General features: G+C 50.0%; 95 protein-coding genes, 2 tRNA genes, 1 pseudogene and 1 riboswitch (1 of these 99 running past the window's edge). Of the genes and pseudogenes, 45 read left to right on the top strand and 53 right to left on the bottom strand.

What is annotated here, in order from left to right; genetic code table 11:
- The 4 genes from ACG2F4_RS07785 to ACG2F4_RS07770 form a co-directional block, all read right to left on the bottom strand.
- On the bottom strand, positions 1-612 hold the 5' portion of the coding sequence (locus tag ACG2F4_RS07785) for a lysophospholipid acyltransferase family protein (RefSeq protein ID WP_395259655.1). The gene continues 156 nt to the left of window position 1, outside the view; only the first 612 of its 768 coding nucleotides appear in the window; it begins with the start codon at positions 610-612; the stop codon falls past the left edge of the window.
- A gap of 162 nt (positions 613-774) precedes the next feature.
- The gene (locus tag ACG2F4_RS07780) at positions 775-1,053 is read right to left on the bottom strand and encodes a hypothetical protein (RefSeq protein WP_395259654.1); all 279 of its coding nucleotides are present in this window, start codon (positions 1,051-1,053) and stop codon (positions 775-777) included.
- A gap of 103 nt (positions 1,054-1,156) precedes the next feature.
- Positions 1,157-2,206, bottom strand: coding sequence for an ABC transporter ATP-binding protein (locus ACG2F4_RS07775; protein WP_395259653.1), 1,050 nt, complete (start codon positions 2,204-2,206; stop codon positions 1,157-1,159).
- Positions 2,203-3,678 carry an ABC transporter permease gene (locus ACG2F4_RS07770; protein WP_395259652.1) on the bottom strand — a complete coding sequence of 492 codons (1,476 nt, stop codon included), beginning with the start codon at positions 3,676-3,678 and terminating at the stop codon, positions 2,203-2,205. Before ACG2F4_RS07770 ends, ACG2F4_RS07775 begins: the two co-directional genes overlap by 4 nt.
- 489 nt (positions 3,679-4,167) lie before the next feature.
- Between ACG2F4_RS07770 and ACG2F4_RS07765 the strand changes: the two genes are divergently transcribed.
- From ACG2F4_RS07765 to ACG2F4_RS07745, 5 genes are all read left to right on the top strand, one after another.
- A complete protein-coding gene (locus ACG2F4_RS07765) occupies positions 4,168-4,692 on the top strand; it encodes an SPOR domain-containing protein (protein WP_395259651.1) in 525 nt (174 codons plus the stop codon).
- Between the two features lie 90 nt (positions 4,693-4,782).
- Entirely contained in the window at positions 4,783-5,301 is a 519-nt protein-coding gene (locus ACG2F4_RS07760) for a DUF4136 domain-containing protein (protein ID WP_395259650.1), read from the top strand.
- Positions 5,302-5,706: 405 nt separating this feature from the next.
- Positions 5,707-6,060 (top strand): STAS domain-containing protein, encoded by a 354-nt coding sequence (locus tag ACG2F4_RS07755; protein ID WP_395259649.1) that lies wholly within the window; start codon positions 5,707-5,709, stop codon positions 6,058-6,060.
- Between the two features lie 41 nt (positions 6,061-6,101).
- On the top strand, positions 6,102-6,497 hold the full coding sequence (locus ACG2F4_RS07750) for an ATP-binding protein (protein WP_395259648.1): 396 nt from the start codon (positions 6,102-6,104) through the stop codon (positions 6,495-6,497).
- 27 nt (positions 6,498-6,524) lie between these two features.
- Entirely contained in the window at positions 6,525-8,237 is a 1,713-nt protein-coding gene (locus tag ACG2F4_RS07745; RefSeq protein ID WP_395259647.1) for a SpoIIE family protein phosphatase, read from the top strand.
- Between the two features lie 180 nt (positions 8,238-8,417).
- Here ACG2F4_RS07745 and ACG2F4_RS07740 read toward each other — a convergent pair whose 3' ends face one another.
- The 4 genes from ACG2F4_RS07740 to ACG2F4_RS07725 all read right to left on the bottom strand — a co-directional run bounded on the left by ACG2F4_RS07740 (position 8,418) and on the right by ACG2F4_RS07725 (position 14,099).
- A complete protein-coding gene (locus ACG2F4_RS07740) occupies positions 8,418-9,944 on the bottom strand; it encodes a transglycosylase SLT domain-containing protein (protein WP_395259646.1) in 1,527 nt (508 codons plus the stop codon).
- 307 nt (positions 9,945-10,251) lie between these two features.
- A complete protein-coding gene (locus ACG2F4_RS07735; protein ID WP_395259645.1) occupies positions 10,252-12,669 on the bottom strand; it encodes a TonB-dependent receptor domain-containing protein in 2,418 nt (805 codons plus the stop codon).
- 96 nt (positions 12,670-12,765) lie between these two features.
- On the bottom strand, positions 12,766-13,656 hold the full coding sequence (locus ACG2F4_RS07730) for a DMT family transporter (protein ID WP_395259644.1): 891 nt from the start codon (positions 13,654-13,656) through the stop codon (positions 12,766-12,768).
- A gap of 35 nt (positions 13,657-13,691) precedes the next feature.
- On the bottom strand, positions 13,692-14,099 hold the full coding sequence (locus ACG2F4_RS07725) for a DUF4293 family protein (protein ID WP_395259643.1): 408 nt from the start codon (positions 14,097-14,099) through the stop codon (positions 13,692-13,694).
- A 386-nt stretch (positions 14,100-14,485) separates the two neighbouring features.
- Here ACG2F4_RS07725 and ACG2F4_RS07720 point away from each other — a divergent pair, with 386 nt between their 5' ends.
- Positions 14,486-15,295, top strand: a complete 810-nt coding sequence (locus ACG2F4_RS07720) for an FkbM family methyltransferase (protein ID WP_395259642.1) — start codon at positions 14,486-14,488, stop codon at positions 15,293-15,295.
- 113 nt (positions 15,296-15,408) lie between these two features.
- Here ACG2F4_RS07720 and ACG2F4_RS07715 read toward each other — a convergent pair whose 3' ends face one another.
- The 10 genes from ACG2F4_RS07715 to ACG2F4_RS07670 form a co-directional block, all read right to left on the bottom strand.
- Entirely contained in the window at positions 15,409-17,004 is a 1,596-nt protein-coding gene (locus ACG2F4_RS07715; protein WP_395259641.1) for a hypothetical protein, read from the bottom strand.
- 349 nt (positions 17,005-17,353) lie between these two features.
- A tRNA-Leu gene (locus ACG2F4_RS07710) sits at positions 17,354-17,437 on the bottom strand.
- Positions 17,438-17,720: 283 nt separating this feature from the next.
- Positions 17,721-18,266, bottom strand: coding sequence for a tetratricopeptide repeat protein (locus tag ACG2F4_RS07705; RefSeq protein ID WP_395259640.1), 546 nt, complete (start codon positions 18,264-18,266; stop codon positions 17,721-17,723).
- A gap of 175 nt (positions 18,267-18,441) precedes the next feature.
- A complete protein-coding gene (locus ACG2F4_RS07700; protein ID WP_395259639.1) occupies positions 18,442-18,729 on the bottom strand; it encodes a hypothetical protein in 288 nt (95 codons plus the stop codon).
- A gap of 1 nt (position 18,730) precedes the next feature.
- On the bottom strand, positions 18,731-19,375 hold the full coding sequence (locus ACG2F4_RS07695; protein ID WP_395259638.1) for a deoxynucleoside kinase: 645 nt from the start codon (positions 19,373-19,375) through the stop codon (positions 18,731-18,733).
- Positions 19,376-19,379: 4 nt separating this feature from the next.
- On the bottom strand, positions 19,380-19,868 hold the full coding sequence (folK, locus tag ACG2F4_RS07690) for a 2-amino-4-hydroxy-6-hydroxymethyldihydropteridine diphosphokinase (protein ID WP_395259637.1): 489 nt from the start codon (positions 19,866-19,868) through the stop codon (positions 19,380-19,382).
- Positions 19,850-20,206: a dihydroneopterin aldolase gene (gene folB / locus ACG2F4_RS07685; protein ID WP_395259636.1), complete on the bottom strand. Its 357-nt coding sequence runs from the start codon at positions 20,204-20,206 to the stop codon at positions 19,850-19,852. Before folB ends, folK begins: the two co-directional genes overlap by 19 nt.
- 134 nt (positions 20,207-20,340) lie before the next feature.
- A complete protein-coding gene (gene dnaA / locus ACG2F4_RS07680) occupies positions 20,341-21,783 on the bottom strand; it encodes a chromosomal replication initiator protein DnaA (protein ID WP_395259698.1) in 1,443 nt (480 codons plus the stop codon).
- Positions 21,784-22,177: 394 nt separating this feature from the next.
- On the bottom strand, positions 22,178-23,050 hold the full coding sequence (gene prmC, locus ACG2F4_RS07675) for a peptide chain release factor N(5)-glutamine methyltransferase (protein ID WP_395259635.1): 873 nt from the start codon (positions 23,048-23,050) through the stop codon (positions 22,178-22,180).
- 12 nt (positions 23,051-23,062) lie between these two features.
- Positions 23,063-23,452 carry a hypothetical protein gene (locus tag ACG2F4_RS07670; RefSeq protein WP_395259634.1) on the bottom strand — a complete coding sequence of 130 codons (390 nt, stop codon included), beginning with the start codon at positions 23,450-23,452 and terminating at the stop codon, positions 23,063-23,065.
- Positions 23,453-23,895: 443 nt separating this feature from the next.
- On the opposite strand from ACG2F4_RS07670, the gene ACG2F4_RS07665 reads away from it, so the two are divergent.
- Both ACG2F4_RS07665 and ACG2F4_RS07660 read left to right on the top strand, forming a co-directional pair.
- The gene (locus ACG2F4_RS07665) at positions 23,896-24,279 is read left to right on the top strand and encodes a VOC family protein (protein ID WP_395259633.1); all 384 of its coding nucleotides are present in this window, start codon (positions 23,896-23,898) and stop codon (positions 24,277-24,279) included.
- Between the two features lie 339 nt (positions 24,280-24,618).
- On the top strand, positions 24,619-26,370 hold the full coding sequence (locus tag ACG2F4_RS07660; RefSeq protein WP_395259632.1) for a sodium:solute symporter: 1,752 nt from the start codon (positions 24,619-24,621) through the stop codon (positions 26,368-26,370).
- 418 nt (positions 26,371-26,788) lie between these two features.
- On the opposite strand, the gene ACG2F4_RS07655 is transcribed toward ACG2F4_RS07660, so the two are convergent.
- Together ACG2F4_RS07655 and polX are read right to left on the bottom strand one after the other, a co-directional pair.
- Positions 26,789-27,787: an aldo/keto reductase gene (locus ACG2F4_RS07655; RefSeq protein ID WP_395259631.1), complete on the bottom strand. Its 999-nt coding sequence runs from the start codon at positions 27,785-27,787 to the stop codon at positions 26,789-26,791.
- 469 nt (positions 27,788-28,256) lie between these two features.
- A complete protein-coding gene (gene polX, locus ACG2F4_RS07650; RefSeq protein ID WP_395259630.1) occupies positions 28,257-30,017 on the bottom strand; it encodes a DNA polymerase/3'-5' exonuclease PolX in 1,761 nt (586 codons plus the stop codon).
- Between the two features lie 208 nt (positions 30,018-30,225).
- Here polX and ACG2F4_RS07645 point away from each other — a divergent pair, with 208 nt between their 5' ends.
- Positions 30,226-32,751, top strand: coding sequence for a M14 family metallopeptidase (locus ACG2F4_RS07645; protein WP_395259629.1), 2,526 nt, complete (start codon positions 30,226-30,228; stop codon positions 32,749-32,751).
- Positions 32,752-33,105: 354 nt separating this feature from the next.
- On the opposite strand, the gene ACG2F4_RS07640 is transcribed toward ACG2F4_RS07645, so the two are convergent.
- Positions 33,106-34,395 (bottom strand): M28 family peptidase, encoded by a 1,290-nt coding sequence (locus tag ACG2F4_RS07640; RefSeq protein WP_395259628.1) that lies wholly within the window; start codon positions 34,393-34,395, stop codon positions 33,106-33,108.
- A 275-nt stretch (positions 34,396-34,670) separates the two neighbouring features.
- A riboswitch (TPP riboswitch) is annotated at positions 34,671-34,766 on the top strand.
- A 141-nt stretch (positions 34,767-34,907) separates the two neighbouring features.
- Between ACG2F4_RS07640 and ACG2F4_RS07635 the strand changes: the two genes are divergently transcribed.
- Positions 34,908-37,310, top strand: coding sequence for a TonB-dependent receptor (locus ACG2F4_RS07635; RefSeq protein WP_395259627.1), 2,403 nt, complete (start codon positions 34,908-34,910; stop codon positions 37,308-37,310).
- A gap of 51 nt (positions 37,311-37,361) precedes the next feature.
- Here ACG2F4_RS07635 and ACG2F4_RS07630 read toward each other — a convergent pair whose 3' ends face one another.
- The 3 genes from ACG2F4_RS07630 to msrA form a co-directional block, all read right to left on the bottom strand.
- Positions 37,362-38,303, bottom strand: a complete 942-nt coding sequence (locus ACG2F4_RS07630) for a DMT family transporter (protein ID WP_395259697.1) — start codon at positions 38,301-38,303, stop codon at positions 37,362-37,364.
- 75 nt (positions 38,304-38,378) lie between these two features.
- Positions 38,379-38,927, bottom strand: a complete 549-nt coding sequence (locus tag ACG2F4_RS07625) for a DUF2911 domain-containing protein (protein WP_395259626.1) — start codon at positions 38,925-38,927, stop codon at positions 38,379-38,381.
- Between the two features lie 468 nt (positions 38,928-39,395).
- Complete coding sequence (msrA, locus tag ACG2F4_RS07620) at positions 39,396-39,947, bottom strand: peptide-methionine (S)-S-oxide reductase MsrA (protein ID WP_395259625.1); 552 nt, start codon at positions 39,945-39,947, stop codon at positions 39,396-39,398.
- Positions 39,948-40,120: 173 nt separating this feature from the next.
- On the opposite strand from msrA, the gene ACG2F4_RS07615 reads away from it, so the two are divergent.
- Positions 40,121-40,297 (top strand): FG-GAP repeat protein, encoded by a 177-nt coding sequence (locus tag ACG2F4_RS07615; RefSeq protein WP_395259624.1) that lies wholly within the window; start codon positions 40,121-40,123, stop codon positions 40,295-40,297.
- A 138-nt stretch (positions 40,298-40,435) separates the two neighbouring features.
- Here ACG2F4_RS07615 and ACG2F4_RS07610 read toward each other — a convergent pair whose 3' ends face one another.
- The 4 genes from ACG2F4_RS07610 to ACG2F4_RS07595 all read right to left on the bottom strand — a co-directional run bounded on the left by ACG2F4_RS07610 (position 40,436) and on the right by ACG2F4_RS07595 (position 45,130).
- A complete protein-coding gene (locus ACG2F4_RS07610) occupies positions 40,436-41,179 on the bottom strand; it encodes a copper homeostasis protein CutC (RefSeq protein WP_395259623.1) in 744 nt (247 codons plus the stop codon).
- 9 nt (positions 41,180-41,188) lie between these two features.
- Positions 41,189-42,220, bottom strand: a complete 1,032-nt coding sequence (locus ACG2F4_RS07605; protein WP_395259622.1) for a polysaccharide deacetylase family protein — start codon at positions 42,218-42,220, stop codon at positions 41,189-41,191.
- A 61-nt stretch (positions 42,221-42,281) separates the two neighbouring features.
- Positions 42,282-43,229: a sugar phosphate isomerase/epimerase family protein gene (locus tag ACG2F4_RS07600; RefSeq protein WP_395259621.1), complete on the bottom strand. Its 948-nt coding sequence runs from the start codon at positions 43,227-43,229 to the stop codon at positions 42,282-42,284.
- Between the two features lie 665 nt (positions 43,230-43,894).
- On the bottom strand, positions 43,895-45,130 hold the full coding sequence (locus ACG2F4_RS07595; RefSeq protein WP_395259620.1) for a M48 family metallopeptidase: 1,236 nt from the start codon (positions 45,128-45,130) through the stop codon (positions 43,895-43,897).
- Positions 45,131-45,365: 235 nt separating this feature from the next.
- On the opposite strand from ACG2F4_RS07595, the gene ACG2F4_RS07590 reads away from it, so the two are divergent.
- Positions 45,366-47,600, top strand: a complete 2,235-nt coding sequence (locus tag ACG2F4_RS07590; RefSeq protein WP_395259619.1) for an amino acid permease — start codon at positions 45,366-45,368, stop codon at positions 47,598-47,600.
- Between the two features lie 231 nt (positions 47,601-47,831).
- Here ACG2F4_RS07590 and ACG2F4_RS07585 read toward each other — a convergent pair whose 3' ends face one another.
- The 11 genes and pseudogenes from ACG2F4_RS07585 to ACG2F4_RS07535 form a co-directional block, all read right to left on the bottom strand.
- A complete protein-coding gene (locus ACG2F4_RS07585; protein ID WP_395259618.1) occupies positions 47,832-48,533 on the bottom strand; it encodes a potassium channel family protein in 702 nt (233 codons plus the stop codon).
- Positions 48,534-48,557: 24 nt separating this feature from the next.
- Positions 48,558-50,411, bottom strand: coding sequence for a TrkH family potassium uptake protein (locus tag ACG2F4_RS07580; RefSeq protein WP_395259617.1), 1,854 nt, complete (start codon positions 50,409-50,411; stop codon positions 48,558-48,560).
- Between the two features lie 45 nt (positions 50,412-50,456).
- Positions 50,457-50,867 (bottom strand): hypothetical protein, encoded by a 411-nt coding sequence (locus ACG2F4_RS07575; RefSeq protein WP_395259616.1) that lies wholly within the window; start codon positions 50,865-50,867, stop codon positions 50,457-50,459.
- Positions 50,868-50,878: 11 nt separating this feature from the next.
- Positions 50,879-51,142: a hypothetical protein gene (locus ACG2F4_RS07570; protein ID WP_395259615.1), complete on the bottom strand. Its 264-nt coding sequence runs from the start codon at positions 51,140-51,142 to the stop codon at positions 50,879-50,881.
- Positions 51,143-51,395: 253 nt separating this feature from the next.
- A complete protein-coding gene (locus ACG2F4_RS07565) occupies positions 51,396-52,718 on the bottom strand; it encodes a sigma-54-dependent transcriptional regulator (RefSeq protein ID WP_395259614.1) in 1,323 nt (440 codons plus the stop codon).
- A 41-nt stretch (positions 52,719-52,759) separates the two neighbouring features.
- Positions 52,760-54,613 carry an ATP-binding protein gene (locus ACG2F4_RS07560; protein WP_395259613.1) on the bottom strand — a complete coding sequence of 618 codons (1,854 nt, stop codon included), beginning with the start codon at positions 54,611-54,613 and terminating at the stop codon, positions 52,760-52,762.
- Positions 54,614-55,025: 412 nt separating this feature from the next.
- Positions 55,026-55,967, bottom strand: coding sequence for a universal stress protein (locus tag ACG2F4_RS07555; RefSeq protein ID WP_395259612.1), 942 nt, complete (start codon positions 55,965-55,967; stop codon positions 55,026-55,028).
- A 376-nt stretch (positions 55,968-56,343) separates the two neighbouring features.
- Complete coding sequence (locus ACG2F4_RS07550; RefSeq protein ID WP_395259611.1) at positions 56,344-56,634, bottom strand: NAD-binding protein; 291 nt, start codon at positions 56,632-56,634, stop codon at positions 56,344-56,346.
- Between the two features lies 1 nt (position 56,635).
- Positions 56,636-57,322 (bottom strand): potassium channel family protein, encoded by a 687-nt coding sequence (locus tag ACG2F4_RS07545; protein ID WP_395259610.1) that lies wholly within the window; start codon positions 57,320-57,322, stop codon positions 56,636-56,638.
- A 24-nt stretch (positions 57,323-57,346) separates the two neighbouring features.
- Positions 57,347-57,598 carry a potassium transporter TrkG gene (locus tag ACG2F4_RS07540; RefSeq protein WP_395259696.1) on the bottom strand — a complete coding sequence of 84 codons (252 nt, stop codon included), beginning with the start codon at positions 57,596-57,598 and terminating at the stop codon, positions 57,347-57,349.
- A 23-nt stretch (positions 57,599-57,621) separates the two neighbouring features.
- A pseudogene (locus ACG2F4_RS07535) lies at positions 57,622-58,671 on the bottom strand (TrkH family potassium uptake protein).
- Positions 58,672-59,948: 1,277 nt separating this feature from the next.
- On the opposite strand from ACG2F4_RS07535, the gene ACG2F4_RS07530 reads away from it, so the two are divergent.
- From ACG2F4_RS07530 to ACG2F4_RS07520, 3 genes are all read left to right on the top strand, one after another.
- Entirely contained in the window at positions 59,949-60,671 is a 723-nt protein-coding gene (locus ACG2F4_RS07530) for an SDR family NAD(P)-dependent oxidoreductase (RefSeq protein ID WP_395259609.1), read from the top strand.
- A 567-nt stretch (positions 60,672-61,238) separates the two neighbouring features.
- Positions 61,239-62,585, top strand: a complete 1,347-nt coding sequence (locus ACG2F4_RS07525) for an FAD-binding protein (protein ID WP_395259608.1) — start codon at positions 61,239-61,241, stop codon at positions 62,583-62,585.
- 154 nt (positions 62,586-62,739) lie between these two features.
- A complete protein-coding gene (locus ACG2F4_RS07520) occupies positions 62,740-64,155 on the top strand; it encodes a sulfatase-like hydrolase/transferase (RefSeq protein ID WP_395259607.1) in 1,416 nt (471 codons plus the stop codon).
- Between the two features lie 238 nt (positions 64,156-64,393).
- On the opposite strand, the gene ACG2F4_RS07515 is transcribed toward ACG2F4_RS07520, so the two are convergent.
- Positions 64,394-65,167: a patatin-like phospholipase family protein gene (locus ACG2F4_RS07515; RefSeq protein WP_395259606.1), complete on the bottom strand. Its 774-nt coding sequence runs from the start codon at positions 65,165-65,167 to the stop codon at positions 64,394-64,396.
- Positions 65,168-65,523: 356 nt separating this feature from the next.
- On the opposite strand from ACG2F4_RS07515, the gene ACG2F4_RS07510 reads away from it, so the two are divergent.
- The 5 genes from ACG2F4_RS07510 (at position 65,524) to ACG2F4_RS07490 (ending at position 69,217) form a co-directional block, all read left to right on the top strand.
- Positions 65,524-66,453 (top strand): ring-cleaving dioxygenase, encoded by a 930-nt coding sequence (locus ACG2F4_RS07510; RefSeq protein WP_395259605.1) that lies wholly within the window; start codon positions 65,524-65,526, stop codon positions 66,451-66,453.
- 89 nt (positions 66,454-66,542) lie between these two features.
- Positions 66,543-67,475: a ring-cleaving dioxygenase gene (locus ACG2F4_RS07505; RefSeq protein WP_395259604.1), complete on the top strand. Its 933-nt coding sequence runs from the start codon at positions 66,543-66,545 to the stop codon at positions 67,473-67,475.
- Positions 67,476-67,561: 86 nt separating this feature from the next.
- Positions 67,562-68,236: an alpha/beta hydrolase gene (locus ACG2F4_RS07500; protein ID WP_395259603.1), complete on the top strand. Its 675-nt coding sequence runs from the start codon at positions 67,562-67,564 to the stop codon at positions 68,234-68,236.
- A 39-nt stretch (positions 68,237-68,275) separates the two neighbouring features.
- A complete protein-coding gene (locus ACG2F4_RS07495) occupies positions 68,276-68,833 on the top strand; it encodes an NADPH-dependent FMN reductase (protein WP_395259602.1) in 558 nt (185 codons plus the stop codon).
- Positions 68,834-68,842: 9 nt separating this feature from the next.
- Positions 68,843-69,217, top strand: a complete 375-nt coding sequence (locus ACG2F4_RS07490) for a hypothetical protein (protein WP_395259601.1) — start codon at positions 68,843-68,845, stop codon at positions 69,215-69,217.
- 144 nt (positions 69,218-69,361) lie between these two features.
- Here ACG2F4_RS07490 and ACG2F4_RS07485 read toward each other — a convergent pair whose 3' ends face one another.
- The gene (locus tag ACG2F4_RS07485; RefSeq protein ID WP_395259600.1) at positions 69,362-70,345 is read right to left on the bottom strand and encodes a C-terminal binding protein; all 984 of its coding nucleotides are present in this window, start codon (positions 70,343-70,345) and stop codon (positions 69,362-69,364) included.
- A 267-nt stretch (positions 70,346-70,612) separates the two neighbouring features.
- Here ACG2F4_RS07485 and ACG2F4_RS07480 point away from each other — a divergent pair, with 267 nt between their 5' ends.
- The 3 genes from ACG2F4_RS07480 to ACG2F4_RS07470 all read left to right on the top strand — a co-directional run bounded on the left by ACG2F4_RS07480 (position 70,613) and on the right by ACG2F4_RS07470 (position 74,413).
- The gene (locus ACG2F4_RS07480) at positions 70,613-72,193 is read left to right on the top strand and encodes a cation:proton antiporter (RefSeq protein ID WP_395259599.1); all 1,581 of its coding nucleotides are present in this window, start codon (positions 70,613-70,615) and stop codon (positions 72,191-72,193) included.
- A gap of 84 nt (positions 72,194-72,277) precedes the next feature.
- Positions 72,278-72,565 (top strand): ubiquitin carboxyl-terminal hydrolase 14, encoded by a 288-nt coding sequence (locus ACG2F4_RS07475; RefSeq protein WP_395259598.1) that lies wholly within the window; start codon positions 72,278-72,280, stop codon positions 72,563-72,565.
- A 468-nt stretch (positions 72,566-73,033) separates the two neighbouring features.
- Positions 73,034-74,413, top strand: a complete 1,380-nt coding sequence (locus ACG2F4_RS07470; protein WP_395259597.1) for an amidohydrolase family protein — start codon at positions 73,034-73,036, stop codon at positions 74,411-74,413.
- 133 nt (positions 74,414-74,546) lie between these two features.
- On the opposite strand, the gene ACG2F4_RS07465 is transcribed toward ACG2F4_RS07470, so the two are convergent.
- Positions 74,547-74,972 carry a MarR family winged helix-turn-helix transcriptional regulator gene (locus ACG2F4_RS07465; protein ID WP_395259596.1) on the bottom strand — a complete coding sequence of 142 codons (426 nt, stop codon included), beginning with the start codon at positions 74,970-74,972 and terminating at the stop codon, positions 74,547-74,549.
- Positions 74,973-75,085: 113 nt separating this feature from the next.
- Between ACG2F4_RS07465 and ACG2F4_RS07460 the strand changes: the two genes are divergently transcribed.
- Positions 75,086-76,054, top strand: coding sequence for a c-type cytochrome (locus ACG2F4_RS07460; RefSeq protein ID WP_395259595.1), 969 nt, complete (start codon positions 75,086-75,088; stop codon positions 76,052-76,054).
- A gap of 43 nt (positions 76,055-76,097) precedes the next feature.
- On the opposite strand, the gene ACG2F4_RS07455 is transcribed toward ACG2F4_RS07460, so the two are convergent.
- The 3 genes from ACG2F4_RS07455 to ACG2F4_RS07445 all read right to left on the bottom strand — a co-directional run bounded on the left by ACG2F4_RS07455 (position 76,098) and on the right by ACG2F4_RS07445 (position 81,152).
- The gene (locus tag ACG2F4_RS07455; protein WP_395259594.1) at positions 76,098-78,563 is read right to left on the bottom strand and encodes a glycogen/starch/alpha-glucan phosphorylase; all 2,466 of its coding nucleotides are present in this window, start codon (positions 78,561-78,563) and stop codon (positions 76,098-76,100) included.
- Positions 78,564-78,711: 148 nt separating this feature from the next.
- Entirely contained in the window at positions 78,712-79,584 is an 873-nt protein-coding gene (gene ispE / locus ACG2F4_RS07450) for a 4-(cytidine 5'-diphospho)-2-C-methyl-D-erythritol kinase (RefSeq protein ID WP_395259593.1), read from the bottom strand.
- A 149-nt stretch (positions 79,585-79,733) separates the two neighbouring features.
- Positions 79,734-81,152 carry a CCA tRNA nucleotidyltransferase gene (locus tag ACG2F4_RS07445; RefSeq protein WP_395259592.1) on the bottom strand — a complete coding sequence of 473 codons (1,419 nt, stop codon included), beginning with the start codon at positions 81,150-81,152 and terminating at the stop codon, positions 79,734-79,736.
- Between the two features lie 121 nt (positions 81,153-81,273).
- Here ACG2F4_RS07445 and ACG2F4_RS07440 point away from each other — a divergent pair, with 121 nt between their 5' ends.
- On the top strand, positions 81,274-82,206 hold the full coding sequence (locus ACG2F4_RS07440; RefSeq protein ID WP_395259591.1) for a cation diffusion facilitator family transporter: 933 nt from the start codon (positions 81,274-81,276) through the stop codon (positions 82,204-82,206).
- Between the two features lie 176 nt (positions 82,207-82,382).
- On the opposite strand, the gene ACG2F4_RS07435 is transcribed toward ACG2F4_RS07440, so the two are convergent.
- A complete protein-coding gene (locus ACG2F4_RS07435) occupies positions 82,383-83,396 on the bottom strand; it encodes a sugar phosphate nucleotidyltransferase (RefSeq protein ID WP_395259590.1) in 1,014 nt (337 codons plus the stop codon).
- 119 nt (positions 83,397-83,515) lie between these two features.
- On the opposite strand from ACG2F4_RS07435, the gene murF reads away from it, so the two are divergent.
- The 7 genes from murF (at position 83,516) to ACG2F4_RS07400 (ending at position 88,713) form a co-directional block, all read left to right on the top strand.
- Positions 83,516-85,189 (top strand): UDP-N-acetylmuramoyl-tripeptide--D-alanyl-D-alanine ligase, encoded by a 1,674-nt coding sequence (murF, locus tag ACG2F4_RS07430; RefSeq protein ID WP_395259589.1) that lies wholly within the window; start codon positions 83,516-83,518, stop codon positions 85,187-85,189.
- Between the two features lie 141 nt (positions 85,190-85,330).
- On the top strand, positions 85,331-85,795 hold the full coding sequence (locus tag ACG2F4_RS07425) for a Spy/CpxP family protein refolding chaperone (protein WP_395259588.1): 465 nt from the start codon (positions 85,331-85,333) through the stop codon (positions 85,793-85,795).
- Positions 85,796-85,904: 109 nt separating this feature from the next.
- Complete coding sequence (locus ACG2F4_RS07420) at positions 85,905-86,486, top strand: RNA polymerase sigma factor (protein ID WP_395259587.1); 582 nt, start codon at positions 85,905-85,907, stop codon at positions 86,484-86,486.
- A gap of 11 nt (positions 86,487-86,497) precedes the next feature.
- Complete coding sequence (locus ACG2F4_RS07415; RefSeq protein ID WP_395259586.1) at positions 86,498-86,833, top strand: hypothetical protein; 336 nt, start codon at positions 86,498-86,500, stop codon at positions 86,831-86,833.
- 3 nt (positions 86,834-86,836) lie between these two features.
- Entirely contained in the window at positions 86,837-87,346 is a 510-nt protein-coding gene (locus tag ACG2F4_RS07410) for a periplasmic heavy metal sensor (protein ID WP_395259585.1), read from the top strand.
- Between the two features lie 134 nt (positions 87,347-87,480).
- Positions 87,481-88,125 carry an NADPH-dependent F420 reductase gene (locus tag ACG2F4_RS07405; RefSeq protein WP_395259584.1) on the top strand — a complete coding sequence of 215 codons (645 nt, stop codon included), beginning with the start codon at positions 87,481-87,483 and terminating at the stop codon, positions 88,123-88,125.
- 213 nt (positions 88,126-88,338) lie between these two features.
- Positions 88,339-88,713 (top strand): VOC family protein, encoded by a 375-nt coding sequence (locus ACG2F4_RS07400; protein WP_395259583.1) that lies wholly within the window; start codon positions 88,339-88,341, stop codon positions 88,711-88,713.
- A gap of 91 nt (positions 88,714-88,804) precedes the next feature.
- Here the strand turns inward: ACG2F4_RS07400 and ACG2F4_RS07395 are convergent, their stop codons facing one another.
- The gene (locus ACG2F4_RS07395; RefSeq protein WP_395259582.1) at positions 88,805-89,989 is read right to left on the bottom strand and encodes a P-loop NTPase; all 1,185 of its coding nucleotides are present in this window, start codon (positions 89,987-89,989) and stop codon (positions 88,805-88,807) included.
- Positions 89,990-90,423: 434 nt separating this feature from the next.
- The gene (locus ACG2F4_RS07390; protein WP_395259581.1) at positions 90,424-90,768 is read right to left on the bottom strand and encodes a hypothetical protein; all 345 of its coding nucleotides are present in this window, start codon (positions 90,766-90,768) and stop codon (positions 90,424-90,426) included.
- A 615-nt stretch (positions 90,769-91,383) separates the two neighbouring features.
- On the opposite strand from ACG2F4_RS07390, the gene uvrA reads away from it, so the two are divergent.
- The 7 genes from uvrA to ACG2F4_RS07355 all read left to right on the top strand — a co-directional run bounded on the left by uvrA (position 91,384) and on the right by ACG2F4_RS07355 (position 102,238).
- The gene (gene uvrA / locus ACG2F4_RS07385) at positions 91,384-94,194 is read left to right on the top strand and encodes an excinuclease ABC subunit UvrA (protein WP_395259580.1); all 2,811 of its coding nucleotides are present in this window, start codon (positions 91,384-91,386) and stop codon (positions 94,192-94,194) included.
- A 421-nt stretch (positions 94,195-94,615) separates the two neighbouring features.
- Positions 94,616-96,883, top strand: coding sequence for a carboxypeptidase-like regulatory domain-containing protein (locus ACG2F4_RS07380; RefSeq protein WP_395259579.1), 2,268 nt, complete (start codon positions 94,616-94,618; stop codon positions 96,881-96,883).
- A gap of 165 nt (positions 96,884-97,048) precedes the next feature.
- Positions 97,049-97,888: a hypothetical protein gene (locus ACG2F4_RS07375; protein WP_395259578.1), complete on the top strand. Its 840-nt coding sequence runs from the start codon at positions 97,049-97,051 to the stop codon at positions 97,886-97,888.
- A 173-nt stretch (positions 97,889-98,061) separates the two neighbouring features.
- Positions 98,062-98,805: a hypothetical protein gene (locus ACG2F4_RS07370; RefSeq protein WP_395259577.1), complete on the top strand. Its 744-nt coding sequence runs from the start codon at positions 98,062-98,064 to the stop codon at positions 98,803-98,805.
- A gap of 213 nt (positions 98,806-99,018) precedes the next feature.
- On the top strand, positions 99,019-99,672 hold the full coding sequence (locus ACG2F4_RS07365) for a porin family protein (RefSeq protein WP_395259576.1): 654 nt from the start codon (positions 99,019-99,021) through the stop codon (positions 99,670-99,672).
- 109 nt (positions 99,673-99,781) lie between these two features.
- Positions 99,782-101,413, top strand: coding sequence for a hypothetical protein (locus ACG2F4_RS07360; RefSeq protein WP_395259575.1), 1,632 nt, complete (start codon positions 99,782-99,784; stop codon positions 101,411-101,413).
- Between the two features lie 39 nt (positions 101,414-101,452).
- Positions 101,453-102,238, top strand: a complete 786-nt coding sequence (locus ACG2F4_RS07355; protein WP_395259574.1) for an ABC transporter ATP-binding protein — start codon at positions 101,453-101,455, stop codon at positions 102,236-102,238.
- A 53-nt stretch (positions 102,239-102,291) separates the two neighbouring features.
- On the opposite strand, the gene ACG2F4_RS07350 is transcribed toward ACG2F4_RS07355, so the two are convergent.
- Positions 102,292-104,178 carry a serine hydrolase domain-containing protein gene (locus ACG2F4_RS07350; RefSeq protein WP_395259573.1) on the bottom strand — a complete coding sequence of 629 codons (1,887 nt, stop codon included), beginning with the start codon at positions 104,176-104,178 and terminating at the stop codon, positions 102,292-102,294.
- A gap of 970 nt (positions 104,179-105,148) precedes the next feature.
- Positions 105,149-106,429, bottom strand: coding sequence for an outer membrane beta-barrel protein (locus ACG2F4_RS07345; RefSeq protein WP_395259572.1), 1,281 nt, complete (start codon positions 106,427-106,429; stop codon positions 105,149-105,151).
- A gap of 614 nt (positions 106,430-107,043) precedes the next feature.
- Between ACG2F4_RS07345 and ACG2F4_RS07340 the strand changes: the two genes are divergently transcribed.
- The 5 genes from ACG2F4_RS07340 (at position 107,044) to ACG2F4_RS07320 (ending at position 110,408) form a co-directional block, all read left to right on the top strand.
- Positions 107,044-107,119 (top strand) — tRNA-Lys (locus ACG2F4_RS07340).
- 148 nt (positions 107,120-107,267) lie between these two features.
- Positions 107,268-109,205, top strand: a complete 1,938-nt coding sequence (gene ftsH / locus ACG2F4_RS07335; RefSeq protein ID WP_395259571.1) for an ATP-dependent zinc metalloprotease FtsH — start codon at positions 107,268-107,270, stop codon at positions 109,203-109,205.
- Positions 109,206-109,213: 8 nt separating this feature from the next.
- A complete protein-coding gene (locus tag ACG2F4_RS07330) occupies positions 109,214-109,387 on the top strand; it encodes a hypothetical protein (protein ID WP_395259570.1) in 174 nt (57 codons plus the stop codon).
- Between the two features lie 165 nt (positions 109,388-109,552).
- Positions 109,553-110,005 carry a large-conductance mechanosensitive channel protein MscL gene (gene mscL / locus ACG2F4_RS07325; RefSeq protein ID WP_395259569.1) on the top strand — a complete coding sequence of 151 codons (453 nt, stop codon included), beginning with the start codon at positions 109,553-109,555 and terminating at the stop codon, positions 110,003-110,005.
- A 196-nt stretch (positions 110,006-110,201) separates the two neighbouring features.
- The gene (locus ACG2F4_RS07320) at positions 110,202-110,408 is read left to right on the top strand and encodes a DUF3185 family protein (protein ID WP_395259568.1); all 207 of its coding nucleotides are present in this window, start codon (positions 110,202-110,204) and stop codon (positions 110,406-110,408) included.
- Between the two features lie 367 nt (positions 110,409-110,775).
- On the opposite strand, the gene ACG2F4_RS07315 is transcribed toward ACG2F4_RS07320, so the two are convergent.
- The 3 genes from ACG2F4_RS07315 to ACG2F4_RS07305 form a co-directional block, all read right to left on the bottom strand.
- Entirely contained in the window at positions 110,776-112,146 is a 1,371-nt protein-coding gene (locus ACG2F4_RS07315; RefSeq protein ID WP_395259695.1) for a GntP family permease, read from the bottom strand.
- A 196-nt stretch (positions 112,147-112,342) separates the two neighbouring features.
- The gene (locus ACG2F4_RS07310; RefSeq protein ID WP_395259567.1) at positions 112,343-113,107 is read right to left on the bottom strand and encodes a DUF5995 family protein; all 765 of its coding nucleotides are present in this window, start codon (positions 113,105-113,107) and stop codon (positions 112,343-112,345) included.
- 521 nt (positions 113,108-113,628) lie between these two features.
- Complete coding sequence (locus ACG2F4_RS07305) at positions 113,629-114,126, bottom strand: hypothetical protein (RefSeq protein ID WP_395259566.1); 498 nt, start codon at positions 114,124-114,126, stop codon at positions 113,629-113,631.
- A 248-nt stretch (positions 114,127-114,374) separates the two neighbouring features.
- On the opposite strand from ACG2F4_RS07305, the gene ACG2F4_RS07300 reads away from it, so the two are divergent.
- Positions 114,375-115,172: a hypothetical protein gene (locus ACG2F4_RS07300; protein WP_395259565.1), complete on the top strand. Its 798-nt coding sequence runs from the start codon at positions 114,375-114,377 to the stop codon at positions 115,170-115,172.
- The last annotated feature ends 171 nt before the right edge of the window (positions 115,173-115,343 follow it).

Below are 115,343 nucleotides of genomic sequence, written 5' to 3'. Positions count from 1 at the left end.
CAGTGAGCTGCCGGCACTGAGTTCCCGGTTTCCTTCAAAATAGATTGGTACAATCGGGTAGTCCAGGTCTACCGCCATATGAAAGGGCCCTTTTTTAAAAGGACCGATAATCCCGGGATGTTTTCTGGAGCCTTCGGGGGCCAGTAATATGGAGAGCCGTTGTTCCCTGATTCTCCGATAGGATTTTTGCAGGGTGGATATCGCCTGTTTGCGGTCCTGCCGCTTGATAAATACTTGTCCGGTCAGTCGCCCCACGATAAAGAAAAGTGGATTGTACTGCAGCTCCCATTTGGCCACAAACCGAATACGGGGAAGTCCCAGTGCAATAATCGTCAGCAGGTCTACCGTGGAGCTGTGGTTTACCAGGTAAACAGCAGGCCTGTTAACCGGCTCTCCATGCTGTTGAATATTGAACCGGATGCCGGAGGCGGCAAATACCGGTTTCATCATCAGGGGTCCAATTTTTTCCATCAGAAAATTGGTGAGTTTCCCGACAGAAACGATCAGCAAGAGGGCAATAACCGGCGTTGCCATGAGAAAGACAAGGAAGAAAACGGTAATCCCGAACAGGCTCCTGATAATGTTCCACAACGTAAGTTCTGACCGGTCCATGCAGTGTTTTCGTTAGCTTTCGGCTTGAATATATCGATGCTTTCCGGGTAATGTTAATTCAACACCGGACCCGGAAAAGCTTGTCCGGCTATGGTGCCCTCCCATTCCAAGGGATGAAAGGGTAACATCGACTGAAACTGAATCCGGCGGTTGCTGGTGATGTCATCGTTTTCGACCGCGGCTCAACAAGCCGATGACTACGCTGAAGAGAGCAGAGCCGAGTATGGACCAAACGATGGGAAAGGTTTCCCCGTCGATATTTATGGGAAGGAGGTACGTTAGTCCGAGCTCGGCAGCCATCCATTTGCCGATTAGGGCCCCGATAAAACCCACTGCTGCAGATACCAGGCAGCCTCCCATTGAATAACCGGCTATACTTTGACCTAGAGCCCCGCAGATAGCGGCGATTACCAGTAGAATGAGAAAGCCGGAAAAAGTCATAATATGCTGTTTGTTGTATTTCCGTAAATTGGAATTCCACGCAATTTTCAGGGGAATGGCTGTCCCGGTTTAAAGAACCGCCGCTAAAACAGCGCGATGCCACTCACTGATCTTCCTGCAATACCACCGCTGATTCCAGGGGCTTGATGACAACCTTGTCTTCGGGATCGAACAGCAGCCGGTTATCGGTGTGAACCAGGTATCGCTCCCCGTTCAACATGACATGGTAGGTGATGTCGTGGCCCTTGAATTCCCGGTTGACGACCGTGCCCACGCCTGAATCGAGTTCAGCGCCGTTTGGCTTTTCCAGCGTAAGGTGTTCGGGACGTATTGAGCAGAGCACGCGCCCCCGGGCACAGCAGTTGAGATGCAGTTTGCCAAGTTCAGTCATCACTTCTTCCTCTCCCGCGGCCTCCACACGGAACAGGTTGGTGCGCCCCAAAAACTGGGCTACAAACTTGGTTTTCGGCTTGTAGTAGACCTCTTCCGGGGTGCCGACTTGTTCGATCCGCCCATCGTTCATCACTGCAATGCGGTCGGCAAAGGAGAGGGCCTCCTCCTGGTCGTGGGTAACCAGCAGCGCACTCATGCCGGCTTTTTTCAGGATGCTGCGCACCTCCTTGCGGGTGGATTCCCTCAAAACCGCATCGAGGTTTGAAAATGGTTCATCGAGCAATACAAGTTTGGGCTTGGGAGCGATGGCGCGGGCCAGGGCCACCCGCTGCTGCTGCCCACCCGAAAGTTCGCTTGGGTTTCGGTCTTTATAGTCGCCCATGCCTGTCCGGCAAAGCACCTCTTCAGCGTAGACATGCCGTTTGTGTTTAGGAATATCGGTAAGACCGAATGCGACATTGTCGATCACGGAAAGGTGGGGGAACAGGGCGTAGTCCTGGAATACGAATCCAATGCCCCGGTCCTGGGGGGCTACGTGCCGGTCGGGGGACTCGAGCAGTTCTTCTTCTACATAAACTTCCCCCTCGTCGGCGCGTTCGAACCCGGAAATAAGCCGCAGGCAGGTGGTTTTGCCACAACCACTGGGGCCCAGCAGCGCAAAAATTTCATTTTCCCTGACTTCGAAAGTCACCGAATCTACCACCGGCCCGTTGTCATCAAAGGCCTTGGTCAAATGGTCTACCCTGAGTAGTTGTTTCATATTTTGTTCCATTCACGCGAAAATAAAAGACCGACAAAAAGCGTCGAAAATATTAAGATTGTAAATGCAAAAGGTGCGGCTTCCGCAAACATCGCTTCGCCGGTATAGGACCATACGTTTAACGCAAGCGTATTGAATCCTATTGGAGAAAGTAAGAAAGTTATCGATAATTCTTTCATGGCGGATAAGAAAACCAAAGATGCCGATGCAATAATTCCACCGGTAAGCAGCGGAAGTGTAACTTTTACAAATGATTTGAACGAGGAGTATCCCAGCGATTTTGCCGCATCTTCCAGCTGGGGTGGCGCCTGGTACAGCGAACTGCGTATAGGACCGATCCCCTCCGCCAGAAAGTGGAGCGAATAAGCAATTACCAGCAGCAGGAGCGTTTGGTACAAAAATGGAGTTACATAGAGCGAAAAGAATACAAATGCCAGGGCAAAGGCTAGAGGGGGCGTCGCATACCCCAGGTACGCCACCCGCTCCAGCAGGTTGGTCAAATTGCTTTTGAAGCGCACGCCCACGTAGGCGATGGGCAGGGCCATAAGGGTGGTAAGCAGCGCCGCGGGCGCCGAAGCGGCCACCGAATTCCAAAATGAAGACAGCAGGTCATCGGAAAGCTCGGAGAAAGGGACCTCATTCAGCCAATAGCCGATGGATGAAAGTGGAAGCAGAATGGCCACCAGGGAGAATAGAACGACAAAGGCATAGGCGGGGAATTTCCAGCTCCCGAGCTCCAGGTATTTTCGTTCCCGGCTGGCCCCGCGTCCGAGCCGGTAAAAAATGGCTTTGCGCAGCAGACGGTACTCAAGGACCAGGGCTGCGGTGGTCAGGGCGAGCAGCATCAGGGCGAGCCAGGCGGCGTAAATGCGGTCGTACGCCGCTACATACTGAAGATAGAGAGCATAACTGAAGGTCTCGAACCGCATCAGTGAAACGGTACCGAAATCTCCGAATACGTGAAGGCTGACCAAAAGAAAACCTGCCAGAAACGCCGGTTTCAGCTGGGGGAGAATGACACGAAAAAAAGTGGACTTGGCATCGTGACCCAGCGAACGGGAGGCCTCCTCTATCGAGGGATCCATCCCCAGCAGAGCTGTTCGAAGATTCAGGTAGAGATAGGGAAAAGTGCAGATGCTGAGCACCAGCAGCGAGCCCCAAAATCCGCTGGGGCGCGGAACTATAACCCCGAACCAATGGAAAAAAGTACCGTTATAGCCCCCCAGTCCCATAAAAGCATAAGCCATTACATAGCCCGGCATCGCCAGGGGAATAACCCCGAGCAGGGTAATCAGTTTGCGCGCCCGAATATTAGAGCGCGCGGAAAGATAAGCCAGTGGCAGTGCCATCATGGTATCCAGCACAAGTACACCCCCTGTAAGCAGGAGGGTATTGGCGAGCAGCCGCAAATTGCGTACCCGCAACACCACATCGTTCAGAGTTTCTGCCGAGGCCCCGAAAGCCCTGATCAAAAGGTAGAACAGTGGCAGCAACACGCCTATGGAAATAAGGAGAACGGGTACAAGGAGGTACCAGGGAAGCGTATTTTTTTTATGTAGTTTTATTCCCAGAATCGATTACCTACAGGTAAATTGAATTTGAAAAAGCAGTTGAGTCGCGAACAGTCTGCGTGATTCAACAGGCGTTAACAGTGTTAATATCAATGGCAAGGAGCTTTTCTATACCAGCTGAAAATTTAGACCAAATCTAAATAGATAGGCGTTTCTACGCAACTTTAAAGTGAAGATCCGATGTGGAGTGGGTACCCTGTTAACCGCCCGGTGGTAAGATGCTTGAGAAGAGTCTGTGGAATAAAAATATTTTTAGAAATATATAATATCTTTATGGTTATATTATGCTTTAATATCTTTAAAACTCATAGCACAATTATTTATCGGATGAGAGTGTGATAAATAATTTGCATCGGGAGTTAAATAACTCTGCAACTTAATTTTTTTGCCATGAAATCATTTTCAGTCTACCTGTTAACTACGATTACGTTGGTTGTAATGCTAAGTGCATGTGGACCAAGCCAGGAAGAGCAGCGGCAGCGTGAACAGGCCCGTCAGGATTCGCTTGAACAAGTGCGCCAGCAAAAACTTGAGCAGGCACGCCAGGACAGTATCGCCCGGGCCGAACAGGCGCGTGCTGACAGCCTCGAAGCCGCCAGGAAAAAAGAGGAAGAGGCACAGCAAATTGAATTCGATCCCAATGGCCCGCTGGCCGTACAGGTAGAAGCGTGGCGCTCCCGTGATAAGGCGGAGGGCCAGGTTTCAAAATGGCAGGAGCGCGGCTTCCCGAATGCATATGTCGTAAAGCATGGAAATGAAGAAACCGGTGATATCTGGTTCCGGGTGCGGCTGGGCAGAGTTTCCACCGCAGAGATGGCCGACAAGATTGGCAAGCAACTGCAGGAAGAATATGATGAAAAGTACTGGGTTGCAGAAGTTCAGGGAGAAGGGACTACCCCCGATGCGTCTGACTAGATGCTTGTTAAATAAATTTCAGAAAAGCACCGGTTGCCTGACCGGTGCTTTGTTTTTATGAGATACCTGCTAAGATATACCTGTATCTGCTTGGTTGGTATATCTGCGATGGCATTAATGGGGTGCCGCAACACCCAAGAGGCGGTGTATCCCACTGTAAACTATACGCAGTACCAAACCTACCGCTTAGGGAGCAGGGCGATGGTTGGCAGCGAAAACCCTCTCTTTAAGTGGGCCCAGCTTTCCTCAAGGATTGAGAAAGCACTGGAGTTCCATTTACCCTCGGCGGGCTTGGATTACGCCTCTATCGGTTCGGAGCCCGACCTGATAATTTTTTATTACGTTGTTACAGAGACTGGTACGGAACCGCCCATGGTGAACTATCTGGTCGGGTGGAAGGCCGCCCCTTTTTTGGCCCGGGGCGAACAATTCTCTGAATATGAAGAAAACAGGCTGGTTCTTGATTTTGTGGATGCCGCGAACGACGAATTGGTGTGGAGGCGCAGCACCGACCTTTCACTGAAAAGCGAAAAAGAAGCCTACCGGGAACTCTCAAAAAAGATCCGTGAACTGGTCCGGAAGTACCCGCATCCGCCGCCAAAAAGTTGATGACTACGCAACGGGAAAACATTTGAGAGGGGTTTAGCCGTCTCATTTCGTTTAAAACCCCGATTTCTCCTCTTGTGGAGTGAACCACGTCAATTTGCGGCATAGGTGTTTAGGCCTATAAAAATATTTGTGTTCCTATTGTTTTATTCCTTAAATTACGGTGCGCTCAAGTAGCGTCTCTCTTGATGAATAGTCAGGACCTCACACCTGATACGTGTGAGGTCCTATTTTTTTGAATCCTTTCTGAGAAAGCCCCGTATAAATCTCATGCCCCTCCCAGAGAAAGTTCTTTTTCGGTGGGTTGTACAACTTCTTTAAATAGACACGATGGATAATCGCAAAATTTTTTATGTTTACGAGTCAGTAAAATTAATGGCGTTTTCTTAAATCCTTACCAGCGACGAAATGAAAAATTTTAGTATTAACCATCGGCAAGTAGAGTCATTCGATGTGTTGGAGCTCAGTGGCGAACTGGATGCCCATACCGCTTCACACCTGGAAGACTCTTTGCGTGAACTGATCGACCGGGATAAGTACCATATCATCGTAAATTGCAGTGATCTGGATTACATCGCCAGCGCGGGGTTGGGGGTGTTCATGGCCTATATTGAAGATGTGCGCAGCCTGGGAGGCGATATAAAGCTTACCAACATGAACGCAAAGGTGTACAACGTCTTTGACCTGCTGGGGTTTCCCACGCTCTACGACATCCTGGATGATGAAGAGGAAGCGATTGAAAAATTTGAGAATGAACACTAAAACCTGCCAAAAAATTGCCGAAGCCTAATTCAATATACAGTATGAGGGTTCAAGCTTCGACGGAGCACCTGGCAGAGGTACGAAATTTTGTGGCTAAACACGCCACCGATTTTGGCTTTAACAAGCAGGATGTCGCTGATATTCGCCTCGCGGTAGATGAAGCCTATACCAATATCATCAAGCATGCATACAACAATGATGAAAACAGATCGGTAGATATAAAACTGGGATATAACAGTAACGAATTCTGGGTATCGCTGCTGGACAGCGGCCAGAACTTTGACCCTTCCTCCTATTCTAAACCCAATGTGCGTGAAAAGATTAAACAGAAAAAGCGGGGCGGAGTGGGGGTATACCTGATTAAAAGGCTGATGGACGATGTTGAGTACTCCAAAGAGGGCACGTTAAATAAAATTCGTATGACCAAAAAGAAATAAATTGTTTTGAGCCAGTCATATCATCAGATGGAAGATCGACACAGCCGTTTTGAGTTAAAAACCCTTCTCGAGACCTCCCGCCTGCTTATCGAGTCGCACGATATGGATTTTGTATTGAACAACCTGCTGCTTATCACCATGGGCAAGCTGTTGATCACCAAGGCGATGGTATTGATCTACCAGCCGGCGGAGGGCAATTACGTGGTCACGAAGTCGAAAGGCAGGAATTGTCCCGAAGAGGGAACAAAAATATCATTTCCCGAGCCCGAACGGGTCAAGGAGCAATCCATAATACGGCAAGACCTGGATGATGTAGCCCTGCCCGAAATAATTGAGGGAGAGACCCAGTGCACGCTGTTCAACCTGCAGACCAGCAATCACCACCTGGGATTTTTGTGTCTGGGTGCAAAGGGAAACAAGCAGCCGCTAAGCGATCATGAGCAGGAGTTTATCGAGAGCCTGGCTATTATCTCTTCCGTGGCTATTGCCAACTCGCGGATGTTTACCGAGCTGCGGCGCATCAACCGGATGCTGGATCGCAAAGTGTATGAGTTAAACACCCTGTTTGATCTGAGCAAGGATTTTAACATGATGGTGGACCGCGATGAGATCGTGCGGATCTTCAAGTTCGCGATGCTCGGGCAGATGCTCATCCGGAAGTTTTTCTTCATTTTGGAGCATGAAGAAGAGCGTTCGCTGGCCGCCTCAAGTGGTATAAAGGGCCAGCCGTCCCAAGAAGAGATAGATACGCTGTTCAATTTTGAAGAGGATCTTGTTGAGGTAGATGAATCGGTGGAGGAGGATGTCCCCTTCCTCAAAAAAAATGAAATAAAAGCGGTTATCGGTCTTAATTTCCAGCGTGATACCATTGCGCTGGTGGGAGTGGGAGCCCGTGCCAACGGGGAGGATTACACCCGGTCAGACTACAACTTCCTGCGCTCACTGGGGAACTTGGCCCTTCTTTCCATCCAGAAAAGCTACCTGTTGGAGGAGCGTATCGAGAAGGAGCGCATGGAGGAGGAGCTGAATATCGCCAAAACGATTCAACGGGGACTCCTGCCGGACCCGATCCCTGAAATTGAGGGGATCGACCTATCCGCTACGAATGTCTCTTCCTACCAGGTCGGGGGCGACTATTTTGATGTTGCGCAAACCCCCGATGGCAACTACCTGTTTGCCATTGGAGATGTCACGGGCAAGGGAGTACCGGCCGCTCTTCTCATGGCCAACCTGCAGGCGATGTTGCATGTACTGCTGCCTATTGAAATAACGCTGGCCGAGGCTACGGATCAGATCAATGACATCATGTATGAGAATACGCCATCGGACAAGTTTATTACCTTTTTCTGGGGGAAGTACTATAATGAGGACAAAAGCTTCAGGTTTGTAAATGCCGGGCACAACCCACCGATATGGCTGAGGAAAGGAGAAAATGAGTCCCGCGAGCTGGAGGAAGGTGGATTGATCCTGGGGGCGATGCCAACAACGACTCCCTACCATGAGGAGCGCATCATTCTGTCTGAAGGCGATATCCTGGTTTTTTATACCGACGGGGTGACGGAAGCGATGAACCCGGAGCAAACCGAGGAGTATGGAGAGGAGCGGCTTCTGGAGTGTGTGCGCAAAAACAGGGATGGGGCGGCCAAAGAGATCCAGGATGCCATTATTCAGGAGGTCAATGCATTTTCAGAAGATACTCAGTATGACGATATCACCCTGATCGTACTCAAAGTGCTGTAGCAGCATAACCCGAAAACACCGGCAGATATCAGTTGTTGGTGATTAGGAATTCGTTACTGGTTAAATCAAATAACGAATAACCAGTCACAAATAACTAAACCCGAAAAAATGGATACATCCAGCAGCCTGGATATTTTGTATGCCGGAAGTATGCCAATACAGCTCCTGTTCAAAGGGGGTCTATTGAATAGTATTCACCATTCCGAGCTGTTGATTCAGGTTTTTGCGTTCGGCCATGGCCAGAATAGTTTCGTAGGTCTGGTGACGATTCATAACCTCCTTGACGTAACGCACCGTTTCTATGCCGCGGCAAAACCCGAAGCGCGCATCCTTGTAGTATTTTCGCTGCATCAGCTTCAGCAGGGCGTCTGATACGTTTTCCCACTCGTTGGGATTTTTGTTGTGGTCGATGGCGAGCCGGCGGGCGTCGGCTACATGTCCCGGCCCCGCATTGTAGGTAGCCAGGGCCAATGCCCACTGGTTGAGACTGTCAAGGTAGGAATAGTGTCGCAGGTGCTCGGTGATAATGCGAACGCCCTCCCGGAGATTGATCTCTGCGTCATAAAGCAGTTGTTCATTTTCAACCTGCGAAAACTGCGGCATCACCTGCATCAGTCCGACAGCACCCGCCCAGCTTTTTGAATTGGGGTTAAACTTGGTTTCCTGGGCGATTATGGAAGCGATCATCAGCCAGTCGACCCCGGCGGAATCGGCCACGGATTTAATAAGATCGTCGTAGGGTGAGATAATGCCGGTGCCTTCAATTTCGGAAACAGGCCTGTAAATACTGGCCACCTGCTGGGCTTGCCCCCCGCCGAAATAGCGTTTTCTCAATACATTCAAAAAGGTAGACCGTTTAGGCTGGCCTTCTTGCGCTCCAAACCGAAAATGTTTGTACAAAAAGCGATTTAACCGGGTTTCCAGGTCGCTGGCATTATTCCGGATTGCCCAGGCGATGGTGTCATTCCGGGCAATAGTCGGTCCCTTTACCAGGCCGTTCATGTAGGTTCCGGAGGCTTGGAACATGTTATTGTCGGCCACCGTGGCCTGGTGCTCATCCCGCGAAATTTCAAAAAGGAGCGATTCTGTATCCATGTCGCTGGACGTGAGCCGGATGTTCAGGTCGTACCCATTCTGCTGGAGTTCCTGGAGACGGCTGTAATATGAACTGTTTCGCCGCACCGTTATCGGGATGTTGCGTTCTGCCAGCGCCTCGAGCGTTGAGGGCGGGTTTTCTATGTCATCAGAAAAAATGATGAGCTGGTTTACAAGATTGTACGGGCGGGTAAATTTTACATACTGTTTGCGCTCGGGCGTGATGGTATAATTTGCGGCAATAAGGTCGCCCGCGCCGCTGTTCAGCAGATCATAGGGATTTTGATTGGGCCCCACAATCACTACTTCAAGAGCCAGGTCGTGCTCATTGGCAAACTCGCGGACCATTTCATACTCAAATCCTCTCTCAATGCCCTGATGCAAGAAATAGGTATTGGAGCTGTAGTTGGTGATCATTCGCAACACTCCACTATTCTTGATCTCTTCGTAGTCGCGCTCTACTGGTTCGGTAACCGATACATTCAACCCCTGATCGATATTCTGTTCGACAATCTCCTCCTGTTGCTGGGTGCAAGTGGAGACAGTAATGCCCACTGCGACCAGTGCAGGTATAAGAAGATTGCGTGAGAATTCATGAGGTTTAGCATTCATAGATGTTTTATTCGTTAACGATAATTGAATCGATAACTGCTTTGTTATCGACGTCGAACCTTAATCAGTACTTGATTATGTTAGAGGTTTTTGCAAACGCTATGGGTTCGTCAAAACCTCTTTTTTCTACGTGCTCTCATTTTACAGGCACGTAAGATACTGATTATTACATCAAAGCAATACTTTTAATCCATCTCTAATGTTTATTAAGAACCGGGAATATACCTGATTTCGAGGCTATTAACGTGATTTGTCAGTATTTCGTTTATCTTTTTCCTGTATGCAAGATATCCTGAAACGTGAATTCTTACAAATTTGCGCGTAAAGCGATAATAATATTGCGTCCCGGTGCACTAATTCCCGATGAATATGGCCTGTAGTGTTTGTCCATAATATTTTCGACCCCGGCGTTGACTCTGAAATTTTTACTGAATTGGTACGAAGCCCTGGCATTGAGGGTTGCCCAGCCGGGGGACCCGTCTTCAGTGTAGAGATGCGTTTTGCTTTTTTCGGATGGAGAAAAGTCGCTGATGTCTTTGCTAGCATTAAATTCGGAATAGAGCTCCAGTTTGACCTGCTCGGCCTTGTAGGTGAAGCCGGTTTGTCCAAAAACCGGTGCTACGTGTCGCAGGGGCTCCTGGTTGGTGATATCCTTCCCCTTTGTGTAGGTAATATTGGAATTGAAACGGAGATGGTTGACCAGTTGCAGGCTCAGGTCTGCACTAAAACCGTATATGTACGCTTTCCCGGCGTTGACCATTGCTTCCACCCGGCTCAGTTCCCCATCATATATAATGGAATCCCGCCCTGCAAATTGATAGTTGCGCCGAACCATGGCGTCGCGAAGCCGGGTATAAAAGCTGTTGAGTTCAATACGGGCGGTTTCCTCAAACCGCTTGATGATTGAAAAGTCGAGATTGTAGGAATATTCCGGCTTGATGTTTTCATTGGGTACAACCACGCTGCCCGGCTCCGAATCGAATACTTTGGCGGCGTCGTCCACATTGGGGGCTCTGAAACCGGAAGTGCCGTTCAGGTTGAACTGGAGGTCGTCCAGCGGCCGGTAGGTAAAGCCCAGGCTGCCGCTGAACGCCCCGGTATTAATCTCAATTTTGTCAAAGGGAAAATCGTAGAACCGGGTATCCCTGAACCGGGAATTGAGCACAACATGGCTGTAGCGGGCGCCAAGGATGGCGGTTACCCGGTCTGACAGGTTATGCCGGTATTTGCCGTAACCGGCAAACTGGGTATAACGGCTGCCGCCGTCAGGATAGCGGGTCGCTTCCGGTCGGCTTTGGCCGGTGGCAATATCGGTGGTTCGAGCCTCGGAGGCCACGTAGTTGTACACGGTTTCCACCCCGTAAAAGAGCTCGTAGTCCTCGTTCCACCGTTTGTCAAAATCGATATTGGCGGTTACCACATTCACATTCTCCTCCCTGTTGCGTCGGTGAGTTCCCCCGAAATCCCGGTCATTGCGGCTCTCCTGGAACCACTGATGCGAGAAGGTGCCGCTCATGTTGTTAAACAGCGACGTCGGTTCAGCGGCACTGATTTGCAGTGCATTCATCATCCAGATCTGTGGACCGTAATACCACTCGGCGTTGGCAAAGGGACCGCTGTCTCCGTTCTCACGTTCAATCAGCCGGTCGTAGCGGGGGATGTCACTGGTCGTGGAAAGGTGGAAGCCATAGTCTGCGTTCCAGGCTCCATCGGACTTGTAGCGTACTTTTTGCATCAGGCTGAGCTGTTCGTAGCCCGAGTATTTTTGCAGCGTTACGTCACTGTTTTCAAGGATCCTGTCGACGCCGTTGATGCGTGCCTGGTACTGCTTTCGCTTGCCAAAATCGGGGTAGCGGTCATAAAAGTCGCCCCCTGAACGCAGGTCGTCGTAATGGCTGTAGGTTATACTGGTCAGAAGTCCCCAGTGCTGGTATCCCAGGTTGAGATCGCCGTGAATCGTGCGCTCGTTATTGGCCGATGAGTACCGAACCATTGAACCCGCACTGGTGATGGATTTCTCCGAAAAGGAGAGCTGCGGATCTTTGGTCTGGAAGTTCATGACCCCGCCCAGTGCATCGCTCCCGTAGATGATGGAACCGGGACCAAAGATGACTTCGGTTTGATCGAGCGCGTTGGCGTCAAGTGAAATCACATTTTGGAGGTTTCCACTCCTGAAAATAGCGTTGTTCATACGGATGCCGTCAACGGCAATAAGCACCGAATTGGCGGCGAATCCCCGTATCATCGGACTTCCGCCCCCGAGCTGACTTTTTTGCACAAACACCTTCCCCGACTGCTGAAGCAGGTCAGCGGTCGTCTGCGGGTTGCTGAAGCTGATCTCTTCGGTGCTGATCTGGATGATTTTCTGTGGGATTTCGGACTGTTTCTGCTCCCACTTGCTGGCGGAGATAAAGACTTCTTCCATATTAACCGACCGTTCGGCCAGCGTTACCCTGTAGTTCAGCTCCCTGATCTGTTCAAGGGAGAGTACCAGGTTTTTGTAGGAGGCATGCTGAAAGGTGATATAGTCGCCCGGGTCAAAGCCTGAAAGGTCGGCTTTTCCCTCCATATTGGTCATGGCAGTTTTATCCTGGTCCTGGTTGTAAAGATAAACATTGTTGACAGGTTGCAGGGTGTTCTCATCCACCACCTGGACCTGTTGGCCCCGCAGTAGTCCGGGAAGTAACAGCAGCGGCAGGACTGCGATTGGTAACAGCTTCTTCATGGGTGTGTTCATTCTGATGTTATTGGAAATCCGAATGAAGGTATAATGAGCGTACATTTGTATAAATACTATGATCATGCTATAAAGAGGGGACTATTACTTGTTGCGTGCCTTGCGCCTCCATGTCAGGCCCACACCGATGATAATGATCAGCATGGCAATGAAGGAGGTGATCGGCGGCAGCTCGTCAAAGAGGACATAGGCCAGGAATGTAGCGAAAATGGGTTCCGTGAGAATGAGCGTGGAGATGAGCGTGGGAGACACATACTTGACCGCGTAATTCATGGATCCGTGACCGATAATCTGGGGAAATACCGCCATACCGGTAGCCGAGGCCGCCCCGATCAGGCTTATCTCCAGCAGGTTGTTGCCCAGGGCCAGGGCGGTGATCACACAGGTTGCACCGGCAAAAAAGTAGACCGGGAATACATAATCCACCCACTCCCGTTTCTGCCGGATTTTCTGTCCGATCAGCAGGTAGACCACAAAAATGGCCGCAGCACTGGCTGCCAGGAAATTTCCAAACAGCGGGTCGGAGAAGTCGGTTTCAATCTGGCTGTCGGAGATTCCGAGCAGCACCGAGCCGGAAAAGGCCATGCCGACCCCGATCCACGAGGTGATCGCAAAGCTGCGCTTGAACCAGAGGCGCTCTATGAGGATAAGCATGATCGGGTGGATGGTAACCAGCACGGAGGCAGAAGCCACCGAGGTATAGTGGAGCGAGGCGATCCAGCAGATAAAATGAATGCCCAGGCAGAGTCCCGCCAGGAATACATAAAACTTGTCTTTTGTGGGCGTGACGGCCCGGTCCCGCGTCATATACCAGTAAGGCAAAAGCAGGAGCGAGGCGATGACAGTGCGGTAGGCAGCCAGCACGAGGGGCGGGGTTTCGGGGGTGAAGCGGACAAAGATCGGCGAAAATCCGAACGCTACCAAACCGGCTCCCAGTGCGGTCAAGACCTTTAGGCGCGGGTACGAGTCGGGCATGGGGATCAAGATGTGGGGTTCAGTATGCAGGCTAACTATCGGATCCGGTCCATTGAACGAACCAGTTCCTCATCTTTTTTGATATTGCGAAGAGCCAGAATTTGTGCGATAAGCCCCAGCAGCAGCAACGCCACCCCGAGCAGCTCATCCCATAAAAACAGGCCAAATCCGCCCAGGGAAAACAGGATACCGGCGCCCCAGCCCAGGCTGGCAATCTGGATGAGCATGGTTCGTTTTACCCACGTCATCTGGGCCGGCCGGTTTTTATAGAGGAAAATGCAGCCAAGCGACATGAGCGCCGCCACCGTCAGTACCACGGCAAACCCCGTCCCGATCCACGGCTTGGGGTCTTGCATGGCGTGGGAATAGAGCGGATTGAAAAATACGGTTCCATTAAATAGAAAAGCCAGAAACAGAAAAAGAGTTTGTATTCGCTGTATCACGGTTCAATAATTTATCTGAAATTCAGATCGCAAAGATACAATATCTTTTGGAGTAGCTCATCCCTATTTATCGAAAGCTGCCGCGGTGACCGTGAAATTACGTAATTCCCTGCCGTTATACGCCAAAAGGAAATCATGTGGCGCCATTATTTGTATACTACAGGTGAACGGGGAAACAGGATGGGTACTCAACCATCATTCAAAAGAAAACTTTGTGATGTTGCCATTAAATCCTGTGGCACAAGCGGCATGCATTTAGCTGAAAAAGCGGCATAACAGGGCATGAATGTAAAAAATAATACCGTGGTTCCGCATAAATAACGACGAGGCCCATTAATCGAGAACTACACTAGCCGGGATAGAACAACATGTATCACAAGAGGCTGTTGGAAAAGGCAAAAAATACATTTGATTTTCACTACTTCAGGATAAAAAATGACTGGACATTTCCGCCGAGCATGGCCCATACATCCGGTGCAAAGATGGCGAAGGGGACCTATGAGGCTGAAGTATCCGACATTATTGAGCAGCATTTACAGGATGGATCTGTATTCATAGATATAGGGGCCAATGTGGGCTATTTTACTCGAATGGCCGCCCGGAAGGTCAACAGTTCGGGCAAGGTATATGCTTTTGAGGCCGACTATGCCAATTACAACGCGCTGAATAACAATACGATCGGGCTGGATAATATTGTTACGATGAATTTAGCTGTTTCCAGTGAGAACGGCTTTACGGAGTTCCACCAGAGTTCGCACTCTTCCTGCCACAGCCTCGTCGAAACCGACAACTATTTAAACGGCGATCAATGGGTGTGTCCCAGCATCACGTTGGATAAATTTTGGTCGCTCTACCTTGACGAGACTTATATAGACCTGGTAAAAATTGATGTGGAGGGTGCTGAGCTTTTTGTCCTGGAGGGGATGGACAGGATGATTGACCGCCAAAAGGTGGGATCCGTTGTCCTTGAATACTGCCCGGAATTTCTGAGGGAGACCGGGCTGAGCAGGGAAAAACTGGTGAGGCTTCTGCTCGAACATTTTTCTATCACCATCATCGAAGACGAATACCGCTCCCTGCTGGAGACCAGCCGGATCGAGACGGCCAAAGAGTTCGAAAAGATAACGCAAAAACTGCTCGCGAGAGATGATGCCGTTAATATCAATCTGTTGTGCGATGCCCGCCCGGCGGAGTAAAAAATGTTTTTTTTATAGATGTTATGCCGCAAACTTATCTTTTTCACATGGTGCTACACTAATAAACAACGTTTGATCGACATAGAAGGATTATGTGTCATTACGACGATATATCAATCTTCCATAAGATAGCGTCGAATCTTCTCGATCTCAGGGCGGGAATCGCCTGAGTTCACCATTTCCATCAAGCTGGAAAAGTAATGCCGTGCCTTAACGCGATTGCTGGTCAACGCGGCAGCCTGACCTGCACCGTATAGGGTACGGTAGCGGTTGGGATCGTGCCTTTGTGATTGCTCGTATTCAACGAGTGCCTCACCCGGCCGGTCGCTCTCGAACAGCATGTCACCGAGGAGTTCCCGTGCAGGTACAAGTCTTCCGGGACTAACCGCAGCCTTCTCATTTGTATCTTCCAGGTCGGCGGCCGCGCGCATAAGGGTTAGTGACTGCTCGCGGTTTCCTTGTGCAAAGGCAACCCACGCTGCACCACCCAATCGCTGTACTTCCACTTCAACAGCCCAGTATGTGTCATTGGTTAACTTCATCGCCTCAACGATGCGTGCAAGTTCCTGTACATCACGTTCTGCTGCAACCGCATCGCCGCTACGCGCAGCACCCAGGGCACGTGCAAAGTGCGTCAATGCGGCGGTGTATGGGAAGCGTGTCTCCTGAACCCGAAGCTGCGCAGCTTCTTTCCATTCGTTGCGTTCGATTGCATAGCGTGCAGGTATAGCAGCGAGTGCGTAGGGTGTGATCTGAACCTTTTCGTTACCTCGCACCCCAGGTGCACCCCCGACCACGCGTTGCGCATCTTTGTCGCGTGCGAGCTGCAAATAGGCGTACACCAGGTAATCCATGGCGTGCAACTGATCGGTGAACTCCTTTTCAGCTTTGGCGACAGATTCAGATCGCAGATTACTTGCAATTGACTCCTCCCATGAACCAACACGTGTAAAAATGTGAGAAGGCATGTGCAGTGCATGAGGCGCTGATGGTGCAATTTCGGAGTAGCGTTTCGCTGCATTGAGTCCTTTACCCGCGATTGGAGGATAGTCGTAGCTGTGGATGAGATAGTGGGCGACGCCGGGATGATCCGGATATTTCTTAAACTGGATTTCAAGAATGGCGGCGGCCTTTAGGGCAGATGCAAACGTCTTCTCGGCCGGGTCCTGCGTGGCCCTCAAATAGATCGCTGAAAAGATTTGCGATTCATCGTCTTCGGGGAAGCGTCTTGCTACATTCTCGAATGCATCCGAGAGTGATTTGATTCTTGCACCGTGCGAGCGCTCGGTAAAGTTCTCATAGTATTGCGCAACCGCCTCAATGAAAAGGCGTTCACGCTCAGTCTTCGCACCGATAGTGAGACCGTGTCCAATCGCCTCCTTTGCCTGCTGTGCCTGCGTTGTAGTGGGACCGGTAGCAAAGGGATTCCCTATGAGAGTGGTCGCGATGCCCCAGGTTGCGATGGCACAATTTGGGTCGCGCTCAAGTATCTCTCGAAATGTTTTTTCGCTTTCCTGCCACCAGAATGAGTGCAAAAGGGCAACAGCACGTTCGAAGGTTACCTGTACGGCAGGTGTGCATGAATTAACGAATGAAACTCGGCCAAGCTGCTCGTCGAGGACCCCCTCCGTCTCCTGGGCCGATGCAATTGTCACTATAGAAAGCGATAAGGCAAGCAGCAGTATTGCAACATAAAAATGCATTTTCATGTACTCACCCCATTCAAATTATTAGAAGAACAAGAGCATAATGAAAAAATCGGAGCTGATTTCCTATTGTAATATTTTCCATAGGTGGTAAACAATAGGACGATATCATGGATAAGTACGATTTAAAGAAACTCTATCCTGAAGAAAGGAAATGGATCAATACAGGTAATAGCTGTGTAATTGGACCAAACGGATAAATTTCTGAATACAAAGGAAAAAAATACAGAACACGGCATATAAACCATAATATTCAGCAAGTTTTTTTACCAATGTTGTACCAATAAAAAAGCCGTAAAATGCTAAGTTTTTGTAACTTAACATTTTACGGCGATTATTGGGTTTTTAAATGTGCCCTGGACTGGAGTCGAACCAGCACTCCCCGAAGGGAACTGCCCCCTCAAGACAGCGCGTCTACCAATTCCGCCACCAGGGCTGAGAGGGTATATCAAATTTTAAAGGCTTCAAATATAGGGGTTTTGCAATTCAAATAACAAGCACCAAATTAAAATCTAAAACAGGCTCCTGTTGGTGAGTCTTCCACTCTGTTCTCAAGCTAACAGCTGTTAGATTTTAGATAGAGAATATCGAGCGTGAAGCCCTAATTCTCAATATCCCACCTGACGAATACACAAATGAATCAAAAACTACTCCCGTGCCCGCACATGCTGCAAACTCGGGCATTTGAGTTCCGGCCATTTGAATTGCAGGGTTGGTCTCTAGAGCTCATCCAGCTGCCCCTGTACATACTCGTTCTCCGGGTCCATCTTTTTGGCCTGCTCGTAGTACGAGCGCGCCTTTTCGGCCTGTCCGGCCCGCTGCATGAGGTCGCCCATCAGGATCCAGTTTTCCACATCCTTCGGGTCGTTGCGGATGCGGTCCAGCAGGTAGGAGATCGCCTCGTTTCCCTGGTCGTTCATAATCTTGTAGAGCACCAGGTTTCGGTGCGCCGCGGGAGAGTCGTCAAGGTCGATCGCTTTTTTGAAATCCTTTTCCGCATCGCTGAGCTGTTCCATCTGCAGCTGGGCGAACCCGCGAAGATTGTAGTATCCGCTCTTTTCCGGCTCCAGGGTTATCGCCTTGTCAAGCGCTTCCACACTGGGTTCCCACTGGTTCAGCTTTTGAAATGTCATCGCCTCCAGGTGGAATCCGTCAGCCGCTTCCGGCTCCATCTTTTGCAGGCTGTGGGCTATATCAAGCGCTTCGTCAAAATCGCCTTCACGCAGTGATGCTAATCCTTCTTCCAGTGTTTCTTCGAAACTCATACTATCTGTTTGTTAGGAGTTGTACTTACAATGATCTAAAGATAAGGGTTCGACAGCTAAATCACATAAAAGGAAATGACAATTTGCAGCCACCCGGTACCAGCCAGAATGGTGGTTTGACTTCTGTTGCTGTGCGCCGGGGGCAGGAATGGGTTCGGCCAGTGATGCGGGCAGGCTATTTGTGGCCCGTACTTTGTTCCTCTTCTTCCTCCTCGATCTCCTCATACTCGGCCTCTTCAATCTGGTCTATCCGCTGTTTAACGCTGCCGTTGCCGGACTGCCCCTGGTTCTGCTGCCGGGACTGTTGATTCATCTGGTTGAATACCGAGTGAAAAAAATCGGCCCCGGACGAGGTTCGCCCGCGGGGGCGTGACTGTGATTGGGAGGAGGGCAAAAATAGTCGGCTGACAATTTTAATCAGGAAGTAAATGACTACAAAGAAAATAATCGTGCGTAGAAGCATGCTAGCTGGGTACAATATGAATGTGAGTGTTGCCGCGAATCGGCTGGTTGAACACCTGCTCGTCTATATAATCTAAATGTTTTTCATTACTTACAAAATCGATATCACTGGTATTAATGATTATGAGCGGTGATTTATTGTAGTGATAGAAGAAATGGTTATAAGCATCACAGAGTTCCTGCAGGTAATCGCGGGTGATCTGGCGTTCGTAGTCGCGGTCGCGCTCCCTGATATTTTCCATCAGGCGGTCAACGGAGGCCTGCAGGTAGATCACCAGGTCGGGCTTGGCGGAGATGCCGGTCATGATATGATAGATGGAATCGTAGAGCGATAGCTCATCATCGTTCAGGTTCAGCCGGGCAAAAATACGGTCTTTTTCAAACAGGTAGTCAGAGATGGTGAGCTCGTGGAACAGGTCCTTGCTGGTCATCTGCTGCTGCTGTTTAAATCGACTGGCCAGGAACGACATCTGGGTGGGAAAAGCATAGCGGTCGCGATCATCGTAAAATTTGGGTAGAAAGGGATTCTGTTCAAACTGCTCCAGCATCAGCCGCGCGTTGTGGCGTTCCGAGAGTAGCTTGGCCAGCGAGGTCTTGCCCGCCCCGATGACTCCTTCAACGGCGATAAACTCAAACTCGTTTTCCATTATGTTACCAGCATAATTCGGTTTTGTGGATAATGAGTGAATCCGCTGTTCCCACCAGTTCGTCGATGGGTTGACTGGTTTCGGGATCAATCCACCCGGGATTCAGCTCCCTGAGCGGCAGCAGCACAAACAGGCGGTCGCGGTACTCGGGGTGCGGTATGACCAGCGATTCCTCCCTAAGCACCAGGTCGTCATACGCAATAATGTCGAGATCGATGGTGCGGGGCGACCAGCGCGGATGGTTGGCCGGGCGGCCGTGCTCGGCTTCATACTCCTTCAGCCGGCGGATAAAATCTTTGGGGGAGAGGCGGGTTTGCAGTGCCACCACGGCGTTCAGGAAGTTGCGCTCGGAGGGACCGACCGGCTCGCTTACATAAACCGAGGAGGCCGCGACAGCAGATTCCGAAATGCCTGCAAGAAAAGATTTGGCTTTTGAGAGATGCCGGCGCCGGTCCCCTACATTGGAACCGATGCCTACGATTGCCTTTGCCATGTCATTGTTACTTCTGAATAGTTCGTTTTCGCCTGCAACGGGGGATCGAGTTTTCGAACACTTACCTTAAGATGTTGAACTTCGGGAAACCGACCAAAGAGAATTTCCCCGATATTCAGGGTTAAGGTTTCGATCAATTTTTGGGAAGGTCCCTCCATCACTTCGCGGACCACCGCTTCCGCCTCCTCGTAATTCAATGTTTTGGAGAGGTCATCATTCCGCGCCGCCGTTTTCAGGTCAAGCTTGAACGCCAGGTCCACCTCAAAGTCGTTGCCCTCCCGGCGTTCCTTCTCGTAGAAGCCGTGATTGCCACGGTACTTCAGAGAATTAAGGATCAAATTGTCATAAGAGGATAGTCTTGGGTCGTGAGTCATGAGTCGCAATATATCAAAAGCATTCAGCGCCGGACGGAACCCGCTTAGAGATGCCGCCCATCCTGTCAATTCTTAATACCTGAGTCCAATTTTACTTCCTACAGGCTGGCAACCTCTATCTTCTGGTGCAGCTCCTCTACAATGCGCTTGTGCTTGGGACTGGTTTGCATCCGTTCCTCCACGGTCTGGATGGCGTGGATAACGGTGGAATGGTCGCGCCCGCCAAAGTGAAGTCCGATGGTTTTCAGGCTGGAGTCGGTAAACTGCTTGGCCAGGTACATGGCAATCTGGCGCGCTTCCACGATCTCCTGTTTTCGCGTCTTTTCGCGCACCTTGTTGGTATCTATGCCGAAGTATTCGCACACATAGGTCTGGATCTGCTCGATCGAGATTTGTGTGTTTGATTCCTTTACCATGTCTTTTAGCACCCGCTTGGCTATGGCCAGATCCAGGTCGTCCTCGTGCTGCAACGAAGCGTGGGCCAACAGCTTGATGATGGCCCCCTCCAGGTCGCGCACGTTCGATTTGAAATTGTGGGCGATGAACTCCAGGATGTCGTGAGAGAGCTCAATACCGTTGTCGAGTGCCTTTTTTTCAAGTATGGCGTAGCGCGTTTCATATTCCGGGATCTGCAGGTCGGCACTCAGTCCCCAGCTGAAACGGGAGATCAGCCGCTCTTCAATATCCGGGATCTCGCGCGGGGCGCGGTCGCTGCTCAGTATAATCTGCTTGCCATCCTGGTGGAGGGCGTTGAAAATATGAAAGAACTCCTCCTGGGTCTTCTCCTTGCCGCTGAAGAACTGGATGTCGTCGATAATGAGCACCTCGATCTGCCGGTAGAACATCGAAAACTCGCTGGCGCGGTTGTTCCTGATCGACTGCACAAATTCATTGGTGAAACTTTCGGAAGATACGTAGACAACCGATTTCTCGTTGCCGAAATCGTGCTTGATCTTGTTGCCGATACTCTGGATCAGGTGCGTTTTGCCGAGCCCGGTTCCACCGTATACAAAAAACGGATTAAACGAGTTGCTGCCGGGATTCTCAGAAATAGCGATGGCCGCCGAGCGAGCCAGGCGGTTGCAGTCTCCTTCTATAAAGCGTTCAAATACATAGTTCGTGTTAAGGTTCGGATCAATCGATGTTTTCCGTATCCCGGGGATTACAAAAGGATTCTCAATTTTCCCCGGATTGTACTCAGCATATCCGTCGACATCCTGTTGCTGCTTGCTGGGGGGCATCGGTCGCTGGGGGAGCCGTACCGAGCGTGTTCCGGTGTCATCCTCAGACTTTTCGAGTACCACCGAATATTCAAGTTTCCCGTCATCGCCCAGTACTTTGGCCAGGGTAGAGCGCAACATCCCGTAATAATGTTCTTCTAGCCACTCGTACCAGAACTGGCTGGGAACTTGTATGGTTAAGGTGTTATCCTCGAGCTTGACAGGTTTAATGGGTTCAAACCACGACGTATATTTCTGATAGCTGATGTTGTCCTGAATAATATCAAGACACTTCTCCCATGCCGTATCAGCGGAATTAATATTCAATTCCCTTGACCTCCTTAGAAATAAAGAATTAGAGTTCTACACTATAGCTTACCAAGACAGTTATCCACACAAATAGGGGCAAATGCTTCTGTAATACTGAGACGAAAATGATAATTTCAGGGACAGATGTCAAAAAAAATAAGGCGTGTTATCCAAAAGTTATCCACAATTAACTAAACAGTGTAAATTATTGGGAGGCATATATTTAGTGTTTTTCCAATGATTTTGTAAAAAAAACCTTGACACCTCATAATAATCCGCTAACACAGATTTTACGTTAACCTAACACTGGGAACCACCCGCTCAAAAACTTTTCAACAAGTTATCCACATAAAGTTAACAATGAAAATTTTGCACACTTTTGCAGGAGGGATTACGGCTGAAACCGTTAACTGCCGGTATATTTGGCCTTGATAAAACGAGCTTTTTTTTCATAGTCGCTCTCAACAGTGACCTCCCATTGCACGGCGGGGAAAAGCGACTTGATCTCTTCGGCATGCAGCTCGTGCAGTTCAAGGTAGAGGTGCCCGCACGGGGGGAGAGTCTGCCCGGCATACCGGATGATGCTGTTGTAGATCCGGCTCATATTATCGGTGAATAGCGCAACCGCAGGTTCATGTTCCACCACCTGCTTTTCCAGCGCCTCTTTCTCTTCGGGGAGCACGTACGGGGGATTGGAGACAATAATGTCGAATTGGTCGGCCAGGTCAAGGGCTTCCCAGTCTTCGATATTGCCCTGCGAGAAGGTGATATCTGCATTCTGCTCGCGTGCATTCTCCCGGGCAACCGCGAGCGCCCCCTCCGATATGTCGATGGCAAACAGTTCCCAGCCGGGCCGCTCCTGTTTTAGGGCAACGGGGATGCAACCGGAACCGGTACCGATATCGAGGACCTTTTTGTTGTCCCCGGTATCAGGATGGTCATCCAGTATTATTTCTACCAGCTGTTCGGTTTCAATGCGGGGGATCAAAACCTCCGGGTTTACCTTGATGCGGGCATTCATAAAGTCGGTATACCCGATAATATACTGCAGGGGTTCGTGCCGGGCCCGCCGTTTGACCAGGGGGCGCAACTCATCGAGTTCGCCGTCCGAAAGGGGGCGGTCAAATTTGAGGTACAGGTCCAGCCGTTTAACATCGAGTACTTCGGCCAGCAGCCATTCAATGCTGTGCCGTGGATCGGGAATCCTTTTGCTCTTGAAGTAGTCGGTGCCCCATTCAAGCATCGAAAGGACCGTCCAGTCCCGGGGCGGGTTACTCATAGAAGAGGTGGATTAAGATTCTTCTTCAGATTTGGTCTCTTTTACCTCTTGCACGGTGAGTCCAAATCGCTTGGAGAAATCCAATATAAAATCGGTCACTTCATCGTCAATAGTGCGCTTTTCTTCATCCAGGGAGCTTCCGCGAAAGCCCATGCGCCCGCCGGTCTTTTTTAATTCAAACCGATTTTCCTTGCCTGTGCACTCGATAACACAAGTGAGGGTGACACTTGCATTGATTTGCTTTTCGTACTCTTCATAAACCGCCACATGAACCACATCGTCATGATCGGAAGATTCATACTTATACAAATATTTTGGCTCAATTTCCCTAAAAAGCTGTTCAGGCATGCGGTGCAACGTACCGGCCGGACCAAAAACCAAAAATTTGCTGACTGTATTCATATTTTGTTGTAAAAATCTGAATTGGTTTGATAAGATACTAAACAGCCTGAATAAACATCTTATCTTGACAATAGTCAAATCTCACCAATGTAAATGTGCATAAAATATAGATGATACGGGAATGATAAAAAAGTCAGATTGCCGATTGTGTTTTTCAAGCAAAATTCCATGTTTCTTATACCTCTTCGGCTTTGCCAGGCGATCTGCTTTGAAAGGAAGAGAACCGAACGATTTCAGGCTACCCTGGGAAAAATGCCTTGCTGAGGTCTTTGCAGAACCTGATGCTTGGTTGGGAGGTGGTTGTACCACCGATCTTGTATAGCACATAAAGCGGGAGTACAACTCCCTCCGAACGGTGTTCGAATGTTTTGCAAAGTTCTCTTGCAGGCTAAACGCCAGAACATCACGCTCACAAACCTTATATAATATAAAAACAGCCGGTTATGAAAATTGAACACATTGCGTTTAACGTTGAAGATCCTATTGAAACAGCCCGATGGTATGTCGAGCACCTGGAGATGTCGATCGTCAAAAAAGTGGAGGAGCCTCCGCAGATGCATTTTTTGGCCGACAGCAGCGGCTCGGTGATGATTGAGCTGTATAATAATCCCGCGAGCCGGGTGCCGGATTATGACGCGATGGATCCGCTGACGTTGCACCTGGCTTTTTGTTCCGAAAATCCGGACCAGGATCGGGACCGGCTGCTTGACGCCGGGGCATCTCTTGTCAGCGACGAAACGCTGGAGGATGGCTCCCGCCTGGTGATGCTCAGGGATCCCTGGGGACTGGCGATCCAGCTCTGCAAGCGGTCCGAGCCGATGCTGTGAAGCTTCTGCCCGGAAGAACGGGTTGTCGCTGCAGGGCAGAATAAGGGTATTTGTACAGGGGCAGGTTGGATTTTTTATCAAATACTCCCATATTAACTTGGATTTTTGGGCGCACGATTGCTCCCAGATACCATATTAAGTGCAAAAGAAACGGTTTCATTCCCGATGAGGCCGGCAGGTTTGCGTGGTATTGAATCGGAAAACACGTGCGTTAAAATCGGGAATAGAGCCAGTCCCGGTGCAGGGAATACTAAGGGTTACGACGTTGAAAGGACGTCCATTTATTTGGGAAGGCAGAAATACATGCCGCAATTTTAAACTAATTCGCAGAGGAGATCTATGGGTACACTTGCAGCTATTGACTGGATTGTCATTGCGATATACTTTTTAATACTCGTTGTGCTTGCCTGGTGGGTGATCAGGCAAAAAACCGACACTTCCACCGATTACTTCCTGGCGGGCAGGCACCTGGGATGGTTTATCGTGGGGGCCTCAATTTTTGCTTCCAACATCGGTTCCGAGCACCTGGTGGGGCTGGCGGGGTCCGGTGCCACCGATGGTGTTGCCATGGCGCATTATGAGCTGCACGCCTGGTGCCTGCTGGTGCTGGGATGGGTTATGGTCCCGTTTTATATGCGATCCAAGGTGTTTACCATGCCGGAGTTCCTTGAAAAGCGGTTTTCGCCCATCGCGCGTTCCGTATTGTCGGTTATCTCCCTGGTTGCTTACGTGTTGACGAAAATTGCCGTTGGTATTTTTGCAGGCGGGGTCGTCTTCAGCGTGCTGCTCCCCGATGTAAGTTTCATGGGGATGAACAGTTTCTGGATCGGTTCCATCCTTGTTATCGTGTTTACCGGTATCTATACGGTGCTCGGTGGACTTCGGGCGGTTGCCTATACGGAGGCGCTGCAGACGTTGGTCCTGGTTGTCGGTTCGCTGTTGGTGCTTATCTACGGGCTGGATGCCGTCGGGGGATGGAACCGGCTGTATAACATTGTGGGATCAGAGATGTTCAACCTCTGGAAGCCCCTGACCCCGGAAGGCGTTGCGGCAACCTGGGCGCCCGTGAAGGAGCCCGACCAGATGGCGTGGTATTTTAATAATAACTATCCCTGGCTGGGAATGCTGTTTGCCGCACCCATTGTGGGCCTCTGGTACTGGACTACCGACCAGTATATTGTGCAGCGTACGCTGGGAGCCGCCAATATTACACAGGCGCGCCGTGGGTCCATAGCGGCTGCTTTCCTGAAGCTTCTTCCCGTATTCATTTTCATTATTCCCGGAATTATTGCATTTGCCCTGGCCAAAACGGGAGAGGTTACGGCCCTCCAAAACGAGATGATGCAAAACGGCGAACTGGTGCGCGAGAATGCCCAGGCGGCCTTTCCGCTGCTGGTAGCCCATATTCTCCCGATCGGTATCCGCGGCATTGTAGTTGCAGGGTTGCTTGCAGCGCTGATGAGCTCGCTGGCCGGCGTTTTTAATGCCTCTTCCACGCTGTTTACCATGGACTTCTATTCCCGTCTTAAACCGGATGCCTCCGAGCAGCACCTGGTGTGGATGGGCCGGGTGGCTACCGTGGTTATGGTGATCATCGGTCTGTTGTGGATTCCGGTCATCCAGGGGAGCCGGGGGCTTTATGACTACCTTCAGGGGGTGCAGTCCTACCTGGCGCCGCCGATTTTTGTCGTCTTTTTCCTGGGAATTTATAACAAACGATTGAACAAGGAGGGGTGCCTGGCCGCCCTGGGTGTGGGTTTTGCACTCGGCATCTTTCGCCTGGCCGTTGATACCCCGGCGATGCTGATTGACGGGTTCAGCTACCAGGAAGGGTCATTTTTCTGGATTATCAATAACATTTTCTTCCAGTACTACAGCCTCGGAATCTTCCTGGTCTGCATCCTGGTGATGGTGGGTGTCAGTTATATGACTGCTCCTCCCTCCTACGAAAAGATAGCCGGACTTACCTACGGTACGCTTTCAGATGAGGACCGATCGGAAAACAGAGCCAGCTGGGATTGGAGAGATGTGGCGATGTCGGGCCTGGTTATTGCGCTGATATTGGCCGCCTATCTCTACTTCACCGGCTGACGGCATTAATTGAACTAAAATAAAAACCTCCGCGGCTTTCAAAACCGCGGAGGTTTAATTATATCGAAGAGCTGTTCAAGAGATGGCTTTACCGGCCCTGGCCCGGATTTCTCACGAGTATTCTGGATAAAATCATGTAACTTTATGGATGACCATAACTTATCCCATTTTTTACTGCCCAATTATCATTACAGTCTGTAATAGGCTGCGAAATGGGCCTTTCAGCTGCGTTGAAGGACAAATCACCGGTTCAACGTACCAACGTACGTCTGCGCGGCCCTTTGCCCTTCGCCTTGCTGAAAAACAAATTTCTTGGTGAGAAATCCTGCCCTCGATCTGTAACCGAACGAGTTTAACAGCGTTCGGTTCGCCTGTCTGGCCGTGCCGACGGGCAAATCGAGGCACTGGAACCGCTCTCTTAGTCTTTTTCCAGCTCAAGCTCTTCAATCTGCTGGTTAATGAATTTGAGTTCATCCTTGGTCAGCTCAAGGTCGGCTGCCTTGGCGTTCTGTGTAGACTGTTCGGGCGTGCGGGCTCCCACCAGGGCAATGGTGATGCCGGGTTGCTGGATCGTCCACTGGATAACCAGTTGCGGCAGCGTGGCCCCTTTGTCTTCGGCAATCGGTTTGATCTTCTCAAGCATCGCGTTGGTCCGGCGGATGTTCTCATCGGTATAGTACACTTCGTTGGCTCGGGTGTCGCCCTCCCCGAATTCGTATCCCGGGCTCATCTTGCCGGTGAGCAGGCCCCGCTGAAAGGGGCTATAGGCCAGGATGCCCTTGTTGTTTTGAATACAGTAGGGCACAACTTCTTCTTCGATATCGCGCCGCACCATGCTGTATGGAACCTGGTTGGAGGCGAGCTTGATCGTTTTTTCGGCGGTTTTCATCTGCTCGGCACTGTAATTGCAGACGCCGGCCTCGCGGATTTTTCCCTGCTCCTTGAGTTTCAGTACCGCTTCCATCGTCTCCTCGATAGGTGTCGAAGGGTCCGGCCAGTGAATTTGGTACAGATCAATATAATCGGTACCGAGCCGCTGCAGGCTTTCCTCGCATTCCTTAATGATCGCCTCTTTACCGGCGTATTTGTGAATGTCGATATCGTTGCCGTCGTTGTCTTTGCTTTTGAAGTAGAAGGTTCCTTTGTCAGTATCCCAGCGAAGGCCGTATTTGGTAAGAATCTGAACCTTGTCGCGCGGGATGTCTTTAATAGCATCTCCCACAATTTTTTCACTGAGTCCCTGTCCGTATACCGGCGCGGTATCGATTGAGGTGACGCCGAGGTCATAAGATGCACGGATGGCATCCACGGCGTCATTCTGCTCGGTTCCGCCCCACATCCAGCCGCCGGCCGCCCAGGCGCCGAATGTTACCACTGAAAGTTCCAAATCGGTATCGCCAAGTGTTCTGTATTTCATGATTGTCCCTGAATAATGGTTTAATTAATGATTTGAGTTAATACCAATTCCCATAAATTTCGCAGCCCGGGTTATTCACTAAAGAATATGTTACTTGAGCCCCTCGATAGCTAAATGATTTACAGCTCAAATTCCCAGGTGAACACTCCGGGATCGGTTGCAAGTCGGCCCGTTCGTGACATCAGTAGTGACGGACCGGCTTGTCGCTTTACACAGGGAACCAGCAGAAGGTGTTAATGATTCCATGCGCAAAATATCAGTGTCTCAAAGGTAAGTTCAAAAAGAGCTTTGCGAAAATCACGAAACTAGCCAAAACAACGGTGTTTCCAAAATCCACTTCAAGGAAGCTTTGCAGAACCTGCTATGTTGTTGGGGATTGTGCCACCGGCCTTATTGACCTTTTAAACGGGAGTACAACTCCCTCAGGTCGAGGAACCGGGGTTTTGCAAAGTTTTCTTCAAAAACTCAATTACCTGTTGCGGAAGAACGTTTCCACCTGATCTGCAGATTTCGTATTCAGGATCCGCTCTTTCTCAAATTTGCCTTTGCGCGCTGTCATTACACCGTACTTCATGTAGTCGATCCCTTCCGTCGTATGGGCATCCGGATTGACCGCCGACATCAGTCCCACCTCCCGGGCCTTGTTGCCGTGGCGCCAATCCAGGTCCAGGCGAAGCGGGTTGGCATTGATTTCAATAGCCGTATTATGCTCCGCGGCCAGCTCAATCAGCTCATTCATGTCGAGGTCGCTGCCGTTTCGTTTTAGCAGCAGCCGGCCGGTAGGGTGACCCACCATCCGGGTAAAAGGATTGGCAATGGCGTTGCGAAATCGCTCCATCATTTTGCTCCTGGGCTGGTCTATGGCGCTGTGAACGCTGGCGATCACAAAATCGAAGCCTTCGAGCAGTTTATCATCGTAGTCGAGGCTGCCGTCGCCCAGTATGTCAGATTCGATGCCCTTGAAAATACGGAAGTTGGCACCGGAAGATTTAAACTCCTCGTTGAGCTGGTCCACCTCGTCCCACTGCCGTTTGACTTCATCGGGTGAAAGTCCCCCGGCGTAAGCGGCCGTCTGGGAGTGATCCGACAAGCCCAGGTATTCATATCCCCGTTCTAGGCAGGCTTCGGCCATCTCGCGGATTGAGTATTTTCCATCGCTGTAGGTGCTGTGTACATGGAGCACGCCGCGGATGTCGGACTTTTTGACAAGCTCCATCGTTTCATGGTTTTCAAAAAAATCGATTTCACCCTGATCTTCCCGGAGCTCGGGTGGAATAAAATGGAGATCCAGGTGCTCATAAATATCGCTCTCCGAAGCATACGCGATTGGCTGGTCAAAATCGGTCTCCCCCTGTTCATTGAGTTTGAAAAGCCCGTATTCGTTGAGCGACATGCCGCGTTCCCGGGCCCGCTGCCGCATCACAACATTGTGCTCCTTGCTGCCGGTGAAATACATCAGGGCAGCAGGAAATTCGGCTGGCGTCACGATACGGAGGTCTACCTGCCGACCCTCTTTAGTACGGATCGAGCTTTTCGTGTCGCCGCGGCCAAGCACATCCACGACCAGTTCGTGCCCGACAAACGCGTCAAAGATGGAAGGCCCATACTTCTTTTTTGCCCCAATAAGAATGTCGACATCCCCGATGGTTTCGTTGGATCGGCGCAGGGAGCCGGCCACCTCAATATGTTCGACTCCCTCCTGCTTCTTCAAAAAATGGAACAGGGGATCGGCAATTTTCAGGGCCTGGTCAAGCCGGCAGCGTTCCTCGAACTGCTCCATCCATTCAATCGATTTTACAATTTTTTGGGCCGATTTTTCCCCGAGACCATCGAGCGAGGCCACACGCCCATCCTGGCAAGCCTCTTTTAGCTCCTCAAGCTCGCTGATGCCCAGCTCTTTGTGGATTTTGGCGATATTTTTCGGTCCGAGCCCGGAAATATCCAGCCATTTGATGACCCCTTCCGGGATTTTCGCGCGCAGATCTTCCAGTACATCGATCTTGCCGGTCTCTGCGTATGATTTTATATCCTCCGCGATCGAGGATCCAATCCCCTTGATGTCGGTCAGGGTGTCGCTTGTAATGTAGGTGTTAATATCTTCGCCCAGCCCCTCAATCGTTTGAGCAGCCCGGTCAAAAGCGATGGCACGAAACCGGTTTTCACCGGCCAGTTGCATCAGTTGGTAAATTTCGCGAAGCCGCCGGGCGACCTCCTGGTTGCTTACAGACATATTGAAATAGGTTTAATCGGTTTGATATGCATTTTCTTGTGAGAGCTAAAATCAAAAATACAATCTTCAAAAGCAGTAAAAATATTCTTTCCTTTTTAAAACATACAGCTCTCGGCCATTTTGTGGTTTAGAAACCATTTAGTACTATCTATCATTCAGTGAGAAGTGAGAAGTGAGAAGTGAGAAGTGAGAAGTGAGAAGTGGTCCTATGATCAAGCGAATTCATAAACTGTTATTATATGTGGCCGGGTTTCTGCTGGTTTCCCCGGTATTGGTGCAGGCGCAGTCTGACTTGCAGTCGCCGGAAGATTTTTTGGGATACAAACTGGGTGCGGAATGGACTCCCCATTATAAAGTGATGGACTACATCAGGCAGGTGGCCGGGGCCTCCCCGATGGTTCAGCTGCAGCAGTATGGGAGATCTAACGAAGGGCGTGCACTCACATACCTGATTGTTTCCTCGGAAGAAAATATTGGTCGATCTGAAGAAATTCGCATTAACAACCTGAGGCGCACCGGCCTGGCAGAGGGGAGTTCCACGGAAGACTCAACCGCTATCGTCTGGTTGAGTTACAACGTGCACGGTAATGAGGCCTCCGGCAGCGAGGCGGCCATGAAAACGCTCTACGAGCTGGTCCGTCCCGGCAATGACCATGTCGGCCGGTGGCTGAAAAATACGATGGTCATCATGGATCCGATGCTGAATCCCGACGGACGCGACCGGTATGTCCACTGGTACAAAGAGACGGCGGGGGACGAGGCAAATCCACATGCCGATGCCCGAGAGCACAACGAGCCGTGGCCGGGGGGACGTACCAACCACTATTATTTTGATCTGAACCGGGACTGGGCGTGGCTGACGCAGAAAGAATCGCGCCAGCGCAACGAAATTTTTCAGCAATGGTTGCCTCACATCCACGTGGATTTTCACGAGCAGAACCACAACGCCCCCTACTATTTTGCCCCGGCCGCCGAACCGTTTCACAAGGCGATAACGGAATGGCAGCGCCAGTTTCAGTACACCATCGGGAAAAACCACGCAGACTATTTTGATGCCAACAACTGGCTCTACTTTACCCGCGAGGTTTTCGATCTTTTTTATCCAAGCTACGGGGATACCTACCCCACCTATAACGGGTCCATCGGGATGACCTACGAGCAGGCCGGCCAGGCGGGACTCCGCATCATCCAGGCAGAAGGGGACACCCTGACACTCAGAGATCGGCTGACGCACCACGTCACCACCGGCCTTTCGACGATTGAGATAGCCTCCCGACATGCTAAAGAGATCGTGCACGAGTTTGCCGCCTATTACCGGCAGTCGCGCGAAAACCCGGCGGGCAAATACAAAACGTACGTAATCAGCGGTGATAATAATCCCGACAAACTCCGCTCGCTGTTCAGCCTGTTGGAAAAGCACCGGGTGCGGTACGGCATGGCACCGCGGGAAGAGACCTATACCGGGAACAACTATCAAACCGGGGAGTACGAGCAGTTTGATCTCACAACGGACGATTACCTTGTAAGTGCATACCAACCGAAGTCGGTGTTGGCACGCATCTTTTTTGAGCCAAATCCGGAGTTGACCGATTCCGTCACCTACGATATTACCGCATGGGGACAACATTACGCTTTTGGTTTGGATGGGTACGCCTTGAAGGAGCGTGTCGATCCCGTTCCCGGCCAACCGCCGGTCCCCCGGGTACAGAATGAGGGTGCGGGAACTCCCTATGCCTACCTGGCTGAATGGAAGTCGTTGAGCGATATGCGGATGGTGGCAGCCCTGCTCCAAAAGGGCATTGACATCCATATTGCCGGCAGTCAATTTGTTATTGACGGTACCAGGTACGATCCGGGGACGCTGGTGATTACGCGGAATGCAAACGCGGAGCTCGGAGCTCAATTTGACCAGGTTGTTCAACAGACAGCAAACGGTTTCGGGCAGCCGCTGTACCCCGTCTCCACAGGTTGGGTGGATTCCGGTCCCAATTTTGGATCTGATTCGTTTCGCTTTTTAGAAAAGCCAAGGGTGGCGGTCCTTTCCGGTAAAGGTACTTCCGCCGGCAACGTAGGTGAAATATGGCACTTTTTTGACCGGCAGATTAATTATCCCGTCACGCTGGTGGACTCCGGCTATTTTGACAATGTAGATTTGCAAAGGTATGATCTGCTCATTTTACCAGGCGGTAGTTACGCGGGCATCATTGATGACGATCGCCTGCGAGCCATAAGGGAGTGGGTCGCCGGCGGGGGAAGACTGGTTGCATTGCGGCAGGCCAACGCTTTTCTGTCTGGCAGGGAGGGATTTTCCCTGACTACAAAAGAGGAGAGCAAATCTAAAGACAGTGATCCCGCTTACGGCACTTCATTTTATAAACAGCAGAGAGAACGGGTCAGCGAAGCGAACAGCGGATCTGTCTTCAAAATTTTGATTGATGCCTCGCATCCGCTCGGGTACGGGCTCGGAGACACCTATTTTTCTCTTAAGCTGGATACCGACGCATATCGCTACCTGCAGGATGGGTGGAATGTCGGGATTGCCCGAAAAGATGCCCACCTGAGTGGATTTATCGGCTACAGGGCCGAGCAGGAACTGGAACAAACGCTGACGTTCGGGGTTCAGGAGATCGGGGAGGGAAGAGTGGTGTATATGATCGATAATCCCCTGTTCCGCGCTTTTTGGCACAACGGGAACCTGCTCTTTGGGAATGCGGTATTCATGGTGGGACAGTAACTGATGGCAAACGCCAGACGTGAGAGGTGATACGATTCTTTAAAGGTTAGTTAAATTTAGGAGATAAGTTACGGGCTATATCAGGTGTTCACGCTTGGAAGAACCATGGGAAGTAAGCAATTTTTTAAATGTACTGGGAGTCTGTCGGACTTAGCTAAACCTATTGCAAAAGCGTCAGATTTGGCCATATTTCGTGCTCTTTTTCGGCAAATAGAACCACTGTTCCCCTCAAAAGAATCACGAAATCTGTCTCAAACTGACATATTTTCGTAACGATTTTCTAAGTCCGACAGACTCCTGGATGGTATATTTATAAAGCGTCGAAATTCTTAATGATTGGAAAAATGCGACCGCTTAAAACCGGATATCGAGGGTTAGCTCCTCCTCTCCACGCTGGACGGTAACGGTACCGGTTTCCCCTTCTTCGAGCCCGCCCAGAATCTCCATATATTCATAGATATCCTTCAGGGGCTGGCCATCCAGCTTTATGATTACATCTCCACTCCGGAGTCCGGCCCGCCCGGCTGGTCCACCGGCGTTGACCCCTGTAATTCGCATGCCGGTGCCGTCAAAGCCGTAATCCGGCGTTACGCCAAGGGTCACGCCCTTCATGCTAATCCCCTTCTGCTGTTCACTGGCCGGAACTTCCGTGAATGTAAGCTCGCTGCCAGGTTTGTCCAGCTGTTGTATCACGCGGCGCACATGCTCCAGCACCTTGTCCTGGCCGTCATAATTAATCTGCCCGGCGTCGTCAGTGGGACGGTGGTAGTCGCCGTGGGTACCGGTGAAGTAGTGCAGTACGGGAATCTGCTTGTTATAGAAGCTGGTGTGGTCGCTGGCTCCCGTTCCATCTGCCGAAGTCTCGATCTGAAGCGAGTCGGTGTTGGCTTCTGCTATGAGTTGCTCCCACCGCTCAGCGGAGCCGGTGCCGAAAATGAGCAGTTTGTTATCCTGCAGTCGCCCGATCATATCGAGGTTGATCATCGCCTCGACCTGCTCTGCCGGTACCGGCAGCTGGTCGACAAAATGCTGCGATCCCAGCAGGCCGATCTCTTCCCCTGAAAATGCAACAAAGACCAAGCTTTTTCGGGGAGAATTAACCGAAAAGTACTGCGCCAGTTCAAGAATGCCCGCCGTGCCGGAGGCGTTGTCATCGGCTCCGTTGTGGATCTGGTTCCGTCGCCGGTTGGCGAGCGAGCCGTATCCTCCCGTGCCGAGGTGGTCATAATGGGCGCCGATGATCATGTAGGAATCTGGTTCTTCGCTTCCGTTTATGATTCCCACTACGTTCCGGGAGAGAAGAGGCCGTTCCCGCTGCCGGGAGGTATCCCCCTGGGGCGGATTGTGGAGATGGTCTGTGGTCACGGTGAAAGGCTGAAAGTAGGTATCGTCTTCGCCCAGTGGTGCAATCCCGAATTGATTGAAGGCATCGGCAATGTAGTTGGCTGCGATCGCTTCCCCGGCCGTGCCTGTTGCACGGCCCCGCAGCGAATCACTGGCAAGAAACTGGATATGGGTCCTGATATCGCCGGGTTCAATGGTGGCGGAAAGTCGTGCCTGGGGCGCTTCCGGGGACGACTGTTCCGGTCCGCATGAAATAAAAAAGAACATGAATGCCAGTAATACCGGGGTTCTACCGTTCATAGCAACAATTGAGTTAAGCAGTACCTGAAAATCGGGAATACAGCATGAAAGTTGCAACAGTAAATCACTTTGTTACAATATAAAATGATTGGCAAAGACCTTTGCAGAACCTGCTATTTTGTTGGGAGGGAGTTGTACTGTCGACCTTATTGAGCTTTTAACGGGAGTACAACTCCCTCAGAACGAAGAAGTGAGGGTTTTGCAAAACCCTCTGGTATTTATCTTTGAAAGATTTTCGAGTAGCATTATATTTACGGCACATACAAATACACACTCACAATGGTTGGGGGTGCTTGCAACAGCGGGCTGAGATCATACCCTAAGAACCTGAACCGGTTAACACCGGCGTAGGGAAACCTGGAGTTCCCATGCTTCAGCACTTCTTGCAAGTTTACCTCCTCCTCTTATAAACAAATAAGATGGAGGATTTTTTCATGTTTACTCACATCACACGTTTTGCAGCAGGAGCGGTATTCCTGTGTTTTATTCAATTTTTTAACCAGAATACGGCCTTGAGCCAGACTGTCGCGGGGGCTGTCATCGATGCCCGGTCCAGCGAGCCCCTCGCAGGGGCCCATGTTGTCCAGGAGGGCACCCAAAACGGGACCACAACAGCCGCGGACGGCAGTTTTAAGCTGCTCCTGGTCGATGGTGGATTAAAAAAAGTCACGGTTTCATTTGTTGGCTACAGGTCAAAATCGATTAATATTGAGGAGCGGGGAGGCGGCGATCTCCGCATTGCCCTTGTTCCGGAATCGGTGATGAGCAGCGAAGTGTTTGTTCGGGCGCTGCGGGTGGATGAGGCCTCACCGATGGCCTACGAAAATATCGAGCGCGAAGAGATCGAAAAGAGGAATCTCGGCCAGGATATCCCATACCTGGTCAGCTCCACCCCATCGGTGACGACCACGTCAGATGCCGGGACGGGGATCGGGTATACCGGCCTGCGTATTCGCGGCGTCGATCCCACGCGTATCAACGTCACGATTAATGGAATTCCGCTGAATGATGCGGAATCGCATGGAGTTTTTTGGGTTGACCTCCCTGATCTGGCTTCGTCGGTGGAAAATATCCAGATCCAGCGGGGAGTCGGCACTTCAACTCACGGCGCGGGAGCGTTCGGGGGCACGATGAATATCCAGACCTCGACGATGACCCCCGAGCCCTATGGGGAGGTCAATACCGGCTACGGCTCATTCAACACTCAAAAAATAAATGTACAGCTGGGTTCGGGCCTGATGGAAAACGGCTGGCAGTTTGAAGGTCGCCTCTCCAAAATCATCTCGGACGGGTATATCGACCGGGCGACGTCCGACCTGAAATCGATCTACCTGAGCGGTTCCCGGAATGGTGAGCGAAGTCTGCTCAAGGTCGATGTGCTCTCCGGCGTAGAGGAAACCTATCAGGCGTGGAATGGCGTGCCGGAACCGGTGTTGAACGGGAATTCAGATCAGCTTGAAAGGTATATAACCAGTCTCGGCATAGCCGGGGAAAAGGCTGTACATTTTCGCAACAACGTGGGCAACCGGCAGTTCAACGAGTTTACCTACGAGGACCAAACCGACAACTACCAGCAGGATCACTACCAGGTCCACTATTCATACCAGCTGGCGGACCGCTGGAATGCCAACGCCTCGTTTCACTACACCTACGGCCGGGGCTATTACGAGGAGTTTCGCGACGAAGATGACCTCGCAACCTACGGTATCGGGCCGATTCAGATCGGCGGCCAGACCATCACCCAAAGTGACCTGGTACGCCGGCGGTGGCTGGATAATCACTTCTACGGGATTGTCTTTTCCACCGATTACCGGGTTGCGGATCGCTGGTCGGTAACACTGGGCGGGGGATATAATGAGTATGACGGCGACCATTTTGGCGAGGTGATCTGGGCGCGCTACGCCGGCGACAGCCGTATCGAGGAAACCTATTATAACAACAACGGGTTTAAAACCGACTTCAACATCTATGGTAAAGGTCAATACTATTTTACGGAAACACTGAGCGGTTTCCTGGACCTGCAGTTCCGTGAAATAACCTATGATTTTCTGGGCAAGGATACCCAGACTTCGGGGGGATCCGAGCAGATTGTTGATGTGCGACAGAGCGACCGGCTTGGCTTCCTGAATCCCAAACTCGGGTTGGTCTACCGGGTGGATGACCGGCAGCGGGTATACGCATCGTTCAGTGTGGCCAACCGCGAGCCTACGCGCGAAGAGTATGTCAACTCCACGCCGGAAAGTCGCCCCAGCCATGAAACGCTCTATGACTGGGAGCTGGGCTACCGCGCCTCATTCAGCACGTTTTTTGGAGCGGTCAACCTGTATTATATGAACTACAGGAACCAGCTTGCATTGACAGGCGAAATCAACGATGTGGGTGCCAGCATCCGTCAGAATGTCCCTGAAAGTTACCGTGCAGGTGTTGAGCTGCAGGTGGGCACAAAACTGTACCGGGGACTTGAGTGGTCCGGGAATGCCACGTTCAGCCGCAACAGGATTGAAAATTATACCTACTACCTGGGCGGACAGGAGGTGGCAACCTATGAAAATACAGCTCTTTCATTTTCTCCGGCTGTTATCGGAAATTCGGTATTCGGTTTTACCGAAGACCAGTTTTCTGCGGAACTGATCAGTAAATATGTGTCACGCCAGTACCTCGACAATACCGAGACCAAAAGCCGGTCGCTGGATCCCTACGTTTTGCATGATGTCAGGTTGGGATACCGCTTTGTCGACATTCCCTTTGCCCGGGCGGTACAGTTAACGCTCCAGATTAACAATCTGCTGAGTGAAAAATACGAGACCAACGGTTATACCTTCGGATGGGTGGCAGGAGAAGAAGAGCAGCACTTTAATTATTATTATCCGCAGGCAGGGCGCAATGCGATGTTGCAGGTTAAGATGGAGTTTTGAGTCTTGAAAAGGGGGATGGTGACACCCGGTTCACGTTTCCTGCAGTCTTTGCTACTCCTGCTTGGCGCTGGAAACCACGGAGAGTTCATCGTCCTCCTTCGATTTCGTTCTTCTTGTCCTCCGTGCATCGATAACCTGGATCAGGATAGCTCCCGCGATAATTAAAATACAGGCGATAATTTCGAAGAGCGAGGGATTCTGACCGACGGACAGCCAGGCGATGAGGAGGGCGGCGATGGGGACGAGATTCCCGTAGATTACCACCTGCGTGGGTCCAAGAGAGCGGAGGGCCCGAACTTTGACCCACTGCCCTACGCCCACCCCCACAGCCCCTCCGGCAAGGATGGCAATCCAGGTCCACATGCCCAGGTTAAGCCAGGGCTCCTGAATCAGTGAGGGAGATGCAATAAACAGATAGAGGCTGCCCCCGATGAGCGTCCGCATGGCAACCATGCTGATGGACCCGTATTTACGCGCCAGGGGCTTGATCAGGTGAAGTTCCACCACCGTCAATATCAGGGCGATACAGAGAAGAAGATCGCCGAGCCAGTAGCCCTCCACCATTAGTCCGTCGTAGGCAAGGGTAACGGTCCCCAGCCCCGCCAGGGTAACCCCCGCTATGCCGGATTTCCCCATGTTTTCTGTACTCAACAGGTATCCGAAACCGGTGCTGATAGCGGGTCCAAGGGCAAGCCAGATAGAAGCCCGTGCGCCATGGGTAAGGCCCAGTCCCTCGATACCGAGCCAGGGAGCCAGGGTGGCCCCGAATACAGAAACCAGCAGTAGCCGAAACCAGTCTCCTTTTTCAATCTGCGGGAAAAAACGGAACGGTTTATCTGCTACCTTGGCATCATAATAGCACTGGGTATAGAGAACGCTCAGCATCGCCACCCCGCCCATAAAAAAACGGGAGACGCTAAAGGAGATGGGAGCCATCTCCTTTAGCGCCACTTCGGCCAGGATAAAGTTGGCTCCCCATAGAAACGTAAACAGTAAAAGAATACCGTGATGAGATATAGCCTCACCAGAGGTGGTGTTGGTATCTTGTTCTACTTTTTTAATAGGACGTCAGGATGCTGATTCTATCGTAAAAGGCACTTTAATCGTACTCCAGTGTACTACCGCAGTGCCGGAGTCACTGGTAACATCCTCAAAGTAAAACATCAGTTGTTCTATGTGATGAGCCTCTTCCGGGGAAACCTTCACGCGAAGGGCATCCTCACTGCTGTCATAATCGAATGCACCCCACTGGTTGGGAACATTGTTGAATATGACGACCCATTCATCTTCACCAGGAACGGTAAACAGGCCGTATGTTCCGGCTTGCAGCGGCTCTCCCTCGATGAGGACATCATCGGAAAACGTGATGGTGGTGGCCTCATTCGCCCCGGTTCTCCAGACACTACCGTAGGGTTCCAGTCCGCCAAAAACCTGGCGTCCCTTTACGCTGGGGCGCCCATACGTAATGGTTACCTGGGTTGTTCCAATGGTTTGGCTTACCGAGGCGTTGGGACTTACTCTCGCCTCGTTGGTCGCCCGTTCCTGGGCAGAAGCGGAGTAAGCGAATGCAAACATCAGTGCGAACGACAGCGAAACAGATACTAAAAAGCTTTTCATTTTCATCTCGACATAAATTAAGTTTGATTTCCCATTAAGTAACATCCCATAAACAAGAATGGATAAGATTCGTTCTTACCATTGCGAAAGAGCGACCTGCGGGATCTTCCACAACGGAATAAAAAAAATGCACTCCTATAAAAGACAAAGAGTAATGAACTTTAGGCAAAAATAAGCTGATAACATAAATAAATATCTGAAAGAATAAGAACATTAGATTTTAAAAGGTTTTAAAATTCAGTTAACCCTGAAGGACCTATCGTCCACAGTTGAGTCCGGCCTGTAATGTTCAGCAGAAACAGGTTGACCCTGACCCGGTTTAAGGAAGGAAAGAAAATAGAAAAGAGAAGATGTACGAGGCGTATTGTACCAGTGGTGCCTACCGCCATCATGCGAACGTTTGCATCTATAAAGGTCTGATTCCCCGCCCAGCTGGCGTTTGCGGGGCGTATCCCGTTTAATTTACAGTCACCCGTTTTCTTTGAGCATGTGGGAAAACTCCGTTCGAAATTTTTTAAGCTTGGGTGCTATGATGACCTGGCAGTACCCGGCATTGGGATTGTTTTCATAATAGTTTTGATGATAATTTTCCGCCGTCGTATAGTTTTTGACGGGCGAAATTTCAGTCACGATCGGGTCCTCCCATAAATCGGAGCGATCGACCTCCTCCATCGATTGTTCAGCTATTTTTTTCTGCTCTTCATTGTGATAAAAAATAGCCGACCGGTATTGAGGGCCCACATCCGGTCCCTGCCTGTTCAGCGTGGTGGGGTTGTGCGTGTGCCAAAAAACGGTAAGCAGCTGGTCAAAAGAGATCACTTCCGGGTCGTAAACGATGCGAGCGACCTCTGCATGGCCGGTGTTGCCCGAGGCCACCTGCTTGTAAGTGGGATTTTGCTCCTCTCCACCGGCGTAACCGGCCTCTACGTGTTTGACGCCCTTTAATTCTTCAAACACTGCTTCAACACACCAGAAGCATCCCGCTCCAAGCGTGGCTTGTTCAAAATTTGTATTGCTCATATCAAATGATTCGGTTGAACGGTTGTTTTGTGCTTTCGAAGAACACGCCAATATTACAAAAATTGGCAGCAGAAGGAGATATAGATTCTTGTATTTCATAGGATGCACACCATGTCTGTTTTGCATTGATACCTCACAGTACGCAATAACAACGGTTTCGGATTTATCATTTCTTGTCTAAGACAAAATTGGGGCGGTGGATCGCGATGGATGCCGGGGATATTGACAACGACGGAGACCTGGACCTGGTGCTGGGCAATTTTTCACGCCGCTTCATGAGCAAGTTCAACGTGGAGCCCACCTGGAATACCCGGCTTCCGATTGTCGTTCTAAGAAATAACACGCAGTAGCGGGCAGCAAATTGGCACCCTGCTGTGTTGAAGCGGAAATAATCTGCTCAAGGTCTATAATAGGATCTCTGTACAATTTTTTCTCTTCGCCTTACTTTTGGAAAAAATATGGGTGAGGGAATACAGCCTAAAATACGATTATGAGATCGATGTTAATGATGCGTTTTTGACAAGACGCTCTACTTTTTTTTGAGAAGTTCTTTCATCCTGCCGGACACTGCTGTAGGCATGAAGGGAAAAATGGGTTCCGTGGGTTTGAAGCGACCGGCAAAGGGTGCCGGCGTTTCCCGGTGAGACGCCGCCGCCGACCACCAGTTCAATTCGATTCCGGGCCTGCTCCAGCATTGAGGCAAGCTTCGGGAGGCCCGTAAGTGCTGAGCCGGGTTCGCCCCAGGGATTTCCTGACGTGAGCACGCGATCGATCCCCATCTCTATAAGCTGCTCCAGAGACTCAGAGGGGTTCGGGGTGGCATCAAACGCGCGGTGGAACGTGGTTGCCAGGTCGTATTTTTTAGCCGCCTCCGCCAGGCGCAGAGTGGCAGAACGGTTGATCGTATGGTCCGTATGATGTAAGGCGCCAAATACCACTCCATCTGCACCCTGTCGGGCCGCTCCTTCAATCTGGGCAATCATCTCGGTGACAGTTTGTGGAGTGTAGAAAAAATCTCCCTTTCGGGGACGGATCATCACCAGCAGTCCCGGCCGTTCGCGGAACGTTTTTCGTGCAACATCGATCAGCTTTTTTTGTGGAGTGAGTCCGTCGTGATGCATCGCGCCACACAGCTCGATGCGGCCCGCTCCCCCCTGGAAGGCCGCAGAAACGGAGCGGCGGACCGATTCTTCCCGGTCGGCGTTGATACAAATTTCGATCTGTACAGGCATGCTGTTTTTTTATTTCTTTTGCAGGCTGTCACGTCGCCGTTTCAACTCCTTCCAGGTAGTCAGGATAATTCCCTCCTTTTCGATATAGTTTTTTAGCCGTGTACTGGTCATCGCCAGCATATCGGCCTTGCGGAGAGTGCCCGAATCGGATATTTGGGCAAACGTTTCCGAGGGATCGGTACAGTGCATGATCATCATGGTTACGCCCGGTTCCAGGTGCTCAAAGGAATCGATATATTTTTGTGTCCAGTAGGCCTGTAGCTTTTTGTCTGAATCGGCCACTTCCCGGGGAATCTCCCACCCGTAACTGAAATTGTGGAGGTCATCGAGCACGGGGAGCCCGGCCGCCCAGAGTTTTCGCCCGGCTTCCTGCATCTGCTGATGTTGATCAGAAGTAAGCTGGCGCTGCTGCCGGATTAGCGTACTATGCCCCGCGGGAAACATAACGGGAATCTGGTATTCAATTCCCAGATTTATATAAATTTGCATCAGGTCTGCTGTGGCAAAGAGTGTTCCCATGTGGGAATCCAGATGGGTTGGACTAAATCCCATATTCCGTGCAAGCTCGATCTGGGCCCGGATCTCGTCCTCTACCTCGTCCGGTTCGGCATGTTGTACGACCTCCTCCACCGAGGGATAAAAAGCCCCTTGGCGGTCTGCCAGGCTCGGATTGCAGGTGGCCCCGCTGACCGGTCCCCACCGGTAGTTGTCCCATTCGGAGGTGAGCGTGAGGTGCAGGCCGGCATCGATATCGGGATGTTGCTTGTAGTATCGGGCAAACTCCGGTACCCATGCGCAGGGCATCATAATGCTGAGGGAGTTGGCAACGCCCTTCTCCATGGCATGGATCGCGCCCCGGTTGGAGTCGTGCGACATCCCCACATCATCGATATGCATGATGAGTACGGTCGCGTTTTCCGGGAATCCCAGCTTTTCGGCGTAGGTTTGGTCCTGTGCTTCAGCGGTACTGCTTTTGGCAGAAATGATTGACATTGATATCAGCACAACAGCCAGGGAGGTATGCGTCAGATATATTTCCATGCGTTTTTAGAAGGATGTTGGAGTTTTACGTTGTATCAGTGATGATTGCTACTCCCTGGCATTAAACGCCGGCTTTTTCGATAACGCCGAGCGTTTTTTGGAGACCGGTATCGGCTACTTCCTGCAGGTCGCGCTCCCAGTAATCCGGGTTATAAAGTTCCAGCGAAATGCATCCTTTATACCCAGTTGCTTTCAGATCCTTCAGGATATCGGGAAGGGGCAGGATGCCGTCGCCGGGGAATACGCGATGCCGGTCCTCCATCTGGTCCGGGGCCGGCGATTCGGGGGCATCGGCAAACTGGAAGATGGCGATTGAGTTGCCGTCCAGCAGCGACAAGCCGTTGAATCCGCCCTGGCTGATATACATGTGGAACGTATCGGGGATAACAAGCGCCTGCGGGTGATCCGCGTTCATCGCCACGGCGGCCGCCTCACCGAGCGTCTTCAGCGGGAAAAACTTCACAAACACGATGGCCGGCTTTATGCCATAATCGTTGAGGCCGATCTCGATAATGTCGTGATAGCGTTCGGCCACCCAGCGGAGATCGTAGTTCTCCCCCACCGTATTGGGGATGGTCTGGACGTGCTCGGACCCGATATCGGAAGCCATCCGCATGCGCCGCCGTGTATCCTTTAAAGAATTTTCCCACTCATCCCGGGTGGGCGGCAGCGCGTTCCAGAGGCCGATGACGCTCGGTACAAACAGGCCGCGATCCTTGATTTCCTGCCCCAGGGCCTTCAGGTCGCCGCCCTCTTCTTCAAACTCCTCCAGCTCGCCGTCCCACGGCTCAATGGCATCGAACCCGGCTTTGTCGGCGATTTCCACTTTTTCCCTCAGGGATGCCGGTCGGATAGTGGCGGTATCCAGGCAGATTGGCCATGGACTTTTCCCATCCTGGTACCGGTGATCGTCAGGTTTTGACTGTTGGCCGCTGGCCTCAGACTGTTTCGGCAGCGCCGCTCCCAGCAGTCCCGCTGCCCCTAATCCCAGAAAATTTCGTCGTTTCATAAATACCGTGCGTTTGTGATTAACATTACCTGGCCCCGCTCCTGGTCGGGAGGGAGATCTGAATTCCATATAAAAATAGCACTTCTGAGGAAGGATCAAAGTGGGGGGCTGAGATGGACGGATCCTGAAGGAATACCAAATGAAAGAACTATTTTGATAACCGTTGTTTTGCAGGACTTCTGCATTTTCATGCATTCGAAATCCTCGTTCCGCCTCTTGTGTCACTTTCCTTTTTCAAAAAAGCCATTTCTTTAGTATTTATGCAGCAGCATCAAATTGAGAACAACATACCGCTATGTCCAACTACCTGGTCGAGTAGTACCTCAAAGAAGGTGAAAAAGTTATTCGTTACGGCGGATCACGTAAAGAAACCTCCATCCGCAACACTTTTCACAAACTGTTTAAGCGCGTGTGCACCGTTAGCGTGGAAACGGTAGTTATTCAGGATAAGATGTGTGCAGTGACTGGATTAAAATATTGGTTAGTTGATTAAGTTAATTCTTCTGGCTTTCCTTCTTTAAAGAGGAACTCTTTGTCCTGTATTGTGGATTATGAATCTTGATGGGACCCACCCTAAGTCCCTATTGGGGAAGAGGGACTTAGGGTGAATGATCCGTTGAGTAACGATGGCAGGTCACATTGTAAAACACGCTAAACGTGTTCAGTTACCGTTGACCCCGGATCGCCTTAATCCGCTCAAGCACCGGCGGGTGCGAGTAATTCAGAAACACATAAAACGGGTGCGGCGTCAGGTTGGAGAGGTTGTCTTTGGAGAGCTTTTTGAGGGCCTGCACCATCGTTTCAGGCTGGCGGGTGGTTTCAGCGGCGAAGCGGTCGGCCTGGAACTCGTGCTTGCGGGAGATGACCTGCATGAATATGGAGAGAATCATGTCAATGGGCGCATAGAGCATCCCGAAAAAGATGAGGCCGGTATAGACCGAAGGCTGCTCCATGTAAAAAGCCTCGTAGAGCCCCCCTGCATTAAGGAAAACCGAAAGCAGGAAAAACATTATGCCGGTCTGGAGGATGCTGATTGCCATATTCTGGATGATATGTTTTTTCTTGTAGTGGCCCACCTCGTGTGCCAGCACGGCCACCAGCTCGTCGTCGGTGTGTTTTTCGATGAGCGTGTCGTACAGGGCGATCCGCTTGTTTTTGCCAAATCCGGTAAAAAAGGCGTTCGACTTGGAGGATCGCTTCGAGCCGTCCATCACAAAAATACCCTGCAGCGGGAAATTGACGCTGGCGGCCATATTCTCAATTTTCTGGCGGAGCTCACCATCCTCCAGCGGCTCAAAATCATTGAAAAGGGGCATGATCCAGGTGGGGGCGATGAACTGTACGAAGAGGGTAAAGGCGGTGACGGCGCCCCAGGCGTAGAGCCAGCCGTAGGTTTCGAAGTAGGTGAAAAAGGCCAGGATGCCGGCCAGCAGCGGTCCGCCCAGCACGATGCCCAGGCCCAGGCCTTTCAGCATATCCAGCACAAAGGTTTTGGGAGTTGTTTTGTTGAACCCGAATTTTTCCTCAATTACAAACGTGGAATAGATGGAAAACGGCAGCGACAGGATGCTTTTGGCCAGAATCAGTATGCCGATATAGGTCAGGCCGGTCCAGATGGCGCCGAGTTCCCAGCCGCGAACAATTTGGTCGAGCCAGTTGAATCCGCCCGCAAACCAAAACACCAGTATTAACACCAGGCTAAAGGCTGAGCTTACGAATCCGAATTTGGTGTTTACGCGCGTATATTCCTGGGAGCGCCGGTAGGTCTCCTCATCGTATACGCCCTCAAACTCCTCCGGCAGTTCCGGCTTCAGGGCTTGTAAATTGTAATAATCTGCGACCAGGTTCAGCAGGTAATCTGCCAGCAGCGTGGCAAGGATGATTATACCGAAAATGTTCATGCGGGATGGTTGTTGCTGTTTAATTTTTGACTCAAGGTAAACTAAATGAATTAATTAGTAAAAGAGGCTTTTGCAAAATCCTTTTCCACAAAATCATTTTTTATGAACAAGAACTTATTTAGTATCATCCTGCAATGAACTTAAGCGGTCAGTTTACGTGTTCGTATCATTCGGGATGGGTCCCGCTGCGTAGATTGAGCCATATTTCGCTGCATTTTAAACAAAAAAACGTTAGATGACTGACCATTCAAGTGATCAGGAACTGGCCCGCGACCTGGGGTTTCTCGAAGCCTACACTATTGGAGTTGGCACGATGATCGGCGCCGGCATTTTCGTGCTCCCCGGTATTGTTGCCAACAACGCGGGGCCGGCAGGCATGATTTCATTTGCCATCGGCGGGGTCGTGTCGCTACTTACGGCGCTCTCCCTTTCTGAACTGGCTACCGGTATGCCCAAGGCGGGGGGCAGCTACTACTACGTGAACCGAGCGATGGGCAGTTTTTTCGGCTCTATTGTAGGCTGGAGCATGTGGGCGGGGCTCATGTTCGCCACGGCTTTTTACATGCTGGGATTTGGACAGTATTTAACTTTTTTCTGGGGCAATATTCCCGTGGCCTGGTCTGCGCTGGTCATGGCCTTTCTGCTTATTGGCGTAAACTATCGGGGCGTTAAAGAAGCCGGGGTGCTGCAGAACCTGATTGTCGTTCTGCTGATTGGGTTTATCATTGTATTTTTGGCTTTTGGAGTATTTAATATCGACTGGTCCGTATTTCGCCCGTTCAATCCCAATGGATGGGGAGCCGTGGCCTCCACGGCGGCCACCGTCTATGTTTCGTTTATTGGGTTTGAAGTTATCGCAACCAGTGCGGAAGAGATCAAAGATCCCGGTCGCAACCTGCCCCTGTCGATGATCGCCTCGGTGCTGACGCCCATGATATTCTACGTGTTGGTGATGCTGGTTTCCACGGGAGTGCTGCCGGTGGTCGATCTGGCCGCCTCTAATATTCCGGTGGCCGATGTGGCAAGCGAATACCTGGGCACGATTGGTGCGTTAATGATGGTAGTGGGGGCTCTTCTTGCCACGGTATCCAGTGCCAATGCCTCCATTCTGTCTGCTGCGCGTGTCAACTTTGCGATGGGGCGCGATAAAATTCTCACCAGCTGGCTCAACAAAATTCACAGTAAATTTCGCACTCCCTTCCGGGCCATTCTGATCACAGGAGTGGTTATTCTCCTGCTTATCGGTGTTGGAGTTGGTATTGAAACGCTGGCAGATGTAGCCAGCTTTTTATATCTCATCACCTATGCACTTGTCCATGTGGCGGTCATCGTCATGCGACGTGCCGAGCCCGAGGATTACAATCCTGACTTTAAATTGTCGTCTTGGGCATACCCGATTATTCCCCTGCTTGGGTCGTTTTCATGTCTGGTGATCGTAGCTCAAATGCGTCCGCTTGTTCTTGCCATCGGCGGAGGTATTATCATAGTGGGTGTTCTGTGGTATTTCGGCTATGCCGCCAGCCGTGCACTCAAGCCCAGCCTCGTTGGCGATGCTATTGCCGCCCGAAGTCAAACCCCGGCTCCCAATGAACGGTATCGCATTGTTATCCCCGTGGCCAATCCCCAGACCGAGCAGCATCTTATCAATGTTGGGGGAGCCATCGGCGCCAACTACGGCGAAGCGGAGATCGTGGCTGTCAGCGTTCTCCAGGTTCCGCAGCAGACCTCTCTCGAGCAGAGCATAGAGTATGAAGATGAACGGATTCGCCGCCAGCAGGACCTGTTGAACAGTGCTCGCAAGACGGCCCAGCAGGGGGGGCTGGGTCTTCGCACGCGTGCTATTGTGGCCCACAGCATCAGTTCAACGGTCTTAAACGTCCTTAAAGAGGAACGGGCGCAGCATCTTGTGCTCGGCTGGAGTGGCAAGCGCAAGCGGTACCAACATATCCTGGGCTCCAATATCGACCATATTGTGGACGAAGCCACCTGCGAGATAACGCTTGTCAAGGCCGGCAGTCAGCCGGTGAAAGATATCGTCGTCCTGGTGGGCACCGGACCAAACACCATATTGGCGGTAAAACGGGGATACGATTTGGCCTCCCATACCGCCGGAGCTTCCCTTACCTTATTAACGGTACAACAACCAGGTTCTGATGAGCAGGCAGATCCCAAATCAGAGGGAGAAGGCCGTATCCGTTCCGTAGCCCATGAAGCCGGTATAGACTCCGGGCAGTATCATTCAGAAGTTATGATATCCGATAATGTTCGAGAAGCGTTGCTGGGAGCTACCAAAGACTATGATACCGTATGTATCGGTGCAACAAGGAGTACGGCGATCCGGCAAGCCCTGTTTGGCTCCATTCCGGAAGAGATCGGCGAGCACTCCGATGGCACCGTTATTATAACGCGGAACCGGGAATACAAACCCCGTTCTGTGACGGAAGGTATTATCGAGCGGCTTTCGAGGTAGGATTGGTTTTATTCGCCATAACGCGTTTACCAGCTGCCAACTTGCTTAAATATCTAATTCGGGGTCAATCCTTCTGATCTTCCCGAAAGTGTTCGGGACAGGCTCCTCTCCAGGGAGGTATTCGTTGGTAGAAATGGGCAGCTTCATCAAGAGAAGAGGGATTCAGGGAGATTGAACCTTTGGCTAAAGAAAGCAAGTTTTTTGTTGTAATTTCCCAAGTCGGACGCCGAGTTAATTCGTCTCAAGCAGCTTATCAACATCTTCTTTACGCCCCACCAGCAAAAAATGGTCACCTTCCTTGATCGTTGTTTTCCCCGACAGTATGCCGATCGGTTTATATTGCTTTTCGGGACCGATTTCGCTATCCACCGGTACCAGGCGTTTTATCGTAATTAAATTGAGCTCATATCGCTTGCGAATTTCGAGCTCTTCCAGGCTGTATCCAACCATGGACGCGGGAGCTTCTACCTCAAACATCGCCAGTCCTTCGCCAATATCAAATACATCCGACATCCCCCGCCGCACTAATGAAGTTCCCATGCGCTCCGCTACCTGCCGCTCGGGATGAATAATATCGGTAATGCCAATTTGTTCCAGTATCTGTTCCTGGATGCGGCTGCCTGCCCGCCCATATACCTCTTTAACCCCGGCGTTAAGCAGGTGCATGGCAATAAGGGCCACCGGCTCAAAGGTTTCGCCAATGGATATGACCGCTACATCCACATTGGTAATGCCGTGGCTTTCCAGAAGCTCGGGATCAGTTGCATCAAAACAGATCGCATCAGAGACATACTCCTTCACCTGGTTGATATGCTCCATGTTGTTGTCAATGGCGATAACATAGGCCCCCTCCTCGGAAAGTTTTTTAGCCAGGGCGCTTCCAAAAGCTCCGATGCCGATAATTGCAAAATGCAGGTCACTTCGTCGTTTCATAATGGATAACGTTAATCATTAATCTTAGGATACCATAATATCTTCTTCGGGATATTTGTACTTGTTCGTATCCACCTTGCTGGCAAAGGCGGCCATAAAGGTGAGGATGCCCACCCGGCCTAAAAACATGGAGACGACAATAATGAACTTGCCCCACGATGTTAAATCACCGGTAATACCTCGCGACAATCCCACCGTGGCAAAAGCCGACACTTCTTCAAAAAACAGATCCATAAACGCATGATCTTCTACCAGCGACAATAAAATGGTACTGATACTGATGCAGGATGCGGCTAATAAGATGACGGTCATAGCCCGAAAGATTACCTGGTTGGGCACCGTTCGCTTAAACAGCTCCATCTTGTTATATCCGCGCACGGTCATCACAATAGATCGCATGACGACTGCAAATGTCGTGGTTTTTATTCCCCCGGCGGTGGAGGCCGGCGATCCCCCAATAAACATGAGTGTGAGCATCACCAGGGTCGCGGATATGCCGATAGCCCCGGTATCAATGGTGTTAAAGCCCGCCGTACGTGTGGTAATACTTTGAAACAGGGACGCCATAATCTTGTTTCCCCAGGAAAATCCGGCCAGCGTCCCGTTCCATTCCATTGCTAAAATCAACACGGTGCCGGCCGCAATAAGCACGGCTGTGGAAACAAGGACCGTCCGCGTATGGATCGACAGGCGCCTTCGCCACCGCGAGCGATCGGTTTGGGTTCTGATCATCTCCCAAATGACGGTAAAGCCCAAACCTCCTAAAACAATGAGGATCATGGTGGTAATATTAATCCCCAGGCTGGTGGCATTCAATGGGTCAGCCAGGCTGTTGGTAAACAGCGAAAATCCCGCATTGCAAAAAGCCGATATTGCATGAAACACAGAAAACAGAATTTTTTGTCCCTGACTGGGAAAACTCACCTCCCAGCTAAGGTAGTAACCAACAGCACCGATCGCCTCAACCAGAAATGTAAAACCCACCACTCGCTTTAGCGTAGCGGTTACCAAGCTGGTATTGCTTTCTCCGACTACATCTTTCAGGGTATTCATCTGGCCCACGCCCAGCCCGCCGCTGATGAACAAAAACAGGAAGGTGGCAAATGTGACAATGCCGATTCCGCCCAGCTGGATTAAGGCAAGAATCACCAGTTCCCCAAACAGCGTGAAGTGCGTGGCCGTATCCACCACAATGAGCCCGGTTACACACACGGCACTGGTGGAAGTAAACAGCGCATCAATAAAAACAAGTCCCTGGCCATCCTGGGTGGCGCCGGGCAGCATCAGCAGAAACGTGCCGCCAACAATGAGCGACAGGAAACTATAGACTAAAAAGCGGCCGGTATTCTCTTGTTGATCCAGTAGTTCGGGCAGGTACTGCAGAAATTTTACCACAACTACAAACAGCAGGTAGCCTTTCAGAAACTGCAGGAACACCCCTTCCGGGTTGGGCGCGTCGCCGGATAGATAGTCTATAATGCCGATCGACGAAATTCCAATATCAATTAATAAAAAGATCGAAAACAGGGAAACGACCGCCTCGAACCAGCGTCTCTTGAGATAGGTTTTGCGATCACTGGTCAATATCAGCCGGAGTATAAAGCTGGCAACGAACCCAAACAGGATCCATCCCTCGATCTGGCGGTTCAGGTGAGTAAGTTCGGGCGTCAGCTCAAAACCGATGGGGATAAGGATGCTGGCCACCACCAGCAGGCTAAGCAGTACGGTAAAGGCCCGCAGGTACGGATGCGCCACCTTGTCGATTTCATAGATGTCGTCCTGCAGATAGTGGAGGGTTAGGTTGGCCTCTTTTTTAAAGCTCCGCCACCGGCGAAGCAGTCTGACCCACTTTTGTTTCCAGTCGTAAGGAAATTTCATGCACCGAATCTAAAAACTTATTACCAGACTACAAACATCGGGTTTTTATTGCAGGCGCTCAATGTAGAAATGTTCGTCTGGCTGATCGCTGTTTTCCTCCGTAACGAGTTTTACGCAATAGGTTTGAGTGGGTGTGTCATCATCCGAATAGGTGGACACTTTTACCTTTATGTTGGATACGGGCAGTAGCTTTTTCGTTTGTTTTTTTAACCCACAAAGCTCCCTGCTTAACTTTTGAATCTGCACTTCAAGTAGCTGAAGCTTCTTCTCATATTGTTTTACCTGCTTTCCGAACTCCAGCGACTCCTGGTAGGAGAGTTGCTGTTTGTCAGCAGTCGGCTTTTGCTGCTGCAGTTCCTCTTTTTGCAATTCTAGTGATTCCAATTGCTGTTGATGCTCGAGGATATCCTGCGCTTTTTCAGCCAGCAGGTGCTCTTTGCGGGAAATATCGTCCATTGTTGCTTCCATTATTCTTCGCTGTCAATTAAAGAATTATTTTCAAATTGGGTGATGTCGTGCTCATCCAGGAACCGGTCAATAGCGTTCTTAATTTTTTCTCGCGCTTCCACTGGCGTTGCTGCCTGCTCCACAAAATCGACCTTCATATTTGGTTGATCCTGAAGCACAGCTTTAGCGATAAGTTTGGTTCTTAATGTTTCTCCCTCTGAGGGATCCACCTCACTGACCTCAAAGATTGAAGCACCCTTGTAAAAGTCTAAAAATGTTGCCATCGTCCAGTATCAATTATAAAACCCAGCAATATCGCTGGTTAATTTTATTTAGTGAAAAGACTATGCCAATTCTATAATCCAGATTCCCAAATTAAAAAAACGGGCTTTATATAGTATTGAACTGGTTTATTATAAAGGAGCCCTCATAAGGAAGGATGGATATTCCCATTCTGGGAGACCCAATTCTCAAAATGGGAATGTGCGGACTGATTTCTACGACAGGAACCCACTTCAAACTTGACAGGAAACGTCCCTACAAATCATACTCATCAATTTTACGATACAGCGTGCTGGTTCCGATACCCAACATTTCCGCAGCTTTTGTTTTATTCCCAGCGGCCTGTTCTAATACTCTTTTAATATGAACGCGCTCCATTTCTTTTAATGAATTTGGACTGCCTGATGACGATGTAGATTCTCCATGAAATTCACGTGGTAGCAGATCCGGGGTAATAGTATCCCCGTCGGCCAAGATAGCAGATCGCTCTATAATATTTTTGAGCTCTCGAATATTTCCCTGCCACGAATAAGACAGCAGCAGGATCATAGCCTCATCATCAATGCGTTGTACTCGTTGATTGAGGCGCTGTAGAAAGAAATTTGCCAGGAGTGGAATATCTTGCTTGCGATCCCGAAGAGGAGGAATTCGGATTTCAAAACCGGCCAGGCGATAGTAAAGATCATCCCGAAATCCTTCTTCTTCAGCCTCTTTCTTTAAATCTTTATTGGTAGCCGCAATTACCCGTATATCAACCGATCGTTCCTGAGTTTCGCCAAGCTTCGTGAATTTGTTGTTTTCAAGGAAACGCAACAGTTTGGCCTGCAGGCCGATATCCATCTCTCCAATTTCATCCAAAAAGAGGGTTCCCCCATCGGCTTCTTCAATTAATCCCTTTTTTGGTTCAGTAGCTCCTGTAAATGCTCCCTTTTTAAAACCAAACATCTCAGATTCTAACATATCCTTGGGAAAAGCGCTGCAATTCAGTGCCACGAAAGGACCACCTTTACGCGGACTAGCCTGGTGAATGGCCTGCGCAAAAAGCTCCTTGCCTGTTCCGGTCTCTCCCTGCAGCAGTACACTCATATCAGAGTCAGCTACTTTTTTTGCCATCTGTATGGCTTCCTGAATGGCTTCCGATTCGCCTACGATACTTTCAAACCCATATTTATCGTCAACGCGTTGCTCGAGATGGCGAAGTTTATGCTGCATCTGGGCCTTTTCGGCGGCACGTTCTACCATGACATGGATTTTGTCATCGTCATCTCCCTTGGTGATGTAATCAAAAGCGCCCTGCTTCATCGCATTCACGCCGTCTTGAATAGTGCCATAAGCGGTAATCACGATGACCTCAATAAGCGGATATTTCTGTTTTATCTTTTCAAGCAGGTGGAGCCCACTGCCATCCGGGAGCTTTACATCCGTCACAACAACGTGAATAAAGTTGTCTTCCAGTGCCTGCAGGCCTTTTTTGATATTTTTAGCCTGTATTACATTAAATCCTTCCAGCCCAATTATTCTGGAAAGAAGTTCTCGAAAACGGTCTTCATCATCAATAACTAATACATTTTCACTCATAAGGGATAAATTACTGAAGGGTTAAACAAAAACTATTCACCTTAATTTTTCGGAAGGGTAAAATAAAAGGTACTTCCTTTTCCCACGGTACTTTGAACATCTATTTCTCCTCCCTGCGCATTTATAAATTCTTTTGCTATTGCCAGTCCCAGACCACTTCCGCCATCCCCGTCTTTCTCAGCATGGATCTGGAAATATTTTTGAAAAATTTTGCCCAGATACTCTTCCGCTATGCCTTCTCCCGTGTCGGTCACCAGGAATTTTATTGAACTGGGTTTTTCCTCGGCCTTTAATTCTATGAGCCCATTTTTGGGCGTATATCGTATAGCATTAGAGATTAAATTGACCAACACCCACACGGTTTTCTGTACATCCGTTTTTACCGGCGGCAGATTTTGATCGCAGTGAATTTCGAGTTCAATATCCTTCTGATTGGCCTGCATCATCATGGTTTCATACGCATATTCAATGAGATCCAACGGTTGGGCCGGTTGCGTGTTCAACTGAATATTGCCAGCTTCAATTTTTGAAAGATCCAGAAGTTCCGTTGTCGTTCTTTTCATGCGCCGGGTATCATCCCGGATACTTTGTATCAGGTTACTTTGCTCCTCGTTGAGCGTGCCTACACGTTCGTCTTCTAAAAGTCTCAGACTCATATTAATGGAGGCGATGGGTGTTTTTAACTCATGAGATACCACCGCCACAAAATTTGATTTGGCTTCGTCCATCTCCTGAAAGTGCGTTACGTTTTTCAGGGTTATTATCGTCCCGATCTGTTTCTCTTCTTCTGCTGCAGCATTACCGGTAATTACGGGGATGATTTCTTTTGAATAATACACTTGTCGCTCACCGTTCTTTATCTTGATCAAATCAGGCTCGTCGCTCTCAACTTCTTTCCTGCTGTTCGCTTCCATGAGATCCTGGATAAGTTTGCGAACCAGGTCATTCGTTGAAGCGATATCCGGGGCATACCGGCCAACCAGCGAACTTCGTTCACTGCCAATCAACTCTTCAGCCTTGGCATTGACAAACAGCACATTCTTTTCTCGGTCCAGGCCAATAATGGCTTCGTGCATATGATTGATAATCGCTTCGATACGCTGCTTCTCATTCATCAGTTTGGCCATCGTGCTGGAATCGTACTCCTGCAGACGATTCGCCATCCTGTTAAAAGCCTGGGCCAATTCTTCGTATTCGTCGCCGGTCGTAAATTCAAGCCGCTGATCATAGTTTTGATCAGCTATTTGTTTGATACGGTCGATCAGCTCACGGATCGGTTTTACGATATAATTGGGATATTTAATCAGGAGACCGAAAGCCAGCAGCGCGCTAACGCCCCCGATAATAGTCATGTAGAAAATGACATTCGATGCTGTTCTCTGCGCCGCGTCATTTTTACGCTCAATGGCCTCGATATTCAAATTTGTAATCTCAGCCAGCATACCCTGTATCTGCCCGTATTGTCTGGCCATTTCTTGATAGGAGCTCAGATTAAGAGCGTTTGCGGAATTTAGCTGTTTATATCGGTCAAGATATCTCTTAATTGCTCCCTGCAACTGATTGCTCAGGTCCGCCTCTCCCGTTTCCGTGATATTCTGCTGTTGAGCCGATAAGCTATTGGCCAACTGCTTTTTAAGAGAATCAACGGCAACTGCTGAGGATTGGGTTATGTTTCTGCTCGAATCAAGTTGGGAAGCCTGCTTCAGGTGCAGCTCTTTTAGCGTCTGCTCCATATTCTCCATATAGGTCAACGTCCGAATGTTGTTCCGGATAATAGCACTCGAATTATCCGCCAGGGTGTTGATAAATATCAGCCCACTGCCACCCAGGATTATGATTAAAAAAGCCAGTATTCCAAGCCCGGCATAGAGCTTGGTTTTGATATTCATATTCATTGTCCAAACAACTGTTTGCTTATATTTCTTTTGGCTTCCATGGAGTCGGATGTCTGAAGGAAGTCAGCATCCTTTTAATGCAAATGCAGATTTCATGCCAAAGGATCTGAGCTAGTCTTATGTCAACCATAAACCTTCGGGTTTGTTAGAACGCAGATGACGCTGATGCTACGGATCACCGCAGAATAATTGTTCAAATAGTACCTGTCAATAATATATCCGTTTAGATCGGCCTAATCCGTGTTCTATCAGGGAAAGACTGAAAATCAGGACTTGACATAGCACTAGTTATAACCGCTTCTGAGTACCCAAAATTTATCCTCTGCAAGGATTAAATATAGAATGAAATATATTAAGTATCCCAAAATGGGACACAACGTCTTGATTTAAAAGAGACGAAACAACGTGTTGATTATGCTTTGAGTTGCTCTGAAGCGAATCCCAACCACTGTTGTACCTGATTTGCTATGCGATCGATTCCAACAGGTTCTATCCGAGCAATTTTCAAAATATAAACAGGCAGGTTTAAGTCTTTGGCCACTTCAGCGAGCCAACTGTCGGTTCTGGATCTTTTTCCTGAAGGATAGGAAACCAACACACCGGTACTTCCTGTCACTTTATGGTATATATCTTTTAAATACTCTCTTGCAGCAGATTTCTGTTCTAACTGGTGAATAATAGTCTTTCCGGCAAACCAGGGATTCTGCCGGTGAAATCCATCCACAATGGATCTTACCTTTCTTAACGTCGATTTTTCGTCATTTTCGCTGTATTCAGAGATCATGTGAATAATCCCCTCCTCGTTCCCGAATAAATAAGTGGCATGTTCCATCATAGAACTTGCAGCCTGAAGATCATCGACTTGTATGAAGACATCTTCGAAATGTGTTTCTACGAGTTCTTTAGCTACTACCAAGTTGCTGTTCACAGCATATAGCTTTTGGTAGATCTCTTTATTCCATAACAAGCCTTTATTCTTGGCCCATATTATAATCAGATCAATATCTAATGATAGGGCAAGTTGCTCAATGGCGGATGGAATCCGATGTGCAACACGTACCATGATTTCCGCGTCACATCCCGCTGTCTCTATAATTTGTCGGGCATACTGCAGTTTGAATTCTCGTTCCAGAGTAAATTGCTTCGCTTCGGAGGGAGGTAGCTGATAGGGAATTTCAATGATATTTAGCAATATAATTTTTCCATCATGCCGCTTGGCGGTTCGTATTGCAGGAGGGAGGAGTGTTTTAGTGAGGTCTAAATCCTGCAACGGGACCAAGACCGTATAACCACTCTTCCCGTTTGAGGAATGCTTTGTAGAACCGGGAAATCTAGTTTTGGGGCGTGCTTCCATGATCCAGAATTTTCGCGTGTGGAATTCATAGTTTCTATCCACTTTCAAAGGAGGAAAATTCTATGCCAGAAAGCGGACAGTTTATTTTTAAAATGACTAATTAATTGGGGCACAGATATTTATGTATATTTATTTATCGTTATTCAGCGTTTTTCGCTTTTACTCTTGGACCATTTTAGGAGGGTCAATTTTCAAAATGACAGACAGAGCCTGTACGGTATATATACTCAGTGAAATTATTTAGTAGTACTGATGGTTGTAATCTCACCTGCTAAATTTTTTGCAGCTTGCATTTGGGGATTAATGACATCGGCAACGCCGATCTTCCGAATAATACGTTCTTTTCTTTCTGAACCGACGGTTACGTAAATTTGCTTTATGTCACTGTCCTGAAGCTCCATAGCAATAAGTTCGGCAGCCTGAAAATTTTCATCGCCGCTGAAATTATTGCAACATCTACGTCAGCTACTCCAAACTTGCGTAGCAGGTCGGTTTCCGTTGCATCAAAGCTTACAGACTCTGCTACTTCATTCTTTATCTTCTCACCCTTATCCATATTTTGATCAACGGCAATCACATAGAGGCCACGCTGGGATAATAACGTCGCCAACGTGTAACCAAACTCCCCCAATCCTATTACCGCATATTTCTTTTGTGAACTAAACATATTACTGGGTTTTTAATGTTTGAATTATATCTTTTCCTATTCCCTCTTTTGATAACACCGTCACAGTATCTCCGGCCTCAAAAGTGGTATTACCCCGGGGAATAATAAGCTCGCCATGTCTGTAAATGGCTACGATAATGAGATCATCTGCTATCTTTTCGGATTCGATCGCCTCCAAAATGGTCAGCCCTATCAATGAAGATTCTTCGGCAAGCTTAATCTCAACGATTTCAGCTCCGCCATCGAGGCGCATATAATCCTTTATACCCGGTCGTTGTATGGTTTTATACAAGAATTCTCCGTTCAGTCGATGAGGGCTTTCGACAAAATCGATCTCCAGTTCGTCAAACAAGCTGATATGATCGGGTTCTCTGACCGAACTCAGCAAACGCGGAACAGCATACCGCCGTCCCAGCATCATCACCAACAGATTGGTTGAATCATCGTTGGTCGTGGTAATTAAGGCATCTGCTTTTTCTAAACCTGCCTCCTCTAAAACATCCATCTTCGAGGCGTCGTCATTTATAACGAGACAATCATAATTAGAACTGGTCTGTTCGGCCAGGTCGGTATTTTTTTCGATAACCACGACCTCGTGACCATCCCCGGTTGCCAGTTCAATGACTCTGTTTCCTATTCGGCCAGCCCCCACAATAATGAGGTACATAATACGATCTGTTGTTGTCATAATTGGTGTTCTAACACGTTTTGATTAAATCTTGGATTGGTTAAAAAATGAGCGAAGCATAATGAGTATCGGGATAAGCTCCAGACGTCCCATCAGCATCTGAATGATATACGTTACTTCTGTTACCGGATGCATTGTGGGACTCGTTAGTCCACTGGATAGCCCTACGGTACCCTGGGCTGATACCGATTCAAAGATGGCATCGATCAGCGTAAAATCCTCTCCCATGAATGTTGCACTTATAAGGATTCCACCCAGTAATACCAGCAAATACATCATGGAAAATACATAGGCCTCCATCAGATCATTGGAAATTTCCTTAAAAAAGAGTAGCGGTTGGTCCCCAGGTTCAGTGCAATAATGCTATTGGAAGGTTGAGTTACTTGTTTTAACCTCCATCCAAAACCCTTGGTCATGAAATACGCCCGAAAAATCTTTATTCTACCTACTGTAGCTCCCGTTGATCCACCAATAATCATTGGGATCATAGCCATTAATAAGGTGGCATAAACCGGCCAGGTGCTCAGATCTGCTGTTTGCCAACCGGTGGTCGTCAACGCACTGACAAACTGGAATACGCCCTCACGGAATGATTGTACAAAATCGAATATTCCCGAAAGCATCAGAACTAAAAAGGCCGACCCGATTACACTTAACAACATAAGCCAGTGGCCCTGGTAGTCCAGCCATAGTTCTGTTAAGCTGCCTTCCTCATAAATTTTATAGTAAAGCGGAATCGAAATAGCACCGAGAATCATCGGCAACAGATATATCATCTCCATGGCGTATGATCCATAGTCAGAGATGCTGTCATCGAATGTGCTGAATCCACCTGTTGATTGGCCTGTCATGGCATGGTTCACTGCTACAAACAGATTTTCCAGGATATTATAATCGGGAAATACCATCTAGGTGCTGATAAATATATATAGTGCCGACAGTGAGGTTACGGTTAGATATACCTTCCAGATAGCTTGCGTGGTTTGCCGGATATTAAGTCTGATTTTTTGACCGCTGGCTTCAATACTATAAAGGGCTGAACCGTACATTCCTCCGGATTGACGCAGAATAGCCAGTGACAAGACGATCATACCGGCCCCACCCAGCCATTGCGCAAATGAGCGGTAGAACAGCAGGCCATATCCCACGGAAGGTTCATGAACACTCATGGTCAAACCAGTGGTGGTATATGAGCTCGCACTTTCGAACAGGGCATGCAGAAAACTCTTAAAATTGTAAAGGCTTGAAGAATACGATTCACTGCCCGGTACAAACGACTGGGCAACTTCAACGGGCGTAATATGAGCCGCAATAAAAAAGGGTAAAGCCCCAAAAAGGGAAGTAACCATCCAGGCCGCTGCTGCCGTTATCATCGCCTGGCTTTGGCCGTTGCTTTCTGCTTTTTTATTCGTTTGATAGGCAATTATTCCAAACGTGGTAGTAATGGCCGAGCTGATTGCAAAAGACAAGGCAGAATAGGTTTTGCCATACAAAACGGATACTACCCCGGGTATCAGTAAAATGGGACCGATCAATAATTGAATACCACCAATATCTCTTATGATGGCTCTAAGTTGATTTTTTTAGCTATATCTGAGTAATCCAATTTTTATAAGCTCTTTTTACTTAATCCTAGTAGAAACCTATTCAACCATTGATTCAGGTTTCAGCCTTTTCAACTGATGGTTGGACAAGAACTCGTCAATATCTGATTTGATCTTTGCTAGAGCTTCGTCTTTGGTTGGGGCTTCTGCATCAAAATGGATAATCAGATTGTCAGGGTCAGGCATCCTGCCTTTGGCGAAGAGTTTTAGGTTTATTACTTCGCAAGGTGAAGGATCCAGTTCGCTATTTTGATAAATGGTAGCACCGTGATAAGTTTCTAATGATATTCATATAATACATTCCTGCTTCTAATTAAGATGTTCATTGCTGCTGCAGGAACAAGTTGAAAAATGCGTGCCAGTCCTATTCCGTAATAATACAGACAGCCTATAATTATATGTCAGACAATATGTTACGCTGTTTTCAAAGTTAGATTATCTAAAGATATTTATTCTTTGGACGCCTTATTTTAGGAGGGTAATATTCCCTGAATGGGAGATTTATCAAGAGTGGAGGGAGATGCCTGGATGGTAAAATTTTCAGGAAAATTATTTGTCGGATCCCATATTCACTGAAGCAATGCATTCATGTCAGATATGAGTCACTTCCGATTCTCCGATGATGTTTTAAAAGTTGTACTGGCTCTGCATGTGTTGCTAAAGTCTGTAGAACCAAAGGCTGAAACGGCGATAACTTCAATTAGCGGATAGTCTTTCTTTCATAGGTTAAGTACCTCTAATTACATCCGTCAGGGCAACGTGAATAAAGTTGTTTTCCAGTGGGCTTGCAGCATTCTCAAGCTGTCTAAATACTTGAATCCTCTGCACAATTATTAGGCAGGAGTACACGGAAACGCTGCACTTCATCTGCTATAAGACCATGATTACCCATAACACTAAAAAATATCCAACGTGAATTTTTGATTGCTGTATTCACTTGTGTAATGTAGGGACTCCTATTGTATTGAGTTTGGAAAGTTTTCCAAATAGTTAAATCAACATTTCAAAAAAATATAAATGCAATGGAATTTGATCTTACAGGCCGACATATCGTTATAACCGGGGGCGCCGGGGCATTGGGATCTGCCGTGGTGAAGCTGCTGCTGAAGGCGGGTGCCAGGTGCAGCGTGCCCTGTTTTAATGAAAAAGAGCTGGAATCTTTTCTGCAGAAAGATGAGCAGGATGTCTACACGAAAACGCCGGTCAACCTGGCAGATGAACAGCAGTGCCGGTCTTTTTATGAACTGGCGGTCTCTGCCCAGGGCGGGCTCTGGGGCTCTGTCCATATCGCCGGCGGTTTTGGGATGGGAGCAATTGAAGATACGCCGTTGGCCGATTTTAACAAGCAGATCCAGATGAATACGATAACCTGTTATAATTCGTGTCGCGCTGCGGTGCACTGGATGAGAAAGTCGACCCACGGCGGGGGACGCATCGTGAATATCGCTTCGCGACCGGGCGTTGAGCCTCGTCAGGGCAAACAGATGACCGCCTATACGGTGGCCAAGGCCGGGGTCGCCGCGTTGACTGAGTCGCTGGCGGCGGAGGTGGTCGGGGACGATATCCTGGTCAATGCCATCGCCCCCTCAACTATCGATACGGAAGCCAACCGGAGCGCGATGCCGGATGCAAACTATGACGACTGGCCGAAGCCGGAACAGCTGGCTCAGCAGATCGGGTACCTGGTATCGCCCCGGAACGAGGTGACGCGCGGGGCTGTCGTGCCGGTGTATGGCAAATCCTGATTCCCCGCTGTTGGAGGATGCAAATACTGCACAGAAATAATTTTTTATTTCTCCCGGCCTGTGGATTTGTGAATCGCCCGACAAACGTAGCGGATAATCATTAGTTGGCAGGTTTTTGGCGATAGCAAACAGTTATGGTGTTGAATTAGTCTTAATGTAAACAGGAGACTATTGCCCGCGACGGAGTTGTCCCTTTTGTCTTGATCCCAAAGGAATCAAAAGATCTAGGCAGAGAATGGGGCAAACGCTGCGGCCGGTGCACCCCATTCAAGGCCGGGAAAGCAGTACTGCGTTTTTTTTTGCCTCCGACTTCATCATTTATAAGTGGAGTTTTTCCTTTTTTTTCACAAGGAAGACCTCTGCAGTGGGAGATGGCTGTCACGCCTTTTGAGGATCCTCTAAACAGATCCGTTATCATTTTTCAACTGATTTAAGTAATATGTACTGGAGTTGCAGCAGGCAAAGATTCAGCGGTTTTGCCTGGCAGAGAGTGTGCCGGTAATTGGGGATGGATAGGGGTTTTAACAGCCTATAAAAGTATTAATATAAAAGTCGGGATACAGGACGATGAAAAAAAGAACATTTCTCAAAATTTCATCTCTTATAGTGACAGGCAGCTTTTTTACACCGCCGTTTTTGTATCGGCCGGACCGCGAGATCGGCAGCAACTGGGCGGGCAACTACCACTATAAAGCGAAAGAGCTTCACGAGCCGAAAGGCATTGATCAGGTACAAGTTCTGGTGGAAGAGAGTGAAAAGGTGCGGGTGCTCGGTTCCCGCCACTCGTTTAACAGCATCGCCGACAGCCCCGAGGATCTCATTTCCCTGAAGAACCTAAGACCGGAGATCTCCATTGATCGCGAAATCCAAACCGTTACTGTCACAGCCGGGGTACGGTACGGTGAACTGGCGCGGCACCTGCAAAAGCATGGATTTGCCCTGCATAACCTGGCTTCTCTTCCCCATATTTCGGTGGCCGGGGCGTGCGCTACGGCCACTCACGGATCGGGCGTTCGTAACGGGAACTTGGCCACAGCGGTATCCGGGATGGAGCTTATTACTGCCGATGGCGAGCTGCAGGCGATTAGTCGCGAAAGGGACGAGGAACAGCTTGCAGGGAGTGTCGTCGGTTTGGGAGGCGTCGGGGTGGTGACAAGTGTGACCCTGGATATTGAACCGACGTACGAGGTCGGGCAGTACGTGTACCGGGATCTTTCGGCGAAGCATCTTGAAACCCATTTTGATGATATCATGTCGGGTGCCTACAGCGTGAGCCTGTTTACCGATTTTAGGAATAACACCATCAACCAGGTGTGGATGAAAAATCGCCTGGACGATGATATTGAATTCAGGGCCGAAGATACGCTGTTTGATGCCCGGCTGGCCGATCGCCACATGCACCCGATCGCCGAAATATCTGCCGAAAATTGTACGCGACAAATGGGAATTCCCGGTCCCTGGCACCAGCGGCTGCCGCACTTCCGGATGGACTTTACACCCAGCAGCGGGGATGAGCTGCAATCGGAGTTTTTTGTGCCCCGGGAGCATGCCTGGGATGCCGTTGCCGAGCTCTTCAAGCTAAGCGACAGGATTGCTCCGCACCTGCTCATTTCTGAAATCAGGACGATCGATGCAGATAACTTGTGGATGAGTCCCTGTTACCGGCAGCCCTCGGTAGCTCTCCACTTTACATGGAAGCCGGACTGGCCCTCGGTCAAAAAGGTATTGCCGCTTATTGAAGAGCGGCTGGCACCGTATGATGTACGTCCGCACTGGGGTAAACTGTTTACGCTGTCGCCCCGCGTTCTCCAGTCACGCTACGAAAAGCTGGATGATTTTAAAAAGCTGCTTGCGGGGTACGATCCGAAGGGGAAGTTCCGGAACCGGTTCCTGGAAGAGTACCTGTATACGTAATTCGTTACTGGTTAATGGGTCTCATGCTATAAGAGGGTTTTGCAAAACTCTCAATTCCTCATTCTGAGGGAGTATAACTCCCTCAGAACCATGATCGGTGGATTTTGCAAAGCCCTCTATAGATGAAAATGTAAATTAAGTAAAAAACTGAGCTATGATGAACAAATGGGCCATTATCAACTTAATGATATCCCTAATGCTGCTATATAATTGTCAGGGAGATGGAACAGAAGAAGCAGCATCTCAGGAGATAGAGCAACCCAATATCATTTTCATTTATGCGGATGATTGGGGGTATGGTGATTTGGGAATCCATGGTTGTTCCTACTGTGAGACCCCAAATTTGGATAAGATGGCTTCGGAAGGTATCGATTTCCAAAATTTTTCGGTGGTCAATCCCGTATGTTCTCCCAGCAGGGTAGCGCTGATGACCGGGCAGTTCCCCGCTCGTCACAGCGTGCATGGCCATTTTGCTTCTGTAGAATCCCATATGAACCGGGATATGCCGGACTGGTTGGATCCCAACGCCCCGATGTTGCCTCGCATGTTAAAAGAGGCGGGCTATGCCACGGCTCACTTTGGCAAGTGGCATCTTTCCAATACTCATGTGCAAGATGCTCCATCCCCGCTGGAATATGGGTATGACGAATATGGTGCGTTTAATCTGCCCGGACGATTGCACCAGATGCAGGCAGACTCTACCATCTATAAAACCATTGACTTTGTAAGGCGCCATAAAGATCAGCCCTTCTTTGTCAATGCCTGGATTCATGCGACACACACCCCGCATTATCCCAGGCTTAAATATTTGAACCAGTTTGACAATTTGGATGAGCAGCAACAGGTCTATGCCGCTGTAGTGGCGGAATATGATGCCCGCATAGGAGAACTATTTGCGGCACTGAAGGAATTGGGGCTGGATGAAAATACGCTGGTGATATTTTCATCGGACAATGGTCCTGAAATAACTGGTAATAGAAAGAGTATTGACGATAACTCGACCGGGCCCGGTTTGGGGAGCTATTACTCGGTAGGTGAAACAGGTGGGCTTAAGGGGCGCAAGCGCTCCTTATTTGCCGGTGGTGTTCGGGTTCCGTTTATCGTGCGGTGGCCGGGACAAGCACCGGCCGGAACGGTGGACAAGACTACAGAAATGGCGGCTGTAGATCTGCTGCCCACATTTGTGGAACTGGCGGGGGCATCCTATCCTGAAAATTATCAACCTGATGGGGAGAGTCTTGTGCCAGCCATCATGGGCAAATCATACGACCGGCAGAAGCCTATCTACTGGGACTGGCGTTATGCCCGCGAGCGACCCGGTTTTTGGCCAAGTGCAGGCATACAGGATGAGAACTGGAAGCTTCTGGTAAATGAGGAAATGGACCGCACGGAATTGTACAATATCGATACTGATTGGGCAGAACAGGAAGACCGGTCGGCCCAAAGACCGGAAAGGGTTAAGGAGCTATGGGAGCAAATGAAAACGATTGAAGAATCTTTACCCGAACAACCATCGGCTTGTTGCTTTTCAAAGGAAAGGGAAAAATTAAAGGCGGAATATCAAGAGTAAAGGAATGCATGTTGAATCATATATTTTGCTAGCTTTTCATAACTGCCACATGGGCGAGAGACCTGTGTTCTTCATCCCGGCATTCCTTCGAAATTCGTTATTTCTTATTCTACATTCCTATTTACCCATCCCCTTCCGGCCTAGGATTTATGAGCCGCCCGGGACAAGCGCAGCACAGGCGAAGTTTAGTTATTTGTTATCGGTTATTTGTATTGGGTTGTGGTTAATACACTGGTTTTTACTTGTAGCTATTCAGCTTCTTATTGGCTGCGTGGTACCCCTTGTCAATCAATTCCCTGAGTTTTTCGGGGTCATCGACCGTGCGGCTGTAGGATGCGAGTTTCGGACGTATCAACAGGTCTACCTCGTCCGCTTTGGCCCTGGAGAGGTTTTCGATTGCAATGTCCAGCGCATTGGTGATCACCTCGATGATATCATCCGGCTTTTTGTACAGTCGCATGGCGTTGATATCAACGGCGATAATTTTTTTAGCCCCGATCGTTTTAAGGCTTTGAATGGGCACATTTTCGACAAGGCCGCCATCCACCAGTAGCTTGCCGTCGGTTTCAACCGGTATGAAGATGCCGGGGATGCAGGTGCTGGCCATCACCGCGGTAGCGAGATCGCCCTCGCGAAATACCACTTTCCGTCCGCTGGCCAGGTCGGTGGCAACAATCGCCAGCGGTTTGGGAGCCTCCTCGATCATTACATCTCCAAGCTCTTCTCTTACCAAATTGCCCAGCTTTTGATTGGAGAGCAGCCCCATCCTGGAAACAGACAGGCTTGAAACATCCAGCCATCTCAGGTTAACAGCAATTTTTTCGATCTCTTCCACGCTCATGCCAAAGGCATAGAAGGCGCCAATCATTGCGCCGATGCTGGTACCGCTGACATAGTCGATCTGCTGGCCATGCTCCTCCAGTGCTTTCAAAACCCCGATATGGGCTGCTCCCAGAGCAGCGCCGCCGCCCAGGGCCAATCCTGTTTTCGAATTATTCGTAAAATTTATCATATACTGTAACGCAATAAGGTTGGATGGAAAACGGTGATATTGACCCTGGTTGAAATAGTGGTTTTATAAAGTCACTACCCATTAAATTCACATAAATAATAAATAGTAGTAAAAGGAATATTATGATAAAAGTGAACAGTGGTGGCAACGATTTCTGGTGGTTGAAAGTGCCTGCCAATTTCTCCTTCTGCTTTTATGCAAGCTGCTGCAAAACGACAGCTTTTAACCTTGTAGAATGTGAACGAATTAAAGGGAGTTAATGTGGATTTGGTAGCGCTGATGAACCCAATAGAATATATTGATTGCAATTTATTTAGTTTAATGTTAAACTATTTTCGAATTAAATACAGGAACTCATGGAACACAGCAAAGGAATTCATCACATAACCGCCATTGCCGGAAACCCGCAGAAAAATCTGGATTTTTATACCCGGGTAATGGGAATGCGGCTGGTGAAAAAGACTGTCAATTTTGATGATCCCTCGGTCTACCACCTGTATTACGGCGATGAGTTCGGCCGGCCGGGTTCGGTGCTGACTTTTTTCCCGTGGTCTCACCTGCAGCAGGGGAAGCCGGGCCGGGGACAAGTGGTGGCGGTAAGCTTTGCAGTGCCGGAAGGGGCGATTGAGGTGTGGGGTAACCACCTGGATCAGCAGGATATCGATGTTATTGAACCCTTTACCCGTTTTGGCAAAAAAGTGCTCGGACTGCAAGATCCCAACGGGCTACACCTCGAGCTGGTAGAGACGGCCGGTGTGAATGACATCGAGGGCTGGTCGGGGGGAGCGCTTCCTTCTGAGCATGCCATTCGCGGGTTTCACGGGGCTACGCTGGCAGAAGATGATTACCGCCCGACGGGACAACTGCTTGAGGAACACCTCGGGTATAGAAAAACAGATGAATTTGACGATCGTCACCTGTTTGAGTCTGGCACCCGGCTGGGTTCCGCGATTGAGATTATCGACCAGTCGGAGCTGGACGGCAAGCCGGGCAAGGGCACGGTGCACCATATCGCTTTCAGGGCCAAGGATGAAGCTGAGCAGCAAGCTATCCGCAGGCGCCTGGTGGAGGAGGGCTACCACGTGACCGAACAAAAGGATCGCCGGTATTTTAAATCGGTTTATTTTTATGAATCGGGGGGAGTACTTTTTGAAGTTGCCACAGAGGGACCGGGCTTTGATCGCGATGAGCCGGTTGAACAGCTGGGAGAGACCCTGAAGCTTCCCGGGTGGCTTGAGAATCGCCGTGCGCTTATTGAAGCCGATCTGCCGGAGTTGAAAGTTTAGGGATTGAATGGTCTTGAGTCTTGGGTCTTGGGTCATGGGGCATTAGATGTGGGGGTTTGCGAAATAATCATTACTTAATTCACAAAATTATGGAAACACATTATAAAGGAATTCACCATATAACAGCACTGGCCGGGGATCCGGGCCGAAACGCTGAGTTCTATGTCAAAAAGCTGGGAATGCGATTGGTAAAAAAATCGGTCAATCAGGATGATCCGGGGACTTATCACCTTTTCTATGGTAATGCAACAGGTTCTCCGGGATCGGGACTCACCTTCTTTCCGTGGCCGATGGCAGTCCAGGGAAAGCCCGGTCTTGGTGAGGCGGTGGCGGTTTCTCTGTCGGTGCCGGATGGGTCGCAGGAGTTCTGGGCAGAGCGGTTCGGGGAGCAGGATATCGCCTTTGACGGACCCTTTGACCGGTTTGGGCGGCCGGTGATGCGGTTCAGGGACCCCGACAACATGCAGCTTGAACTTGTATTTGATGATCAGGTGGCCGATCTCCCGGGCTGGTCGGAAGGCACCGTGCACGAAAAGTACGCCATCCGGGGGTTTTGGGGAACCACACTCCGGTTGAAACAGCAGGAACCTACGGCCCGTATCCTCAATGAACTTTTTGGATTCCGGGAAACGTCCCGCAGCGAAAAGCATACTCTCTACACCACGGATGCCCCGATCGGGCGTGCCGTAATTATTGAGGAGGGGGAGTCGAAACCGTCGGCCAACGGGCGGGGCATTATTCATCACGTGGCATTTCGGGCCCGCGATGACGAAGAGCTGGAATCACTTCGCCAGGAGGTCATTGACATGGGTTTGCAGCCTTCGCAGATTATCGACCGCCACTGGTTTCACTCGGTCTATTTTCGGGAGCCGGGCGGGGTGCTGTTCGAAATGGCTACAGAAGGACCCGGTTATGATGTGGATGAAGATCCCGACAAGCTGGGAGAAAAATTGATATTGCCTCCCTGGCTCGAGGGCAAACGGGAGATGATTGAAAAACGGCTGCCGGAGATCAACATCTGAGGAGCAGCCGCTGTAACCATATCCAGCGAGAGCTGGTACAAGCCTTTTTTCCACTCTCTTCAACCAGAAAAAAACAACAGGTTTTTATGCCATTATTCAGAGTAGATCCGGACGACCCGTTCGAAGGTCCTCATCAAAAGCAGGGGGAACAGACCTACGGTTCATCCGTGGAAAAAGCAAAAGCCGCAATGATCCTGGTGCACGGGCGCGGGGCCTCTGCAGAAGGTATGTTTTCGCTGGCCGACCAGTTTGCGCAGCCCGACTTTCACTACGTGGCGCCCAAGGCCGCCAACCATACGTGGTACCCGTACTCCTTCCTCGAACCGAAGGAAAAAAATCAGCCGGGTATCTCCTCCGGGTTGCAAAAACTGTACGATTTGATCCGGTCGATCGAGGACCAGGGGATCCCCAAAAACAAGATTATGCTGCTGGGCTTTTCACAGGGTGCCTGCCTGGCAACCGAATTTGCTGCGCGCCATCCTGCACGGTACGGCGGAGTGGTCGGCTTAAGCGGTGGCCTTATTGGTCCTGAAATCCAGTTTGATGAGTATGAGGGCGATCTCGAAAAAACGCCCGTATTCCTTGGGTGCAGTACGGTCGATCCCCACATCCCCAAGGAACGGGTGAACGAGACGGAACAGGTATTAAAATCCCTTGGAGCGGAAGTAACCAAAAAACTCTACAAGGGGATGCCCCACACGGTCAACGACGATGAGATCAAAACGATCCGCGGAATGATGGCAGAGCTGTTAACTTCGTAATTTTTTACGCACTTACAATTTCTAATCAAGACTTACACCATGAACAAGCCAATTAACGTACTTGGTTTTGCAGGGAGCCTCAGGGAAGGCTCATACAACAAAGCACTGATCAGGGCCGCAGCAGAGCTGTCCCCGGAAGAGATGGAGATCCATTTTTTCGATCTCGAGGGTATTCCCCTGTACAATGCGGATCTGGAGGCAAAGGGCGACCCGGAGCGGGTGATCGAATTTAAGAAGGCGATCGACCGCGCAGATGGACTGTTAATCGCCACCCCGGAGTACAATCACGGGGTACCGGCCGTCACGAAAAATGCGATTGACTGGGCGTCGCGTCCCCCGAAGAAAGCGCCTCTTAACGAGAAACCGGTCGGAATTGTAGGGGCATCGCCCGGTATGACGGGTTCCGCCCGTGGACAGAGCCAGCTTCGCCAGGCGTTTGAGTTTACCAATTCCTATTGCATGCCCCAGCCGGAAATCCTGGTCTACCGGGCTCATGAAAAGTTTGATTCGGAGGGAACGCTTGTTGACGAGCGAACGAGGGATTATTTTGGCAGGTACCTGCAGTCGTTGTACGAGTGGATATTGAAATTTCAGTAGAGGAGTCCTATGCAGATAACCAGGTTATACAGCGGTGAAGACGGGGAGTCACATTTTGAGGATATTGAGATTTCCCTGGAGGATGCGGGCGATATCGGGCGTCTATCGGAACGGGAGGATGCAACAGGCATTGTTTTCAGGGAGACCGGGCCCGATTATGATTATGACTGGCACAACGCCCCGCGGCGGCAGTACATCATCATGCTGGATGGAGCGGTGGATGTGGAGATCAGTGACGGAACGGTCCGCCGTTTTGGCACCGGCGATGTTTTGCTGGCCGAAGACACCACGGGGCGGGGACATAAAAGCAGGGCGGTAGATAACAAGCCGAGGAAGTCCGTTTTTGTGACGCTGGACGAATTTCAAGTTGTTGGGGAGTTATGAGCCACCAGGGTAAACGCAGCGAAGGCTTAGTTTAGTTATTTGTAAAACCAACAACTAATATTGTCCGGTGATTTCAGAGGATGTTCTACATATCGGGGTCGAAGTAAGTCTGCTTTGCGACTAAGATTTAATATCCCAAAAATGTTAAAAAGGATTCAGGCAATCCTCCGGATTTTGCCCTTGCAGCATCGCCAAAAGGTTGTCGGCGGTTCTTTTTTGCAGTTCATCCTGTGCCCTGTCAGAAAACCAGGCATAGTGTCCCGTGGCCATCACGCGGGGATGCTCAACAAGCCGGCGTGAAAGCTGGTCCGGAAGCTCCGTTTTAAAAACGTCAAGTCCCGCGCTGTGAATAGATCCACTTTCCAGGGCTTCCAGCAGGGCCTCCTCATCCACCACTTCCCCCCGGGCCGTATTCACCAGAATCGGGCCGCGTTCCATCTGGTCGAAGGCCTCCTTATTAATCAGGTGGCGGGTCTCCTCCGTGAGGTTACAGTGAATGCTGATGACATCCGCCGTTTGCAGCAGTTCATGGTATGAAACGGGCTGAGCGTTTGCCCGCTCAAATTGTTGCTCTTCGACATAGGGGTCGCAGGCGATAACGCTTTTAAACAGGGAGCCCGCTTTTTGAGCCAGGGTCCCCCCGATCCGGCCCAGCCCGAGAATGCCAAGAACCAGTTCATGGAGCTCCGGGACGCGATCGGAGGGGGCGCCTCCAAAGCGGGTGTAGATATTTTCATAGCCGGGTTTTAGCATGCGCACGCAGGCAAGGATGAGTGCCAGGGCGTGATCGGAGACCGAATGGTTGCCGTATCCACGAACGTTGGCGCAACGGACGCCAAAACGGGTACAGGCGTCGACATCGATGTTGTCGTACCCCACTCCATAGCGGGCAACAGCTTTAAGGTTTGGCGTTTGCTCCAGGAAACGATCGTCGATTTCAGTGAAACGGATCAGTATCCCCTCCGCATCAGAAGCCAGGTTGATTTTTGACTGGTAATCTCCCTTCTCGCCCTCAAAGACTTCGAAATGGTACCCGTGTTCAGTGAACAACGTTTCTTCATAGCTGCAGGATGCGATCCCCGGATCCAGCAGTGCGATCTTCGGGGTTGTTGTATCATTGTCAGTCATAAAAAATAACGGTATTTTTTTGAAAAGTGGAAGGTTAACCATTCTTGCGTAGCCAGGCAATGTTCCTGAATTTTTTGCATGTTCATTATGAACGGATGAGAGCATATCCTGATCGGTTCGGGACAACTCGGAGTGCACTCGAATGCGAGAACGTGTTGATATCCGGCTATCGCCATCCTTTTGCTGCGCTTTCTGTAATGTGTAATTCCCTATTATGAAAAGTATTGTTAGATTGTCTCATCCGCCAATTTTCTCAATCCTGTTTCTATGGATATTTTATGGATAGGCATGGCTTTCTTGTTCGGGATGCTGGTTTCCCGGGTTAAGCTGCCGCCGCTGGTCGGCTATCTGGCAGCGGGGGTCATTCTTTCGGCTTACGGCTACGAGGCGGGGCAGGCGCTTCATGAAGTGGCGCATCTCGGGGTGCTGTTCCTGCTCTTTACCGTGGGACTGCACCTGCGGCTTAAAAATATTGTCAGGATTGAGGTTCTGGGCACAGGAGGTATTCACCTGCTGCTTAGCATCGGCATCTTTGTACCCATTGCCCTTCTTTTTGGATACAGCATCCTGGCGTCCCTGATTATAGCCGTGGTGCTCGGGTTTTCGAGTACCGTGTTGACGGCTAAAAATCTGGAGCGCAGGGGCGAACTGGGTGCTTTTCACGGTCGGGTGGCTATTGGAATCCTGATAGTGCAGGATATCGTGGCCATTGTGCTGCTGGGGCTGACCAGTGGAACGACGCCCTCACCCTGGAGTCTTGCCCTGCTGGGGCTGCCCCTGATCCGGCCGGGAGTAATAAAAATTGTTGAGCTGAGCAACGAAGAGGAGCTCAAACTGCTGTTTGCACTGATGCTGGCGATGGGCGGTGGAGCCGTTTTTGAGGGGGTGGGACTCTCCTCCGAACTCGGGGCTCTTGTTGCGGGCATGCTGCTTTCCGGTCACGAAGTGGCAGACGAGCTGTCAAAAAAATTATGGGGCCTGAAAGAGGCTTTCCTGGTGGGCTTTTTCCTTGAAGTGGGGCTGGCGGGACTCCCCGGACTGCAGGACTTTTACCTGGCGCTGGTCGCCGTTGCCCTTCTGCCGTTGAAAGCGGTGCTGTTTTTTGCGCTTATGCTGTTTTTTAAGCTGAGGGCCCGTACCTCGTTTATCGCCACAATTTCTCTTACCTCATACAGTGAATTTACGCTGATTGCGGGTTCAGTTGCGGCTTCTGCGGGATTTATACCCGGGGGAGTGGTCGTGGCTTTTGCCCTGCTCACAGCGATCTCCTTTGCGCTCAACGCCCCGCTTTCGATCTGGGAAGAAGCGTTGTGGAAACGGATGGAGCTGTTTCTCAGCCGGTTTGAGCGCGACGTTCGCCATCCCGACCAGCAAACGATCTCCCTCGGAGCCGCCGAATACCTGGTCGTTGGCATGGGGAATGCAGGGAAGGCCGCATACGACCGCCTGAAAAAAGAGAAGAAACAGGTCGTCGGCGTGGATATTGACCCGGCGCGGATTCAGCAAAATATCGAGGAGGGACGGCGTGTAATATATGGTGATATGCAGGATATTGAGCTTTGGAGCAATATGGAGCTGGATAATATCCAGGCCGTTATTTTGGCCGTTGGTACGCCGGATGCGAAAATTAATGCGACAAAATATATGCGGTCAAACAGGTTTAAAGGATCCATTTATGCTCTAACGATGCGGGATGAAGAACACCGCGCATTGAGAGAGGCCGGGGCTACGGCTGTGTGTCTCCCCATCACGCAGGCCGGACGCAAACTGGCGGAGTTGAGCCTTTTCGGTGACGACGGTTCGGAAGAGTTGATACTGAATACGGAAGTTGGAATCCCGGACCGTTGAAATTTTTCATAAAAATTTCAACAATGCTTTTAACTGAAGAGTGCAAATTTTGGACAAATAAACGGATTTAACACATGATTCAATATGGATATGGAGTGTACACACCTTGATCAGATACAAGTGACAGGAACCGATCAAACGGTTTGTCCCGAATGCGAAGCGCAGGGCGATCAGTGGGTGCATCTGCGTATGTGCCTGGTTTGTGGTCACGTGGGATGTTGTGATTCTTCAAAAAACCGGCACGCCCGAAAGCATTACCGGCAGACCGGGCACCCGCTGATCCGGTCGGTGGAACCGGGTGAAACGTGGCGCTACTGCTATATAGACAAGCTTTTTCTGAATTCGCAAAACAGGGCGATCCGCAAAGGCTAGTGTAGCTGTTGGGTTTTGAATTTATCCATCGTGCTATGCCATATGTCAACCATGAATATTCGGGTTTACGGGATACTTGAACGCAGATGAGGCTGATACTGCGGATTAACCACAGAATAGTTGTTCCAAGTACTTTCAATGATCTATCCATGTAGATCAGCCTGACTGATGGTATCCGCGTTATGTCAGGAAAAGATAAAATCCGGGACTTTACAATGCACTATTCCGTATCATCCAGGAGATGTGATTGCGCCGAAGGTTGCAAATTTGGTACGTTGTTGATCTGTTTTAAAAACGATCAATTTGCCATAAAAGAACTTGCGGGTCAATTTTGATCATATCGCCGGCAAAACTATTTTATTACTCAACAGGCACCGAGAACCGGTGTGTTGTAGTACCTGTTGCCAAAAAGAAGGGATTGAGGAAGGCAAAACATTCATTTTAAACTCATTCAAAAGGGCTGACACCATGAAGATAAAACTTGTATTTTTATTGTTATTGGGACTTTCGGTGGGATGCACCTCGCAAGAGGTTGTGGATGCCGACAAGGTGATTGAAAATGTGCATATCATTTCGATGAATAATGAGGGAGAGATACAGCAGGATCGCACGCTGTTTATCGCTGGCGATCGCATCATACGCATTGCGGAAGCCGGTCAACTGCAGGCGCCGGAGGAGGCTGAACGGATCGATGGTCAGGGTGGATACCTGATCCCCGGCTTGTCGGAGATGCACGCCCACATCCCCCCGGAAGATGCCGATCGCGCATATATTGAAGATGTGCTGTTCCTGTATCTTGCCAACGGCATAACTACGATACGGGGAATGCTCGGGCAGCCGCTGCATCTCGAACTTCGGGAGCAGGCGGCGCGGGATGAGATCGTAAGTCCCCGCATTTATACCTCCGGACCGGGGTTCAGCGGCGGCAGCATCCAAAATGTGGAGCAGGCCCGCCAGCGCGTTCGCGACCAGCACAAGGCGGGGTACGACTTTCTGAAGATATTTCCGGGCCTCAGCCTGGAAGAGTACAACGCAATTGCCGATGAGGCCAACAGCGTCGGGATTGAATTTTCCGGTCACATTCCCGCATCGGTGGGACTTGAGCGGGCTATTGAAGCGGGTCAGACCACGGTGGATCACCTGGATAAATATGTTGACGCCCTGGTCCCCGACACGGTGGATCTCGACCAGATAGAGGATCCGGGTGTCATATATTTTGGCATGCATCTCACACCCGTGGCAGACCGCAACAGGATACCGGAGGTAGCGCAAATGACTGCCGAAGGGGGAACCTGGAACGTGCCAACCCAGGCCCTGCTGGAACATGTACTGGGTTTGGAATCGGCTGAAGAGTTTGCCCGGCGCCCGGAATTCCAGTACATGCCCGATGAAACGGTCTCGGAGTGGATCAGCAGCAAACAGTCGATAACCGGTAATGAGGCCTACTCAGAAGAGCTGGCCACGGAATACCTGCAGCTGCGCCGCGACATCATCAAGGCGTTACATGATGAGGGTGCAAACCTGTTGCTCGGATCGGATGCACCGCAAATTTTTAACGTTCCCGGGTTTTCCATGCATCATGAACTCCGTTATATCGTCGAAGCGGGCCTGACGCCCTACCAGGCCCTGGAAACCGGTACCTACAACACCGCGCAGTACCTGCAGGATCTGGAGAATACCGGGACCATAGAGGAGGGAAAAATGGCCGACCTGGTGCTGCTGGAGTCCAATCCGCTGGAAGATATCAGCAACTCGGAGACGATTGCCGGCGTGATGTATCGCGGCAACTGGTTGAGCAAAGAGGAGATAGATAACCGACTGGAGAAGATCGCGCAAAAATACCGGTAGCGTTCTCCCTGTTTTCTCGGGCAGTCACTCGCGGAGAGTAATCACTTTGCTAAACGTAAATTCCGGGTGGATGCGGGACGAGAATACCATCTTTCGAGCATGGAGCGGGGAGGGTGAAATTGCAACGCAGCACTCAATCGAGCTTGTCTACAGCCGTGTAGGTCATTTCAGTGAGCACCTCGGTGTAGCGTTCGCCCAGCTCCCTGGCGATGGTCGACCGGAGCTCATCCTGAACCTGCTGCAGCCGGGGTTGCAGGTCAAGGCTTTTTCCGGTGGGGTGCACTTCCGTAGCACGCCCTGCAGAGGTGCGCTCGAGGTAGCCGCGATGCTCCATTTTGTCGAGCAGCCGTGTTACGGTAGAGGGACTCAGCTCCAGCTCCCGGCTGATCTGGCCCGGGCGGATTCCGGGTTGCTCGTTGACCGTCATCAGCAGGTAAGCGTAGGATGGAGACAGTCCCAGGGGAGTAAACGCCTCCTCGGCAATACTTGTCAACCTGCGCGAGAGAACATTGGTGGTAAAATAGAGGCAGTCCCGGTATCTGTTTTGTGAAAATTCCATATCATTAAAATACAGATTTACTCTGGACGGGCAACTCGAAAATTATAGGTAAGATGTTCTTTTTTTTAATATTTTTTCATCATTAACAGTAATAAAATCAGGGGGTTAGGGATATGATAAAGAATATTTTATTTGGGAGTGTTGGGTTTATTGCGACCGGAATTGTCATCGGGATTATTTACTTCTCACTTGTATTGCCAAACGTGAGTGAACCACCAAAGCTGGAAATTGAATATACAGATGAGCGGGTAGAGCGCGGCCGATACCTGGTGGAAAATGTAACTGTTTGTACGACTTGTCACACCAACAGGCAGCACCAAATTTTTTCGCAACCGATCGACTCTTCCCGTATCGGCGGGGGTAATCTGGCTCCCTTTGTGGAGGAGGGCGTCGGCCGGTTGTATGCTGCAAACATCACGCCTTACAATTTGAAAAACTGGACCGATGGCGAGCTGTACCGGGCTATTACCGCCGGAGTTGACAGGGACGGGAATGCCCTGTTTCCCCTGATGCCCTATCAGCACTACGCTGAGATGGACCGCGAGGATATTTTTTCCATCATCGCCTACGTGCGCACGCTGGATCCGATCGAACAGGAGGTGCCAGATTCGGAGCTTGAATTCCCGATGAACTTGATAGTCAAGACGATTCCCCGGGACCCGAACCCACAGCCCCGCCCGCCAAAGACCGATACGATAGCCTATGGCCGGTATCTCGTAAATGCCGCGAGCTGTTCCAGCTGCCACACACCAAAGGATGCGCAGGGTCAGCCGCTGCCGGGACTGGAGCTGGCCGGTGGATTTGAATTTCCGATGCCCACGGGAGGCGTGGCGCGTTCATCAAATATTACGCCGGATACGGCAACCGGAATAGGAACCTGGACGGAAGAAAAGTTTGTGGCCCGTTTTAAATCCTATGTCGCAGGAGTGCGTGCGGTAAAAGAGCAACAGTTCAATACCGAAATGCCCTGGACTTCATTTGGCGGAATGCACGAGGATGATTTAAAGGCTATTTATGCCTACCTGCGAACAGTAGCTCCGGTTGAACACAAGGTGACGGCCTTTTCTTCGGATATTCAATAACGGGGTGTGGGACGCACGGGGAAGGTGCACCCCACGAGACCGTTTATTTGATCGGTTCGATATCCCAGATTCGTTCCGCATAATCCGAGATCGAGCGGTCCGAGGAGAAAAAGCCCATATGGGCCACATTGATAATGGCCCGCTTGTACCAATCCTGCTTGTTGCGGTAGACTTTTTCGACCTCTTCCTGTTTTTTGACATAGGCTTCATAATCGGCCAGAACCATAAAATAGTCGCCGTGATGCAGCAGGTTATTGATAACAGGCTGGAACAGGTCCGGTTTTTCGGGGCTGAAGAATCCGTCCCGTATCTGGTCGAGCGCTTTGCGCAGTTCCTTGTTTTCCTGGTAGTATTCCTGGGGATTATATCCTTCCGAACGGAGTCGCTCGATGTCGTCGACTTCGAGACCGAAGATGAAGATGTTTTCGTCTCCCACCTGGTTGCGAATCTCGATATTGGCCCCGTCAAGCGTGCCGATTGTAAGGGCGCCGTTCAGCGCAAACTTCATATTGCCAGTGCCGGAAGCCTCCATGCCGGCCGTCGAAATCTGCTCAGAAAGATCGGCTGCGGGAATCATTTTTTCAGCCAGTGAAACGCGGTAGTTAGGCAGGAAAATACATTTTAATTTATCGCCTACATCGGGATCATTGTTCACCTTGCGGCCAATATTGTTGATCAGCTTGATGTGCTGTTTGGCGGTGGTGTAGCCCGGCGCCGCTTTTCCGCCGAAAATGACAGTGCGCGGCTGTATGTCGGCTTCCGGGTTATCCTTGATACGGTTGTACAGCGTAATGACGTGCAATGCCGCCATTAGTTGTCGCTTGTACTCGTGGATACGCTTGATCTGGATGTCGAAAATAGAATCGGGATTTACATCGATATCAAGCTCCCGCTTGATGTAGCCAGCGAGGCGCTTTTTGTTCTCCCGCTTGATCTCGCCGAAGCGGTTCTTAAAGGCCTCGTCGTCGGCAAACTGCTCCACCTTTTTCAGCTGTTTCAGGTCGGTCAGCCAGTCGTCGCCGATGTGTTCCGAAATCAGGCTTGACAGGCCGGGATTGCACTGTTTCAGCCAGCGGCGCGGGGTGATCCCGTTGGTGACATTGGTGAACTTGTCGGGGTAAAGTTCGGCATAATCCTTGAAGATGGTCTTCTTCATCAGGTCGGAGTGGATCTTCGACACCCCGTTGATCTTGTTGGCAGCCACGATGCCCAGCGGCCCCATCTCGACAACCGGATCCATCTCTTCCCCGACGATGCGCATGCGGCTGACCCGGTCTTCGTCATCGGGAAACTCGGCCCTGATCTCATCCATAAACCGCCGGTTGATCTCGTGGATAATTTGTGTATGCCGCGGCAGCAGGTTTTGCATCAGCGAGATCGGCCATTTTTCGAGGGCCTCCGGCATCAGGGTGTGATTGGTATAGTTGATGCATTGGGTGGTGATATTCCAGCTGGTATCCCAGTTCAGGCCTTCGATATCCATCAGGATGCGCATGAGTTCAGGTACCGCCAGGTTGGGATGGGTGTCGTTGCATTGAAAAGCGACTTTTTCGGGCAGTTTCCGGAAGTCGTCATGCTGCTTTTTGAACCGCCGGATAGCATCTTGTACAGAGGCGGAAACAAGGAAATATTCCTGCTTCAACCGCAGTTCCTGTCCCTTGAACACCTTGTCATTGGGGTAGAGGACGCGGGAGATATTTTCCTCCAGCATGTTGTCGCGCACCGCATCGATGTAGTCGCCCTGGTTGAAACTTTTCAGGTCAAATTCGTGAGAGGCGGTGGCTTTCCAAAGCCGGAGGTGATTTACGATATCATTTTTGTACCCGGGAATCGGGGTGTCGTAGGCCACGGCAAGCACATCATGGGTGTTTTTCCACTCAAAATGGAGTTCACCGTCGTCTCCCATGTGAGAAACCGTTTCCCCGTAAAAGTGGACCGGGTATTCCACCTTGGGACGCACCATGTTCCAGGGGTAGCCGTACTGGAGCCAAAGGTCTGCCTTTTCCACTTGCCAGCCATCCTCGATCTCCTGGTCAAAAATTCCGTAATCATACCGGATCCCGTACCCGATGGAGGGAATACCGAGGGTTGCCATCGAATCGAGATAGCACGCGGCCAGCCGCCCGAGCCCGCCGTTGCCGAGGCCCGCATCCACCTCCACCTCGCGGATTTTTTCGTAATCGAGGCCCATCTCCTCAAAGGCCTGTATCGCTTCATCCTGCATGCCCAGGTTGATCAGCATGTTGTCGAGAAGGCGCCCGATCAGGTACTCCATCGACAGGTAATAGACACGCTTGACATCCTGCCTGTAATAGCGCTGCTGGGTGTCGATCCAGCGGTCGTGCAGCCGGTCCATGACCGACATTACCACGCTGCGATAGATATCCCATTCGGTGGATGAGTACTTGTCTTTTGCGAGAGTGTAGTAGAGATGCTGGTGAATGTCCTGTTTAAACGATTCCACGTCCATTCCGGTACGCGGATCAACGTGAGTAGCACTGTTTTCCATATAGACCAAATTTCTTTCAAATGAACAGCTAATTAAAAGTATTAATTGGTCAATTAAAAGTGAGGCACGAAATTATTTCGATAAAAGGCTTCTTTTGGGATGCGAGAGGGGTAGGGGCTGGCTGCCCTGGCAGGAGTGAATGTACGGTTTATTCCTTTTGGTAGATACCGCGATCCGGTTTAAAGCCCGGTTTGGTGATATTGGTGGGAAATCCCAGGTCTACAAATCCGTGATAGGCGTTGGTAGCTACAAAGTCTTGTTCAAAGAGACCGTAGACCGAGGACCCGCTGCCACTCATGGAGGCGTAAAGGGCGCCAAATTCGTAAAACTGGTCCTTCATGTTGCCGACAATGTGGTTGCGGGGCAGGACCGATTGCTCGAGGTCGTTTTGGAGGGTGAAGCGCCACTCTTCGGGGTCGGTCTCCGTAAGGGTTTTTTCAAGCTCGAACTCCGGTTCCGGGTTGGGCCGGCAGTGGCGGTAGGCCTCGGGAGTGCTGCTCTTTACATTGGGGAAACAGGTGATAATCCAGTAATCGGGTTGAATGTCGAGCGGGCGAATTTCGTGTCCCACGCCGCTCCCTATGCCTGCTTGTCCCTTGATGAACAGCGGTACATCCGCGCCGAGATCCCGCCCAAGGTCTGCCAGTTCCTCATCTGTCAGGCCCAGGTTTTCAATTTTGTTGAGCATGCGCAGGATAAGGGCGGCATTGCTGCTCCCGCCGCCCAGGCCACCGCCCGCCGGAATACGTTTGTCAACGTTGATATGATAGGCGTTGCTGATCTCCACATATTTTTTCAGTTGTCGCACCGCCCGGTTGATGAGATTATCTTCCCCGGCGGAGATCGTCTCGTCGTCGGTATCCAGCTCCAGCTGCCAGCGGCTGGCTTTTTGCACTTCAAACCGGTCGCTCCAGTTGATGAAGCCAAATCCGGTTTCTATGCGGTGGTACCCGGTGGGCAGCCGTTCCAGTACGTGCAGCCCGAGATTTATTTTGGCGTATGAGTCAGCAATCCACTTCATATATCAGTTTAACAATTTGGCAGTGTGTCAGTTAACAGTGGAATTAAGAACTAAAAAATGAAAAATTTTAAACATTTTCGATCTCAGCAAAACATCATTCAGTGTAGAGCTAATATTTAACGTGATCAGCATGATCACTGTAATACTGTTCACTGTTCACTGATAAATTGGTCTTTGATTTTCATCATGTAATCGAATGCCGCATCATGTTCGTTGGGGATTTCTCCCTCCAGTATGGCCTCTTTAATCGCCTCTTTAATTTCGCCGATGACCGGTCCGGGTTTCAGGTCAAAGGTCTCCATAATTTCGTCTCCGCTGATCGGGTTGGTCCATCTGCGCATGCGATCTTTTTCTTCGACCTCTTCGATTTTTTGTTCAACACGATCGAAATTTTTGTGATAGCGTTGCACTTTTCGCTCGTTTTTGCTGGTGATGTCGGCCCGGCACAGCGTCATCAGGTCGTCGATATCTTCTCCCGCTTCATACAGGAGTCGGCGGACCGCACTGTCGGTGACCTCGTCAGAGACAAGGGCGATAGGCCGCAGGTGCAGGCGCACGAGCTTGCGTACATACCGCATCCGCTCGTCGAGAGGAAGTCCCAGCCGCCGAAAAATCGACTTGACCCATTTGGCGCCGATTGCATCGTGGCCGTGGAAGGTCCAGCCCGTTCCCTCTTCAAATTTCTGGGTGGCCGGTTTGGCGATGTCGTGCATGATGGCCGCCCACCGCAGCCAGAGGTTGTCACTCATTTCGGCCACGTTGTCCAGCACTTTGAGCGTATGCCAGAAGTTGTCTTTATGGCGCACGCCGCGCACCTCCTTGACCCCGTGCAGCCGGTGCATTTCGGGAAAAAACTTCTCCAGGAGACCTGTGCGAAACAGGTAGGAGAATCCGATAGAGGGTGTGGGAGCCATCACAATTTTGTTGAGCTCCTCGATGATCCGCTCTTTGGAGATGATATCGATGCGGGAGGCCATCTTTTCGATCGCCTTGTAGGTGTTCTTTTCGATGTCAAAATTGAGCTGGGTGGCAAACCGGACGGCCCGCATCATGCGCAGCGGGTCATCGTCGAAGGTTTGCTCGGGATCAACCGGCGTGCGGATCAATCGCTTTTTGAGGTCCTGGATACCGCTGAATGGATCCAGCAGTTCGCCGAAGTTCTCTTTGTTGAGCGACCAGGAGAGGGCATTGATGGTAAAATCGCGCCGGAGCTGGTCATCCTCGAGGGTGCCGTCTTCCACAACCGGCTTTCGGGAGTTGCGCCGGTAGCTTTCCCTGCGGGCCCCGACAAACTCCAGGTCCAGGTCTTGATACTTCACCTGCGCGGTTCCGAACCGTTTGAATACGGCGAGATTATCGGTACCCAGCCGGGATGCGACCTCCCGGGCTATTTCAATTCCTGATCCTACTGTAACAAAATCGATATCCAGTGCATCGTCTTCTTTGGATCGATTTAAGAAATAGTCGCGGACATACCCGCCCACCACGTACACCGGCTGGTCGAGCGCAGCGCCGGCTTCGGAAATAACGGAAAAAACTTTTTTATGCTTGGGATCTATATCCTTCAACGGGAAATGGTGTTGCCTGTTCAGATTGTTCAAATGAGCGTAAAAATAATAACAATTGAACTTGCTTTCAGGTATTCTTTGTCTAATCTTTTTGGTCTAAACTGATCCATTTGAAACCGTCGTGAAACAGTCTCGTTCCAAAATAGCGCTTCGTGTCAGCCTGTTCGTATCGTTCTGCCTGTTGCTTATTAAAAGCAGCGGGTTCCTGATCACGAATTCAACCACGGCTCTCTCGGATGCGGCCGAATCTTTTATCCATGTTCTGGCAGTGGCGTTTGTATATTATGGATTTTTGTTGAGCACCAAACCCCCCGATGAGAAACATCTCTACGGTCACGAACGTGTGGAATATCTTTCGGTGGGGGTCGAGGGCGCGGTTATTCTGCTTGCCGGCATTACCATCATTTATCAGTCTGTACATACCTACCTGACCGGCTATAACCTGCAAGAGTTGAACACCGGTATTTACCTGCTGGGCGGCGCGGCGGGCATCAACTTTTTTCTCGGGCAATATCTGCTGAAGGTGGGCCGGGAGGAAAATAACATGATGGTGGTCAGCAATGCACGCCATACGCTTACCGATGTGTGGACCAGCCTTGGCGTGGTGGCGACCCTGCTTATTATCAAGTTTACCTCCTGGGAAGTGCTGGATTCAATTGTGGGAGTAGGGCTGGCAATATTTATTATGTACGAGGGATTCAAACTCCTCAAATATTCGGTTGACGGGCTGATGGACAGCCGAAATCCCCAGATCGATCGCAGGATCAGGGGCGTCCTGCAGGAGGAGCTGCCCGGCTCAATGAGCAGTATTCACAACCTGCGGCACCGCACCACCGGCAACACCACGTGGATTGAGCTGCACGCCCTTTTTGAAAAAGGCGTCAGCCTGAAACACGCCCACGAAGACGCCACAATCTTAGAGCGAAGGCTTATTGACGGCGTCCGTGGAGATGTGATTGTCACAATTCACCTTGAGCCGGATGGCCACCATGAAGAGGTTCATGAGGCCCTGCGCGAGGCGGACCAGGATCGCCCGCTGGAGGATTTTATTTAGTTGTGTATGATGGGTCTTGAGTCGTAAGTGAGGTGGGAGTTGCCATTTAAAAAACCTCCAGGGTTTTCGAAAACCCTGGAGGTTTATATGCGCCTGAGATTTTTTGATTTTTTAATACAATTGGCTACTGAGCAAAAAAGAGACCCAAACCCAAGACTCAAGACTCAAGACCATTTTCACACTTCCACGCCGATTTTGGAGTGATCGCCCAGATGTACTTCCTGGTTTACATTCTTGAGCTCTACGTGCTGCCCGATGGTTGAATTCTCGATATGGCTGTCCTCAATAGTTGTATTTGAGCGCACGATGCTGTTCGTTACCGTGGTATTTTTTAAGCGGCAACCGGCGGCTATGCTGGCATTGGGGCCAATGGTGCAGTTTTCCAGCTCTACCCCTTCTCCTAGGTAGACCGGATCGTGGATGGTCGTGTTTTTGTAATCGTTTTCGTCGTACGGGTGTTGATCCTGCTCTTTTTCCAGGATTACCGACGAGGTGGCTCGCCAGGCCGGGAGCGTACCGCAGTCAAGCCATTCATCAACAGTCGCTTTTTTAAAAACCTTGTTGTCTTTTAGCATGCGGTCCAGTGCATCCGTAAGCTGGTATTCGTTGCCCTTTCCCCGAATTTTGTTGTCGAGCAGGTATTCGATCTCTTTCTTGATGTCGGCTGCCTCCTTGAAGTAGTAGACCCCGATGATTGCCAGGTTTGAGATCGGTTTGTCGGGCTTTTCTACAAAATCGGTGATTTTATCCTCTTCATGTACGGCCACTCCGAAACGGGAGGGATCCTCTACCTCCTTCAGCCAGATGACAGAATCAGCCTCTTCAACCGATACCTCTGAATCGGTGTCAAAAATAGTGTCTGCAAAAACGACGATGCACTCGCCTTCGAGATCCTCCTCGGCACAGTAGACCGCATGAGCCGTACCGAGCGCTTCCTCCTGAACCCGGAAGCGGGATTTAGCGTTGTGACGTTCGCTCATCGCAGATAGCGCATCTTTGATTTCCTGCCCAAAATCGGGACCCAGAATAAATACAATTTCATCTATCGCCCGGTCGAGAGTTCGGGCAAACGTCTCCACAATGCGTTCAACAATCATTTTTCCGGCTACGGGCAGCAGCGGCTTGGGGGTCGTATGCGAATGCGGACGGACCCGGGTACCGCGACCTGCCATAGGGATAATTAATTTCATATATTTTCGTCCTGGTTTAGATGAAAGATTTATTGAGGGCTGTTAATATAATGGAACTCAAATACTTTAGCGACTTTCAAATATATTGTTAACCTCAATTTAATTCGGACTTTCCTCCATTGAATCTGTATTTTCGGTTTATTGAACTGCTTATGGCCGCGTTTGTACTGGTGATGGCGCGCCACACATTTCTGAGAGGCAAGTATTTTTTGCACATCTTTCAGCAAAAGGGATATAAAATTAAAGAGTACCGGGGGTGGCTGTTTGAGCACTGGAACCAGCGGGTGTTGACGCCGGAGCATGTCTTCTTCAACCTGGTGATTTTTTTACTGCTCTATTTTATGTCGAATACGATTACGGGCAGCGCCGCAATTATCACCTTGTCGATGTTTGGTTTTTTCTGGTTTGGCAAGTTCAACTACTACCGGGGAGACCGGCAGAAAAAACCGATCGTATTTACTGCCCGCATGATTCGCCTTGCCATCCCCTATGCTCTTTTAAGTCTTGTGATCCCGGTAATGGCCACGGGCGGAGCCTATCTCGGCCGAATCCCATTCACCGATATCCTCATGAAGCAGCCGCTGTTTCACAGTGCCGATATCTACGTGCTGGCCTTCGGCTGGGTGCTGGCCGACGCCCTGATGCCGTTCCTGGTCTTTCCGGCTGCCATGCTTACGGCGCCCATTGAAAAACGGGTGCACCAGTATTATATCGACCTGGCGCGTAAAAAAGCCGCCTCCATGCCGGAGCTTGCGGTGATCGGCATTACCGGAAGCTATGGTAAAACCAGCACCAAGTTCATGATCCGCGACCTGCTGGAAGAGCGGTACAGCGTCTGTTCAACACCGGGCAGCTACAACACCCCGATGGGTATCTGCAAGGTAATCAACAACGATCTGGAGGCCCATCATCAAATTTTGATTCTTGAGATGGGGGCTCGCTACGAGGGCAATATTGACGAACTCTGCGATATCGTTCAGCCGGATATTGCGGTTGTTACCAATGTGGGTATTGCCCATTTGGAGACGTTTGGTTCGAAAGAGGCGATTGCCCGGACCAAAAGCACGCTGGTACGGCGGCTGAATCCCAATGGGAAAGCGGTGCTGAACGTTGATGACCCCCTCGTGCGCGAAATGGCCGACTTGCGGGAAGATATACAGGTGGTGGGAGTGGGACTGGAACGGGGAGAGATCAGGGCCACCGATATCACCTATGGTCCGGAGGGAACCGGTTTTAAGCTGCATATAAACGGAGTTACCGAATCTTTTCAGACGAAGTTGCTGGGAGCGCACAACGTGCAAAACCTGCTGCTGGCCGCAGGGGTGGCCAGGCTCTTTGATATCCGTCCCGGTACGATGGCGGTAGCCGCCTCGCATATCGAGCCGATTGAGCATCGGCTCGAGCTGAAAAAAGAGGGCGATCTGTATGTGATTGATGATGCCTTTAATTCCAACCCGGTGGGAGCCAGGAACGCCGTAGAGATCCTTTCGCAATTCGAGAGTGGCCGTCGTATCATCATTACCCCGGGGATGATTGAGCTCGGAGAGCTGCAAGAGCAGAAAAACCGGGAGTTTGGGGAAGCCATCGGGCGTGCCGGGCTCGACCTGGTCATTTTGGTCGGTAAGAAGCGCACCCAGCCGATTCTTAAGGGTATTCACTCGGTGGGTTTTCCTGAAGAACAGGTCCGGGTGGTAAACAGTCTTTTTGAAGCAAACGATATTGTCCGGGATTTTGCTCGAGCAGGGGATGTAGTCTTGTATGAAAATGATCTGCCGGATACGTACAACGAATGAGTGATTGAATGTTGTAAGGATGGGGGATGAAGGTTTTTTAAATACTAAAAAAATCTGATTCTGGCCACAAGTTTTCTCCAAAGTTGGCATCTAACCTGGTGTACGGAGCGAATTTTAATAACAATCTCAATGGAGAAAACAATGAAACAGCTCAATTCGATATTCTTAACCCTACTTTTGCTGGCCCTTACAACAACAGCATTTGCCCAGCGCTCGATGCCCGATCGGGGGAGATCCCAGCAAGCAGATCGGCCGATGTATCGCATACCGGACCTAACCGATGAACAGCACGAACAGATCCGCCAGATTCACCTGGATGCCCAGCAAAGGGGGCTCGAGATCCGTAACCAGCTCAACGAACACCGGGCACGATTACGTACCCTTACGACCGGCAGCGATATCGACCTGAATGCCGCCAATGAAGTCATCGATGAGATCGGTTCGCTGACAACCCAGCTGATGAAACAACGGTTGGAGACTCGAATGAAGGTTCGCAATCTGCTCACTGACGAGCAAAAGGTGGTGTTCGATGCTCACAGCCCGTTTGCCCGGGGCAACCTCCAGGGTATGAGATCCGGGAGGCGCGGGGTGGACTTCCGAAGATGATAATGATGTTTCAGGCTCAAATGGTTGAGTGCACGGTACGCGCTTGTTTGAGATCGAAATAGTGGCTAACCTAATCGAAAGAAGGACAGGTTTATTACGGGAACAACTTTTGGAGAACGAGGAAGCACTGATAGAGCAGCTCAAACAGCGCGACTCCCATGCTTTCAAAACATTGGTGGAGAAGCATAAAGATCGCGTCTTTAATACGTGTCTCGGTTTTGTGCACAACCGCGAAGATGCCGAAGATCTGGCCCAGGAGGTATTTATACAGGTATTTGACTCCATAGAAACATTTCGCGAAGAAGCCTCATTGACTACCTGGATTTATCAAATTGCCGTAGCCAAGTCGTTGGAGCTGATTCGTTATCGCAAGCGTAAAAAGCGATGGGCGTTTTTCCGTTCCATGATGAACAAGGAGGGGAAAGATCCCGACAGGTTAGCGGTGGACCATTATTTCGAACATCCTGGCCTGGCACTGGAACAGAAGGAACAGGCAAATATCCTGATGAAGGAGATTGAAAAATTGACTGAAAATCAGCGGGTGGCCTTCACGCTTCAGAAGATTGAAGGGTTGTCTTACAAAGAGATTGCGGACGTGATGGAAACCAGCGTTTCGGCGGTGGAGTCGCTCATTTACAGGGCAACTAAAAATTTGCGAAAACAGCTTTACGATTATTACAGTAACGAATGAGGGAAAAGGAGATGGAAAGAGATCATAATGTTCAGAAGAAGGTGGATCAGGCCATGCACTCATGGGATGGTATCAAGCCTGCACAGACAGATGACTTTTTCTATGCCAGGCTGGAGGAAAAGCTCAGTCACAGGCAGCAAGCTGTCCTTCCTCAAGGATGGAATCCCCGATTTTCATTGGCATTAGCTGCCGCCCTGGTTCTCGTCTTCTTCAATATTTGGACGGTACTTGAATATGATCAGGCCTATGGAGCAAACGAGACTGATCGGCAGCAAAGTTTGGAAGCATTTGCAGAGGACTACCTGCTTGATATTCCCACCATTTATGAACTGAACAGCGAGGAATAAAGCATGGAATACGCAAAAAAATATCGCTGGGCCCTGGCCGGTTTTATCATTCTGTTGTTACTTAACATCGGAACGCTGGCTACCGTATGGATGATACGTCCGCCGCAACAGACTTCGATTCTCAATGATGAGCGACCCCGCCGTGTACAGCGATTTTTGGAGCGTGAGTTGGAGCTGAATCAACAGCAGCGCACTCAAATTCAGCAGCTCAGGCAGCAACATATGCAAAGGATACGTTCGGTTATGGAGGATGTCCGTAAAAACAGGGCCGTCTACTTCAATATCCTGCAAACTGCGGATACCCTTGAGGCCCGGGGGCAGATCGACAGCCTTGCCCGGAGGATTGGCCATGCCCATGCCGAGCTGGAACGGGCCAACTACGATCACTTTCGTAAAATCCGGCAGATACTGAATGAAAATCAACGCTCCCGATTTGATCGAATTTTAGAACAAAGTATGCAGGGTCCGCAGCGAAGAGGAAGAGAACCCAGACCCGGGAATCGTCACCGCTGAGGAATTATTTACTTGAACACGGCAGATCACTTTGGCCCAAAAATATTGAGCCTTCCGTATTCTTTTTGAAGCAAATTATTCAACTTTTATGTACTCTTGACAAATAACTTTTATTTGTTGAGTAGGAGGGGACTATGAAGGTCGGAATTTTGGGCTCTGGTGATGTGGGAAAAGCTTTGGGGGATGGATTTATTAAGTATGGTCATCCCGTAATGATGGGTTCTCGTACTCCCCAGGCAGAGAATGTTCAGCAATGGTTGAAGAAGGCGGGAAGAAAAGCATCGGCTGGAACATTTGAAGAGGTCGCTGATTACGGTGAGATTCTTGTATTAGCAGTGGCGTGGAGTGGCTGTGAAAGCGCGTTAAGGCTGGCTGGAAAGTCAAACTTTAAAGGAAAAACAGTACTCGACGTGACCAATCCACTGATTTTTGAGGAGGGCAAACCGCCCCGCCTGGCCTTAGGCCACACAGATTCCGGCGGAGAGCAGGTTCAGCGCTGGCTGCCGGATGCGCATATCGTGAAGGTTTTTAACATTGTGGGAAATGCCCATATGGTGGATCCGGACTTTCCTGGCGGTCCGCCCGATATGTTTATCTGTGGCAATAATGACGATGCCAAAGAGACAGTCATGGAAATTTGCGAGCTTTTTGGCTGGTATGTTATCGATATAGGCGGTATCGAAGGGGCACGGGAGCTCGAACCGATGTGCATTCTATGGGTGAAGTATGGAATGCAGACACAGTCCTGGAATCACGCATTCAAACTGCTGCGCAAGTAGCTTGCTTAGTGGAGGTGCTGGTGGATTACTCACGTTAGGTTATCATACTGTTTTATAGTAAGTTATCAATTGCTGGCGATGCTGCAAATCTTAAGGCGCGACAGTTTAACGACAACCCGAATTATAGTGAATTGCAGTGGCAAAAGGCTGCAGATTCATGAAATAAGATGACATTTGGAGGGAGTTATGGTACCCAAGACGATGAAGAACACAATGAAAACCGCAGCCACGTGGTTTGAGATACCGGTCAAAAAATTGAGCCGGGCGAAGAAGTTTTATGAGGGAATCTTTGAAGTGGAACTGATCGATATGGAGATGGGTGATGATTTCAAGATGGCGATGTTCCCCGTAGAGGATGGAGGGATGGGAGGTGCCCTTTGCGAAGGAAAAGAGTTTTATATCCCGAGCCACGAGGGTTCGTTGATCTACCTGAATGCCGAGCCCCGCCTGCAGTCCGTTGTCGACCGGATTGAGAAGCACGGGGGAAAAATACTTCGTCCGAAAACCCAGATATCCGAAGAATATGGGTACATGGCTATTTTTGAGGACACCGAAGGCAACCGCGTGGCCCTGCACGCCATGAAATGATTGTAGAACCACAGAATATTGAACAAGGAATATCGAATGCAGAAGGATAGGCTCCTTATTCGAAATTCCTTGTTCTGCGGTTCGCTATTTTCTAGGGTTTGATCTTGATATCGATTTTCTCAGTGGCCGGCTGCTCCTTGTTGCGGATGGCCAGCTGCTGTATGGTGTTGTTTGAAAGTTCGATAAAAGCCTGAGCCGACCTGGATTCCACATCCTGCAACACAATAGGCTTGCCGCTGTCGCCACTCTCGCGAACCGACTGCTCCAGGGGAATTTCACCCAGGAAGTTGATCCCCATCCGCTCAGCAAGCTTGCGGGCCCCGTGTTTGCCAAAAATATGGTACTTCTTGTCGGGCATGTCCGGGGGAACAAAGTAGGCCATGTTTTCGACGATGCCGAGAACCGGGACACTTACTTTTTTAAACATCGCCACCCCTTTGCGGGCGTCGTCGAGCGCTACATTCTGCGGGGTGGATACGACGATAGATCCCGTCAGGGGCACCGTTTGAACAATCGTAAGCTGGATATCCCCGGTTCCGGGAGGCAGATCGAGTACGAGGTAATCGAGATCGCCCCAGACCACTTCCTGCATAAACTGTTTGACGGCACTGGTGACCATCGGTCCGCGCCAGATCATCGCCTGGTCGGGATCGACCAGCAATCCCATTGAAACAAACTTGACGCCATATTTTTCAAGTGGAATCAGCTTTTTTTGGGTAGTAATATTGGGTCGTTCGTGAGTGTCCATCATCGTCGGGATGCTGGGCCCGTAAATATCGGTATCCAGCAAGCCCACTTTGGCCCCGGTACGGGCCAGTCCGCACGCCAGGTTGACGGCCACGGTGGATTTCCCCACGCCCCCTTTGCCTGAAGCCACTGCAATGATATTTTCGACCCCGGGCAGCAGTTCTTCCTCCCCCTGCGGCTGTTGCGTGGATTGTTGCTGCTTTTTTTCTCGATGTCCCTGGCCGGGAAAAGCCGGTTCTCCGCCATCCTCTTCATCTCCTTCGAGCGCGCGTTTCTTGGAGAGGTTGACCGCCGTCTGGATGTCCAGCACCAGGTCGTTGTCTACATACTTGTGGAGCGTCTCCTCGCACATCTGCTTGAGCCTGGTATCCAGCTCCGGGGTTTTTTCGGGCAAATCGATCGTAAAGGTCACAAATTTATCCTGGACAATCAGGTCCTGAACAAGATCGAGGGTGATGAGGTCTTTTCCATATTTCGGATGGATGACATGCGTTAACGCCGTACGTACCTGCTGTTTGTTGATAGCCATAAACTGTCATTTACAAAGTTTTCTTTAAAGCCCGTAAAGATAAGGATTTTACCCGAGATGCTAAACGCCGTGTTTCGACTTTTTATACGTGTCTTGATGTGCTCCACGATTAAATTCGATCAATCGTCAACGATCCATCTATGACCAATAAGGGCCTACCTGCCGAGGAGGAAGGCAAGATTTGCAGGTATTTACACATCGCCTATATGTTGGGATTTCTGCAGTAACCGGAGGCGAAGTTTGGTTATTTGTGGACTGGTTATCCGTTATTCGAATACACCAATAGTCGATAACCAAAATTTGACGGCATTTTTTTTAGTTTGTTTTTGGCCGTGCACAAAATGATCAGAAAGCCCAACAAGAAAATAGTAGCATTTTTAAAAAAAGAGGTGTTCCATTTGGCTTGATCCAAAAACTCAAGATTGGATAACTGTTTACTGGTACCCTGCGAGGGATGGAATAGCTGAATCGCGAAAATATGAGCCGGCGGGCTTGGTGGTACGCTTTTTTCTGACACCAGGCAGTACTTGTTCAGAAGAGAGTTGCGCCATCTGCTGCTCTTTTTTACGCTTCTGCTGCAAGTGAAATTTGTCAATTGTCTGAAAGGCTTTGGCCATGGCTTCTTCAATGTAAACACCGGTTGTAACGATGATGTTCTCTCCATCAGAGAATGCCAGATGGATAAACCTGGAAAAACCATTCCCGGATTTATGCAACCTGTAGAACCCTCTGTATCTGTCGGTTGAATAGTAGTCCCGATAATTGCCACATTTATTCATAATTCAGCCTGTTCTTCCGTTGTAAAGCCAGTTAGCTATAAATACTGCAGATGATATGTTGATGCCGTTGGAAATTCTCGTCTGTAGTTGTAAGGGCGGCCTGCAAAGCAATTTTCAAGTATGGGATTGTGATCGAAAGACTGCTTTGCTCAACGCAAAAATGACCGCTTGTTTTACAAACCTCTCATGAGGTAATCATCGCCTGTAGATTATATGCGCGTTTTTTTTAACGCGCAAAATTATATTACAAATAAATATTAAAAAAAACTAATGAATATTAATTGTTTGTAATATTTTTATCGTGCTCGAATATCCTTGGGTGAAAAGATCACCGCTTCCCGGTTTTAGCACTATTCGTTGAGCAATATTTAAGGGCAGAGGAGAGCTGGAAATCGAATCCACAGAACGATACACCGCCAGTTCTTCGTTAACCGGTTTTGAATGGCCTCTGACACAGACGGCTTATATACTTAAGGCTGGTGTTCACGATGAACGCGGATTTAAACCGCTCCCTTGAATGGGCGGTGATTATTTAAATGGCAATCAGTTCATAATCTTCTTGTCTTAATTTCGTATATTCACCTGTTTATTTAAATGTCAAAATTACACTACTGAATGTCCCGATCCCAAGCTGCAGCTAAAGAGCAGAAGTCAACGAAAAGCGGCGACCGCCCCATTATTGTTAAAGGCGCCCGTGTTCACAATCTGAAAAATATCGATATTGAGATTCCCCGGAACAAGATGACCGTGGTGACCGGCGTATCGGGTTCCGGGAAATCCAGCCTGGCCTTTGACACTATTTATGCTGAAGGTCAGCGCCGATATGTAGAAAGCCTTTCAAGCTATGCCCGGCAGTTCCTGGAGCGCATGGACAAGCCGGATGTGGATTTCATGCAGGGGATTTCGCCGGCTATGGCCATTCAGCAGAAAACCACCTCCTCCAATCCGCGCTCCACGGTGGGTACCACTACCGAAATTTATGACTACATGCGCCTGCTTTGGGGGCGTATCGGCCGCACAATTTCACCGAAATCGGGCCGCGAGGTAAAGAAGGATTCCACCAAGACCGTAATCGAAGAGCTGCTCGGCCGGTTTGAGGAGGGTACCCGGTTTTACGTGCTGTTCCCGATCCCCCACCACGAGAAGAAAAAACTGAATGACGAGCTGAAGGTGCTGAAGGAGAAGGGATTTACCCGCCTGCTGCACATGCAGGATGAAGAGTTGCTGGATTTGACCGTCGATGAAGTCAATCCTGACAAGATGAATGCAGATGAGTACCGTGTGCTGGTAGATCGGCTGGCAGTGAAGAAGGATGAGGATACCCGGAGTCGCATCGCGGGTTCCCTGGAGACCGCGTTTCATGAGGGGCGGGGGCGCTGCTCAATCAAGATACGCAACGGTGAAGAGCTCAACTTCAGCGAGCGATTTGAGATGGACGGCATGGAGTTCGAGGAGCCTACGCCCCAGATGTTCTCCTTCAACAACCCGTATGGTGCCTGCGACAAGTGCGAGGGATTCGGGCGCGTGGCGGGCATTGACGAGGACCTGGTTATTCCCGATCCGGAAAAAACAATCCGTGACGGGGCTATTGCTCCCTACAGCGGACAAAAATTCAGCAAACACCTGCGCGACCTGATCAAGGTTTCCGCCCGTTACGGCCTGCCGATCGATACTTCCTACAACGAGCTTTCCAAAGAGATGAAGGATATCATCTGGAACGGCAAGGATGAATACAAGGGGCTGAATGAGTTTTTTGAGGATGTCAAAAGTCAGTCCTACAAAGTGCACATGCGGGTATTTTACTCGCGCTACCGGGGCTACAGCCGCTGTCCCGATTGTGAAGGGTACCGCGTGCGGCCCGACGGTTTGTACGTGAAGGTGGCGGGCAAACATATCGGGGAGATTGCCGAGCTCACCATCGGGCATGCCCGGGAATTCTTCGAGGAGCTGGAGCTGACTGAATTTGAGAAAGAGGTGGCCGAGCAGATTTTGTATGAAATTCGGAAGCGCCTGAAATATCTCGATGAGGTGGGACTCGACTACCTCACCCTGAACCGGCTGGCCAACACGCTCAGCGGCGGGGAGTCGCAGCGGATAAGCCTGGCCAACTCGCTGGGCAGCTCGCTGATCGGCAGCCTCTACGTGTTGGACGAGCCCACCATCGGGCTGCACCCGCGCGACAACGACCGCCTGATCAACATCCTGAAATCGCTCCGCGATATCGGAAACACGGTGCTGGTGGTAGAGCACGACCCCGCCATGATCGAGGCCGCCGACAATATCATCGATATAGGTCCCTTTGCCGGGGTACACGGCGGTGAAGTGGTATTTGAAGGTCCATATGACGAGCTGAAAAAAGCCAAAACCCTGACCGGCAAGTATGTTAGTGGACGCAAGGAGATCCCGGTCCCCGAAAAGCGCAGGAAGGGCACCGGAAACGCCATCGTGCTGCAAGGGGCCAGTGAGCATAACCTGAAGAGCCTGGAGGTGGAGTTCCCGCTTGGCAAGTTTATCTGTGTTACAGGGGTCAGCGGTTCCGGCAAGTCAACGCTGGTGCACGATACGCTCTATGCCGGTATCCAAAAACAGCTGGGTACCTACAACGACAAAGTGGGCCGCCACAAGGCGATCAAGGGGCTTAACCATATCGATTCGGTGGAGATGGTCGACCAGTCGCCGATCGGGCGCTCTTCGCGCTCTAATCCCGCCACTTATACCAAGGCATTTGACGGGGTGCGGGATCTTTTCTCCAATACCCGGCAGTCCAAGCTGATGGGTTACGAACCGGGCCATTTCTCCTTCAACGTACCGGGCGGGCGCTGTGAGACCTGCGAGGGCGAAGGGGTGCAGACGATCGAAATGCAGTTTATGGCGGATATTGAGCTTACCTGTGAAACTTGCAACGGGAAACGCTACAGGAAAGATGTGCTGGGTGTAAAGTACCGCGGCAAGAATATTCACGACGTGCTGGAGATGTCGGTCTCCGAAGCGATCGAGTTTTTTGTGGATGAACCCTCCATCACCAACCGGCTGCAGCCGCTGGAGGACGTGGGACTCGGCTACCTGAAATTGGGACAAAGCGCTCCAACACTTTCCGGCGGAGAGGCACAGCGTGTAAAGCTGGCCAAATTTCTTTCCAAGAGCGCAGGCGATCACACGCTCTATTTCTTTGATGAGCCTACCACCGGTCTCCATTTTGAGGATATCAACAACCTGCTGGATTCTTTCAACCGCCTGGTGGATGAGGGGCACACCGTTATCATCATTGAGCACAACCTGGACGTTATCAAGAGCGCCGACCACATTATCGATATTGGTCCAGAAGGCGGCTTTGCGGGGGGACAGATTGTGGGTACTGGTACGCCGGAGGAGATTGCCGGGATCGAGGAGAGCTACACGGGCAAATATCTGAAAGAGATGTTGTAGGATGTGAGGGGGAGACGTCAGACGTCAAACGTGAGACGTGAGTGGTTGTTTGTGATTTTAGAATGGATAATCTTTTCCCGTACTATATCGGGCTAATTCCTCGGTGAATAATTCGAACAAATTTATTCCTGCTGACAGAGAAAATGGCTATTGTACAAACAGGCTTATGTGGGATCGGGCAAACCCTTATGAGATTTTTTTAATGGTGTACTTGGTTTATATTTTTATTCAGAATTTCTCAAATGTGGGGTAAAGGCGGACGCGGTTGCCTGTTTGGGCGTAAAACGCAAAGGATCATTTTCAAGAGCTGCCTTAACATAAATCAACTGCTGCCTGCCTGTCCAGGAGATAATCCCATTGATCATTCATCAGGTAACCTACCCGGATAATTTTGATAAATTCAGATCAAAAGAAACCGTTTATGTTTTATGATAAGCGACTGATACTTCTGTCCTTCATTTCCATCTACGCATTTCTGGTAGTATCAAAAGCTCAGGCCCAGGATGCGGCAATGCAGGGAATTATTTCTGATAATTCCACCGGCCAGCCGCTCTACGGGGCTAACGTGGTGTTAAAACCTGTTGCCGGAGAGAAGTTCATGGGGGCTGCGGCTGACGGCGATGGATTCTACCGCATCAGTTCGATAGAACCGGGCACCTATTCACTGCGCATTAGTTATATCGGGTACCGACCCTATACCGACACCCTGGATTTGGATGAGGGGGAAAACAGGACTGTTAATGTATCGCTACAGCCGGATGACGCCCAGCTCGAGGAAGTGGTGGTGGAGCAAACCACCGGGGCCGTATGGAAACAGGAGGGGCGCCAGCGCATTACCCCGGTTGAATTGAGCCGGGTGCCCAGTCCTGCTGCCGGTGACCTTGCCACCTATCTTCAGACGTTGCCGGGCGTTGTGTCGATGGGCGATCGCGGGGGACAGGTGTTTATTCGCGGGGGAACGCCTACTCAAAACCTGGTGCTGCTGGATGGAGCGATCGTCTACCGCCCCACCCATATTGTGGGATTCTTTTCTCCCTTCCCGGAAGATCTGATCTCGGGAGTCGATTTTTACGCCGGGGGATTTGGTCCCCGCTACAACAGCCGGGTCTCATCGGTCATGGATATCCAGATGCGGCATGGCGACCGGTACAACTTCTCAGGGTCGGGTTCTGTGAGTCCGTTTGCCGGCGAAGTGTTTGCAGAAGGCCCGATCCAGGAAGGAAAATCATCCTGGATGTTTTCGGCCAGAAATTCGTTTATCGAACAGGCGAGCAGCTGGCTTCCGGTAGAGAGGCAGCCGCTCAAATTCGGCAGCCAGCTGCTTAAAACCAGCTTCACCGGCAATGATGACCGCTGCTCTGCAATGGTCATGAATACCTACGACCGCGGCCGCATGGATTTTGAGGTGAATGACAGTATAAAATGGCGGAATTTTATTTTGGGGGGGAACTGTATAGCCCTGCCCCCGGACTCCCGAACACTCATGCAGACAAATGTCAACCTGTCCTATTTTTCCAATTCCAGGATCGATGAGGAATCGTCTGGATATTCTTCAGATATCTGGCGGGTAAACCTGGATATGAACCTTCGTCAATATATTGGCGATATCCGGGTTGATTACGGTTTTTTTTCCCGGTTAAAGCGCCTCAACTACCATATGGATGAAGAATTTCTGGGGTTGAACAGCGAAAGCCTCTCGCAATTTGTCCTTGGTGGACATCTCGAAACAAATATCCCGATTGGTGAACGACTGACGGTCCGTCCGGGCGCCGCCATAACGTTGTATACGGGCGATTACGCCCCAAGCCTGGAACCCCGTTTCAGGATGTCCTGGCAACCGTTCGGGCGCGAAACGGAAGAAATTACGGCGGCAGCCGGCCTGTATCGCCAGGCGGTGACAGGCATAAGCGACATGCGGGATGCCAGCTCTGTATTTGTAGCATGGATGACTTCACCGGTAGAACAAGAGCAGATGGAAGCGCTGCATGCCACGCTGGGATGGCAGCAGTCGCTTGCCCGGGGACTGACATGGTCGGTCGAGGGTTATTACAAGCAAATGCGCAACCAGCCGGTACCGCTTTGGAACACTATTGCCCGGTTTACGACAGACCTGGCCCAGGCCAATGGAGAGGTCTACGGCAGTGACCTGCGCATGGAGTACAGTAACAGCTGGTTCTACGGCATGCTGGGATACGGTTTTAGCTGGACGATGTATGAAGCCGCGCAGGATCACTTTAGTGTCTGGTTTGATGAGCCGGTTCAGCAGTATCATCCGCCCCACGATCGCCGGCACCAGGTGAATGCGCTGGTGAGCGCAGATATAGGCTCTTTTACCGCCGGCGTGCGATGGCAGCTCGGTACCGGCGTGCCGTTTACCCGCCCGATGGGATTCGACGATATCCTGGATTTCAGGGAGCGCCTGCCGGATGTGCTTCGAGACCAGGGGCTGCGCCGCGTAATCCTTGACAAGCCGTATCAGGGCCGGCTGCCCGCCGTACACCGGCTGGATATGTCACTGGAACGGGCGTTCAGGATCATAGATTCCGGGCTGACATTGAATGCGAGGGCAGGAGTCGTCAATATGTATGACCAGACCAATATTTTCTATTACGATGTCTATACCCATCGGCGCATCAATCAGCTGCCGGTTTTACCCTATCTTACGCTGGAAATGAAGGTAGGGACTTGATATCATGTTTGTCATAGAGGTCTTGTAAAACCGTTGTTTTGCCCGATTTTATATTTTTGCGCACTCGAATCCTCATTTATGAGATATAAGCTGCGGTTTTGAATGCACTCAGGGACCAACACTCCTGTGTTTTTAAAAAACCGCGTTAACAGGAAAGAAGTGAAAATGAATGGTAAAATTTCTGGTAATCCCATCATGGCAAACTCGTTTTGCACGTTGATCTCGGGCCTGCTTTTGTGCCTCTGGGGTGGAAGTTTGGCCGGATGCGAGCAAACCTTTGAACCCTACAAGGAAAATAATGAGTTTCATTTCTCATTTTACGGCTACCTGGATGCCTCCGCCGATACGCAGTGGGTGCGGATTTCACCTGCTCGAGTGGAGTTTCAGGTCCCCACGGATGCACCGGACGCAGTAGTGACACTTGAAGAAATGGAAACCGGCCATTCAGCCGTTTTGGAGGATTCGCTGTTCGAACGTACAGGCGGATACAACTACTGGAATTACTGGACCACGATGGATGTCCGGGCGGAGCACACCTACCGACTGCTGGCCGAATCTCCGGATGGGGCTACAAGCAGCGTCACCGTCACCATTCCTCCAGACTTCCCGAAGCCCAGGATCGGATATCATCTTAACGGATGCCAGGCTACCCTGTCCATTCGTGGCGTCGAGCGGCTGGCAGATGCCCAGTCGGTATGGCGCTATTCTGCTCAACAACTCTACCGGTTTCCCTACCGAATCCAGGCATATGGAGGCGTTTCTGGTTTTCATACCATCGAGCTGAATGCTATTCGTGAAAGAACCCAGATACCGGTGGCCGAAAACGTGGATGTGCAGAGTAGGTATGTAATGGTTGCTGCCGGCGGACCCGAATGGGTGGAGGGGGTGGATTCACTGGACGATCCGACCTATACCCTGCCGGAGGGGTTTTCCAACGTGCAAAACGGTCTTGGCTATATGGTGGGAATTCTCAGTAAAACGACTCCGTATGAAGAGTGCCATTAGCCAGCAAGAAATCGATCGACAAGTAAATATTGCAATTGCAAGGGCTACAACAAGTGAAATACAGTCAGCAAAAATACAGGCATACAACTGTCGGCGGGATATGGATATGCCTGATCGTTGGAGGTTGCCTGGCAATGGTTGCAGCCGGCTGTGACTCGTCCTTCCAGCCTGTCATGGAAAATGAACAGTATTTCTTTTCCATGTATGGCTATCTGGACGCTTCTGCCGATACCCAGTGGGTACGGATTGCCCCGGCGCGTACGCAACTCGAGATGCCGGACGATATCCCCGAAATGCAGGTCACACTCAGGGAAATGGAGAGCGGTCGTTCGGCGGTCATGAAGGACTCTCTTTTCCAACTGGATAACGGCGTTAACATGCTGAATTTTTGGACAACCATGGATCTCAAACCTCAGCACACGTACCGTTTAAAAGCGGAACGAAAAGATGGGGCCTACAGCAGTGTCACCGTGACGATACCGCCGGATTTTCCACAACCTAGACTGGGATACGCCCAAATGGGATGTTCAGCCACTGTATCGATCCGGGAGGTGGAGCGTCTGGCCGACATACAGTCGGTATGGCAGTTTCATATCAATCAAGCGGGATATAAACGCGTAGACCTGTACCGGTTTTCCTATCGGGACCAGGCCTATGGACTATCCGGGGGGTATACTGTAACCATCGATCCAATCCGCGAAAGAGAGCATATAAATGTTCCGGACGGTGACGCCAGGCTTACCGAACGCTACCTGTGGGTGGCCTCGGGCGGTCCCGAATGGGTTGAAGGGGTCGATTCGCTGGATAATATTACCTATACGTTGCCGGAAGGATTTTCCAATGTGACAGACGGGCTTGGATATGTAGTCGGAATTATCAGCAAAAAAATACCCTATAAAGAGTGCAGCCCTCAGTGATGCCCTCGAAGAAGGTCCCCTTTACAACGGGAAAATCCATTTTACTTGAGCCGGAGGCATAGTATATTGCCCTGGTCTGGCCCTGCCCGCCGCTCCGAAGAGCGAAATACTACATGATCCGGTTTCCCGAATTCCACTGGCAGGAAACGTTGCCGGGAAATGGACTTTAACTCAGCATGCAGCTGTTCCTGCCGGAAAATCAGATCAGCGACCATGATTAAACCTGTAACTTCTATCAAACAAATAGCATTTCTGGCAGTCTTTCTTTTGGGGTCTGCTTCGGCACAGGCGCAATCCCAGGAAGAGATCAAGCCGGACAAGCAGATCAAGGGCGGGCTGGTGGGCAGCCGGCTGATAAATACGGAATGGGAGAGCAGCCCGGCCCCGGGCTTTGCAATTGGGCTATCGCTCGATTTTCGGTTTACCCGGCTTTTTTCTGTTCAGCCTGAAGTCTTGTACGTTGAGAAAGGCAGCCGGGAACGAGTACAGGTGTCATCCCTCGATACGGAATTTAACCTTGTCCTCGATTATGTTGAAGTACCGGTCCTGGCAAAGTTTCACCTGCCCGCGGACGGCCTGTTGCTCCCCCACGTTTATATAGGCCCCTACGCTTCTTTTCTGATTGAAAACAACAGTAATACTGAAATCTTTGAAAATGAGCAGCAGACCCCTGACGAGCTGATCGGGGAAGCGAGAGACAGTGATTTCGGGATTGTTGCCGGGATCGGGACCGATCTTGATTTCAGATTTAACACCGTGAGTGCTGAGATAAGGTATAGCGCCGGATTTACCGATGTGTTTGGCGGCGCAGCCCCGCAACCCGCGCGCAATGGGACGGTTATGTTGTTAATAGGATTTCAATTTTAGGCAAGTTTTCCTGCGTTAACTTTTGCATAAGAGCCCCTTCATTCTTAACGTGTTGAAGCATTTTGGTACGCTGGAAACAGCAGGCGGTCAGACCCTTCACGCTGTAATCATGCCAAAGTATAACCCGGCGGCCATCACCCTGCGCACTGGCGGTGGGGTACTCCGGGTATTCAAAGAAAAAGAGAATATGTTCAGGCGGCTTATATATCTAAACTGGTCAGCTTTTTTGGCACGACTCACCAAATTTCAGTCGATACTGGTGATCGGCTATATCATATTTTTGCTGATACTGTTCTCCAACCTGCTGGGCAGTGCCTTGTTGGTGATTATGTATGAGCGCGCGCCCCGGGGATTCCAGGAACTACCGTGGCTGACGCCCTCTGTCCGCGTGCTGATCCTGATCGTATTTGCCAACGTTTTTTGGCTGCTGCACTTTTCATTTACCAGCACGCGACTGCTGAACATGGAGCTCAACCGGAAGCTGCTGGCCTACGGCTACCCGGTCAACAAACTGGCCTGGCATCTCAACCTGATCGGCTTTTTCCATCCCATTAATGTGATCTATAACTTCACATGGGCTGCTTTTTTGCTGATGCAGGTGCGCCATCCGATGTATATTCCCGTGGTCATTGCCGTTGTGCTGCTTAACTACTCGATCATCTACTCCATCAAGCACCGGTTCCTGCATCTTATCGAAAAGCGGTTCAGGCTGGTTGTCTTCAGCGGGCTATTCCTGGTTTTCGGGACGATATCCGCACTGGCTATTTTGTCGCGCTATTCCAGCTTTGTGTTAAGCCAGTACCTGCCGGATGTGCAGAGCCTGATCCAAATATTGACCTATTTCCCCGGTGGACTGATGATGGCATCGGCCACAGCCGAGTACAACCTGGCTATCGCGGCGGCCATTTACGGGTTTTCGGCACTGCTGGTGTTCCTGGTATTCCGGGATCACTTTTACAAAACCAGGGAGGGGCTGCAGACGCCTCACACACAAAAGGCGAAAAACCGCCGTAGTACGCTCTGGGGCTTCCTGAAGCGGTGGCTCGGTGGAAATGCAGGCAAGTTTTACTACTATATTATACTGCATCCCTATAATCGCCTGTTTTTGTTGACGGTGGCCCTGGTTCCCGCAATCTACATTCCCCTGTTGCTGCATCTTGAACAGAGCTGGATCACCTCGGTTCTCATTCCCACCATGATGGCGGCCATACCGGTGGCACTGCTGGCTGTTGGCATGGCCAACATGTTCGGATATGAGCACCGGGAGTTTTTGCTGCACCGGCAGTTCCCGGTGCCGTTTGAGAAGCAGCTGAAGGAGCGGTTCCTGGGCATAATTACCGTACCGCTGTTTATCTTTTACCTGATCACAATCGGGGAGCTTATATACTTGCCGCAGCTCGGGCAGGTGGTTGATATCTATGTCGCCAACACCTTCTTTTTCCTCTGTTTTATGCTGGTATTCCTGTTTACATCTTTCAACTATTACAAGAAAGTGAGCTACAGCTCGTTCAGTTTTAAGCACCCGATTATCCCGCAAAAGGTCACTTTTTTGATGACATTTCTGATGTTCGGACTCGGCTACACTATTTTTATCCCGCTGGGAGAATACAATATCTACCGCCGCTGGGTGATGGTGGGACTCATCGCAGCCATCAGTATCTACCTTTGGCTGAATATGCGGGTGCTGGTGAAGGCATTTGAAAAGCATGTGCTGCACCAGATCTGGCTGGATGGGGAGTAGCAATACGGATAATGAAAAGACAACTTCAACGGTATCCAAATGAATGAACAAGTGAAGCGTGAAACAGACCAGGCAATCCGGATAACGGGCCTGCGAAAATCGTACGGCGATACCATGATACTGGATAATTTCAGCCTTTCCGTACCCTCGGGAACAGTTTTTGGGCTTATCGGTCCCAACGGCGCAGGCAAGAGTACCCTGATCGGTATTTTAACCGGCCTGCTTGATTCCGAGGAGGGAGAGATCGTGATCAATGGATTGCCGCTTACCGAAGAAAATGAGATCAACATCAAGGCGCAGATCGCTTCCGTATTGCAGCCACCGCTGCTGTTTGAACACTTCAGCAGCCACGATTTCCTGCATTATATCTGCGACATTTATGAGGTGCCGGCCGCAGAGCGACAGAAGAGGATGGAATCACTGCTGGACTTTTTGGGACTTTTAGAGTTCCAGCACGCCAAGATCAGCAAGTTGTCTTCGGGCAGCCGGAAAAAGCTCTCGTTTTGCGCAGCTATCCTGAGTGAGCCGGAGATCCTGTTCCTGGATGAACCGTTTGAGAGTATTGACGTGATCTCGATCGGCAGGATGAAAACAATACTGAACCGGCTGCAGGACAAGGGCGTTACGATCGTTATCACGAGTCACATCCTCGAAATTGTTGAAAATATGTGCGACGATATCGCTATCCTGCACGAGGGAGAAGTGATTGCCTATCTCGATTCCGAAACCCGCAGGGAGCTCCAGGAAGATGCCAGCCTGAGCGAAATTTTTGAGCACTATGTTGGGGTGGAGCACCCGCGAGAGGACGTGCTGAAATGGCTGTAGACGTTTTTTCAGGTTCTTTACGGCTGTTTTGGGTTGCGGCAGGAGATCCGTAATTAATAGTGAAATCCCAGCCAGTTCCAGTGGTAAAGCTGCCAGAGGTTGGCGGTAAAAACGATGCTGATAATCGCCAGGCAGAGCCGGCTCCAGAAGCCGCTGAGCGAATTTTCCCACGCCCGGAAAGTCAGGTACCAGAGTGTGATCGTCAGCATGACCGATATCAGCGGGAAGATCAGCCAAAAGGTGATGGCCGAAGACAGCCCGTACACGATACTTTCCGGTCCGGTCAGCGAGGTGCCCAAGCCGATATAAAAAACGAGCAGGAGCAGGCTGTTGAGCCATGCGATAATCTTGATATACAGTGGCAGCGGCGAGGTGGTTATCAGCGTGGGCCGGTAGGGGCGGCGTACCAGGTAGGCGGCGGGCCAGTACAGCAGAGTCAGCAACAGGGTGGCGAACGTGATGCCTAACAGGGTGAAATGGAGGGTACGCGAAGAGATGAACGGGATTTTTTCAAAGGCAATAAACGGCATGTCATTAAAAAACAGGTGCGTGATCTCCCCGTCACTGTTCTGTCGAAAAATCAGCGGGTGTCGATTTTCGGTATTCCGGAACTGGAGGCTCTCGGTGGGAATCCATTCCTGTGTTTGGCCGTCCCGCGTCACGTTCAGGGTGCGGTCGCCGGTTACTTGAACCGTTACGGGATTCATCAGCGAAATGATTTTGGTCAGCCGTTCGTGGGAGTACCGGTTGGAGCGGTACTCCCCGGCAAACTGCTGCAGGTAGGGTTGATCAGTAGACATCGTATCTGGGGGCGACGCCTGGTCGGGGAAGTAGCGGTCAACAAACGCCTCCAGGACATGCTGGGTTGCCTGTGCCCCACCGGCACTGTTAAACGAGATAAAAAAGCCGATATCGTAATCGGGAAACAGGGCCAGCAGGGAGTGGAACCAAAATGTGCTGCCCCTGTGTCCAAAAATGGAGACGCCATTTTGGCTCATGTCGATAAAGCCGTAGCGCATCGGATTGAGCTGATCGTGGTGGCTGAAGGCCTGGCTCTGCATAAGCCGGGCGGTTGTGGAATCGAGCAGTGTATTTCCCTGGTAGCTGCCCAAGTTCAAATGAGCCTGTATAAAGGGGATCATGTCGGCGGCGGTGGAGCTGGCAGTACCAACAGGGCCCAGCGGAACAAACTCGAACGGCTGTTCAGTGAGGATCCCCTCTTCGACCGCATATCCCCGGGAGAGCCGGGGCTGTAGAGGCTCGGGGACAGGTTGCCTGAAGGTCGTGGCGTCCATCTCCAGCGGATGAAGGACAAGCTGTTCTATATAGTCGGGGAACCGGAGTCCGCTTACCTGCTCTACGATATGGGTGGCGATTGCGGTACCATGGTTGGAATAGGAGGCGATCTGGCCCGGTGGATGCACCCGGGCGGGCAGCTCTTCGATCAGTATTTCTTCGAGCGGTCGCAGCCGACCGGTATCAAGTGCAAAAAGCCCGATAATCCGGTCTTCAAAACCGGCGGTATGAGTCATCAGGTGTTTAAGGGTGATCGGCTCAGGATAGGTGTCGGGAATAGTGAACGCTTCCAGGTACCGGTTAACATCGGTGTTGAGGTCCAGCTGCCCTTCTTCAACGAGCTGCATAACGGCGGTCCAGACAAAAAGCTTGGAGATAGATCCAACCCGGAAAAGCGTCTGGTTCGGGTCGACCGGTACCTGATTGCGCCGGTCTGCATATCCATAGCCTTTGAGCATCAGTGGCTGCCCGTTTTGGATAACAGCGAGGGTCGCACCGGCAATCTGTTGTTCCTCCATATACGATTGAATAGTACCATCCAAAAACGCGTGCAGGTCAACGCTGTCAACGGGGACAGGCTGACCAAAAGAGGGTCCCGAAGTTGAGTAAATAAAAAGGAGAAAGAGTATGCACAACTTTTTCATGAGATCAGCAAACTTAAAAGTAGAACATGGACATTTCAGCAGTAAAGGGAACTGTACAACCGCTGTTTTTCAATAGCAACTATATTTTTTGCCAGGACTGCACCGATCCCGGCTTTAGAGAATTCCCCGGTCATAAAATATTATAGAAGGCTTTGCAAAACTCCCAACTCCTTGTTCTGAGAGATTTGTACGCCCGTTAAAAGATCAAAACGGTCGGACTTCCCAACAAAATAGCAGGTTCTGCAAAGGTTTCCCATAAACAGTAAAAGCAGAATAGGGCCTGCGGCAATGATCCGCAATCGAAATTTTTATCCGATAGCAGTGATTTGATATCGGTTACTATAAAAAAAGTTCCGTGTAATGAGAGAGGATTCGGGCTTACTGAATGCGCAACAGAGAATCCCTTGGCCCGGCCTGTCAACTCCCGGCAAGCGGAACTCAACTTTCTGCCAACGACAATGGGGTGCGATAAATCCGGTTCAAGTTGTGTGGGCGGAAATGAACTCAAAAGTTACCGTTAGAGATTGGTTATTAGTTTATTCAAGAAGGGTCTGCAAAATCCTCAATTCATCGATCGGAGGGAGTTGTACTCCCGTTTAAAGACCATAAGGTCGTTGGTACAACTACCTCCCAACAAAATAACAGGTTCTGCAAAGGTCTCTTCAAATAACTAATAAACCAGTCCACACATAACTAACCTGTGCCTGCGGTGGCTGGAGCGGGGCCGCATTCCCTGTTCATTTTTTTGAACGGCCCAACAATGAACCCAAAAATCCGGAGGAGTCCAGCTGATTTTGGCAGCATGCCGGGAAAGCAAGAACTCGGCTCCGTGGTCTAACCCAGGCACATAACGGGATCTGGATTGCCAATTGTTTTCCGAGGAGGCTCAGGTTTTTTATCCCATTTTCACGGCAATCGTCGGACGACAAAGCCAGGCGTCCGACGAGTAATTCAGAGAGCCTATGTTAAATCAGTTGTTGAATACCGTTATCTCGGCTTTGTTTGTGTTGATCACTTCAAGTCCTTCGAAATCTGCTTTCAGGCTCAGGGGGCGTGGGAAGGAGATCACGTAGGCATCCTCGTGGATCGGCTTCAGCACCTCCTGAACATCGCTGGCGTGGCTGAACTCTTTAAATAACCCGATCATGACCTCATAGAATTCTTTGCGGTGGATGATGAAGATCTTCTCCTCGGCTTGTTCTATCACCCCGTTTAGTTGCTGGAGCGTATGTTCCCGCATATCCCGGGCGATATCCAGGTTTTGGGTGGCAAAAATCTGCACATAATGTCCCCTGGGCAGTGATTCGGTGAGCCCTGTCGCGGTATCCACTTCTACGCCATTTATTATTTTGTCCTGAAGCTCAGAGAAAGCCATTTTCAGGTTGCTTAACCGTTCATTTAAACGGCTGATATGATTTTTCAGGGAGTCGATTTCAGCTTCTTTTTCATTTTTCAGCTCAGTCAAAAGCTTCTCGTTGTCGGTATCCCGTTTTTCTACCTGCTCTACCCGTTGTTCCAGGTTGGAGATGAGATTGGACTGTGTCATAAAGCGATCGTATTCACTGGGACTGATATCCACCGGCACATCCCGCCAGGAGGCAAGTTTGGCATCTTTTTTGCCAAAGTTGATCCGAACTCCGAACGTGAGGGTATTGATCAGGTCCGTTCCAAAGCCCTCGTCATCATTGTCAATAGAGTTGGAACCGATATGGTATTCATACTGGCTGAACAGGTCCACCGTATTCGTCAGTCGATAGGCGACGCCCGCCCCCGCATTATAGCTCGCGTTGTGCAGGTCATACGCGGCATCGGGGCCATCGTAATTGACAACATCATAACCGATACCGGCGGTGAGAAAAGGGTTGACCCGGTTAGAGATCCTGTTCACGAATAAAAGCTGATTGAGATTGACAAAGTTTTTCAGCGTAAACAGGTTCACCGAGCTGGTAAACGGGATGGCTCTCCCTTTTACCTGCGTGTGCCGGTAACCGAGTTCCAGCGACCACGCGGGAGTCAGCGCATATTGCACTCCCAGCCCGAATGCCGGGGTGTCTTTGGTGTTGACGCTGAAGTTGCTTGACATGAAGTAATTGCCCTGGTTCATGTCTCCAAGACTGGCTCCACCACTCACTGAAAGACTCAGTCTCCGGTATTCGTTATTGGAGTAGTGCTGGGAAAAAGCTACCGTAGAGGCGATCAGCAATATGGAAATGCTGAGTATACTTTTTTTAATAATCGATGAAGAAATCATAATACTCTCTCTTTGTTTGTTGCTATGCCTTATTTTACTGCTCTCGTATTGAATCAGTTGGCCGGACATACTCTCTCTATAATATTATGTCCTGATCCTTCCGTGCATTGCGTGTAGTTAAAGTTTACACAGATTTTCAACGAGCTCATATTTGAATTTTCTAATTTTTTTACCCGCTCTCCAGGCTTTTAAGCAGTGTAAATCAGGTCTCGATTATGCCAGCAGGCGGTGTGCCCGGCAAGGGCACAAACCTGTCTTTGCAAATGCGGCGCTATTCGCCTGAGCTAATCCCAAAATCAAACTTGTACTGACCTTCGTGCCGGGATCTTTTCTAAACCCGGTTGAACTCGGTAAATGGTGCAAAAGTGATGTTTCTTGATGAATACCAGGGCCTTTTGCGATATATAAACGTGGGCATAATGCGTAATTGGGAAGCGGCTCGCGCAGTATTCAGTTCCACATACACATTGCGATCTATAATTTGTATGTTTAGGCTTGAAATAATGGTTTCTGTATCCTGCAGACCCTGTTTTGGGAGTGAGAAATAATATCAAAATTTGGTTTGATATTATTTTTTCTAATCCCGTATATTTGGAATCTATTTTAAAGCCGATGAGTCGGTAGCTCAGATGGTAGAGCAACGGCCTTTTAAGCCGTGGGTCGAGGGTTCGATCCCCTCCCGACTCACCAAGCATTAACTCTCTCTTAAGCCCCTGTAGGTGGATAACCGCAGGGGCTTTTTTCTGGAACAACATGTGTGGAATGCAAAGCCGGTCTATTATCGTTGTTCTATTACATATTTTGTATGCATACTACTTTTTAGAGTCGAACACTATTTATGGCAGATAAAGAACAAGATCAGTCTTCAAACGAGCAACCATCCTCCCAAAATGCTCCCCAGTTCAGCACGCCGGGTGGTAAGCAGCGCATTATTTTTTGGCTTATCATCGCAGCACTCTTCGGATTTTGGGTCTTAAGTTCTAGCGATACCGGAATTTTTGGTGGTCCGCCGAGTATTGATTACAGCACTTTTCGGGCACAGGTAGAGTCGGGCAATGTCGATCAGGTTGTGATGAAGGGCGACCGCATCCAGGGCGAGCTCAAACAGCAAACCGCGCTCAAGTCTTCGGAAAACGACACCACCCGCTATTCGGAATTTACGACTTATATCCCCTCTGTGGGAGACGATCGGCTGCTGGGCATGCTGGAGGAGAACGATGTCAAAGTTACGGCTGTCCCCCAAAGCGATTTCAACTGGTGGACCATTCTCCTCTGGGGTATTCCGCTGATGTTCCTCTTTTTTATAGGGATGCAGTTTTTCCGGCAGATGCGCGCCCAGGGGCAACCGTTTATGAACATCGGGAAAAGCAAAGCCAAGCTGCAGGATGCCAAAAAAGTGGATACCACATTTGACGATGTGGCCGGACTGGAAAGCCCCAAAACAGAGTTGAAAGAGATCGTGGGATTTTTAAAAGATCCGGAGCAGTTTGACTCGCTGGGAGGAGAAGTCCCCAAAGGAGTGCTGCTGGTGGGGCCTCCCGGTACCGGTAAAACGTTGCTGGCCCGGGCGGTGGCGGGTGAAGCCGGCGTGCCGTTCTTTACGATTACCGGGTCCGACTTTATGGAGATGTTTGTCGGGGTTGGCGCCAAGCGGGTGCGGGATATGTTTGGCAAAGCCAAGGAGAAAGCCCCCAGCATCATCTTTATTGACGAGCTCGACTCCATCGGGCGCAAGCGAGGGGCCGGCCTCGGTGGTGGACATGACGAACGCGAGCAGACGCTCAACCAGATGCTGGCGGAGCTTGACGGGTTTGAACCCAACGAGGGCGTAATCGTGATGGCGGCTACGAACCGACCTGATATTTTGGATAAAGCGCTGCTCAGGCCGGGGCGCTTCGACCGGCAGATTACCGTAAACCTGCCAACCCAGGAACATCGCGAGGAGATCCTGAAAATTCATGCCAAGAATAAAAAGATGAGCGATGATATTGACCTGGCGGAGATCGCTCGTTCGACCCCGGGATTCAGTGGAGCGGATCTCCGGAACCTGCTGAACGAGGCCGCACTGATTGCCGCCCGAAAGAAGAGCAAGCACGTAGAGCAGGAAGATATCGACCAGGCCCGCGACAAGGTGATGATGGGCCTCAAGCGCGACGGCATCAAGTTGTCGGATGAGGAGAAATCGCTGCTGGCTTACCACGAGGCGGGCCATGCCGTCGTGGCCGCAGCAATGCCCAACGCTGACCCGATCCACAAAGTAACCGTCATCCCGCGTGGCAAAGCGATGGGCGTGACCATGCAGCTGCCGGAAAGGGAAAAACTGCTCTACCAGAAAAAGTATATGCTGGACCGCATGGCGGTGATGATGGGAGGACGGGCAGCAGAAAGCCTGATCTTTGACACCTCGACAAGCGGAGCTGAAAACGATCTGAAAGAGATCACCAAGCTCGCTCGCAAGATGGTGCTCGATTGGGGCATGAGCGACAAGTTCGGCCACATGGCGTTTGGCGGCCAGCGGGAACAGGTGTTCCTTGGGGAGCAGATGGGCAGCCAGCGCGAGTACAGCGACAGTACCGCCCGCGAAATCGATGAAGAGGTGAGGCGGATCCTGGAAGATTCATACAAAAAGGCGGAAAACGCCCTCAAGGAACACCGGGATATACTGGACAAGGTAGCCCAGGAGCTGCTCGAAAAAGAGGAAATTCCCGGCAAATGGGTTGAGGACCTGGTAAAAGCGAAGTCAAATAACCAGAAGGTCAGCGACGAAGAGGAGTAATCCCGCATATGAAAACGTACAAAATTATATTTGACAGCGGAGTAATAGAGCGGGTTGAAGTGGGGTCGATAGAGTATAATGACCACATCGGCCGGATAGAGATTAACGACGAAAACGGGGACGAGATGGAACAGTTCTACCTGGATTTTGAACAGATTGCGGCGATTATTCCGCAGGACTGACAGTGATTCCCTGTCACTGGAAATGGCTCAATTGGGTGTGATAAAGCCGCCGTTTACGGGAACCCCGGTGCGCTTTATTTGTAACTTGTCTATAGGATTTTAGACCACAAAATAGTAGTATGCAAGTGATCTGTTCATAATTACTGAACCCAACGAGGGAGCGTTATGCTGAAAGAGTTCAAAGAGTTTGCCGTAAAAGGAAATGTGGTGGACATGGCGGTCGGTATTATTATCGGGGCGGCGTTTACCGGTGTCGTCCAGTCGCTGGTAAAAGATGTGATGATGCCTCCACTGGGGCTGCTGCTTGGAGGAGTCGATTTTTCTAATTTTTTTATTGTCCTGAAGGAGGGAACGGCCCCCGCCCCTTATGCGACGATCACTGCGGCGCAGGAGGCCGGCGCGGTTACACTGAATTACGGCGTTTTTATTAACACTATTTTAGGCTTTTTGATCGTCGCCTTCGCGGTGTTTGTGCTTATCCGGTATATCAACAAGCTTAAACGTCCGCAGGAAACGCCGGAACCGGTGGTCCCCAGCCTGAAAAAATGCCCGTTCTGTATTTCCGATATTCCCGTCGAGGCTACACGCTGCCCCCATTGTACCTCGGAAGTGGATTAGCAACCCACGGTATATTGTAAAAGGCAGATATGGTACGCCGCCATTTGAGTGATGGATGAAACGCCCTGTGCGGGCGCGGAGCAGTATGTCTTTATGATCCTTTTTTAGAAGGGAATGCTTTGCTTTTGGAAGCTCCCTTGTGGTTCCACGTCGAATTTAGTAGCTATCAAGTGAATGGTAATAAAACGGTACGGTGATGAGAAAAATAATATCCACAGTGTTGCTGGTCGGCGGACTCCTGCTGCTTTATTTTGGTTATGATGAATATCATTCTTTCCGTTCGGAAGTCGACCAGTTGCTGGGCGGTGGTGGCTCCGACAAAGCGATCTGGATGCTGGTAGGCGGAACGGCCGCTTCAATCGGGGGCTTGGTCGGACTGCTGCGTGGAGAGCGGTCGATTTGAGATGGAGCATCATAATCAGTCCGCAATTAACTAAACTGCGCTCCCCTGCACTTGTCTCGGTCGGCTCACAAGTCCAAGGCCGGAAAGGGATGGGGAATGATGAATGTAGAATCAGGAATAATGAATTTCGAAGGGGTGCCGGGATGGAGAACACGGATCTTTCCCCCTTGTGGCGGTTTTTATTTGACTTTTTGGACAGCCTCGCAGTGCCCCCCATTTTTATGTAGAATCAGCTTTTCTTGGCCTTGAATGCGGCGGCTGCAGCGGGATGTCCCATTCATCGCCTTTTGGTTGCTTTTGAATCAAGCGAAAAGGAACACTACTATTGTGAAGAGGCCTTGTAGGCAATAACGACCCCGGGTAACGCCTATCCCAGGAACAGGTTCAGCAAAAAGACCATCGCCATGCCTGTGATGCCGGCCACGGCGGAGCCCGCGGTCTGCAGTCGGTATGCCTGTGCTACATCCATCCCCGAAAACTGGCTGACCACCCAAAAGTAGCTGTCATTGGCATGAGAAACGGTCATCGCCCCCGCCCCGATCGCCAGGGTGACCAGCACCGGTCCCAGTCCCTCTGCCAGTCCGGCCCCGGGCAGCAGCGGCAGCATGATGGAGGCGCTGGTGATGATAGCCACGGTCGACGATCCCTGGGCCGACTTGAGCGCTGCCGCAATAAGGAACGGCAGGAAGATGCCGATATTCCAGTTGGCAAGCAGCTCCCCGAGGAACGTACCGATCTCTGTAGCCCGCAACACGCTGCCAAACGCCCCGCCCGCTCCCGTAATAAGGATGATCGTGCCGGCATTTTTTAGCCCGTCTCCCACCCAGTCGCCATACACTTTTGCATCGCGGTGGGTTGGATGAATCGTCCGGAAGGCCAGGAACACCCCGATGATCAGCGCCGTGTTGGGATCGCCCAGGAAGTTAATCGCTTCGGCGCCCCATCCCGCTCCGAACGGGTTCGAGGGCAGGGAGGCCACCGAGCCCAGGGCGATGAGCGCCATCGGCACAAGAATCGGCAGAAGGGCCGTAGTCGAACTCGGCTTTGGTCCGGCCCCCGCTGACGGTTTCACCGCTTGTTTGCCGCCAGCGGCATCAACAGTGCCGGCCGCATCCGGGTCGATATAGATCCGGTTCCCGATCCACCTGGCAAAAAGATAGGTGACCACAATCACGGGAATTGTTACCGCAATTCCCAGCAAAATGACGGACCCGATATCAGCCTCCAGGGTGCCCGCGGCGGCAATCGGTCCGGGTGTGGGCGGTACAAACACATGTGTGGCGTACAATCCCATGCTGAGGGCAACCGCAAAGGTGGCCAGCGATTGTTTGGTCTCGGAAGCCAGTGAGCGGTTGAGCGGAGAGAGAATAACAAAGCCAGAATCGCAAAATACCGGGATAGAGACGATCGCCCCCGTAATACTCATGGCCAGGGCCGAGCGCGCTTTGCCGATACCGCGAATCACCAGGTCGGCGATCACCTGCGTACTTCCGCTCTTCTCCAGCAGCGACCCGATAATCGTTCCGGCGGCAATCACAATACCGATCGAACCCAGCGTGCCGCCAAATCCCCCGGTGATGGCCGATACCGTTTCCGACCCCGGCAAGCCGGAAAAAAGTCCCACCCCAAAAGCAGCCAGCAGCAGCGCCAGGAAAGGATGCAGCTTCCAACGGGCGGTTCCCAGTACGATAAAAATTACGGCGACGATCAGTAACCCCAACAACAGGTATCCGTGCATCAACAACCTTTCTTTTTGTTAATATCCCGCTTCAAGTATAAGAATCTCATGGAAAAGGACAACTCGGGAAATGGGGATTCGTAATAAGAATGGTGATTAGTCCCTCCCACGCGTATTCGCCGGGTGGATAATCTGCTGGAGCCGTTTTCGCTGTCTATATGCCGTCGGGAAAAAATCACCCGGGCAAAAGAGTTGCCTATTCCCTGTGTAAAACTTCAATCGCTTTTTGCATGTTCTTCTCTTCAAAATAGCGGATCAGGGAGAGCACCCGGGGCAGCAGGAATCCCGGGGGATAGGCTACCAGGTTGCCGAGGCTGGAGATCTGATCATCCACGCGGCGGATGAGCTGGTCCCGTTCCTCCACTTCGGCCTGTGCCAGGTTTCGGGCAAATTTCCAGGCGAAGTCCCGCGCTTTTGCTATACTGAAATTCACTACCGCCTCGTCGTTCCGCTTGCCGATCCAGTCGAGCAGAAACATGAGGGGAGAGACCCGGCTTATCCGCTGCTGCATCTCATCCACCAGTTCGGCCAGCAGCGTGTTGACCTTCATGAAATCACTTTCCAGGGCGTAGATCTCATCGCCCGGTGCCACTTCGGAGGCGGCGATTCCCAGGTCCAGGTTGATATGTGCGTTCATCCCCAGCAGCAGGTGCTGCATAATAATCGCATCCCGGTTTTCTGCGGCCTCAAAAGCGACCTCCCACGAAAAGGAGACCGGTTCGCCATCCCTGTGCCGCCAGAATGCATCGATATACAGGCGGGCAAACGCAACGTCAAAATGCTCCATTCGGGTGGAGTTCTCGAATCGATTTTCTTCGATCCCCCTGGCAATTTTGGCTGTCGTACGGCGATAGACACAGGCAAAAATACCCAGTGGACTGTTATCGTCGAGTGTGGTATCAATGATATTGTCCAGCTCCGTAAGAACCTCTTCGATGGTGGTGATGTCGGTGTGGGGCATGAAAGGCCTCTTTTTTTCGTGTTTATGACCTATGATCGCAACAGGCTGGTGTGTAATTGACTAACTGGTGTAACTAGATATTTGTGCCCTGTGAATCTGCTTTAAAAACGTACAGCTTATTGGGGTGCAAATCTAGTGGTATGTCAACCCAGGATCCTGGATTTTGGCCTTACTCTGGCAGAACGCGGATAAAACCGATCATGCCGATCTGCACGGATTAACCTAATTACTCTGGGGAATCTCTAAAGATGATAAAAAAGTTCCAACAAGAAACATGAAGCTAATTTTCATAAAAGTGGTGTTCCTTTTGGCTTGATCCAAAAGGAATTAAAATAAAAAAATATTAACACTGTAAACAGTTGTTAGCCATATATTTATGGATTTTTCAATTTGAAAAAAATTGAAAGGACAACATAATGACAAGTTTAAAATCTAGTAATTATTCCGATTTAGCACACCATTTCACCACAGTTTAATATTCTAATGTTGTGATTCCTTTCCAGTTTTGTGCGGTGACTTAATTAAAAGAATAGAACTCTTATCACATATATTGAAATTAGAATTAATGATAGTAGAAATAAGCCAGATTGGATTCCATACCATTTATCAGGTAGTTTGTAGAACTTATTTTCAAGAGATAATATTTCTTTTTCAACCTGTTCAATATGTTCATCTTTTTTGAGCAATTTAAACACTTTTTTCTTTCCTCTTTTAAGCTCAATCAGTTTCCGATATTGTTTATTAATGAATGAACGATATTTGAGATAAAATCCTATTAATGTTGAACCTGCAAGTAGGAATAAAGGGGTGATTGAAAAAGTAGAAACTATATTTATCTCATTTAATTTGAGTTGAAACAACATTGCTACATGAAACCCAAGAAGAGCTAAGCATAAATTGGTTAACGAATTGGGTAGTTGATGAATCTCTATGTATAGATTTTCAATTATTTCTGAAATTTTATCAAACTTTCTTTCAGCCTCTTTAATCTTATTAGACTCATCTTTTTGGTCTTGCATTTATTGTCTACCTCTGATTAATAAATATTAGAGTGTGCTTTACCTATCTAAAAAAATTGAAGTTCTAAGAAAAGAAATTTCTATACTGTTTATCTTGTATTTTAACTGCGAAGGGCTAAAATGAGCTGAAGTTATGAAACCTACCCTGTTTATTTTCTCAGAATGTTCTTAAAAAGGTATTGGCTGTTTACCATTGATCCATCAATTGGGTTTGATATATTTGATTGAATTCAAAGTAAAAAATCTTCATGAAATATTATTATCCACTCAAGAGTAGCACAATACAAATTGTTAAAATATCATCAATTTTAATAACTGGAATATTGGTTTTACTGTCTTTCTTATATCTATTTACATATTATTCTTTTTTTGAAGTAAATATATTTAGCTATATATCAATTAATACGATTATATCATATTCAATCGAAAGTATTGGATTTGTAATACTGACATGTATTTCTGGATATGCGGTTATCTTGCTATACGATTATGTACTTGCTAATATATTTAAATTTTTTTCTCAAATTGTCTATAAGTATTCGTTACAAGAGCATAAGCTCAAATTAGTACTTTTAGGAATACCTTTTTTAGCAGTAGTAGGTTTAATCTGGTATTTATTTAATTTTTATTCGGTTGATTTAATTTTTCAGGATGAGAAATTAAATATACTTGTTAAAGAAGCCTTTGCCATATTCCTATTTATGGGAGTTTATTTATTTGCTTCTAACTCAGAGAGAGTTACTCTAAATCCCTCTCAATTCTCTTTTAAAAAAATCTGCATATCTCTTGTTTTAATAACATCAATTCTTACTATTTCAAAAGCTTTACTTGATGTCATTTATTTCTATGATAATTCTGAATATAGGTATGTTTTACCATCTGATTTGAAAGGTGATTATCCAGATGAAAAATTGAAACTAATTGGTAAAGCTGATGATCATTATTTTCTAAAACATCCAGAAAAAAAACCTGTAATTGTTAAGAAATATGAAGACTTTAAACGGCTTCATATATACACGTTCAAAGATACTACAGATGCTAAATAGTCTATCTTATTTTTTAATATGGCTATTTCGGTCATATAGTGCCACTCATTTCGGACCATATAGTGCCACTTTCCATCAGCGATATTAGCGGTTAACGGTCATTGGGTCAAGCGTTGTTTTTTGCGAAGCGATTCGCCTTTGAGTTCCAACCGATGAGAAGAGTACACCACC

It is taken from the genome of Halalkalibaculum sp. DA3122, from assembly GCF_043951865.1.
GTDB lineage: Bacteria > Bacteroidota > Rhodothermia > Balneolales > Balneolaceae > JAMQKA01.
This window is presented reverse-complemented; position numbering and strand designations above follow the sequence as displayed.

Coding starts and splice junctions, on each gene's coding strand:
- ACG2F4_RS07780 (WP_395259654.1), bottom strand. CDS start 1,053: ATGACTTTTTCCGGCTTTCTCATTCTACTGGTAATCGCCGCTATCTGC.
- ACG2F4_RS07775 (WP_395259653.1), bottom strand. CDS start 2,206: ATGAAACAACTACTCAGGGTAGACCATTTGACCAAGGCCTTTGATGAC.
- ACG2F4_RS07765 (WP_395259651.1), top strand. CDS start 4,168: ATGAAATCATTTTCAGTCTACCTGTTAACTACGATTACGTTGGTTGTA.
- ACG2F4_RS07755 (WP_395259649.1), top strand. CDS start 5,707: ATGAAAAATTTTAGTATTAACCATCGGCAAGTAGAGTCATTCGATGTG.
- ACG2F4_RS07750 (WP_395259648.1), top strand. CDS start 6,102: ATGAGGGTTCAAGCTTCGACGGAGCACCTGGCAGAGGTACGAAATTTT.
- ACG2F4_RS07745 (WP_395259647.1), top strand. CDS start 6,525: ATGGAAGATCGACACAGCCGTTTTGAGTTAAAAACCCTTCTCGAGACC.
- ACG2F4_RS07740 (WP_395259646.1), bottom strand. CDS start 9,944: ATGAATGCTAAACCTCATGAATTCTCACGCAATCTTCTTATACCTGCA.
- ACG2F4_RS07735 (WP_395259645.1), bottom strand. CDS start 12,669: ATGAAGAAGCTGTTACCAATCGCAGTCCTGCCGCTGCTGTTACTTCCC.
- ACG2F4_RS07730 (WP_395259644.1), bottom strand. CDS start 13,656: ATGCCCGACTCGTACCCGCGCCTAAAGGTCTTGACCGCACTGGGAGCC.
- ACG2F4_RS07715 (WP_395259641.1), bottom strand. CDS start 17,004: ATGAAAATGCATTTTTATGTTGCAATACTGCTGCTTGCCTTATCGCTT.
- ACG2F4_RS07705 (WP_395259640.1), bottom strand. CDS start 18,266: ATGAGTTTCGAAGAAACACTGGAAGAAGGATTAGCATCACTGCGTGAA.
- ACG2F4_RS07700 (WP_395259639.1), bottom strand. CDS start 18,729: ATGCTTCTACGCACGATTATTTTCTTTGTAGTCATTTACTTCCTGATT.
- ACG2F4_RS07695 (WP_395259638.1), bottom strand. CDS start 19,375: ATGGAAAACGAGTTTGAGTTTATCGCCGTTGAAGGAGTCATCGGGGCG.
- folK (WP_395259637.1), bottom strand. CDS start 19,868: ATGGCAAAGGCAATCGTAGGCATCGGTTCCAATGTAGGGGACCGGCGC.
- prmC (WP_395259635.1), bottom strand. CDS start 23,050: ATGAGTAACCCGCCCCGGGACTGGACGGTCCTTTCGATGCTTGAATGG.
- ACG2F4_RS07670 (WP_395259634.1), bottom strand. CDS start 23,452: ATGAATACAGTCAGCAAATTTTTGGTTTTTGGTCCGGCCGGTACGTTG.
- ACG2F4_RS07665 (WP_395259633.1), top strand. CDS start 23,896: ATGAAAATTGAACACATTGCGTTTAACGTTGAAGATCCTATTGAAACA.
- ACG2F4_RS07660 (WP_395259632.1), top strand. CDS start 24,619: ATGGGTACACTTGCAGCTATTGACTGGATTGTCATTGCGATATACTTT.
- ACG2F4_RS07655 (WP_395259631.1), bottom strand. CDS start 27,787: ATGAAATACAGAACACTTGGCGATACCGATTTGGAACTTTCAGTGGTA.
- polX (WP_395259630.1), bottom strand. CDS start 30,017: ATGTCTGTAAGCAACCAGGAGGTCGCCCGGCGGCTTCGCGAAATTTAC.
- ACG2F4_RS07645 (WP_395259629.1), top strand. CDS start 30,226: ATGATCAAGCGAATTCATAAACTGTTATTATATGTGGCCGGGTTTCTG.
- ACG2F4_RS07640 (WP_395259628.1), bottom strand. CDS start 34,395: ATGAACGGTAGAACCCCGGTATTACTGGCATTCATGTTCTTTTTTATT.
- ACG2F4_RS07625 (WP_395259626.1), bottom strand. CDS start 38,927: ATGAAAAGCTTTTTAGTATCTGTTTCGCTGTCGTTCGCACTGATGTTT.
- msrA (WP_395259625.1), bottom strand. CDS start 39,947: ATGAGCAATACAAATTTTGAACAAGCCACGCTTGGAGCGGGATGCTTC.
- ACG2F4_RS07610 (WP_395259623.1), bottom strand. CDS start 41,179: ATGCCTGTACAGATCGAAATTTGTATCAACGCCGACCGGGAAGAATCG.
- ACG2F4_RS07605 (WP_395259622.1), bottom strand. CDS start 42,220: ATGGAAATATATCTGACGCATACCTCCCTGGCTGTTGTGCTGATATCA.
- ACG2F4_RS07600 (WP_395259621.1), bottom strand. CDS start 43,229: ATGAAACGACGAAATTTTCTGGGATTAGGGGCAGCGGGACTGCTGGGA.
- ACG2F4_RS07595 (WP_395259620.1), bottom strand. CDS start 45,130: ATGAACATTTTCGGTATAATCATCCTTGCCACGCTGCTGGCAGATTAC.
- ACG2F4_RS07590 (WP_395259619.1), top strand. CDS start 45,366: ATGACTGACCATTCAAGTGATCAGGAACTGGCCCGCGACCTGGGGTTT.
- ACG2F4_RS07585 (WP_395259618.1), bottom strand. CDS start 48,533: ATGAAACGACGAAGTGACCTGCATTTTGCAATTATCGGCATCGGAGCT.
- ACG2F4_RS07580 (WP_395259617.1), bottom strand. CDS start 50,411: ATGAAATTTCCTTACGACTGGAAACAAAAGTGGGTCAGACTGCTTCGC.
- ACG2F4_RS07575 (WP_395259616.1), bottom strand. CDS start 50,867: ATGGACGATATTTCCCGCAAAGAGCACCTGCTGGCTGAAAAAGCGCAG.
- ACG2F4_RS07570 (WP_395259615.1), bottom strand. CDS start 51,142: ATGGCAACATTTTTAGACTTTTACAAGGGTGCTTCAATCTTTGAGGTC.
- ACG2F4_RS07565 (WP_395259614.1), bottom strand. CDS start 52,718: ATGAGTGAAAATGTATTAGTTATTGATGATGAAGACCGTTTTCGAGAA.
- ACG2F4_RS07560 (WP_395259613.1), bottom strand. CDS start 54,613: ATGAATATGAATATCAAAACCAAGCTCTATGCCGGGCTTGGAATACTG.
- ACG2F4_RS07555 (WP_395259612.1), bottom strand. CDS start 55,967: ATGGAAGCACGCCCCAAAACTAGATTTCCCGGTTCTACAAAGCATTCC.
- ACG2F4_RS07550 (WP_395259611.1), bottom strand. CDS start 56,634: ATGTTTAGTTCACAAAAGAAATATGCGGTAATAGGATTGGGGGAGTTT.
- ACG2F4_RS07545 (WP_395259610.1), bottom strand. CDS start 57,322: ATGACAACAACAGATCGTATTATGTACCTCATTATTGTGGGGGCTGGC.
- ACG2F4_RS07540 (WP_395259696.1), bottom strand. CDS start 57,598: ATGTATTTGCTGGTATTACTGGGTGGAATCCTTATAAGTGCAACATTC.
- ACG2F4_RS07530 (WP_395259609.1), top strand. CDS start 59,949: ATGGAATTTGATCTTACAGGCCGACATATCGTTATAACCGGGGGCGCC.
- ACG2F4_RS07525 (WP_395259608.1), top strand. CDS start 61,239: ATGAAAAAAAGAACATTTCTCAAAATTTCATCTCTTATAGTGACAGGC.
- ACG2F4_RS07520 (WP_395259607.1), top strand. CDS start 62,740: ATGATGAACAAATGGGCCATTATCAACTTAATGATATCCCTAATGCTG.
- ACG2F4_RS07515 (WP_395259606.1), bottom strand. CDS start 65,167: ATGATAAATTTTACGAATAATTCGAAAACAGGATTGGCCCTGGGCGGC.
- ACG2F4_RS07510 (WP_395259605.1), top strand. CDS start 65,524: ATGGAACACAGCAAAGGAATTCATCACATAACCGCCATTGCCGGAAAC.
- ACG2F4_RS07505 (WP_395259604.1), top strand. CDS start 66,543: ATGGAAACACATTATAAAGGAATTCACCATATAACAGCACTGGCCGGG.
- ACG2F4_RS07500 (WP_395259603.1), top strand. CDS start 67,562: ATGCCATTATTCAGAGTAGATCCGGACGACCCGTTCGAAGGTCCTCAT.
- ACG2F4_RS07495 (WP_395259602.1), top strand. CDS start 68,276: ATGAACAAGCCAATTAACGTACTTGGTTTTGCAGGGAGCCTCAGGGAA.
- ACG2F4_RS07490 (WP_395259601.1), top strand. CDS start 68,843: ATGCAGATAACCAGGTTATACAGCGGTGAAGACGGGGAGTCACATTTT.
- ACG2F4_RS07485 (WP_395259600.1), bottom strand. CDS start 70,345: ATGACTGACAATGATACAACAACCCCGAAGATCGCACTGCTGGATCCG.
- ACG2F4_RS07480 (WP_395259599.1), top strand. CDS start 70,613: ATGGATATTTTATGGATAGGCATGGCTTTCTTGTTCGGGATGCTGGTT.
- ACG2F4_RS07475 (WP_395259598.1), top strand. CDS start 72,278: ATGGATATGGAGTGTACACACCTTGATCAGATACAAGTGACAGGAACC.
- ACG2F4_RS07470 (WP_395259597.1), top strand. CDS start 73,034: ATGAAGATAAAACTTGTATTTTTATTGTTATTGGGACTTTCGGTGGGA.
- ACG2F4_RS07465 (WP_395259596.1), bottom strand. CDS start 74,972: ATGGAATTTTCACAAAACAGATACCGGGACTGCCTCTATTTTACCACC.
- ACG2F4_RS07460 (WP_395259595.1), top strand. CDS start 75,086: ATGATAAAGAATATTTTATTTGGGAGTGTTGGGTTTATTGCGACCGGA.
- ACG2F4_RS07455 (WP_395259594.1), bottom strand. CDS start 78,563: ATGGAAAACAGTGCTACTCACGTTGATCCGCGTACCGGAATGGACGTG.
- ispE (WP_395259593.1), bottom strand. CDS start 79,584: ATGAAGTGGATTGCTGACTCATACGCCAAAATAAATCTCGGGCTGCAC.
- ACG2F4_RS07435 (WP_395259590.1), bottom strand. CDS start 83,396: ATGAAATTAATTATCCCTATGGCAGGTCGCGGTACCCGGGTCCGTCCG.
- ACG2F4_RS07425 (WP_395259588.1), top strand. CDS start 85,331: ATGAAACAGCTCAATTCGATATTCTTAACCCTACTTTTGCTGGCCCTT.
- ACG2F4_RS07415 (WP_395259586.1), top strand. CDS start 86,498: ATGGAAAGAGATCATAATGTTCAGAAGAAGGTGGATCAGGCCATGCAC.
- ACG2F4_RS07410 (WP_395259585.1), top strand. CDS start 86,837: ATGGAATACGCAAAAAAATATCGCTGGGCCCTGGCCGGTTTTATCATT.
- ACG2F4_RS07405 (WP_395259584.1), top strand. CDS start 87,481: ATGAAGGTCGGAATTTTGGGCTCTGGTGATGTGGGAAAAGCTTTGGGG.
- ACG2F4_RS07400 (WP_395259583.1), top strand. CDS start 88,339: ATGAAAACCGCAGCCACGTGGTTTGAGATACCGGTCAAAAAATTGAGC.
- ACG2F4_RS07395 (WP_395259582.1), bottom strand. CDS start 89,989: ATGGCTATCAACAAACAGCAGGTACGTACGGCGTTAACGCATGTCATC.
- ACG2F4_RS07390 (WP_395259581.1), bottom strand. CDS start 90,768: ATGAATAAATGTGGCAATTATCGGGACTACTATTCAACCGACAGATAC.
- uvrA (WP_395259580.1), top strand. CDS start 91,384: ATGTCCCGATCCCAAGCTGCAGCTAAAGAGCAGAAGTCAACGAAAAGC.
- ACG2F4_RS07380 (WP_395259579.1), top strand. CDS start 94,616: ATGTTTTATGATAAGCGACTGATACTTCTGTCCTTCATTTCCATCTAC.
- ACG2F4_RS07375 (WP_395259578.1), top strand. CDS start 97,049: ATGAATGGTAAAATTTCTGGTAATCCCATCATGGCAAACTCGTTTTGC.
- ACG2F4_RS07370 (WP_395259577.1), top strand. CDS start 98,062: ATGGAAAATGAACAGTATTTCTTTTCCATGTATGGCTATCTGGACGCT.
- ACG2F4_RS07365 (WP_395259576.1), top strand. CDS start 99,019: ATGATTAAACCTGTAACTTCTATCAAACAAATAGCATTTCTGGCAGTC.
- ACG2F4_RS07360 (WP_395259575.1), top strand. CDS start 99,782: ATGCCAAAGTATAACCCGGCGGCCATCACCCTGCGCACTGGCGGTGGG.
- ACG2F4_RS07355 (WP_395259574.1), top strand. CDS start 101,453: ATGAATGAACAAGTGAAGCGTGAAACAGACCAGGCAATCCGGATAACG.
- ACG2F4_RS07350 (WP_395259573.1), bottom strand. CDS start 104,178: ATGAAAAAGTTGTGCATACTCTTTCTCCTTTTTATTTACTCAACTTCG.
- ACG2F4_RS07345 (WP_395259572.1), bottom strand. CDS start 106,429: ATGATTTCTTCATCGATTATTAAAAAAAGTATACTCAGCATTTCCATA.
- ftsH (WP_395259571.1), top strand. CDS start 107,268: ATGGCAGATAAAGAACAAGATCAGTCTTCAAACGAGCAACCATCCTCC.
- ACG2F4_RS07330 (WP_395259570.1), top strand. CDS start 109,214: ATGAAAACGTACAAAATTATATTTGACAGCGGAGTAATAGAGCGGGTT.
- mscL (WP_395259569.1), top strand. CDS start 109,553: ATGCTGAAAGAGTTCAAAGAGTTTGCCGTAAAAGGAAATGTGGTGGAC.
- ACG2F4_RS07320 (WP_395259568.1), top strand. CDS start 110,202: ATGAGAAAAATAATATCCACAGTGTTGCTGGTCGGCGGACTCCTGCTG.
- ACG2F4_RS07315 (WP_395259695.1), bottom strand. CDS start 112,146: ATGCACGGATACCTGTTGTTGGGGTTACTGATCGTCGCCGTAATTTTT.
- ACG2F4_RS07310 (WP_395259567.1), bottom strand. CDS start 113,107: ATGCCCCACACCGACATCACCACCATCGAAGAGGTTCTTACGGAGCTG.
- ACG2F4_RS07305 (WP_395259566.1), bottom strand. CDS start 114,126: ATGCAAGACCAAAAAGATGAGTCTAATAAGATTAAAGAGGCTGAAAGA.
- ACG2F4_RS07300 (WP_395259565.1), top strand. CDS start 114,375: ATGAAATATTATTATCCACTCAAGAGTAGCACAATACAAATTGTTAAA.